This is a genomic window from Pseudomonas fulva, from assembly GCF_023517795.1.
Classification (GTDB): domain Bacteria; phylum Pseudomonadota; class Gammaproteobacteria; order Pseudomonadales; family Pseudomonadaceae; genus Aquipseudomonas; species Aquipseudomonas fulva_D.
In genome coordinates, this window is the sequence record NZ_CP082928.1 from 1769822 (window position 1) to 1885164 (window position 115343).

Here is a 115343-nt window from a genome sequence, read left to right on the forward strand (position 1 = left end):
TTCGGCTGTGGCCCCGGCCGTGATCTGCGCGCCTTCAAGGCCCTGGGCCACCAGCCCGTCGGCCTCGACGGCTGCCCGGAGTTCGTCGCCATGGCCCGCGCCGACAGCGGCTGCGAGGTGTGGCAGCAGGACTTTCTCACGTTGGACCTACCGGCCGAGCGCTTCGACGGCATCTTCGCCAACGCCGTGCTGTTCCATATTCCCGGCCAGGAACTGCCGCGGGTGCTCAGGGAACTGCGCGCCAGCCTGAAGCCCGGCGGCGTACTGTTCAGCTCCAACCCCCGTGGTGACAACCAGGAAGGCTGGAGCGGCGAACGCTACGGCGCCTGGCACGACCTGGACAGCTGGCGCCACCTGCTCGGCTCCGCCGGCTTCGACGAACTGGAACACTACTACCGCCCCACCGGTTTGCCCCGCGAGCAGCAGCCGTGGCTGGCAAGTGTTTGGCGCAAGCGGGAGAAGGTTTGATTCGACGGGCGACGGTAGCGGTAGCGGTAGCGGTAGCGGTAGCGGCCACTGCCATATCCCTGTGGGAGCGGGCCATGCCCGCGATTTTCGCGCATGCCGCGCTCCCACAAAAGCTTGCTGCCAACCGCTCCTACCTCTAGATCTCCACCTGCGTCCCCAACTCGATCACCCGGTTCACCGGCAGGCGGAAGAAGCCCAGCGAACTACCGGCATTCTTCTGCAGCACGGCGAACAACCGCTCGCGCCACATGGCCATGCCGATACGTTCTGAAGGAATCACCGTTTCCCGGCTGAGGAAATAGGTGGTCTGCATAGGCGGGCAGTCGATGCCCCGTTCACCGAGTTGGGCCAGTGCCCGGGGTATGTCCGGCGCCTCGAGAAAGCCGAAGCGCAGGCGCACACGGTAGAAGCCCTGATCATGGGCCTCCAGGTCGAAACGCTCGGCCAGCGGTACCCGCGGGCGATCCTCGTAGAGCACGGTGAGGAGCATCACCCGCTCGTGCAGCACCTGGTTGTGCAGCAGGTTATGCAGCAGAGCATGGGGCACCACCTCGACCCGGCTGGTCAGAAACACCGCCGTGCCGGTAACCCGATGGGGCGGCTGCAGGGCGATGCTGGCGATGAAGTCGCGCAGTACCAGGGAGTGTTCGTCGAGCCGCTCGAGCACCAGTTGGCGGCCGCGCTTCCAGGTGGTCATCAGGCCGAACAGCAGGATGCCGACGACCATCGGCACCGCGCCGCCACCGATGATCTTCGGCACGTTGGCGGCGAAGAAGATGCCGTCGACCAGCAGGAACACCGCCAGCAGCGGCACCGCCAGCACCTTGGGCCAGCGCCACAGCAGCAGGATCACCGACGATACCAGCAGCGTGGTGCACAGCATGGTGCCGGTCACCGCCACGCCGTAGGCGCCAGCCAGGCCGCTGGACGACTGGAAGCCGAGCACCAGCAGCACCACCCCTACCAGCAGCAGGCTGTTGATCAGCGGAATGTAGATCTGCCCCTGCTCGGCGCTGGAGGTGTGCAGGATCTGCATGCGCGGCACGTAGCCGAGCTGGATGGCCTGGCGGGTGACCGAGAAGGCGCCGGTGATCACCGCCTGGGAGGCGATGATGGTGGCCACCGTCGACAGGCCGATCAGGGGGATCAAGGCCCAGCCCGGCGCCAGCAGGTAGAAGGGGTTGCGCACCGCTTCAGGGTCGATCAGCAGCAGCGCGCCCTGGCCGAAGTAGTTGAGGATCAGCCCGGGGAAGGCCAGGAACAGCCAGGCATGCACGATGGGCTTGCGGCCGAAATGGCCGAGGTCGGCGTACAGCGCCTCGGCACCGGTGATGGTCAGCACCACGGCGCCCATCACCGTCAGGCCGAGCAGCGGATTGGCGATGAAGAACTGCAAGGCCCAGTAGGGATTGAGCGACAGCAGCACTTCCGGGCGCTGCACGATGCCATGCACGCCCAGGGCGCCAAGCACCAGAAACCAGATCACCATCACCGGCCCGAACAGGTAGCCGATGCGCGCGGTGCCGTGGCGCTGCAGCAGGAACAGCGGAATCAGGATCAACAGGGCCAGCGGCACCACCCAGTGGTCGATGCCGTCGACCACCAGGCCGACGCCTTCCACCGCGGAGAGCACCGAGACCGCCGGCGTGAGCATGCTGTCGCCGTAGAACAGCGCGGCGCCGAACAGGCCGAGCATGATCAGTACGGTGCGCAGCCGCGGGTAGTCGGCGGCCGCCCGCTGCGCCAGGGCGGTGAGCGCCATGATGCCGCCCTCGCCGCCGTTGTCGGCACGCAGGATGAACATCACGTACTTGACCGTGACCACCAGGGTCAGCGACCAGAAGATCAGCGACAGGATGCCCAGCACGCTGGCCTGGGACAGGCCGACGCCGTAGTGCGGCGAGAAGATTTCCTTGAGGCTGTACAGCGGGCTGGTGCCGATGTCGCCATAGACGATGCCGACGGCGCCAACCAGCAGCGCAATGGGCGAAGTGCGGGAGGGGGTACTCACGTTGCAGGGTATCCTGATGGACTTGGTTACCCTTAGGTATACGCTGGCGTGGCGCACGCAGCAGCTTCAGGTCGCGCAGTTTTACGGCTTTTTTACGCGCAGGCGCGCTTCTTTACGCCAACCTTGCACGACGCCATGATCTGCCCACGCCCCGCACCGGAATTGCGCATGTCCATCGCCGCCGATCGCCCCACCCGCCGCCCGCCTGCCCCCATGCGCGACTACCTGCTGGCCGCCCTCGCCGCCGGGCTCGGTTGCCTGCTGGCCCTGGCCGTGTCGCGCTGGCTGGACCTGCCGAACATCTCCCTGGTGTTTCTCGCCGTGGTGCTGGTGGTGGCGGTGCGCAGCAGCGTCGGCCCGGCACTGCTGTGCGCCCTGCTGTCGTTCGCTGCCTACGGGTTCTGCTTCCTGCCGCCGACCTGGTCGGTGGTGGTGCACCGCGAGCAGGACGTGCTGACCCTGTTGTTCTTCCTGCTCATCGCCCTGCTGACCGGCAACCTCGCCGCCCGCCAGCGCCAGCAGTTCCGTGACCTGCAGGTGGCCCAGCGGCAGACCGAAAGCCTGCTGGGCTTCGCCGAACGGCTGTCCAGCGCCCAGGACCAGCGCGACCTGCTGGCCGCCATGCTCAGCCAGTTGGACCTGCCGGCCGAGCGCCTGTGCCTGCTCAGCCGCGACGCCCAGGGCAACTGGCAGCAGGCCGACGGCAGCCGGCTGGCGCTCAGCGAGCTGGAGCGCATCAGCGCCGAACACGCCTGGCAGAGCCGCCATCCACGCGGTTACGACAGCCATAGCCTGACCCATCCGCACTGGTGGTGGTGGCCATTGATGGACAACGACCAGCCGCTGGCGCTGCTGGGCATGCGCACCGCCCAGGGCGACCCGCCGGCCGGCGAACAGCGCCAGCTGATCGACGTGCTGCTGCCACTGTTGGCCCATGCCCTGGCCCGTGTGCAACTGGTCGAGACCCTCGGCCATACGCGCCTGCAACATGAAACCGAGCGCCTGCGCAGCGCCCTGCTCGCCTCGGTGTCCCACGACCTGCGCACGCCGCTGACCGCCATGCGCGGCAATATCGAAACCCTGCAGCTGTTCATCGACAGCCTGGACGCGGCGACCCGCGACGACCTGCTGCAAAGTACCGCCAGCGAAGCCTCGCGCCTGGACCGCTACATCCAGAACCTGCTGGACATGACCCGCCTGGGCCACGGCGGCCTGCACCTGGAGCGCGACTGGGTGGCCGCCAGCGACCTGCTCGCGGCCGCCCTGCAGCGCCTGCAGCCGGTGTTGCAGCACCTGCAGGTGCGCATGCAGGTGCCCGCCGACCTGCCGCTGCTGTGGGTGCAGGGCGCGCTGATCGAACAGGCGCTGGTCAACGTGCTGGACAACGCCGCGCGCTTCTCGCCGCCCGGCGGGGTGATCGATATCCGCCTCGGCCACGACGGCGAGACCATCAGCTTCGCCATCAGCGACCAGGGGCCGGGGATTCCCGCCGACGAACAGGCGCAGATCTTCGACCTCTTCTATACCGCGGCCCGCGGCGATCGCGGCGGCCAGGGCACCGGCCTGGGCCTGGCGATCTGCCTGGGCATGCTCAACGCCCACGGCGGCACGGCGCGGGTCGAGTCGGCACCCGGCCAGGGCACCACCCTGATCCTGCAACTGCCCCTGCAACAGCCTGACGAGAAGCCGGCATGACTGAAGCGCGCATCCTCCTGGTCGACGACGAAGCGGCGATCCGCAAGTTCCTGCGTATCGGCCTGCAGGCCCAGGGTTATCAGGTACTCGAGGCCGATTGCGGCGAAGCGGCGCTGCGCCTGGCGGCCCTGGAGCAACCCGACCTGGTGGTACTGGACCTCGGCCTGCCCGACCTGGATGGCCAGGAGGTGCTGACCCGCCTGCGCGAATGGTCGGCCGTGCCGGTGCTGGTGCTGTCGGTGCGCGCCGGCGAAAAGGACAAGGTGCAGGCCCTGGACAATGGCGCCAACGACTACGTCAGCAAGCCCTTCGGCGTCCAGGAGTTCCTCGCCCGGGTACGCGCCCTGCTGCGCAGCCGCCCGGCCAGCGAGAAGCCGGCGGCCGCCCTGGCCAGCGGCCCGCTGCGGGTCGACTTCGCCTTTCGCCGGGTGACCCTGGACGACCAGGAAATCAGCCTGACCCGCAAGGAATACGCGGTACTCGAAGCCCTTGCCCGCCACCCCGGCATGGTCGTCACCCAGCAGCAGCTGCTGCGCGACATCTGGGGCCCGACCCACATCGAGCACAGCCATTACCTGCGCATCGTCATCGCCCACCTGCGCCAGAAGCTCGGCGACGACCCGGCGGCGCCGCGGCTGATAATCACCGAAGCGGGTGTCGGCTACCGGCTGATCGCCTGAAGGTCTGTTCATGATCTTAGAGCCCAGACTCGTCGATTTTGGCAGTTGAGTGGCGGTAGCGGCCAGTCGTTCCGTAGGGTGGACAACGCTCTTTTTGTCCACCATTGGGATTGCAGAGCGGTGGATGGGTGAAGCGTCATCCACCCTACGCCGGGAACGTCCGCTTTTGCCTTTAGATGCCGCTTCATGCGCATAAAGCTCGTGAACAGGCGCTGAGAAACCTGAACGCGCCGACAACTGCGCGCGCTCTGTTAGACTCGGACGACACCCCTCGCCGGAGAACACGATGCCCAAGGTCGGAATGCAGCCGATCCGCCGCTCCCAGCTGATCGCAGCCACCCTGGAAGCCGTCGACCAGGTTGGCATGAGCGATGCCAGCATCGCCTATATCGCGCGGATCGCCGGCGTATCGAACGGCATCATCAGCCACTACTTCCAGGACAAGAACGGCCTGCTCGAAGCGACCATGCGCCACCTCATGCAGGCGCTGCGCGAGGCGGTGCACGCGCGCTACCGGCTGTTGCGCGAAGACACCCCACGGGCACGCCTGCGTGCCATCATCGACGGCAACTTCGACGAAACCCAGGTCAGCGGCCCGGCGATGAAGACCTGGCTGGCGTTCTGGGCCAGCAGCATGCACCAGCCGGCCCTGCGTCGCCTGCAGCGGGTCAATGACCAGCGCCTGTACTCCAACCTGTGCGGCCAGTTCCGCCGCGCGTTGCCGCCAGCACAAGCCCGCGCCGCCGCCCGTGGCCTGGCCGCACTGATCGACGGCCTGTGGCTGCGCGGTGCCCTGACCGGCGAGGACTTCGACACCCGCCAGGCCGCGCAGATCGCCTACGACTACCTCGATTTGCAGCTCGCCAAGGCGCAGTGAGCAGGCCGCCCTCGCACCTATCTGTGGACTGATATCCATGTGGGAGCGCGCCATGCGCGCGAAATCGCGGGCATGGCCTAGGCGTCCCCGCCCGCTCCCACAGTAAACTCTCCTAATCCGTCTTGAGACTCCCCAGCCAAACATCCTGAAAGCCAGCGCCCATGGCGCATCCGGCACGGTTCTGGTCGCCTCTGGATTTTTTATTGATTGATCGATCAATAAAAATAAACTAGGCTGTTTTTTAACCAAATCGGCTGATATCCCTCTCTACCTCGCTCAGCCGACCCATTTCGCCAAGGCGCCCGAAGCGCGTCTTGCCCCGCTCAGGAGGACGCCCCATGGCCCGATTCGCAGACCAGCAGCTCTACATAGGTGGCCAGTACGTCGATGCCAGCAGCGGCGCGACCTTTCAAAGCATCAACCCGGCCAATGGCGAGGTGCTGGCCAACGTGCAGCGCGCCAGCCAGGACGACGTCGAACGCGCCGTGGCCAGCGCCGAGCAAGGCCAGAAGGTGTGGGCGGCGATGACCGCCATGCAGCGCTCGCGCATCCTGCGCAAGGCGGTGGATATCCTCCGCGCACGCAACGATGAGCTGGCCGAGCTGGAAACCCTCGATACCGGCAAGCCGCTGTCGGAAACCCGCTACGTCGATATCGTCACCGGCGCCGACGTGCTGGAGTACTACGCCGGCCTGATTCCGGCCATCGAGGGCGAGCAGATCCCCCTGCGCGACACCAGCTTCGTCTACACCCGCCGCGAGCCGCTGGGCGTGGTTGCCGGTATCGGCGCCTGGAACTACCCGATCCAGATCGCTCTATGGAAATCCGCCCCGGCCCTGGCCGCCGGCAATGCGATGATCTTCAAGCCCAGCGAGGTCACCTCGCTGACCGCCCTGAAGCTGGCCGAGGTCTACACCGAGGCCGGGGTGCCGGACGGCGTGTTCAACGTGCTGACCGGCCTGGGCAGCGAAGTTGGCCAGTGGCTGACCGAGCACCCGCGCATCGAGAAGATTTCCTTCACCGGCGGCACCGTGACCGGCAAGAAGGTCATGGCCAGCGCCTCCAGCTCGTCGCTCAAGGAAGTGACCATGGAGCTGGGCGGCAAGTCGCCATTGATCATCTGCGAAGACGCCGATCTGGACCGTGCCGCGGACATCGCCATGATGGCCAACTTCTACAGCACCGGTCAGGTGTGCACCAATGGCACCCGGGTGTTCGTGCCCCGTGCCCTGCAGGCGCGTTTCGAGAGCAAGATCGTCGAGCGGGTCAAGCGCATCCGCCTGGGCAGCCCCCAGGACGACACCACCAATTTCGGCCCGCTGGTCAGCTTCGCCCACATGGAGCGGGTGCTCGGCTACATCGAGCAGGGCCGCCAGCAGGGCGCGCGCCTGCTGATCGGTGGCGAGCGCGTCACCGACGGCGACTACGCCAACGGCGCCTACGTGGCGCCGACCGTGTTCACCGACTGCCGGGACGACATGACCATTACCCGCGAAGAGATCTTCGGCCCGGTGATGAGCATCCTCGTCTACGACAGCGAGGAGGAAGTGATCCGCCGCGCCAACGACACCAGCTACGGCCTGGCTGCCGGCATCGTCACCCGCGACCTGAACCGCGCGCACCGGGTTATCCACAAGCTGGAAGCCGGTATCTGCTGGATCAACACCTGGGGCGAGTCGGCGGCCGAGATGCCGGTCGGCGGCTACAAGCAATCCGGTGTCGGCCGCGAGAACGGCCTGACCACCCTGGCCCATTACACGCGCATCAAGTCCGTGCAGGTCGAGCTGGGCGACTACGCCTCGGTGTTCTGACCGCCAGCACAGCGTGGGAGCGAGCGGGCGGCGCATCGCTTCAGCCGCGAAAAAGCATCGCGGATCAATCCGCTCCCACAAGAAAGTCGCCGCCCCGTAGCCCGGATGCCATCCGGCCACAGTCAGCGTGTTCTCCCGATCACACCCGGGCAACAGGAGGAGCCATGACCCAGGAATTCGATTACATCATCATTGGCGCCGGCTCGGCCGGTAACGTGCTGGCGACCCGCCTGAGCGAAAAGGCGGATGTCAGCGTACTGCTGCTCGAAGCCGGTGGCCCCGACTACCGCCTCGATTTCCGCACCCAGATGCCGGCCGCCCTGGCGTTTCCCCTGCAAGGCCGCCGCTACAACTGGGCCTATGAGACTGACCCGGAGCCGCACATGGGCAACCGCCGCATGGAGTGCGGGCGCGGCAAGGGCCTGGGTGGCTCGTCGCTGATCAACGGCATGTGCTACATCCGCGGCAACGCCCTGGACTTCGACAACTGGGCCAAGCAGCCCGGCCTGGAAGACTGGAGCTACCTGGATTGCCTGCCGTATTTCCGCAAGGCGGAAAGCCGCGACAGCGGCGCCAACGACTACCACGGCGACAGCGGCCCGGTCAGCGTGACCACCCCCAAGGCCGGCAACAACCCGCTGTTCCATGCCATGGTCGAGGCCGGCGTGCAGGCCGGCTACCCGCGTACCGATGACCTCAACGGTTACCAGCAGGAAGGCTTCGGCCCGATGGACCGCACCGTGACGCCCGAGGGCCGTCGTGCCAGCACCGCCCGCGGCTACCTGGACCAGGCCCGCGAGCGGCCGAACCTGACCATCGTCACCCATGCCACCACCGACCGCATCCTGTTCGCCGGCAAGCGCGCCAACGGTGTCGCCTACCTGGTCGGCAATGCGAACCAGGCAACCATCGCCCACGCGCGCCGCGAAGTACTGCTGTGCGCCGGTGCCATCGCCTCGCCACAGATCCTGCAGCGCTCCGGCGTCGGCCCGGGCAAGCTGCTGCGCAGCCTGGACATCGACCTGGTGCACGAGCTGCCGGGCGTCGGCGAGAACCTGCAGGATCACCTGGAAATGTACCTGCAGTACGCCTGCACCCAGCCGGTGTCGCTGTACCCGGCGCTCAAGCTGCTCAACCAGCCCGGCATCGGTGCCAAGTGGCTGTTCGCAGGCGATGGCATCGGCGCCAGCAACCAGTTCGAGGCCGGCGGCTTCATCCGCTCGCGCGCGGAATTCGAATGGCCGAACCTGCAGTTCCACTTCCTGCCGGTGGCGATCAACTACAACGGCAGCAACGCGGTGAACGAGCACGGCTTCCAGGCCCACGTCGGCTCCATGCGCTCGCCGAGTCGCGGTCGCATACAGCTGAAGTCCAGGGATCCGCGCCAGCACCCGAGCATCCTGTTCAACTACATGAGTCACGAGCAGGACTGGCAGGAATTCCGTGATGCCATCCGCCTGACCCGCGAGATCATGAACCAGCCGGCCCTCGACCCGTACCGCGGCCGCGAGATCAGCCCGGGCGCCCATGTGCAGACCGATGACGAGCTGGACGCCTTTATCCGCGAGCATGCGGAAACCGCCTTCCACCCCTCCTGCTCCTGCAAGATGGGCTCGGACGACATGGCGGTGGTCGACGGCCAGGGCCGCGTGCACGGCCTCGAAGGGCTGCGCGTGGTGGATGCGTCGATCATGCCGCAGATCATCACCGGCAACCTCAACGCCACCACCATCATGATCGCCGAGAAGATCGCCGACCGTATCCGCGGTCGCCAAGCACTGCCGCGCAGCACCGCGCCCTACCACGTGGCCAACGGCGCGCCGGTACGCGGCACCCCGCAACGGGTGGTCGAGGACATGCGCTCGGCGTCCTGAACCGGCGGGCGCATCCGCGCCTGATAGGGGCGCGGATGTATCGCTTTGTTGCGACATTCGTCGCCAAGGTGGGTCACACTGTTCCAACCACCGCTGATAACCGCTCGCCATGACCCTGCTTGACGCCCGCACCGCCCGCCTGCTGCCCTGGATCGTCGCCATCGCGTTCTTCATGCAGACGCTGGACGGCACCATCCTCAACACCGCCCTGCCGAGCATGGCGGCGGACCTGGCCGAAGACCCGCTGCGCATGCAGTCGGTGGTGATTGCCTACATGCTCACCGTGGCGCTGCTGATTCCCGCCTCCGGCTGGCTGGCCGACCGCTTCGGCACGCGGCACATCTTCTTTGGCGCCATTGCCCTGTTCAGCCTCGGCTCGCTGCTGTGCGCAGTGTCGCAGTCGCTGAACATGCTGGTGATGGCCCGGATCATCCAGGGCCTGGGCGGCGCGTTGATGATGCCGGTGGGTCGCCTGGTGGTGCTGCGTGCCTACCCGCGTACCGAGCTGGTACGGATCATGAGCTTCATCACCCTGCCCGGCCTGCTCGGCCCGCTGATCGGCCCGACCCTGGGCGGCTGGCTGGTGGAATTTGCCAGCTGGCACTGGATCTTCCTGCTCAACCTGCCGGTCGGCGCCCTGGGCTGCTGGGCCGCCTACCGTTTCATGCCGGAGCTGCGCGGCAGCGAGCGCACCCGTTTCGATCTGATCGGTTTCCTGCTGTTCGGCGCCAGCATGCTGCTGATCACCATGGCGCTGGAAGGCCTGGGCGAGCTGCACCTGCCGCACATGCGCGTGGTGCTCCTGCTGCTCGGCGGCCTGGCCTGCCTGGCCGCCTACTGGCTGCGCGCCGGGCGCACCGCCAACGCGCTGTTCCCGCCGCGGCTGTTCAACACCCGCAGCTTCGCGGTGGGCATTTTCGGCAACATCTTCGCGCGCCTGGGCACCGGCGCCCTGCCGTTCCTCACGCCGCTGCTGCTGCAACTGGGCATGGGCTATTCACCCGCCCAGGCCGGCATGAGCATGATCCCCCTGGCACTCGCCGCCATGGCCATGAAGCCCTTGGCCAAGCCGTTGATCGACCGCCTCGGCTACCGGCGCATCCTGACGTTCAATACCGTGCTGCTGGGCCTGCTGATCACCAGCATGGCGCTGGTCGACGGGCAGACCTCGCACCTGCAGCTGGCTATCCAGCTGAGCCTGATCGGCGCCTTCAACTCGCTGCAGTTCACCGCCATGAACACCGTGACCCTGATCGACCTGCCCGACAGCGAGGCGAGCAGCGGCAACGGCCTGCTGTCGGTGGTGGTGCAGTTGTCGATCAGCATGGGCATCGCCACCGGCGCCGCCCTGCTCAGCGGCTTCAGCCTGGACAATGCGGATGCGGCCGATGGCGTGCTCAGCGCCTTCCAGGCCACCTACCTGTGCATCGGCCTGCTGACGATCCTGGCGGCGGGCATCTTCCTGCAGCTGTCGGCGAAAGACGGGCGCAGCGCCAGACGGGTGAAGGTCGACGTCGACGAATGACGAGCAGTCGGCAGGCCGTGGCAGCGCGCCTGCTACACTAGCGCTCTTTTCGATGCTCTTCAGGCCCGCACCGTGACCGCCACCGCTTTTTCCTCCCTTGCCCTGTCGCCCGCCATGCTGGCGAACCTCGAGTCCCTCGGTTACGCGCAGATGACGCCGATCCAGGCACAAAGCCTGCCGGTGATGCTCAAGGGCCTGGACCTGATCGCCCAGGCCAAGACCGGCAGCGGCAAGACCGCGGCCTTCGGCATCGGCCTGCTGGCGCCGCTCAACCCGCGCTATTTCGGCTGCCAGGCGCTGGTGCTGTGCCCGACCCGCGAGCTGGCCGACCAGGTCGCCAAGGAGCTGCGCCGCCTGGCCCGCGGCGAAGACAACATCAAGATCCTCACCCTGTGCGGGGGCGTGCCCATGGGCCCGCAGATCGGCTCCCTGGAGCATGGTGCGCAGATCATCGTCGGCACCCCGGGGCGCGTGCAGCAGCACCTGGCCAAGGGCACGCTGAAGCTGGACGGCCTCAATACCCTGGTACTCGACGAAGCCGACCGCATGCTCGACATGGGCTTCTACGACAGCATCGCCGAGATCATCGGCCAGACCCCGGAGCGCCGCCAGACCCTGCTGTTCTCGGCCACCTACCCGGCGGGCATCAAGCAGCTGTCGGCGACCTTCATGCGCAACCCGCAGCAGGTCAAGGTCGAGGCGCTGCACGACGACAGCCAGATCGAGCAGCGTTTCTACGAAATCGCCCCCGAGCAGCGCCTGCAGGCGGTGGTCGACGTGCTGGCCTGCTTCCGCCCGCAATCGACGGTGGCGTTCTGCTTCACCAAGCAGCAGTGCCAGGAGGTGGTCGATCACCTGGCCGCCGCCGGCATCTCGGCCGCGGCCCTGCACGGCGACCTGGAGCAGCGCGACCGTGATCAGGTGCTGGCGATGTTCGCCAACCGCAGCCTGTCGGTGCTGGTGGCCACCGACGTGGCCGCCCGCGGCCTGGATATCGACGGCCTGGACATGGTGATCAACGTCGAGCTGGCCCGTGACGCGGAAATCCATATCCACCGTGTGGGCCGTACCGGCCGCGCCGGCGAGAAAGGCATGGCCGTCAGCCTGGTGGCGCCGCCCGAAGCCCACCGCGCCCAGGCCATCGAAACCCTGCAGAAAGCCCCGTTGACCTGGCACCCGCTGGGCAGCCTCAAGCCGCGCGCCGGCGAGCCACTGCGCCCGCCGATGATCACCCTGTGCATCGCCGCCGGCCGCAAGGACAAGCTGCGCCCCGGCGACATTCTCGGCGCCCTCACCGGCGAGGCGGGCATTCCCGGCGCCCAGGTCGGCAAGATCGCCATCTTCGACTTCCAGGCCTACGTGGCCGTGGAGCGCGGCGTCGCCAAGCAGGCACTCAAGCGCCTCGGCGAAGGCAAGATAAAAGGTCGCTCGCTGCGCGTGCGCACGCTTTAGACTGAAGCTATCGGCAGAGCGGGCATAGGGGGTTCCGTGCGCAATATCCTGGTCATCGAAGACAGCCCGCTGGTGCTCAAGATCCTCGAGCACCTGTTCCGTCATGAGCCGACCCTGCAGCCGGTGTTCTGCGCCTCCCTCGGCGAGGCCGAAGTGATGCTGGAAACCTCGGCGGACCTGTTCTTCGCCGCCATCGTCGACCTGCACCTGCCCGACGCGCCGGATGGCGAGAGCGTCGACCTGGTGATGCGCTACGCCCTGCCCTGCATCGTGCTCAGCGGCTCGTACAACGAGAAGCGCCGCGACGACCTGCTGCTCAAGGGCGTGGTCGACTACGTGCTCAAGGAAAGCCAGCACTCCTACGAGTACGCCTTCCGCCTGCTGCACCGCCTGGAGAGCAACAGCCAGGTGAAGATCCTGGTCGCCGAGGACTCCGAGGCCACCCGCAACTTCATTCGCCACGTCCTGGCGCCCCATCGCTACCAGATCATCGACGCCCGCGACGGCGAAGAAGCCCTGGGCATCCTCAAGGAACAGCCGGACATCGACCTGCTGGTGGTCGACCACAGCATGCCGGGCATCAGTGGTTTCGAGCTGGTCAAGCTGCTGCGCCAGAAGATGAAGCGCAACGACCTGGTGATCCTCGGTCTGTCCGCCGACACCAAGGGCTCGCTGAGCGCCATGTTCATCAAGCACGGCGCCGATGACTTTCTACGCAAGCCGTTCTGCCCCGAAGAGCTGACCTGCCGGGTGATGTTCACCCTGGAACGCCGTGACATGCTGCGTGCCCTGAAAAAGGCCGCGCAGTACGACGCCCTGACCGGCCTGAACAACCGCCGGGCCTTCTACGAGCAGGGGCTGAAGCAGTTCCAGCAGGCCCAGCGCGAAGGCCAGGCGCTGAGCGTGGCGATGCTCGACATGGACCTGTTCAAGCAGATCAACGACGAATACGGCCACGCCGCCGGCGACGCTGCGCTGATCGCCTTCAGTCAGGCCTTCAGCGCCGCCTTTCCGGACGCACTGCTCGGCCGCCTGGGCGGCGAGGAATTCGCCATGGTCAGCGCGCAACCCGCCGAGCAACTCGGCCAGGCCCTCGACCTGCTGCGCGCGCACTGCAGGCAGCTGAAATACGCCGTGGGCGCCCCGCCACTGTCATTCAGCGCGGGTATCCACCACGGCCCGCCGGAGGATCTGGAAAGCCTGCTGCACCTGGCTGATCAGCAGCTCTACCAGGCCAAGCACCAGGGCCGCGGCCGCACCCGTTGGCAGCAAGCGATCACTGCAGACCGTAGCGCGCCATGATCGCCCCGTAGCTGCCATCGGCCTGCATGGCGGCGATGGCGGCATCGAAACGGCGGGCGATCTCGGCGTGCTCGCCATGGGTGAGGCGGATGAGAATGTGCAGGCCATTCTCGCTCAACGGCATGGGCAGGAATTCCAGATCGTCGGCGATCGCCTTCAGGGAATTGCCGAACAGGAAGCGGGCGACGTACTCGTCTTCCAGCGCCAGGGTCACTCGACCGCGGTGCACCATGCGCGCGGCATTCTCGAAACTGCTGACCTCGACCGTCTGCAGCTGGTCGTCGGCCATGAAGGCCGGCGAATAGGCATAGCCGCGGCGTACCGCGATCTGGTGGGCATGCAGGTCGGCGAGCTGGTTGAAGACGATGCCCGCCCCCTTGCGCTGCACCACGCGTATGCGGTTGACCAGATAGGGCGCGGAAAAGTACCCGAACGCCTCCCGCTCCCGGCTGTACCAGGCGGTGATCAACACGTCGTAATCGCCGCGCTGCAGCCCCAGCACGGCGCGCTGCCAGGGCACCTCGCGGTAGTCGCTGGTATAGCCGGCACGGCTCAGGGCGGTGCCTACCAGTTCCGCCGCCACGCCGTTGCCCGCCAGGCGCTGATCGGTGAATGGCGGCCAGCTGTCGGCGACCAGACGCAGGTGCTCCGCGCACGCGGCCCAGGGCAACAGCAGCAGCGACAGCAACCAGATGCGCCAGGTTTTCAATGGTGGCAGCCCCTGCAGATGGACAAGAACCGGAACACGACAAGGCGTGCCCCTACGGCTGATAGACAAGATAGCGGCAAAACGCCAGTGCAGCTTGCTATTGGCAGTTATTCGCTAGACCTGAGCGACACATCCGGGGTTCGGGTTACCTGCAGGCGCCCACGGGTGGAGCGGACCCGCTGCCCCGCGTATGCCCACAGCCTTGCCATGCCTTCAGGTAAACTGCGCCGTTTCGCGCCGGCCCTGCCATGCCCGGCGCCCAGCGTATGAGGAACATGCCGTGCTTTCACCCCAGGTTGTCATCATCGGTGCCGGTGCCGCCGGGCTGATGTGCGCGATGACCGCCGCTGCCCGCGGGCGGCGCGTGCTGCTGCTCGACCACGCCAACAAGGCCGGCAAGAAGATTCTGATGTCCGGTGGCGGGCGCTGCAACTTCACCAACCTGTACTGCGAGCCTGGCAACTTCCTCTCGCACAACCCGCACTTCTGCAAGTCGGCGCTGGCGCGCTTCACCCAGTGGGATTTCATCGCCCTGGTCGCCAAGCACGGCGTGCCCTACCACGAGAAGAAGCTCGGCCAGCTGTTCTGCGACAACAAGTCCAGCGACATCCTCGCCATGCTGCTGGAGGAATGCGAGCAAGCCGGCGTCGACCTGCGTCTGGCTACCTCGGTGGGTGCCATCGAACGTGCAGGCGACGGTTATCGCCTGGCCACCAGCCTCGGTGCCGTCGCCTGTGAGTCCCTGGTGATCGCCACCGGTGGGCTGTCGATTCCGACCCTCGGCGCCAGCGGCTTCGGCTACCAGATCGCGCGCCAGTTCGGCCACGAGCTGCTGCCCGCCCGCGCCGGCCTGGTGCCCTTCACGGTGACCGACCCACAGCTGAAGACCCTGTGCACGGAGCTGTCGGGCACCTCGGTGGAGGATTGCCGGGTGAGCTGCAACGGCCAGAGCTTCGTGGAGAACATCCTGTTTACCCACCGCGGCCTCAGCGGCCCGGCGATCCTGCAGATTTCCTCGTATTGGCAGCCCGGTGACACGTTGAGCATCGACCTGCTGCCGCATATCGACCTGCCCGAGTGGCTGCAGACGCAACAACGCGAGCGGCCCAACAGCGAGCTGAAGACTCTGCTCGGCGAGCTGTTCACCAAGAAAATGGCCGGCCTGCTGGCCGAGCAGTGGTTCGCCTCCAAGCCGATGAAGCAATACACGCCGGCCGAGCTGAAGGCGATTGCCGAGCGCCTGGCCAACTGGCAGCTGGTACCCGCCGGCACCGAGGGCTACCGCACCGCCGAAGTCACCCTGGGCGGCGTCGACACCCGCCAGGTGTCGTCCAAGACCCTGGAGTCGCTGAAATCACCGGGGCTGTATTTCGTTGGCGAAGTGCTGGACGTCACCGGGCACCTGGGCGGCTTCAATTTCCAGTGGGCCTGGGCCTCCGGCTACGCGGCGGCGCAATACGTGTAGCCGGCGGCCGCCCATGAAAAAACGCGCCCGAGGGCGCGTTTTTTTTTAGCAGCTCAGGTCAGACATCGACCCGACCGGCCTGGGTCTCCCCCGCGTAGGACACCGCTGCGGTGAACACCACGTCGGTGTGGGAGTTGAGCGCCGTTTCGAAGGAATCCTGCACCACGCCGATGACGAAGCCGATGGCCACGACCTGCATGGCGATCTCGGTGTCGATGCCGAACAGGCTGGTGGCCATCGGAATCAGCAGCAGCGAACCGCCGGCCACGCCGGAGACGCCCGCCGCCGCCAGGGACGACACCACGCACAGCAGCAGCGCGGTGGGCAGGTCGACGCTGATACCCAGGGTGTGGGTGGTCGCCAGTGCCATCACGGAAATGGTGATCGCCGCGCCGGCCATGTTGATGGTCGCGCCCAGCGGAATGGTGATCGAGTAGGTGTCCTTGTCCAGCTTGAGCTTCTCGCACAGGCGCAGGTTGACCGGAATGTTGGCCGCCGAACTGCGGGTGAAGAAGGCGGTCACCGCGCTCTCGCGCAGCACGGTGAACAGCAGCGGATAGGGATTGCGGCGCATCTTCAGGTAGGCCAGCAACGGGTTGATGACCAGGGTCACGATCAGCATGCAGCCGATCATCACCATCAACAGGCGCGCATAGCCATACAGCGCCTCGAAACCGGACTGGGCCAGGGTGCTGGCCACCAGACCGAAGATACCGATCGGCGCCTGGTTGATGACGAAGCGCACTACCTGGGTGAAGGCGCCCGACAGGTCATGCAGCATGGTGCGCGTGCTTGGCGCGGCGTTGCGCAGGAACAGTCCCAGGGCGATTGCCCAGGCCAGGATGGCGATGTAGTTGGAGGTGTTGAGCGCCTGCACCGGGCCGACGAAGATGCTGGTCAGCAGGTTGTGCAGCACCTCGATGATGCTGCCGGGCGGGTTGCCTTCGGCCGAGCCGACATCCAGCGACAGCATGGTGGGGAACAGGAAGCTGGCGCACACCGCCAGGGCTGCGGCGCTGAAGGTGCTGATCAGGTACATCAGCAGCACCGGGCGGATATGGGTGGGCTGGCCACTCTGATGGGCCGCCAGGGACGAGATCACCAGCACCAGTACCAGCACCGGTGCGACGGCCTTCAGGGCGAGGACGAACAGTTCGCCGAGCAGGCCGACCTTGAGTGCGGCGTCGGGGGCGAAATAGGCGAGCAGAATGCCGAGCACCAGGCCGATGAAGATGCGGAGCACCAGGCTGCTGTTCGAGTAGGCGGAAGCAATGCGTTTAAGAGTATTCATGTTGTAGACGCTGTCCAGAATTCTAGGCTTGATGGCATTGGGGGACAGGTCAGCAAGGGTACGAACCACGCCAACCGGGCAGGTCACCCCAAGTCATCCGGCGATTATAAGGGACGCGGCCGGGATAGGCGCCACCCGGATCGCCCGGGCGGTCGGTTCAAGCCGCCGATACGAGCCGCAACGGCTCGCATCGGGGCACTAACGAACGGCTGGAATCAGCACTCGATGATGTTCACGGCCAGACCGCCGCGGGCGGTTTCCTTGTATTTGGTCAGCATGTCGGCGCCGGTTTCGCGCATGGTCTTGATCACCTTGTCCAGGCTCACGTAGTGCGCGCCGTCGCCGTACAGCGCCATGCGCGCCGCGTTGATGGCCTTCACCGAGGCGATGGCGTTGCGCTCGATGCAGGGGATCTGCACCAGGCCGCCGACCGGGTCGCAGGTCAGGCCCAGGTGGTGCTCCATGCCGATCTCGGCGGCATTCTCGACCTGTTCGGGGGTACCGCCCAGCACTGCGCACAAGGCGCCGGCGGCCATCGAGCAGGCCACGCCGACCTCGCCCTGGCAGCCCACCTCGGCACCGCTGATCGAGGCGTTTTCCTTGTACAGGATGCCGATGGCACCAGCGGTGAGCAAAAAATCGATGATGCCGCGCTCGTTGGCACCGGAAATGGCATTGGCGTAGTAATGCAGCACCGCCGGGATGATCCCGGCGGCGCCGTTGGTGGGCGCGGTGACCACCCGGCCACCGGCGGCGTTCTCTTCGTTCACCGCCAGCGCCCACAGGTTGACCCAGTCGAGCATGCGCAGCGGGTCTTCGGTGTAGCTGCGCTGGAAGCCGCCCAGCTTGCGTGCCAGGATCGCCGCGCGACGGCGCACCTTGAAGCCGCCGGGCAGAATGCCCTCGGTGCGGCAACCGCGCTCGACGCAGCCCTGCATCACCTTCCAGATCGCCAGCAGGCCCTTGTCGATCTCTTCGTCGGTGCGCCAGTGGCGCTCGTTGCGACGCATGATCTCGGCGATGCCCACGCCGTATTCGCGACTTAGGCGCAGGAGGTCGGCACCGGTGCGAAACGGCAATGGCAGCGCGGTCGCGTCCGGGGCGATCACCTTGTGCTTGGAACCATCGGCGAGCACCGCCTCGCTGACCACGAACCCGCCACCCACCGAGTAGTAGGTGGCCTCGTGCAGCTGGATGCCGGCAGCATCGAAAGCCGCGAAACGCAGGCCGTTGGCGTGCAGCGGCAGCGCCTTGCGGATCATCTTCAGGTCGGTCTTTTCGTTGAAAGGCACCGTGTGCCCGCCCGGCAGCAGGATACGCCTGTCGGTGCGAATGGCATCGATATAGCCGGCAACCTGCTCGACATCCACGGTATCCGGTTCATGGCCGCTGAGCCCCAGCAGCACCGCCTTGTCGCTGCCATGGCCCTTGCCGGTGGCGCCCAGGGAGCCGTACAGCTCGGCGACCACGCGCACCACGCTCGGCATGTGCCCCTGGTTCTCCAGGGCATGGGTGAACAGGGCGGCCGCACGCATCGGGCCAACGGTGTGTGAACTCGATGGGCCGATGCCCACTTTGAACAGGTCGAATACGCTGACGGCCATGGCGGTATTTTTCTTCTGTGAGGTTGGGACGGGATGCACGGTCAAGCACCGTCGGTGAGAAAAATCTAAAAGCCGAATTACGTTATGTATACTGATTTATTCTTACTGCATTGATTAGCAAATCTTACCTGTCGAGCTTTCAGCATGGATCTGATCCGCCTGCGTACCCTGCGCGAACTGGCCCGCTGCGGCACCATGGCGGCGACCGCCGAGTTCCTGCACCTAACTCCGTCCGCAGTATCCCAGCAGGTCGCGCAGCTGGAGCGCGAGGCCGACGTGGCACTGATCGAACGGCGTGGGCGTGGCGTGGTACTGACGCCGGCGGGGACCCGGCTGGTGGCGCACGTGGAACGGATTCTGGTGATTCTCGACGAGGCACGCTCGGAGCTGGCGCAGATGCGCAGCGAGATCGCCGGTGAGCTGCGCGTCGCGGCATTCCCGTCGATCGCCGTGGCGTTGGTCGCGCCCATCGTGCACAACCTGCGCCAGGCCTACCCGCGCCTGGAAGTGGTGGTCGCCGACCTGGAGCCCCAGGAAAGCCTCAGCGCGCTCAGCGCCTGGCAAATCGACGTGGCGGTGGTCGATGACCTGGCCGGTGCCGGCAAGGCGCGCCAGGAGCACTACGAACTGATTCCGCTGACCGAGGACCGCCTGCACGTGCTGCTGCCCGTCACCCATCCCCTGGCCTCGCGCGCCACGCTGACCATCGCCGATCTGCAGGACGAAGCCTGGGCACTGGATTCCACCAACAGCTCGTTCGGCGAATTCATCGCCAACCTGTGCCGTCGCTCGGGCTTCACCCCACGCATCAACGCCCACTGCGCGGGCTTCGAGATGGTCGCGGCGATGGTCGCCTCGGGCAATTCGATTTCGGTGGTCTCGGGCCTGCGCCTGCTGCGGCCGGTGGAGGGCGTCACCGCCGTGCGCCTGGCCCCGGCCATCCAGCGCAAGATCTTCCTCGCCTACCGCAAGGGCGAACGCAAGCACCCGGCCGTGACGGTGTTTCTCGACGAGGCGGTACGCACGGCAGGCGTGCTGGAGGGCTACCAGCGAGAAGAAGCCGAAAGCGGGTCAGGCCTGGCCTGACCCGCCGGCATCAGAAGCGGAAGACTTCGGCGTCGATGCGAATCGGCTCGGCCACCGGCATCTTCGGTGGCTCCTGCCGTGCGGCCGGCACCGGCGTCTTGCGCCGCGGTTCCTCGGCGGCGATCGGCGTGTTGGCATGGCTCTTCACCGCAGCGGCCAGTTGCTCGACCAACTGCTGCACCACGGCGCTCTGGGCGCGGACCTGATCGGCGACCGGCCCCTTGTGCTTCTCTTCCAGGTGCACCAGGCGGGTGTCGAGCAGTTGCCCGTCACGGCCGACCAGGCGCCACTGGCCTTCGAGCACCGCCGGCTGGCGCGGGCCGGAATCCAGGCGGGTGACCGACAGCAGCACCTGCACCTGGGCCTTGTAGTTGGGATTGTCCGAGGCCAGCACCAGGCGCTGGCTGTTGATCCGGTTGGACAGCTGGCGCAGCACCTGGCGATCCAGGTCGGTGGCCAGGCTGCCGGCCCAGCGCGAGGTCAGGGCCGGGCTCAGGCTGCCGTCGTCCTGGCGCTGCAGCAGGGTTTCGCGCTGCAGGTAATCGGCCACGGTGATCGGGCCCAACAATACGCTCATGCCATCCTTGTCCGCGGTCTTGCTGGCCGTCGGGCCACCGTCGAGCTGGTAGAGGGATACAGGCATCAGGTGCGAGCAACCGGTCAGCATCAGCAGACCGGTGAGAAGCAGGGTGAGAGGAAGCCGCTTAGCAATCATCAATGTCTTCCGGCTGGCGGCAAGGCCAGCGATCGTGGCTACAGGTGAAAAAAGCCGATAACAAAAAATAGATAAATCACCGCACCGGCCAACAGCCGGCGGGCACTGATAATCCCTGTGCATATGCAAGGCGCCTGCCACCCGACGCACGACCATAACGATGGCAAATGGCTCGCCATTCGGCGAGCCCATGAGGGGCGGTATCATCCGATAAACCGCCCGTTAACTCCAGCCCCAGGCCATTGGCCAGCCGCGCTACTCGACCAGCAGGGCATCCACGCGCTGGAAGCCACGCGGCAACTTATTGCCGCGCCGGCCGCGCTCGCCCTTGTAGTGTTCGAGGTCATCGGCCTTCAGGGACAGGGTACGCTTGCCAGCCTGCAACACAAGGGTGGCGCCTGCCGGCAGCACGGCCAGGTCGGTGAGGTACTCCTCGCGGCTGGCCACCCGATCGCCGGGAATGCCGATGATCTTGTTGCCCTTGCCCTTGCCCAGCTGCGGCAGGTCAGCGACCTTGAACAGCAGCAGGCGGCCTTCGGTGGTCACCGCGGCCAGCCAGTCCTCCTCGCGGTTGGCGAGGGGCCGCGGGGCCACCACGCGCGCGCCATTGGGCAGGCTGAGCAGCGCCTTGCCGGCCTTGTTCTTGGCCTGCAGGTCCTCGCCCTTGACCACGAAGCCGTAGCCGGCGTCGGAAGCGATCACGTACAGCGCCTCGTCATCGGGCAGCAGTACGCACTCGAAGGAGGCGCCCGGCGGTGGCGTCAGACGACCGGTCAGCGGCTCGCCCTGGCCACGGGCCGAGGGCAGGCTGTGGGCGGCCAGCGAATAGCTTCTGCCGGTCGAGTCGATGAATACCGCGTACTGGTTGGAGCGCCCGGGAGCGGCGGCCTTGAAGCCGTCACCGGCCTTGTAGGACAGGCCCGTGGCATCGATGTCGTGACCCTTGGCGCAGCGTACCCAACCTTTTTCGGAGATCACCACGGTCACCGGCTCGGTGGGCATCAGCTCGGTTTCCGACAGCGCGCGGGCTTCGGCACGGGCGACGATCGGCGAACGGCGGTCGTCGCCGTATTTTTCGGCGTCTTCGAGGATTTCCTTGCGCACCAGCTTCTTCAGCTTGGCCTCGCTGCCCAGCAGCGCCAGCAGCTTGTCGCGTTCCTTGAGCAGTTCGTCCTGCTCGCCCCGCAACTTCATCTCCTCCAGACGCGCCAGCTGACGCAGGCGGGTGTCGAGGATGTAGTCGGCCTGGATCTCGCTCAGCGCGAAGCGCTCGATCAGGCGCGCCTTGGGATGCTCCTCGGTGCGGATGATGTGGATCACTTCGTCGAGGTTGAGGAAGGCGACCAGCAGGCCTTCCAACAGGTGCAGGCGCTTCTCGACCTTGTCCAGGCGGAACTGCAGGCGGCGACGCACGGTGCCAAGGCGGTACTGCAGCCATTCGACGAGCATCTGCCGCAGGTTCTTGACCTGGGGCTTGCCGTCCAGGCCGATGACGTTGGTGTTGACCCGGTAGCTGGACTCCAGATCGGTGGTGGCGAACAGGTGGGTCATCAGCTCATCGGCATCGACGCGGTTGGAACGCGGGATGATGACGATGCGGCACGGGTTCTCGTGGTCCGACTCGTCGCGCAGGTCGGCGACCATCGGCAGCTTCTTGGCCTGCATCTGGCTGGCGATCTGTTCCAGCACCTTGGAGCCGGACACCTGATGGGGCAGCGCGGTGACCACGATGTCGCCGTCCTCGACGCCGTACACGGCGCGCATGCGCACCGAGCCGCGGCCGGTTTCGTAGATCTTCAGCAGGTCGGCGCGTGGGGTGATGACTTCCGCCTCGGTCGGGTAATCCGGGCCCTGCACGTGCTCGCACAGCTGCTCGACCGTGGCACTGGGCTCGTCGATCAGGCGCACGCAGGCGGCGGCCACTTCACGCAGGTTGTGCGGCGGCACGTCGGTGGCCATGCCCACGGCGATGCCGGTGGTGCCGTTCAACAAGAGGTTGGGAAGCCGCGCCGGCAGGGTCGCTGGCTCGTTCATCGTGCCGTCGAAGTTCGGCACCCAGTCCACGGTGCCCTGGCCCAGTTCGCTCAGCAGCACTTCGGAATAGCGCGACAGCCGCGCCTCGGTGTAGCGCATGGCGGCGAACGACTTGGGATCGTCCGGCGCACCCCAGTTGCCCTGGCCGTCGACCAGCGTATACCGGTAGCTGAACGGCTGGGCCATCAGCACCATGGCTTCGTAGCAGGCGCTGTCGCCGTGGGGATGGAACTTGCCGAGCACGTCACCGACGGTACGCGCCGACTTCTTGTGCTTGGCGTCGGCGTCCAGGCCCAGCTCGCTCATCGCATAGACGATGCGCCGCTGCACGGGCTTCAGGCCGTCGCCGATATGCGGCAGCGCGCGGTCCATGATCACGTACATGGAATAGTTGAGATAAGCCTGCTCGGTGAAGTCGGCAAGGGAACGGCGTTCGACGCCGTCCAGGCTCAGATCGAGGGTTTCGCTCATGCGTGCCTCATTGCAAGGTTGATTGGCGCAGCATCAGGGTGCCGTCGCGCTGACTGAATTCAAGGTGTTTCAAGGCGCTCATGCCCAGCAGGATTTCGTCGCCATCCATGCCCGGCGCGATCAGCGCCGACACGTCATGCAGGACGATATCGCCGAGCTGCAAGCGCTCCAGGCGCGTGCGGTGCGCCGTGGCGATGCCGTTGGCGGTGCGGATCTGCACCGGCGCGCCGGCCTGCAGACCGAGGTCGCGGGCGACCTGGCTGGGGATGGCGACCTGGGTGGCGCCGGTGTCGAGCAGAAAACTCACCGCCTCGCCGTTGATCTGCCCGTCGACCCGATAATGCCCGCCGGGGCTGCTGGCCAGGCGCACTTCGACATAATCATCACCATGTACCGATTCCGGCTGGCGATTGGGATGCTGCTTGGCATCCTCCCAATTACCGAACAAATGCGTGGCCAGCAGCAGGCCGGCGCCCCAGGCGAGCACCAGCATCACCCGGCCGGCACGACGGCCTGCGGGCTGCTCGCTCACGGGGTGGCACCCCAGCCGCCGCCTGGCGCGGCAAAGCGCCAGACCAGCGGGCGCTGCTCGCCGTCGCCGCGGGCATGGCCACCATTGTCGAGGCCGATCCAGGCGCCTTCGCCGTCCATCGACAGCGCCTCGGCAACGCCGTAGTGCATGGGATAGCGGCGCTCATCGGTCAGCGCTTCGGCGGCGAACGACCAGCACCGCTCCACTTCGCCGGTGGCCGGCGTGCGTCGACAGAGACGATGGGCCTGGCGCTCCAGGGTGTAGAGCTTCTCTTCGAAGAAGGCCAGGTCGGAGAAGTCCACCGGCGCAGGCCGGCCGCCGAGCGCTTCGGGCGAGGTCTCCTCACCGCCCTCGTTGAGCAGCACGCAACCGCCTTCGCAGCGCCAGGTAGAACGGCGGTTGTGCAGCACCACCAAGCCGCGCCGCTCCTTCTCCGCGGCCAGCCACAGGCGTTCGCCGGCCGGATCGACGGCGATGCCCTCGAACAGCGAATTGAAATGCAGCAGCATGCCGCTGGCCCGGGCCTGGCGCACCATGCCGTCAGGCAGGTTCAGCCATTGCGCATCGGCGGCCGGCGGCACCTGCAGCACCGCCGCGCGGGTTTCGCTGACCAGATAGCGATTGCCCTTGGCGTCACAGGAAATACCTTCGAAATCCAGGTGACCGCCGCGCACCAGGCCGACGATCCACGAGCGCATGCGCAGCCCCCAGGGCAACGGCATGTCCGGTGCCGGCGGCGCCACGAAACGTTCGGCCTCGGCCTGCCAGACGCTGGCCGACGAATCCAGGCGGTACAGGCGATCGTCCTCGCGGTCGGATACCGCCCACAGCGCATCGCCGCACCAGGCCAGGCCCGACAGGTTGCCAGCGTCCATGCCGTCCACCGGGTGTTCGCTGACCAGTCTGAGTTCCTCGAGTGGCGGTGTGTCGGCCAGCACCGGCGTCACGGCTGCGAACAGCAGGGCGCCGAACAGCTGGCGCATCAGAGCAGCACCTCGGCCAGGTTGCCCTTGGACTCCAGCCAGGATTTACGGTCGCCGGCGCGCTTCTTGGCCAGCAGCATGTCCATCACCTCGCGGGTACCCTCGAAATCCTCGAGGGTCAGCTGCACCAGGCGCCGGGTGTTGGGGTCCATGGTGGTTTCGCGCAGTTGCGGCGGGTTCATCTCGCCCAGGCCCTTGAAGCGGGTGACCTGGGGCTTGCCGCGCTTCTTCTCGGCGACCAGGCGATCGAGAATGCCGTCGCGTTCGGCTTCGTCGAGGGCGTAGTAGATGTCCTTGCCCAGGTCGATGCGGTACAGCGGCGGCATCGCCACGTAGACATGGCCGGCGTCGACCAGCGGCCGGAAGTGGCGCACGAACAGCGCGCAGAGCAGCGTGGCGATGTGCAGGCCGTCGGAGTCGGCGTCGGCGAGGATGCAGATCTTGCCGTAGCGCAGCCCGGAGAGATCGTTGGAGCCGGGGTCGATGCCGATGGCCACGGCGATGTCATGCACCTCCTGGCTGGCCAGCACCTCGCCACCGTCCACTTCCCAGGTGTTGAGGATCTTGCCGCGCAGCGGCATGATCGCCTGGAACTCCTTGTCCCGCGCCTGCTTGGCGCTGCCGCCGGCGGAGTCACCCTCGACCAGGAACAGCTCGCAGCGCAGCGGGTTCTGGCCCGCGCAGTCGGCCAGTTTGCCGGGCAGCGCCGGGCCCTGGGTGATCTTCTTGCGCTCGACCTTCTTGCCGGCCTTGAGGCGGCGGCTGGCATTGCTGATCGCCAGCTCGGCGAGCTGCTGGCCGAACTCCGGGTGGGCGTTGAGCCACAGGCTGAAGGCGTCCTTGACCACACCGGAGACGAAGGCCGAGGCCTCGCGGGACGACAGGCGCTCCTTGGTCTGCCCGGAGAACTGGGCGTCCTGCATCTTCATCGACAGCACGAAGGCGATGCGCTCCCAGACGTCCTCGGGCGCCAGCTTGACGCCGCGCGGCAGCAGGTTGCGGAACTCGCAGAACTCGCGCATGGCGTCCAGCAGGCCCTGGCGCAGGCCGTTGACGTGGGTGCCGCCCTGGGCGGTGGGAATCAGGTTGACGTAGCTTTCCTGCACCGCGTCGCCACCTTCGGGCAGCCACAGCAGTGCCCAGTCCACGGCTTCCTTGTTGCCGGCCAGGCTGCCGCAGAACGGTTCATTGGGCAGGCGCTCGAATTCGCTGACCGCATCGACCAGGTAGGAGCGCAGGCCGTCTTCGTACAGCCACTCGACCTTCTCGTTGCTGGCCTTGTCATGGAAGCTGACCGCCAGGCCCGGGCACAGCACGGCCTTGGCCTTGAGCACGTGCTTGAGGCGGCTGACCGAGAACTTGTGGGAATCGAAATACTTGGCGTCCGGCCAGAAGTGCACGCTGGTGCCGGTATTGCGCTTGCCGACGGAGCCGATCACCTCCAGGTCGCTGGCCTTGAAGCCATCGGCGAAGGCCATGGCGTACTCGCTGCCGTCGCGCTTGACGCGCACTTGCACACGGGTCGACAGGGCGTTGACCACCGAGATGCCAACGCCGTGCAGCCCGCCGGAGAACTGGTAGTTCTTGTTGCTGAACTTGCCGCCGGCGTGCAGCTTGGTAAGGATCAGCTCGACGCCCGGCACCCCCTCTTCGGGGTGGATGTCCACCGGCATGCCGCGGCCGTCGTCGATCACTTCCAGGGAATTGTCCTCGTGGAGGATCACCTGGATGGACTTGGCGTGACCGGCCAGGGCTTCGTCGACGCTGTTGTCGATGACTTCCTGGGCCAGGTGGTTGGGGCGCGTGGTATCGGTGTACATCCCCGGGCGCTTGCGCACCGGGTCAAGGCCGGAAAGCACTTCGATGGCATCGGCGTTGTAGGCGTTTTGCTGGGCCATGGGTCTCTGCAATGCTCTGATTGATCGGGGATTCGGGGCGCCCGCTCAGGCGGCGGCCGCAATGCCGGCAAAGGCGAACAACATCGGCAGGCGCTCGGCGAAGCCCTGGAAACCGTGGTCGCCGCCCGCTTCGATGCGCAGGGCGCAGTGCCGGTAGTAGGCCTGGGCACGCCGGTAATCGAGGGTCTCGTCGCCAGTCTGCAGCCACACCTGGTAACGCGCCGGGTCGGTCGGCGGCTCGACCGCGAGTTCGGCCAGGGCCGTCACATGGTCGGCGGTCAGTTCCCAGGTTTCGTTGCTGTAAAGGTTGGTCTGCGTGCCCAGGTAGCCGTCGAACAGCTCGTGGGGGCGCACCGCCGGGTTGATCAGCAGCGCCTTGAGTCCGTGCCGCTCGGCCAGGTGGGTCGCATAGTAGCCGCCCAGCGAGCTGCCGACCAGCGTGGGCCGTCCCAGCTCGGCGATCAGCGCCTCGAGCTGGGCAATGGCCTGACGAGGATGATGGTGCAGGGCCGGAACCCGCAGTTGGGCCTGCAGGCCGCGGGCGGTCATGGCGGCGGTCAGCTGGCTGGCCTTGGTGGACGCCGGCGAGCTGTTGAGGCCATGGATATAAAGAATGCTATTGGTCATAACGGGAGGCTACTAGCGCCAGCCGGCAGGCTGCAAGCGCTGCCGTCGCCGCCCTTGGTGTCGATGCGCCATTGGCGCAACGCGCCTCAGTAGCCGCCAATGCTGTAGTCGGGCTCGAACACGAAGCCCTCGACCCGTGAAACGCCGGTGTCCAGGCGACCGTCGTCGTGCAGGCGCAGCCAGCGGTAGCCCGGCGCCGCGCTGTCGGCCTGGAAATCCTCGCTGCCCGGGGTGAACTGCACGCAGGTAGAGGGTGAAGCCAGCAACCGCAGGTCACCATGCTGGGTATCGATGCTCTGGTGCACATGGCCCCAGAGCACGGCGCGCACCTGGGGAAAGCGCTGCAGCAGCGCGAACAGGGCATCAGGGTTGCGCAGGCCGATCGGCGCCATCCACTGGCAACCGATATCCACCGGGTGATGGTGCAGGCAGATCAGGTGATGGCGATCCGGCGCTTCACTCAGGGCCCGCTCGAGCAGCACCAGCTGGTCCTCCTGCAGATAGCCGGGCACGGCGCCGGGGATCGACGAATCGAGCAGCGTGATGCGCCAGTTGCCCAGGTCGACCACCGGCTCGAGCAGGTCGGTGCCGACGCAGGCGGCCTGCATGGTGGGTACGTCGTCGTGGTTGCCGGGAATCCAGCGGGCCGGCGCATCGATCGCCGCGCTCAATTCGACGAAGCGCGCGTAGGAGGCCGCGCTGCCGTCCTGGGACAGGTCGCCGGTGGCTAGGATCAGATCGATGGCCGGCTGCTCCTTGAGCACCTGCTCGACCACCCGCCCCAGGCTGTCGGCGGTGTCCATGCCCAGCAGCCTGCCGTCCGCATCGGCGAACAGATGGCTGTCGGTGAGCTGCACCAGCAGCACCGAAGAATCGGCTGAGGGGGAAACAAGCGCACGCGCCAAGGTGCTTCTCCTTGAATGAGCGCGAATTATGGAAGCGGCAAGCGAGCCGGTAAACCCGTAAACACGCACTGGTTCACAGAAATCCGACGCATTTTCATGGCCAATGGCCATCAATCATAGCAGCGGTTCGGTTTCGTGTCCGCAGGCCAGGCAGTGGCTCAGCCATTCGCCGAGAAACACGTTGAGCTGGGTTTTCTCGTCCGGCTGGTGCATGGCGGCGTTGGGATAGGGGTAGATGCCCCGGAAGCGCCGGGCACTCTGGGCGCCGGTGACCTCGGCCATGCGCGCGTCGTGGTAGACGCGCACTTCCAGCTGCGGCACCGGCAACCAGGGCAGGCTGTGCTCCTGGCGCACCTGCACGGTGGAGGTATAGGGGCAGCTCTCCACCACTTCCAGCGCCAGCACGCCAAGCTGCCGCTCGCCCTGGCTGAGGGCGACACGCCGCGCCCCCTGGGCCTCACGCATGCCGGGCAGCAAACGCATCAGCCGCGCATAATTGGCTTCGCAAGCCGCCTGCAGCTCGATCAGGTCGACCCGGTAGCGCTCGCGCAGCAGGTTCAACCCCATAGACCCCGGACCTCGGCGCGATTGAGCGCCAGCCACTGCAGGGCGATGATGCTCGCCGCATTGTTGATCTTGCCGTCCTTGACCGCCTGCAGGGCGTCCTCGAAGGGCCACACCTGCACGCGGATGTCTTCGCCCTCTTCTTCCAGGCCATGTACACCGCCCACGCCGGCACTGCTGCAGCGGCCGAGGAACAGATGGACGAACTCGTCGGAACCGCCTGGCGAGGGGAAATAGCGGGTGATCGGCCACAGCGAGGTGAGCGTCAGCCCGGCCTCTTCCTCGGCCTCGCGCAGTGCCACTTCGTCCGGTTCCTCGTTCTTGTCGATCAGCCCGGCCACCAGTTCCACCAACCAGGGGTTGCTGGCCTTGTGCATGGCACCGACGCGGAACTGCTCGATCAGCACCACCGTGTCGGTCACCGCGTCGTAGGGCAGCACGCACACGGCATCGTGGCGAATGAACAGCTCGCGACGCAGCACCGGGCCCATCTCGCCGGAGAACTGCCGGTGGCGCAGGTGAAAGCGATCCAGTCGGTAGAAGCCGCGGAAGCATTCCTCACGTTCGATGATTTCCACCGCATCCGGGCCGGGGTTGAAGGTTTCGCTCATCTGCTGGTCTCTCGTTCGTTCATCTGCACACATTGAGCCCATCCTAGGGGCTGTCAAGGCTCTCCCGCAAGCGACGCCGCGAAAGCCTGGCCGATCCGCACGCATTGGCGAATAATCGCGAACTCCCCTGCCGTCAGGCAGTCGAACGCCCGCCCTCTGCCAATGGCTTTTTCCTGCATGAAGATCTCCAGCGTTACCCGTCTCGGTGTCCTTTTCAGCCTCGCCCTGCTGCTTGGCGCCTGCCAGAGCCTGTCCCCTTCCGACGCGCCGGCAGGCGTGGCCACCACCCACGAAAAATGGGAGCACAAGCCGGCCGATTGCACCGCCCAGGATTGCCCGCTGGTCAACGTGGAACTGCAGCGCATAAGCGGCCAACCCGAGCTCAATGCACGCATCGAGGCCACCCTGCTCGACCTGGTGAAAGATGCCACCGGCACGCGACCCCAGTCGCTGGCCGCACACGAACGCGACTTTCTCGCCAATGGCCAGCCGGGCTGGGTCAGCTACCTGCAGGCCAAGGTGTTCAGCCAGCATGACCAACTGGTGGTGATCGAGCTGTCCAGCTACCACTTCATCGGTGGCGCCCATGGCGTGCCCGGGCGCACCTACCTCAACTACGATCGTGAGCAGAACAAGGTGCTGAGCCTGCAGGACATGCTGGTGCCGGGCGAGGAGGCGGCGTTCTGGCAGATCGCTCAGCGCGCCCACCAGGCTTGGCTGATCGCCCAGGGCCACGGCAACGATGTGGAGTACCGCAAGACCTGGCCGTTCGAGCGCACCGCCAACATCGCCCTGAATCCCGATGCGGTGATGCTCAAGTACGACGTCGCCCGCCTGGCGCCCTACTCCGACGGCCATCCGGAAATCCTCATCCCCTACAGCCAGTTGCAGGGCATCCTGCGCCCGGCCTATATGCCTGGCGCCGCACGCTAAAGAGGAGGTGGTCAGCCGCAAGCGCGATGCTCAATGCGCTTGCGGCTGAGGCTTGGAACCTGTCCACGATCTTTATGAAGCGGCTGCTACAAGGCAGAAGCGGCCGCTCCCAGCGTAGGGTGGACAACGCTCTTTTTATCCACCATTGCGATCGCAGAGCGGTGGACGGGTAAAGCGTCGTCCACCCTACGAAAGTCCACTTGCGCCACTTAGCTGGCAAAATCGGCGAACCTGGGCTGAAAGACTCTGAACAGGCTCTTAGACCTGCCGGTAAATCACCGAGCCCTCCTCCCTGAAGCGCTCGGCCTGCTCCTTGAAGCCCGCCTCCACCGCCTTGCTCTCGTCCGACAGACCGTTCTCCTTGGCGTACTCGCGCACTTCCTGGGTGATCTTCATCGAACAGAACTTCGGCCCGCACATGGAACAGAAGTGGGCGACCTTGGCCGAATCCTTCGGCAGCGTCTCGTCGTGGAAGCTGCGCGCGGTATCCGGGTCCAGGCCGAGGTTGAACTGGTCTTCCCAACGGAACTCGAACCGCGCCTTGCTGAGGGCGTTGTCGCGGATCTGCGCACCCGGGTGGCCCTTGGCGAGGTCCGCGGCATGGGCGGCGATCTTGTAGGTGATGATGCCGGTCTTGACGTCATCCTTGTTGGGTAGCCCCAGGTGCTCCTTGGGGGTGACGTAGCAGAGCATGGCGCAGCCGAACCAGCCGATCATCGCCGCGCCGATGCCCGAGGTGATGTGGTCGTAACCTGGGGCGATGTCGGTGGTCAGCGGGCCGAGGGTGTAGAACGGCGCCTCGTCGCAGCATTCCAGCTGCTTGTCCATGTTCTCCTTGATCAGCTGCATGGGTACGTGGCCGGGGCCTTCGATCATGCACTGCACGTCGTGCTTCCAGGCGATCTTGGTCAGCTCGCCGAGGGTTTCCAGCTCACCGAACTGGGCGGCGTCGTTGGCATCGGCGATGGAGCCCGGACGCAGGCCGTCGCCCAGCGAGAAGCTGACGTCGTAGGCCTTCATGATTTCGCAGATGTCGTCGAAGTGGGTGTAGAGGAAGTTTTCCTGGTGGTGTGCCAGGCACCACTTGGCCATGATCGAGCCGCCACGGCTGACGATGCCGGTGACCCGCTTGGCGGTCAGCGGCACGTAGCGCAGCAACACGCCGGCATGGATGGTGAAGTAGTCCACGCCCTGCTCGGCCTGTTCGATCAGGGTGTCGCGCAGCAGCTCCCAGGTCAGGTCTTCGGCCACGCCACCCACCTTTTCCAGCGCCTGGTAGATCGGCACCGTACCGATCGGCACCGGCGAGTTGCGGATGATCCACTCGCGGGTTTCGTGGATATGCTTGCCGGTGGACAGGTCCATCACCGTGTCCGAGCCCCAGCGGATGCCCCAGGTCAGCTTGGCGACTTCTTCTTCGATCGACGAGCCCAGCGCCGAGTTGCCGATATTGCCGTTGATCTTCACCAGGAAGTTGCGGCCGATGATCATCGGCTCCAGTTCGATGTGGTTGATGTTGGCCGGGATGATGGCGCGGCCACGGGCCACTTCGTCGCGCACGAACTCGGGGGTGATTTCCTTGGGGATGCTGGCGCCAAAGCTGTTGCCGCCATGCTGCTCGTTCAGCAAACCGGCTGCGCGGTGCTCGGCGAGCTTCATGTTCTCGCGGATGGCGACATATTCCATCTCCGGGGTGATGATGCCCTGACGCGCGTAGTGCATCTGGCTGACGTTCCTGCCCGGCTTGGCGCGGCGCGGATTGCGCACATGGGCGAAGCGCATCCTGGCCAGCTCTTCATCGGCCAGGCGGCGCTGGCCGAATTCGGAGGACAGGCCGCCCAGGCGCTCGGTGTCGCCACGGTCCTCGATCCAGGCGCTGCGCACATCGGCCAGGCCCTTGCGCACGTCGATGGTCACGCTGGGGTCGGTGTAGGGGCCAGAGGTGTCGTAGACGGTGACCGGCGCGTTGATTTCACCGCCGAAGTCGGTTGGCGTTACGTCCAGGCTGATTTCGCGCATCGGCACGCGGATGTCCGGGCGCGAGCCCTGCACGTAGATTTTCTGCGAACGAGGGAAAGGCTGGATCGACTGCTGGTCGACCTGGGCGGACTCACTGAGGTTCTGCTGTTGTTGTTTGACGCTCATCGGTTGGCTCCTCGGCTTGGTGTCGGGGAGAACCTGATGGGCACACGCGATGAAGCAACGCCGAGCCGCGACTGTTCGAGCATGCAGGAGTCATGAAGAGCGCCGGCATGATCAAACAGCCAGGGCGCGGGCACACCACGAGTGTGGTGTGGGGGAATCCACCATGCAGGTCGCTGAAAAACTATCTGCGTTGCCATCGTGGCGTTAAAAGTCGGCTCGGATGCGAGTCCAATCAAAATGCTCATGTACTACTCGTACACTCCGCTTTTTCGCCACTTTTTGCCTTGCGCTGGCTGCCTCGCCTACGTTTTTAAACGATCTGTAGAGGTGGATACCTCTTGTTCCCTACGCAGGCCTTAACCTGATCAGGTTCAACGGGATCCGGAACTCTCCGATCTCAGCCTCCGATTCGAGGCACCCCGACAAGAACCTGGCCAGTCTACTGGCAGCCGCCGGTGGCGGCAATGCAAAGCCGACCCGCCGGTCGCCCGCGCCGCGCCTTGACCACCCCGATGGCCGGGCTTAGTCTCGCCTGCTACTGCCCCTCTAGGATCCATCGACATGCTGCGCAGACTCTCCCTGGCCGTTGCCGTGACCGCCACTTCAACCGCCACGGCCTGGGCAGAACCCGCGCCGCTGTCGGTGCGTACCGACCTGATCTCGGTGTACCAGGAAGCCGCCGCCAACAATGCCGACCTGGCCGCCGCCCGGGCCGACTACCAGGCGCGCCGCGAGGGCGTGCCCCAGGCCCGCGCCGGCCTGCTGCCGAACCTCAGTGCCGGCGCCCGGGTCAACGACACCCGCACTGCCCTGCAGCAGCCTTCGGCCACCCAGTCGCGCAGCGCCACGGTCTACCAGGCCAACCTCAGCCAGCCATTGTTCCGTGCCGACCGCTGGTTCCAGCTGCAGGCCGCCGAGGCGGTCAGCGAGCAGGCGGCGCTGGAGCTGTCGGCCAACGAGCAGGACCTGATTCTGCAGAGCGCGGAAGCCTATTTCTCGGTACTGCGCGCCCAGGACAACCTGGCTTCGACCAAGGCCGAGGAGGCGGCCTTCAACCGCCAGCTCGACCAGGCCAACGAGCGCTTCGATGTCGGCCTGTCGGACAAGACCGACGTGCTCCAGGCCCAGGCCGGCTTCGACAGTGCACGGGCCAATCGCATCACCGCCCAGCGCCAGGTCGACGATGCCTTCGAGGCGCTGATCACCCTGACCAACCGCGAATACCGCAGCATCGAGGGCATTCAGCACAGCCTGCCGATTCTCACCCCGATGCCCAATGATGCCACCGCCTGGGTCAACACCGCGGCGGCCCAGAACCTCAACCTGCAGGCCAGCAACTTCGCGGTGAATGCCGCCGAGCAAACCCTGCGCCAGCGCAAGGCCGGCCACGCGCCGACCCTGGACGCGGTGGCCAGCTACCAGCGCGGCGACAACGATGCCTTCGGTCTGAGCAACCCCAACTATACCGGGCAGAACTACGGCAGCGACGTATCGCAACGCAGCATCGGCCTGGAGCTGAATATCCCGCTATACAGCGGCGGCCTGACCAGCTCTCAGGCCCGCGAGGCCTATCAGCGCCTCAGCCAGTCCGAGCAACGCCGTGAGGGCCTGCGCCGTGAAGTGGTGCAGAACACCCGCAACCTGTACCGGGCGGTGAATACCGATGTGGAAACCGTGCAGGCACGCCGCCAGTCGATCATCTCCAACCAGAGCGCGCTGGAAGCCACGGAAATCGGCTATCAGGTCGGCACCCGCAATATCGTCGACGTGCTCGATGCCCAGCGCCAGCTGTACAGCGCGGTGCGCAACTACAACGACGCGCGCTACGACTACATCCTCAACAACCTGCGCCTCAAGCAGACCGCCGGCACCCTCAGCCCCGGCGATCTGCAAGCACTGGGCGCCTACCTGAAACCGGACTACAACCCGGACCGCGACTTCCTGCCCACGGATCTGGCCAAGGCTGGGGAAGCGCGTTTGCAAGGCGACGAGTAAGCAGGCGAACAATAGGTTGCACACAGCAGCGGAGTGATACTTTCATCTGTGGGAACGGGCCATGCCCGTGATCTTTCGCGGGCATGGCCCGCTCCCACAAAGGCGCACCGACAACTACACCGCGGCTTCACCGACAAGCATCGAAACCAGTCGAGCAGCCCTTAAACGAGCAGCCTTCCCAACCCATCCAGCAGGCGCTTTAGCGCGCCCTGATTGGCCCTGAGGACCGCCAGCCCGGCCTCGCGCATGGCCGCCGCCCGTGCCGGCTCGCTCAACAGTACCGCTACCTGATCGGCCAGCGCCTGGGCATCCGTCACCTCGCATAGCGCGCCGTGTTCGAGCAACTGCGCGGTGATCTCCAGAAAATTGAAGCGGTGCGGTCCCATGATCACTGGCAGCCCCAGTGCGATTGGCTCCAGCGGGTTGTGACCGCCGGTCTCGACCAGGCTGCCGCCGACAAAGGCGATATCGGCCAGGGCATACAGAAACATCAATTCGCCCATGCTGTCGCCAAGCAGCACCTGCACCTCGGGGCCAACCGCCTCGCCTGACGAGCGTCGTACGAAGGCCAGCCCTGCTTCACGCAACTGCGCCGCGGCCGTGTCGAAGCGCTCCAGATGGCGCGGCACCAGAATCAGCAAGGCATCCGGCTGGCTGGCGAGCAGCTGCCGGTGCGCCTGGATTACCAGTGCGTCCTCGCCTTCACGGGTGCTGGCGGCGATCCACACCGGTCGCTGGCGCGCCTGCCATTGCTCACGCAGCGCAGTGGCGCGTGCCGACACCTCGGCATCCACCTGCTGGTCGAACTTGATCGAACCGGTCACTTCAACGGCCTCGGGGCGCGCACCAAGGCCGATAAAACGCTCGGCCTCCACCTCGGTCTGCACCGCGAGCAGGTTCAATTCAGCGAGCATCGGCGCGGTGAGCTTGGCGAAACGCCCATAACCCCTGGCCGAGCGCGCGGACAAGCGCCCATTGGCCAGCGCCACCGGAACCCCGCGACGGGCGCACTGGTGGATGTAGTTGGGCCACAGCTCGGTCTCCATGATCACCGCCAGCCTCGGCCGTACCTGCTTGAGGAAGCGCGCCGCGGCCCAGGGCAGGTCATAGGGCAGGTAGCAATGCTGCACCCGCCCGGCGAACTGCGCCTCGGGAAACAGCGCGCGGATACGTTCGGAGCCGGTGGGCGTCATGCAGGTCAGGGTGATCGGCAGATCCGGGTAGCGCGCCAGCAGCTCGCGCACCAGCGGCGCGGCGGCGATGCTTTCGCCCACCGACACGGCATGCACCCAGATACCGCCGGGACGCAGAGTCGGCAACAGGGCAAAACGCTCGCCAACGCGCTTGGTATAGGCCGGCGCCCGCCAGGCACGCCAGGCCAGGCGCAGGCCGATCAGCGGCAGGCACAGGTGAAACAGCAGGCTATAGAGATGTCGGTTCATGGCGGCGAAGCTTAGGGATGCGGGCGGGGCAGCACAAGTCGCGCTATGGGCCGGGGCTCATGCCTTGAGCACCTGCAGGCGCTCGGCCAGCGAGCCGGCCAACCATTGGGCCGCCGGCCCCAGCGCTTCATCGCGGCGAAACACCAGCTCCAGCGGCAGCGGCGGTGCGATCCAGTCGCTGCGCAGCTCCACCAGATGGCCCTGGTAGGTCGGGTACTGGGCCACGTGCCGCGGCAGGCAGGCCCAGCCCAGGTTGCGCATCAGCAGCTCGGCCATCGAGTAGAAGCTGTCCGCATGCCAGGCCGATGGGCTGATCCGTTCGTTACCGGGGTACTGGGTGTCCTGCAGGGTGATCAGCAGTTGCCGATGGCGCGCCAGCTCACGGCGCCCGACCGGGCCGGCCTGGGCCAACGGATGACCAGCGCCGCAAACCATGACCATCTCCACCATGCCCAGGCGCCGGCGCTCGAGCTCCGCCGGCATGCCTTCGTGGTGAAAAAGCAAACCAAGGTCGGCCCGCCGTTCGATAAGCTGGCGCGCGACCACGCCCTGCCCTCCGCTGGTCATCTGCACTTCCACGCCTGGAAAGGCCCGTGCCAGCGCCTCGAGGCTGTCGAGTACGGGGGGCAGCGGCAGGGCTTCGTCCTGGGCGAGCCGCAGGCAGGCTTCTTCGCCCTGGGCCAGACCCAGGGCCCGTCCCTCCAGCCGCTCGCACTGGCGCAGTAGCTCGCGGGCCTCTTCCAGTAATGCCAGACCGGCGTCCGTCAACCGCGGCTGGCGACCGCTGCTGCGCTCGAACAGACGCACGCCGAGGTCATCTTCCAGCGTTGCCACTGCAGTGCTGACCGCAGACTGCACGCGCCCGAGCCGCCGCGCCACGGCAGAAAACGAATTGCCCTCGGCTACCGCCACGAAGACCGCCAGCTGCTCAAGACTCCAGCGCATAACCTATCTCCCTTATAGATAGGTAATCAGTTTACCTAACAGTCGACGCCGGTAAAATTGACAGCCTGTTTAGAGGAGTGCTGCCGATGAATGGTTATCTCTATCTCGCGCTGGCGATTGCTGCCGAAGTTGTCGCCACCACCTCCATGAAGGCTGTCGACGGGCTTAACAAACCACTGCCGCTGTTGCTGGTGATCGCGGGGTACAGCATCGCGTTCTGGATGCTGATCCTGGTGGTACGCACCATTCCGGTGGGCATCGCCTATGCCATCTGGGCCGGGCTGGGCATCGTGCTGGTGAGCATCGCGGCGATGTTCGTCTACGACCAGAAGCCCGACCTGCCGGCCGTGCTGGGCATGGGCCTGATCGTCAGCGGCGTGGTGGTGATCCAGCTGTTCTCCCGCGTCACCGGCCACTGAGCGTTATACTGCGCACCTGTTTTTCTGCGAGGCGCCCGCATGTCCCAAACTCTGAGCACAGACGTCCTGATCGTCGGCGGCGGTGTCGCCGGCCTGTGGCTGAACGCGCGGCTGCGCGCCAAGGGCTACGCCACCTTGCTGGTGGAGCGCGAGAGCCTGGGCGGCGGTCAGAGCGTCAAGTCCCAGGGCATCATCCATGGCGGCGCCAAATATGCCCTGCATGGCGCCCTCAGCAGCGCCTCGGAAGCCATCGCCGATATGCCGCGGCGCTGGCGCGAGGCCCTGGATGGCAGCGGCGAGCTGGACCTGTCCGGCGTGCGCCTGCTCTCCGATGCCCATTACCTATGGTCGCCGGGCACCCTGGCCGGCAACCTGACCAGCTTCTTCGCCAGCAAGGCGGTGCGCGGCCGCGTCGATCAGGTAAAAGGCGAGCAACTACCGCCGGCCCTGCAAAACCCGAAATTCAAGGGCAAGGTCTACCGCCTGGCGGAGCTGGTGGTCGACGTACCCAGCCTGATTGCCCGCCTATCTGAGCTTGCCGGTAACAGCCTGCTGGCCGCCGATGACATCCAACCGCTGCACGACAACGGCCAACTGGTCGGTTTGCGCGTCGACGGTCGCGAGATCCGTGCCCAGCGCATCGTGCTCAGCGCCGGCCGTGGCAATGCCGACCTGCTCGCCAGCCTCGACGTTCCCCAGCCGGCCCAGCAGCTGCGCCCGCTGCATATGGTGATGGTCAAGGGCCCGAGCCTGAAACCGCTGTACGCCCACTGCCTGGGCGGCGGCCCCAAGCCGCGCATCACCGTGACCAGCCACCCGAGCGCCGACGGTGAATGGGTCTGGTACCTGGGTGGCGACCTGGCGGAAGCCGATGGCGTGGCGCGCGACCAAGCGGCGCAGATCGACGCGGCGCGCAAGGAACTCACCCAACTGCTGCCCTGGATCGACTTGTCCACAGCCCAGTGGGCGACCCTGCGCGTCGAGCGCGCGGAACCGGCGCAAAGCGGCCTGGTGCGCCCCGACAATGCCTTTCTCAGCGACCAGGGCGCCCTGCTGGTCGGCTGGCCGACCAAGCTGGCCCTGGCGCCGGACTTCGCCGATCGCGTGCTGAGCCATCTCGAACGCGACGGCATTCGTCCGGCGACTCACGGGGTTCTGCCCGAACTGCCACGCCCGGTCATCGGCCGTACCGCGTGGGAGGCGGCGTTCTGATGCGCGATCTGCACGAGCTGCATCGCCCGCTGGGCTCCACGGGCCTGAGCGTCTCGCCCCTGGGCCTGGGCACGGTCAAGCTGGGCCGCGACCAGGGCGTCAAATACCCCAGCGGCTTCACCATCCCCGATGACCAGCAGGCGCTGCAGCTGCTTGGCCTGTCTCGGGAGCTGGGCATCAACCTGCTCGATACCGCACCCGCCTACGGCAGCAGCGAACAGCGCCTCGGCCCGCTGCTGCGCGGCCAGCGTCACGACTGGGTGATCGTCAGCAAGGTCGGCGAGGAGTTCGACAACGGCCTGTCGCACTTCGACTTTTCCGCCGCCCATACCCGGCGCTCGGTGGAGCGCAGCCTGAAACGTCTGGAAACGGACTATATCGATCTGGTCCTGGTGCATTCCAACGGTGATGACCTGGCGATTCTGCGCGACGAAGGCGTCTACGACACCCTGGCCGAGCTCAAGCAGGCCGGGCTGATCCGCGGCTTCGGCTTCTCCGGCAAGACGGTCGAAGGCGGCCTGTTGGCCCTCGAGCGCGGCGACTGCGCCATGGTTACCTACAACCTGGGCGAGCAGCAGGAACGCCCGGTATTGGACTATGCTGCCAGTCACGCCAAAGGCGTGCTGATCAAGAAGGCCCTGGCCAGCGGCCACCTGTGCCTGGACAGCGGTGTCGACCCGGTACGCGCCAGCTTCGAGCTGATCTTCGCGCATCCCGGCGTAGGCAGCGCCATCGTCGGCACCATCAATCCCCTGCACCTGGCGCACAACGTGGCCGTGGCTGCCGAGGTTATTGCCGGCACTAAAAGTGGTAACACAGGATCAGCAGAGTGATGGACAGGCGTTGCGATTACGCCTTTTGACGCCGCCCAGGCGGCCGACCCCGACGCAAGAAGGAGCCGACATGCCGCGCATCATTTCCCGCAAGGACCCCGCCACCTTCAAGACCCTGCCGCTTTATGTCGAGGCAACGCCTGAGGGCATCGCCTACCAGAGCCTCGGTCGTCCGCTGAACTTCAGCGAGATGCTCGAACGGCGCAAGCCTGTCGAACTCCCCGACAGCCAGCGCTTCGCCGTAGAGCTGGCCAACCTGGGCGTCTCGGTACGCCTGACCCTGAACTGGCAAGGCCGCGAGTACTGGGTGCTGGTGCGCCAGCGTCGCCACGACCGCGGCGACGTGGTGCTCAAGCTGATCTCCGGCTACGTGCCGGCTCACGAGCTCAACCTGCCGCTGTTGACCGCCATCCAGGAGGTGGCCGAAGAGTGCCTGCTGGAAACCAGCGAGGGCTGGCTGTACGGCCGCTTCGGCGACACCTGGCTACCGGCGCCCTACGAGGGCGCGCTCAGGTACCGGGAGAACATCCATTTCCGACTCAGCCCGCGGTCCGGCGCAGCGCGCCCGGTGCAGTGTGGCAACCTGACCCTTCTGGAACGTCCGCGGGCCTACGTGCACGTGCCTACCGCCTCGCTGCAGCTGGTCTACGACCTGTGCCTGGACCTGCCCAAGGAAGCCAAGCTCCCCAGCCTGCTGCATGTCGACGAGTACCTGGAGAACGGCAAGCTGATCGCGCGCCTGGACCACAGCCGCCCGGATCTTTACCTGATCCCGCTCGACGGCGGCCGCCCCAGCGCCGAGTTGCTGACCCTGCGCCAGGGCCAGCTGGTATCGGCCAGCACCCGCGGCCTGTGGCTGGCGGAAAGCTTCGCCGCCCAGGACGGTTGGCTGGTACGCGATGAACGCATTCGCTGGAAGGACTGGCTGGCGCTGCAGAACCTGACGCCAAAAGCCGAAAAAGCCGAGGGTACCGTGTTCAGCAGCGCCCCCGCACCCGCGCCGCAGGTTCGCCTGGATACCGCGACAGCGGTCTGAACGCGGCGTGCGCCCAAAAGCACAACCCCGCCAAGTGGCGGGGTTGTGCATGTGCTGTCAGCGACTGCGAATCTTCTCGACGATGGCCGTGGTCGAGCTGTTCTCGACCAGCCCCAGCACCCGCACTTCGCCACCGTAGGCCAGCACGATGTCGGCGCCGACCACCTGGTCGATGCCGTAATCACCGCCCTTGACCAGCACGTCGGGCTGCACCTGCTTGAGCAGACGCTCGGGCGTGTCCTCGCTGAAGCTCACCACCCAATCCACGGCGCCGAGGCCGGCCAGCACCGCCATGCGGCGGTCCACGGCATTGATCGGCCGGCCCGGGCCCTTGAGGCGGCTGACCGAAGCGTCGTCATTGATCGCCACGATCAAGCGGTCGCCCTGTGCACGCGCCTGCTCGAGGTAGGTCACGTGGCCGGCATGCAGGATGTCGAAGCAGCCATTGGTGAAGACGATCTTCTCGCCATGGGCACGGGCATCCTCGGTGGCCAGCAGCAATTGCTCCAGGCTCAGCACGCCGCGCTCCGAACCCTCTTCGCGCTGCACGGCACGGCGCAGCTCCGGCGTGCTGATGGCTGCCGTCCCCAGCTTGCCCACCACGATCCCGGCCGCCAGGTTGGCCAGCGCCACGGCCTGGGGCAGGTCTTCACCCGCGGCGATGGAGGCGGCCAGCGTGGAGATCACCGTATCCCCTGCGCCGGTCACATCGAACACCTCGCGCGCCCGCGCCGGCAGATGCAGGGGGGCATGGTCCGGGCGCAGCAGCGTCATGCCGTGCTCGCCACGGGTGACCAGCAACGCGCCCAGGTCGAGCTCGCGCATCAGGCGAGCGCCGCGGCTGACCAGCTCGGCTTCATCCTCGCAACGGCCGACGATCAGCTCGAATTCGCTGAGGTTCGGGGTGATCAGGCTGGCGCCACGGTAGATGGAGAAATCCTTGCCTTTCGGGTCGGCCAGCACCGGAATGCCGCGGGCCCGGGCCGCCTTGATCAGCGCCTGATGGTTCTGCAGGGCCCCTTTGCCGTAATCGGACAGCACCAGCACCTTGACCTGATCGAGCAACTGCTCGACCTGCCGTGCCAGGGCCTCGGCGTCGGTGTGGAACGGCTCTTCGAAATCCATGCGCAGCAACTGCTGGTGGCGGCTCATGACCCGCAGCTTGACGATGGTCGGCTGGTCTTCGATACGCTGGAAATAGGTCTTCACGCCGATGGCTTCCAGACTCTGCTGCAGACTCTGCGCAGCCTCGTCTTCACCGGTAACGCCCACCAGCACCGCAGGCGCGCCCAGCGCCGCGATATTCAGCGCGACATTGGCCGCACCGCCGGGGCGATCCTCGATCTGCTCGACCTTGACCACCGGCACCGGAGCCTCGGGCGATATACGCGAGGTAGCGCCGTGCCAATACCGATCAAGCATGACATCACCCACCACCAAGACGGGTGCCTGATCGAAACGCGGCATGGATAACTTCATGCGGAAACTCCGGATTTGCAAAATCGCCGCGGAGAATAGCACATCAGCTATTGCGCACCGCCGCTGTGCGCTTCAGGGCTCTCGACCTTCGAAGGGGCGAACCCAGAACAACTCATGGCGGCGCACGGCCTTGCGGAAGAACTCATCTTCACCCGCCTGCGGCCAGCGGCGCGCGGCCAGGCACCACTGAATGAAACGCCGTAGGCGCTTCTTGAAGGGTAGCGGCGTTTGCAGATCGTGCTGCATCGCCAGCGCCTGACTCTTGTCCAGCAAAACGTTGTCATCAAGTTGCAGACACCACAGCTGGTCGGCCGGCAAGGGCTCGATGCATGGCGGCAATGCCACACCATTGCCTGCCGGTCCCATTGGCCAACGATCATTGTCAGCCAGATGGTTGGCGTAGAGCAGCTGTACATCGGGCTGCCAGCCACTTTGTTCGATGGCCTGGCGCAACGCGCGACCCGTCTGATTATGGTCGGGATGCGGGTCGAGTTCGGGGTGTGGAAGCACAACGACCTCAGGCTTGAAATGCATCAGCAGCGCGGCGAGATCGGCGGTCAGGTTGTTCCAGGTCGGCGCGCCATCCACGTCGCCCGGCAGTTCTAACGCATTGAAACGTCGAACACTGCGGATATCCGAGTCACCAGACTCACGCGAGGCAAACGCCACGGCCGGCTCGGCCTCCATCTGCCGCAGTTGCATGCAGTAATAGCCAAGCTGCACGCAACGGCTGGGCTCGACTCCACCCCACAGGGGTACCGTCTGGCTGCTCCAGCTGCGCAAGCGCCCCTTCAGGCGAGCGGCAGCGGCGTCGCTGAGGCCAAGTCGGCGATAGAAATCTGCCTCGATCTCGCCCTGGGTCAGGGTGACGATAGAGACCTCGCGGCTGCGGCTGTACAGGCCAAATGCGGCGAGTTCGGCATCGTCCGCATGCGGGGCAAGCACCATAACGCGCTTGCGCGAGTAGTCCGGATTGCTGAAGCAATACAGGGTTGCCTCGCGCCCGAGCTTGCAGAAGCGGCCCTTCAGCTTCAGTTGCCCACTGCGCAGCGATGGCAGCAATCCCGAGAGGTTGAGAAAGCGCACACCGTCAACGCCCCGTTCAAAATCCTGCCGATCGAGATCCTCGCCCTCGCCGATAAATACATGAGGATCGAGACAGCGACCCAGCCAGCTGCTGCGAACATGCACGGCCAGTACCAGCGTGTCGGCACTCTCGGGCCACGAGCCCGCGTGTGGGGTCATTCGCCCGCTACGGTCGAGCAGCACCGAGAGGCTGAGGCTCTCTGGCGCAAAGACGTGCCGATAATCGTCACGGGGTGAGTAGAAAAGGTGATCGGAAAACCAGGCTTCGTGGGCAATCCATGCCAGCACCAGGACGACCGGCGCCGTTCCCCACGAACCGAACCAGTCAAGCGCCACCAGAATCGGCAGTGCCACGACCATGAGAATGCGCTTGTTACGCCGATGCCGGCGTACCAACTGCTGCTTGCGTGCTTCCATTCACTTACACCCGAAAAACAGGCTGGCGATTACACCAACGATCCTTGTATTCAACATCCGCTCTGCCAAACGAGTAGCGCAACGGCTTTCCTCGCAGGCGCGCATCTTCCCATGCGGACTGGGTGTTGATAAAGCTGAGCACACTGCCGGGGCTGAAATCACGAGAGGCTGGATCGACTCCACCGTTGATGTATTCGATGCTGATCCAGTCTGGCGATTCGACCCTGTACAGAACCTGAACGGCTACGGGTTTGCCATCGAGCTGCAGGTATACCCCCCAAAGAAACTCCTTGAGCGCTTCGAACACTTCGACGAGATGCTGCTTGCCGGGGACGTCGAAACCCCAGCGCTTTTCGAACAGCTCCGTGTAGATGGCGGCCAGGGCCTGGGCTGACAGACTGGAAACCGGCAGGATCTCGCCACCGGCGTCTTCGAGCATGCGCAGTTCACGACGCTGGTTGTAGCGAAATTTCTTGCCGTACTCCTCCGGCTGCCGGGCCAGCGCCAGCTCATCTGGCTGCTTGCGCAGCGTCGATATTGCCCCTTCATTCAACGCGGACACATAGCGCACACGCTGCCGAACCGGCACCATCGCGCCCGATGCAATCGGCAGTATCACCTCGGCGTTGCCCAGATCGAAGAGGTCGCGCTGTCCCATACGCTTGAGCACGTCACGGGAAAGCGCCAGCGCATTACCCCAGACCGGAATTGCAGCCTGCAACTCTCCCTGTTGCGGCCAACCCAGGTAGCGCACGGGGACACGCGCCAGCGCCGATAGCCGTGAAACGACGTCAGGGTGGGTCATGACGCTCCCCCCGAAACGTGCCCATACCTGAGCATAAAGATCGGCGCTTATCGGTTGCCAGCCTCGCTCACGCCAGCGTTGTAACGGGTTGAACATCAGGCATTCGGCTCGGGCAAAAAGGTGGCCAAGCTTATCACGCGGTCGCTGCCGACTGCCGGACGATGCTTTAAGATACGCCCCTTTACCGATGCCTCTAGGATCTCTGGTGCAGCTACTCCCTTCTCGGCCCGACGCCATCCGCACGTGCCTTTACGACTTCATCGCCACACGCTGGCTGGTAGGCGGTTATCTGGTTCTGCTGACCGGCCTGTTCTGGGTCTCCGATGGCAGCCAGTACACCAAGCTCTATTACGCACTGATCGCAGCACCAGCTCTCGTGGGCGTGTTGCTCATGCCGCAGCAGATCAAACCGCTGCTGCGGGAACCGGTGGTACTGTGCTTTCTGGCACTGAGTGCCTGGCTGCTCATCAGCATGGGCTGGAGCCGTACGGACGATGGCTTTGGCAGCCTGGCCAAGCGCCCGCTGTATGTCCTCATGCTGTTCGTTGGTTGCGCACTGATCGCTCTGCGCAATGAAGACTTGCTCTTGAAAACTCTGCGCATCGGCGCAGCTATCGGCGCGCTGGCCGCCCTGCTCAACGTTTTCTGGTTCATCTACACTGCGGCGCCGGGTGCGCGAATGATCGGTGCCGGAGCCCTGCGCAACCCACTGCTCACCTCCCATGTTCTCGGATTCCTGTGCACCTACTGGATAGCGGCCTGGCTGTCGCGCAATGAACGTCGTGACTGGCTACCGATTCTGATGACACTTCCCTTGCTAGCGGCATTGCTGGCTACCGGTTCGCGGACACCGTTAATGGGGTTGGCACTGACCAGTGTCTGGATGCTGCTGATGAGTGGTAGACGCGCCGTGTATCTGGTCGCTTCGCTGCTGCTCGGTGCGTTGGCAGCCTATCTCATCGCGCCAGAGGTCATTCTGCAGCGCGGTATGTCTTATCGCCCCGAGTTGTGGAGCGATGCCTGGCGCCAGGCTGGCCTGCATCCTTGGCTAGGCGCCGGTTATGAAAGCAAGTTCGAATTCGATATTCCCGGCGTCGGCCATCTGCTGCACGACCCCCACAACGTCGAGTTGGCCGTGCTGCTCGAACTGGGCATGATCGGCCTTGGTGCTTGGGCCGCCATGTACGGCTTCGCCCTGGCTCGCTGCCTGCGCCTGCGCGCACTGCCGCAATTCCAGATCGCCTCGGCACTGCTGATCTACGGGGTATGCGCGGGGCTGACGGAGGGTGGCAACTATCTATCGCGCCCTAACGAAAGCTGGTTTCTGATCTGGATTCCCTTGGCCCTGCTAGGCGCCCTCTCCATCCGGTATCGACAGGACCACCCATGAAGCGTATCGATGCAGCGCAACTGGACGCCCTGTTGCAGGGTGCCAAAACCATCGAAGAAGATGGCCTGGGCGTCAAGGTGGCCCGGCTGGGCGATGGCGACTTCCTCAAGTTGTACCGCCGCAAGCGGTTGCTGTCTTCCGACCTCTGGGATTTGCCGGCGCAACGCTTCGCTGACAATGCCCGGGGCCTGCTCCGCCTGGGCATTACCGCGCCTACCGTGCTCGATGTGCTGATGATTGGTGAACGACGCCTGAGCGCAGTACGCTATCAGCCGCTGCCAGGCGACACCTTGCGCAACCAGCTGCGCCAGCTCGATGCAGAGCCGCGCGCGGCATTGGTGAGGCAGTTCGGGGCCTTTCTCGGCGAACTGCACCAGCTCGGGGTGTACTTCCGCTCGCTGCACCTGGGCAACGTGCTGCTACTGCCTGACGGCAGCTTCGGGCTGATCGATCTGTCGGACATGAAACTCGAGAGCCGTCCACTCGCTCCCTGGAAAAGGCGACGCAACCTGCAGCATATCCTGCGCTATGACGAAGATATCGACTGGTTGACACAGCAGCATCTGGAGAGCTGGCTGGAGGGCTACGCAGGCAGTGCCAGCCAGCGTGAGACGGAGCGTTTCAGGCGCGATCTGAAAAGGTGGCTGAAGACCCGGTAAGCGCCAACTGCGGGCGCCCCAGTAGTCCGCCATGCCCTGGTTGCTCAGGCCGGCATCCGCTAACGCCTGAACCAGTAGCGCCAAAGGCCCTTGAGCGTCTTCAGGTTGCGTGAACGCCATGGGATCTGCGCAAGCAGTTCGCCCGCCAGGGCCCGGTCCTCACTGGCCACCTTGGCAAACATGGCGTTCAGGTAACGCAAGCGCGTCGCCTCGTAACCCGGGTGGTCGCTGAAGCGCTGGTAAATCGCCAGCTCGGTCTCGATCATCAGCCGACGGTTCTTGTAGGTGTTGCTGCCGTGCACGCGGTAAAGGGCCAGCGGTTCCTCGAGTATGTCGATGAAATAGCCGGCCCGAGCGATGCGCAGCTCCACGAAGTAGTCCTCGATGCGGATGGTCGGATCGAAGCCCCCCACCTTCTCGAGCGCCTCGCGACGAAACAACAGGGTCGGTGCCGGCGGACCCGGTTTGCGATCCATGAACAGATCATCGAAATCGAGACGCCTGGCCGGGCGATGACGCTGCTTCTTGTCGGGCAACGGATTGCCATCGCCGTCGATGAGTACGATACCGCCCGCACAGATGCCGGTTTCCGGATGCTGCTCCATGAACGGGATCTGCAAGGAAAAACGCTCGGGCAACATCACGTCATCCGAGCCCAGCGGCGCTATGTAGCGACCTTTGCTTCGGACGATCATCTCGTTGAGTGTGGTGCACAACCCCTTGTTGGCCTGCGCCACGAAATCGAACCCAAGCTCCGCTTGCAGCTGTTGGATCAGTTCGACGCTACCATCGCGGGAACCATCATCGACCACCAGGAGCTCGATATTGGGGTAGCTCTGCGCGTATACGCTGCGAATGCTGGCCTCGATGAAGTCAGCGTGGTTATAGGAGGAGATCAGTACCGATACCAGAGGCAGCGGGGTGGCGCTATCGGTCATGAACACAATCCTGTCAGCGGCTGATCACCTTCGAGCAGCTCACGGTATTTACGGCGAAAATCCTCGATGTCGTGCTCGCGCCGCAGGTAGCGGTAAGCCCGCTCACCCTGCTCGACTCGCTCGGCTTCACTATCGATCAGGCTGGCACGCAGCTGCTCGGTCAGTGAACCCACATCGCCCGGGCGGAACAGCCGCCCGCCAGCACCCTGCAATAGAGGGCGCATGGCCGGAATATCCGAGCCCATCACCGGCAGGCGGCCGCACATGCCTTCGAGCAGGGCGAGCCCGAGGCCCTCCTGCAGCGACGGCATGGCGAAGATATCGAAAGCCCGCACATAGCGCATGGCGTCGGGCTGAGTGCCACACAGATGAACCCGCCCCTGCAGACCGGACTCGGCGATCAGCGCAGCGAGATTGTCCTGCTCACGCCCCCCTCCGATGATGGCCAGGTTCGCATGAGGGAATTCCTCGCTCACGGCAGCGAAGGCACGAATCAGATGGACGTGCCCCTTGATCGGAACCAGACGCCCGATGGCACCGATGATCACAGGCGTCATCGGCAGGCCCAGCGCCTGACGTGCTTCTTCTCGCAATAGCTGCAGGGACTCGGCCAGATCGATGTCCAACGCATTGGTGATCGCCACCGTGTTTGTCTTCGTGAAACCACAGCGCAGCGACACCAGGTAATCGACCACAGCCGGCGACACCCCGACAAAGCGCCAGCGTTCGTCGATCAGGCGCCTGGCCTGCCAGCGTCGATAGAAGCGGTCGTACTCGCCAAAGCCGTGGGATACGCCGATACAACGGGCGATGCGCAGCCGTTTGTTGAGGTGCATGAACAGATTGACGGCCTTGAAACGATGCAGCAATACCACATCGAAGCCCTCCTCACGGCAGAACGCCAGCAGGCGCGCCCGCACGCCACGGCGCAGACCGCTCATGTCCTTCTCGCTGAACTCGAAGAACACCTGGCGGCGACCAGGCGGGTCAACGGCATCGCCGGCAGGCCGGCCTTCAAGATAGGCATTGACCACCTCGAAGCGCTCCGCAGGCAGCCCCTGCAGGATCTGTTCACCCAGGTCTGAGTTGGTGTCCGCTGCGTTGTAACGGGTCTGCAGCTGCAGGACTTTCAGCGTTCTAGCCATCCAGGCGGCCCATCCACAGGCGGATCGCCTTGCGCAGATACGACAGTTTGAGCAGCACGCGCCAGTCGCTTTTTACCGCCTGGCAGTAGAACCGCTTGGCAGCAACCGGATCACCCGCCAGGCAGGCACTGCGAAACAGCGACAGGCAACGCTGCTGATAGAACGCGGAACGCAGCTGCTGCAACTCCGCGGGCAACCTTCCGAACACTTCATCGACCAGCTCAACCCCACCTGCCAGGCTCGAACCAAAATCATGACGCAGGCTGTCGCTGTGTTTGTGGATCATCGCCAGGGGTTCTGGCAGCAGCGTAACCGGGAAGGCAGCAAGGGTTTGTGCGAATACCGGAATGTCCTCGGCGTTGCGAAAACGCTCGGGATAGTTGCCGGCCTGGAAGATCGAACGGTGCATCACGCAGGCACCGTTGGAAATGCTCAACGTCTTGTCGAGCAAATAGGCTTTTACTCGTTGAAGCGCCGTTTGCGGCAGCTTGTCGGGCGAATGCTGGCGACGTCGGCCCGCCTGATCGACTGACCAGTGCCCACCGATGACCATTCGCGATTCAGCATTTGACGCCAGATGCGCGCGAATCAGGGCCAGGCTGCCTGGGGCCATTTCATCATCTGCATCGAGAAAGATCAGCCAGTCGTGGCGGGCCATTTCGATACCGAGATTGCGCACCGAGGCCAAGCCTCCGTTGTCCTTGCGCAAGGCTTTGAACCGACCGGGGAATTCGCCTTTCAGCGCCTCGATGACGTGCGGCGTGTGATCCTTCGAACCGTCATCAATGATCAGCAATTCGTCGTCATTAGCCAGTTGCGGTACGACAGAGCGCACGGTGCGCCCCAGTGTTTTGGCGTAGTTATACGCCGGAATGACGATCGTGATCGCGGTAGACCCACTCATTTATCGGTCCCCTCCGACCTTTAGACTCAATATTCGGAAGCCTCTGGCGACCCGATTGACACTCATGAACATTGCCCACTGATCGCGCATGAAGTTCAGCGAGAGGATCGGGCGCACGATTTCACCAGCGCCCCAACCCGGGCGCCAGCAGAACCCATCACGTCGCTTGCGATAGAGGGTTAAAACCGGCACGCCCAACGCCGAAGCAAGATGGCCGACCCCCGAGTCGTTGCCAATCACGTAACCGGACTCGTACAGGTGAGCGGCCAAGGCCTTGGCATCTGGAAATTCGGGAACCTCGAACTCGGACGCGAACACCTCGAGATGGTCGCAGCGCTCCTTGGGTGACAGCACGAACTGCGGCTGATAACCCGCTGCGCGCAGACGCCTGGCCAAGGCCAGATACTTGCGCGCTGGCCAGTTCTTCTTCACGTTGTAGGAAAGCGGGTGCAGCATCACCCGCTTTGCATGGCGGCGATGCTGGAGCGTGGAAGGCATCTGCAAGCCGATATCGCTGCTGGCCTCGGCCAGCCCCAAGCGAATGCGACAGAAGGCGACGGCCTGCTCGACCATGCTGACGCCATCGTCCGGCAGGCAGCGCAGCGGCCCCGCCGCTGCAGCCAGGGGCGCCAAAAGACGAGCCTTGTCTGCAGGCAGTCGCGCCAGGGTATCGGTCGCCGGCTCCTGCACGAATCGCGAGTCGACTTTGAGTGTGCCGACGAAAACATAGCGCCTAGCCAGCACCTCGGCTGCCTCGGCATGGCGAGTCAACATGCTGCCCAGATCGGAGATGACCAGATCGAAATCGTCGAGCACCGCAAAGGTTTCCGCCGGCGTCGGCAGCAATCGAGCCTCGAACAGCGGCAGCCAGTCATTGAGCGCCCCGAAATGATTGCTCAACACGGTGACCTGATAGCCAGCCCGCGCCAGATTGGCGGCCAGTACCAAATAGATGCATCCGTCCCCAAGGCCCATGGATGGCACCAATGCGATTCGACAGTCAGCCGGCACCACCGATAGATCGGTATCAGCGTGCATTAAAACCTCGGCCATCAGAACTCCCGCATAATCCGTAATCTTCCTTGATCAAATACTGCAAACCTTCATCGGGACGCATCCGCTCATTCGGAACGCCACAGAGCTACTATTTCAAGGCCCAGGCCGTACTCAGGACTCGGACTGTTGTCGCTCTTGCGACTCATCCTTGTCCTCGAGCCCCATGGCGTGCAGGCGGGCGTAGTAACCATTCTGCGCCATTAGCGACTCGTGAGAGCCGCGCTCGACGATGCGCCCCTGGTCCATGACCAGGATGAGATCGGCCTTCTCGATGGTCGACAGCCGATGCGCGATGACCAGCGTGGTGCGACCCTCCATGACCTTGTCCAGCGCTGCCTGAATATAGCGCTCGGATTCGGTATCGAGAGCCGAGGTCGCCTCATCGAGAATCAGTACGGGCGCACTCTTGAGCAACGCCCGGGCAATCGCCAGACGCTGACGCTGGCCGCCAGACAGCATGACGCCATCCTCGCCCACCTTGGTGTCGAAACCCTGCGGAAGCAGATCGATGAATTCGCGCGCATAGGCCGCCTCGGCTGCCTGCTCGACCGCCTCACGTGGCAGGTTACGAAGATCGCCATAGGCGATGTTGTTCATGACGGTGTCGTTGAACAGCGAAACCTGCTGCGTGACCAGCGCGATATGCTTTCTCAGATTCTCGACGCGATAGTCCTCGATCGGTGTGCCGTCGAGCAGGATCTGCCCCTGATCGTGCTGGTAGAAGCGCGGAATCAGGTTGGCCAGGGTCGATTTGCCGCTACCCGAGCGGCCCACCAGGGCCACCATCTGCCCTGGCTCGACGGTAAAGCTGATGTCCTGCAGGACGGTTTTCTCGGTGCCGGGGTAAACAAAACTCAGGTGTTTAACCTCCAGTGCGCCTGTTACCCGCTCTTTCTCGACCGTGCCGTTATCAGGCTCCGTCACTTCGTCCAACTGCTCGAAGATACTCTCGGCGCCGGCAAGCCCCTTCTGGATGGTCGAGCTGACTTCCGAAAGCTGGCGAATCGGCTTGGGCAAAAGCCCCGCCGCGGTGATGTAGGCCACCAAATCACCGACGCTGGCATCGCCGCGCAGGAACAGCACCAGGAACATCAGGAACGCCATGGCGGCGTAGTTCACCAGCTGCAGGCTGGGTGTGTAGATCGCACTGGTGCGGGTCATGCGCAGCTGCTTGCGGGTGCTGTCCTCGCTCGCTTCGTAGAAGCGCTCACGCTCGTAGCGCTCGCCGCCGAAACTGCGCACCACGCGGTAGTTCTGGATGGTTTCGGAAGACACATGGGTCAACTCGCCCATGGCGCTCTGGATCTTGCGGCTCTGGCTGCGGAATTTCTTGCTCGCACTCTTAACCATCAGTGCGATGAGCGGCAGGATCGCCACCATCACCATGGTCAGTTTCCAGTTCATCCACAGCAGATAGCCGAACAGGAAAACCACCGTCAGGCCTTCGCGCACCATGACCTTCAAGGCATCGGTCGCCGCGCCGGTAACCGAACCGACGTTGTAGGTGATGCGGGAAATCAGGTAGCCCGTGGAGTGGTTGTCGAAATAGCGGTTGGGCAGGGTCAGCAGGTTGTTGAAAAGCGCGATGCGCAAATCCTGCACCAGGCCCAGCGATACCCGGGCAAGGTAATAACCGCCGAGAAAGGAGCCCAACCCTTGCCAGATGGTGATCAGCAACAACGCCAGCGGCACGCCGTAGAGCAGCTGCATGCTGCCCAGCAGCGGCAGCTCGACCATGCCGGCTTCGGGGGAGGCAAGGCCGTCGACGAAATACTTGAGCAACCCGGCGAGCATTGGCTGGGTCGAGGCGAAGATGATGTAACCGATCATGCTGACGCCGAACATGAACCAGTAGCGCCTCATGTAGCTCAACAGCCGCATGTACAACTTGAAGCTGGAGATCGAAGGCGATTTGGCGCTTGAATCAGGCATAAGATGCTGGCTCTAGGATTAAGCCGGCGATTGTACCATCAGGCATCACGCAACCAAATGCGCCTGAAAGCCGGCGAGCCACGCAACGCAAAACGCCTGGCTGCCGGGCTCGCTGTTCAGAGTGAGCCTTGCAGCTGCTGCGGCGGCCGCCAACGTGTGGGTTTACGAACCACACTCAACCCTTGCAGCTCGGCCAGCATCGCCTGGGCATCGAGCACAGGCGAATCGCTTGCTGAGGCGTAGCGTGCGGCAAGCGCTTCGAGCACGCTGTCACTCAACCCCAGATCACGCAGGCGCAGCATGATCTTCTTGAAGTCGTCGATGCCAGCTTCACGACTGAAATCATCCGCCCGCTCGAAATCCAACAGGTAGGCCTGTTCGGCCACCAGAACGTTGTACGGATTACAGTCGCCGTGCGCGATCCCATGACCATGCAACTGGCCAAGCAGGCTCAGCGCCTGGTGCGCACCTCGCAGCAATGCCTCACCCGTCAGGGTAGCCAGTGGCACGCCTGGCAAGAAACGCGTGAGCAGCAGGCTTTCATGGCACCGCGGATGACGGGACTCGGTGTACAGCAGCGGCTCAGGCGCTGGAAAACCAAGGGTTTGCAGCCTGGCGAGCAACATCGCCTCATTGCGCAATGGAGACTGGTAGGGCCGGCGCAGGATCCGCTTCCACCAGGGTTTCATGGAGCGACGATAGCGTTTGACGAACAATGCCTCGCCTCCCTGGCCTATCCTGGCAACCGCACGCCCGGGTGCAAAATCCTCGAGGTCACCAAGAAGCGCCAATAACGCACGGATCTGTTTGCGCCCGATGCGCTCATTTTGAAAGACTAGGGTCTTGCCCACCTCAAGCCTCCTCGCGAGCATCAGCTGCTTGCAGTGCAGCATGCCGCTGCCCCATGGACCGGTTCATGTATAGCCTCTACGCCCAGACAAAAGAAAAGCTCAGGTTCGCCACCTACCGCGGCTACGACCTCTGCAACCCAACGGCAGCCGTGTTGGCGCACCTGCTGTTCGACAAACGCTCGACCCGTAAAAAGATCCGCAGCGCGCTCAAGCTGATCCGCCTGACCCCACGTTACCGCCACCATGATCAGCTGAAGGGTGACGCATACATCTGGCACTGCGATCGCGACGATCAGACCAGGCTGGCCCTGAGCATCGGCAACCGGCTCAGCGAAAAGCAACGCCGGGCCATCAGCTACATGCCCGCCATTAGGGAGGACGCCAGCAAATCGCTGGACTGGCGCGCCATGTATGCGGCCTGGAGGATAACACGGCGCTGTTCGTTGCCCCTGCTGCTGCAGCTCTACGTATTCAGCGCACTGTGCCATACCATCAAGCACTTCAGAGCCATCGACAGGTTGCAGATCCCCCAGCAGCTGACGTCACTGGTCAGCTTCAACAGCGCCAACATTCCCGAGTGTTTTCTGGTCACCGCCTGCCGGCGCCACGGCCTGCCGACCTACTCGCTGCAGCACGGGCTTTATCATCGTTATCGCGGCGAGCAACCGATCGACATCATCAACTATGAAAACGTCACGGCCAGCACCTTGCTGGTCTGGAGCGAATTCTGCCGCGCCGAAATTGCTGCATTCCACCGTGAAATCGGCCGCACGCCCGACTACCGCATGCAGATCGCCGGCTATATCGATCCACCCGAGCCTCGGCATGGGACGCGGCCGTCGGATCCGATGCTCAAACACCTTCTTTGCGTGCTGCCGGGCAAACGCTATGTAGGTGACAGCATCGAACTGCTCCACCTACTGGCCTCGCTGGCTCCGCGCTATAGGCTGACGGTGCGTCTGCATCCGCTGCTCGCCAAAGACGCGGCACTGATGGCTGCCTTGCCATCAGGCGCCTCCCTCGACGACAGCCCGACCCTTGCGCACGCACTGCGTGCCGAACATTACGACCTGGCAGTCGGGTTCAATACCACCAGCCTGTTTGAGGCAACGCTGTTCGGCGTACCTTGCGCCCTGTACCAAGCAAGCAGCCTGAACCTGCTAACCGATGGCATACCCAGCTTTTCCGATGCCGATGAGCTGGCGCAACTCGCCGATACCCCCCTCGACACGCGCCAGCTTGCCGACTACATCCTGGGGGCCTCCTGCTTTCGCTACGCCGAAATCATCAACGCAGCAGAAACTTGAGCGCCACGCGCCACAGAGTGGGGTAGCGCAGAATACCGGCAGCCCGGAGCCAGCGAACCCGCAACGCCCATGGCAGTTGCGCTCGCCTCAACAGGCGCAGCCAGTAACGCGCCGCCGCCGCCTCCTTGCGGCGCACTCGGCCTGGATTCAAGGCTGCGCCGCAAGAAAACGGCAGCGCCACGGGTGCCGCTGCGGCATAGGCGAGCGCCTGCCTGGCCCACGCCTCAGCAAAGCTGCCCAGAGAAAAGTGCAAAAGCTCGATATCGAAGACGACGGCGACCTTGCCCTGCTGGGCGACCCGCAGGCTGAAATCGACATCGTAGAAATGAAAGCCCCCTAACCGCTCATCGAAGCGCGTTGCAGCCCACGCCGAACGACGGGCGAACAACCAGACGCCATCCAGCGCCACGACCGGTACACAGGGGGGCGATCCACTGTCGGCAGGCTTGGCAAAAGCAGCGCTGGCACGCGCGCTCGACGCACCGTGCAGCACGTTGATGCACAGATCCTCATCATCACCGCTGTGCCAACCGGAGGGTGTTGCCGCCTTGTAGCGACTCCCCGCCAGGCCAATGAGGGCAAGGCCCCCGTCGTGCGAGAAATGAGCGAGCGCCCGCGCACCCCAATCCTGGCTCAGGAACTCCACGTCCTCATGCACGAAGCACAGGAAGGGGTAGCGTGCCCTGGAGGCGCCCTCGTTGTAGACCGCGCAGATGCCTCGGCCCTCGGTGCTGTTGTCCATGGCGATCAGCTCGTACTCGACACCGATCGTGGCCTCGATATTGCGGGCCACTGCCTGTAAGCGTGCGGGCTGAGCACTGCAGATGACGACGGAGATCAACTCCGGCAGCCCGAAAAACGGTCGTTCATTTAACTTGCTTCAGCCCCAGGTAATAGAGTGGAAACTTGAGGTAGAGCTTGAGTTTCTTGCGCATCAGGTAGCCCTTGCTGCGACCCAGCCATTTTTCCTCGAAGGTGTACTTGGCGCGCTTGGTCATCAACCACTGACGAGCCGAGGTGTGTGTACGCAGCGTGCGGCTGTCGAGATGGTCGACCACCGAAGAAGTGACCAACACATGCCGCAACCCCTTGGACTGGAGCGTCAACGCATAGTCATTGTCCGCGTACCAGAAGAAGAACCGCTCATCCAGAGCGCCGATCACCTCCAGAATGGAACGGCGAAAAACCAGGCACCACCCGGAAATTTCCTTCAGCACCCCGTAGCCTGGGTAGACGCCGCTGTTGAGCGCGAAACCATTACGCGGATGGTGCAGCGAGCAGGCCGGGCTGGCACTGCTGACGCTCGGGTCCTGCTCGAATACCCCCAGCAGCTCCGAAGCCCAGCCGGGATGGAAAGAGAGATCGTTGTTGCAGATGGCTACGAAGGGCGCCTGCCCCTCGCGAATGCCGATATTCATATAGGCATGGTAGTTGAAGGGCGCCTCGGGGTAGAGCGTTGCCACCCCCGGCTGCGTATAAGCCGGGGTCTGGGCATTGGACTCGAGCACCCAGATGCGTAGGCGAATCCGCTCCGGGTCTTCGGATGCCACCAGGGTATCGAGGCAATGCTCGGTGACCTGACGCAAAGCCGCGTCTTTGGCGAAGCTGAGTATTACCAAGTCCATGACAACAGTTTGATCTGATGGCGCTCGCACTTCACACATGCTCTTTTCTCTCTAGCCTGCCCTTTTTCAAAAGCAGGTGTCTCACTCGCTTGAGTAACTGCCGGTCCCACTGCGTGAGCGGAACCTGGCGCAACAACTGCCAGGCATATGCCTTGTCGTCGGTGACGGCCATGCGTAACGCCTTGGTAATCAGCCGCGCCTTGGCAGACGGGTAGCCTGGATGGTCCCGGTATGCCGCTATCACCTGCAGTCCATAGTCATATTCGGACTTGTATTGCTTCGACAGACTGTGGGGATGTTTACGGTAGAGCGTTACCACGTCGGGCAGTACATCCACGTAAAATCCCGCATGGGCGATCTTTAGCGTCATCTGGAAATCCTGCACCTTGATCGCCGGATCGTAGCCGCCAACCGCGTGCATGACGTCACGTCGATAGACGGCAATGTTGCCGCCTACGACAAGCGCGGCGGCTAGCGCCCCGTGGAAATCATAGCGACGAACCAACCGTTTCTTGTCCCTTTTAGGCAGGATCGCACCGTGCTCGTCGATCCTCACCGCCACGCCTCCCAGGCACCCTACTTCTGGATGCCCTGCGAGGTAGGCGGCCTGCAGCGCCAAGCGGCCAGCCGGCATCACATCGTCAGCATCGAAGGTCGCCACGAAGACCCCGCCGGCCAGGGCCAGGCCGGTATTCAGCGCGGCACTTACCCCCTGGTTTTCCTGCCTGACGAACTCGATCCGCCTCACCTTGCTGGACTGTCGATGAGCCTGCAAAACCTGCTCGATGATCTCGGCGCTCTCATCACGGGAACCGTCATCAACGACGATCAGCTCGAAGTTCTCATAATCCTGGGCCAATACGCTGCGCAGCGCAGCGGCGACATAGGCGGCATAGTTATAACAAGGCACGATTACCGAAACGAGCGGCCGATCCAAGACACTCACGCCCCTGCCTCCTGCTGCGGCCAGGCATGCCAACCCCGGGTATCGACCCGCCAGGAATTCGCAAGATGCAAGTTCGCTGGTCCTAGCAGTTCTTCCGGTAGCTGACCTTTCCAATCCACGTTCTTCCACACCATGAAATGCAGATACGGAAGAACCTGTTCGCCCTGCTCGCTATTGGTCAAACGTCCACCGCGATAGAACCAGCTATCTGCAACAACGCGACGGCCATCGGCGTGGAGCGTATAGGTGCTATGTGCCTCGATGAACTCACTACGTCTGCTCCAGGGATTGAGTCGAGATGCGAGCCGACGCAACGGCTCAGGCCAGTTCTTATGGCGGATGAACAGGCGGCTGAACGCGCCTTCGTCCAAGGCCTGGTGTTTCTCGTCCTCGTAACGTTTCTGCCAATCAGGTATCCGCCGAAAGGCGTTACGCATGAGCGGAGTATTTCGCAATAAACACAGGTGACCTGAAATACGTCGCGGGTGAGTTGCAAACAAGTCTTTGCCGCTCAAGCGTCGTGCCGTGAAATAGCTCCGCAGATCCCCGTAAACGACGTCGATATCGCCAAACGCCCAGAAGTCGTAGCCTTCCAACGCGTCCTGATGCACGGCACCCAAGGCAGGCTTTATGTCACACAATTTGTACGCATTGCTAGGGCGAAAATTGATGCCCAGCCGTTCGGAAACTTTCGCACAATAGTCTGAATAGGAGATCGGAACGAACTGCACGTTATCAGGTGCTTCTCCAGGCACTTCGCAATCGGTAAACAACAGCCAGTCGATGCTCGGATTACGTCGGCAGCTTTCCAAAAAAAACGCAAACCAGAATGGCCACCGCCCAAAATAAGGAATCAGAAAACGGATACGTGGCCATCCGTTTTCAGCGGTTTGCGACAATGTCATCGACAGGCTTCCAAATCAGTCAGGATAAATGGGCGAGGAAGGGCAGGGCCCAGAAGCGGGACTCGACCGCCTGATCCGAAAAGTGGTCGTTCAAGCGGGCGACCATTGATGATCGGCAGCTCTTGAGTTCGCCATCGGCTGAAGCGCAGACCGCGGCAACTTTTTGCGAAAGCGCATCGATCTGGCCTTGAGGGAACAGGATGCCGACGCTATCGACCACCTCACGCCCGCCCCCACAATCAGAACAGATAAGCGGCACCCCCGCTACCATTGCCTCCAGGAGCACCATGCCGAAGGGCTCATGATCCGAGGTCAAGGCGAATACGTCGAATGCCTTGAAATAGTATTTGGCGTTGGGGACCTGCCCGAGCAAACGTACGGCATGCCCGACCCCCAATTCTTCAGCCAGCGCTTTCAATCTGGCTTCGAGGCGACCGCGACCGGCGATCACCAGCAGGCTACCCGCAGGCAGTTCCGGCAGAGCTTTGGCGAAGCCGCGAATCAGCGTTTCCTGATCCTTGTCTGGATGCAAACGCCCGACGTTACCGACGACCCAGACATCCTGAGGCAGGCCGAGATGCTGCCTGGCGTCCTCGCGCGTTAGCTGCTGCGCCTTCAAGGCTTCGATATCGATGCGGTTGTACAAGGTTTCGATACGCGAGTCAGGCCATGCAGGCAGGCTCGCACGCAGATCGTCGCGCACTGCATTGGACACGCCAAGCAGCATCAAACGCTTGCTGAACGCATTGGCGAACCATTGACGGAATCGCCTGCGATAGACACCGAAGGCATGGTTCACACCGATGACAGGTAGCCGCGTGGCCAGGCAAGCGATATAGGTTGGCTTGAAGCGATGGGCAATGCACAGCGCGAAGTTGCGTTCAGAAACGATCCGACGAATCGCGTGGATCGCGCCGAGCTTCAGCCCTCTGAGCGCCTTGCTGCTGTATTCGAGAAAGATCACCTCATCGGAGGCAGACTCGGCCTCTACCTGAGCATCATATTTACCACTCAGGTAGACGGTCATGACTTTGTAGGGTGTGTCGGCAAAGAGCACGGCATATTGTCGAGCACAATCGAGAAACGGCCCGTCATAGCCATGGCAGATCTGCAGCACCCATGCCTGGCTCATATTATTAGTATTCATTGATCCAACTCTTATCACGGCAACGATTCAGGTGCAGATGAGCACCCATGAAAGTCGCGTCGGCTAACGTTGGAAATCCGGCACCCCAGCCTGAAATCCGCGCAGCCGAAAACCTCGACTATGGAGGTCGGAGATACGTGGATCAGCAAGGTTCAATGTATTTGATGGCCGGCTTACAGGCCGATTTTCTGACCGATCGGTCACATGCAGGAACACCTGCAACTATTGCTGCAGCGCTATCGTGCAGCGCGCTGATCGCGGCCTATCTGGGCCATCGCGGCAAACATTGCGTCGGCCTGACAGCGAGCCTCGTGCAGGAAGCTTGCGATGCCCACCTGCTCCGCTTCGCTGAACGCAATGCGCTGCGCGTCACCAACAGCTTCCTCGTACGAGGAGCGCAGGCGCTCGCCTAGCCCGACCTGCCCCAGCAGGGCTTCGATCTTGTGGGTATTCGAAGCGATGGCATAGAACGGGGTACCGGTGACCAGGCACAGGGTCACTAGATGGAAACGTCCGGTGATCACGCCTTCTGAACGGCGCAAAAGGGCAAGGAAGCGGCGCGGCGCGAGCACGGCGTAACGCCAGCGCAGCTTGTCGATCCGTGACGTGGGCAACTCGGCCGGATAACGGTGCAGATAACTCGCAGCGATACGCCGGCAGGCTTTCAGCCGCTTGCGCAAATTCTTGCGCAGATAGACATCGAACCCCTTACCCAGCTGCAAGGGCGCAAGGGTACGGATACTGACATAACGCAGATGTGGATTGGCACAGCTGATGCGCCATGCCTCGCGCAACCGCTCCATGAGCACACTGCCGTTAATCAGCAGGCCCTCCCGAGCGGGCGCATCACCTTGGTATCGATATGACAGCGTCAGATCCGGAACCACCTCGGCCGACACACCGATCTCACCCAGTGCAGCCTGACTCAGCACGTCACGCACGAATATGCGCGTGAACAATGGTGCATCGGCATTGAGCCGATCATTATTCTGCCAAACGGAGTTGATCAGAAAACAGGGCACGCCGTGTTCCCGGCAATACCGCGCCAGTGCTCCGTAACGCAGGGCCAGCGGCGCATCGTCGTGCATGGTGCCTTCGCCATTGACCAGGCAGATATCAGCCGCGCGGATGTCACTTTGCAGTTGATCGTCTGTCTGCCAGTCATGGTGCATCGGACAGGCGCGCAGAATCTCCATGCCAGCCTGATCGGCCAGCGTGTAGATCTGCTGCATCACCAAATGACAGCCGTGGTGCCCCTCCGAAGACGTGTCGTTGAACAGCAGCGTCTTCAACCTTGTCTGGCTGCCAGCCAACCCTAGGACTCCACGCTGCCGGACAGATCACTGTTCGGAGCAACAACGCTGTCCTTGACCACCAGAATGTCCTCCATGATCAGGTATTGCAGGTCCGAGCCGAAGAACATGTTCAGGGCGTCGGTCGGCGAGCAGATCATCGGTTCACCACGGCGGTTAAGCGAGGTGTTCAGGGAGACGCCGTTGCCGGTGAGCTTTTCCAGCTCCAGCATCAGGTCGTACCAGCGCGGGTTGTATTCGCGCTTGAGCACCTGGGCGCGGGAGGTGCCGTCCTCGTGGACGACCTCGCTGACCCGCTCCTTCCATTCGTCGTTGACCTCGAAGGTGAAGGTCATGAACGGGCTCGGGTGATCGACCTTGAGCATCTGCTCGGCAACGGTGTCGAGCATCGACGGGCAGAAGGGTCTCCAGCGCTCGCGGAACTTGATCTGTTCGTTGATGCGGTCGGCCACGCCGGGTATGCTCGGGCAGCCGATGATCGAACGACCGCCCAGGGCGCGCGGACCGAATTCCATGCGGCCCTGGAACCAGGCCACCGGGTTGCCATCGACCATGATCTGCGCGATACGCTGCGGCATGTCGTCGATCTTCTGCCATTTCGGCGCATTCGGGTGGCGGGCGCAGGCGGCGATGACGTCTTCGTTGGAGTAGGCCGGACCGAGGTAGACGTGCTCCATCTTCTCCACCGGCACGCCGCGCTTGTGGGAAACGTACGCCGCGGCACCAACGGAAGTGCCGGCGTCACCGGAGGCCGGCTGCACGAACAGCTCCTTGACCTCCGGGCGGGCGATGATCTTCTGGTTGAGCTTGACGTTCAGCGCACAGCCGCCAGCGAAGGCGATCTTGCCGGTTTCGCGGATGATGTCGCCCAGGTAGTAATCCATCATTTCCAGCGCCAGTTTCTCGAACAGCGCCTGCATGCTGGCGGCATAGTGGATGTAGGGATCGTCGGCGATGTCGCCTTCACGCTTGGGCCCCAGCCACTCGATCAGCTTGGGCGAGAAGTAGAAGCCCTTGCCCTTTTCCTTGTGGCGGCGCAGGCCGATGACGTTGGCGTAGTCGGTATTGATCACCAGCTCGCCGTTCTCGAACTTGGCCAGGCGGGAAAAATCGTACTTGCTGGCATCGCCGTAGGGCGCCATGCCCATGACCTTGAACTCGCCGTCGAGCATCTCGAAACCGAGGAACTCGGTGACCGCGCCATACAGGCCACCCAGGGAGTCCGGGTCGAAGAATTCCTTGATCTTGTGGATACGGCCGTTTTCGCCATAGCCGAAGAAGGTGGTGGCGTACTCACCCTTGCCGTCGATACCGAGGATGGCGGTCTTCTCGGTGAAGCCCGAGCAGTGATAGGCACTGGCGGCGTGGGCCAGGTGATGTTCGACCGGCTCGATCTTGACCTTCTTGGCGTCGAAACCCAGTTGCTCCAGGCACCAGACGATCTTCTTGCGATAGCGCTTGTAACGGCGGTTACCCATGAGGATGGCGTCGAGGGCGCGATCCGGCGCGTACCAGTAGCGCTTGGCATAGTGCCAGCGCGCCTTGCCGAACAGGCTGATGGGCGCGAAGGGAATCGCCACCACGTCGACATCGGAGGGCTTGATACCGGCCTGCTCCAGGCAGAACTTGGCGGACTCGTAGGGCATGCGATTCTTCGCGTGCTTGTCACGCACGAAGCGCTCTTCTTCCGCCGCTGCAATCAACTTGCCGTCGATGTACAACGCCGCGGAAGGATCATGACTGAGGGCGCCGGACAGGCCAAGAATCGTCAATGCCACGGATAAAGCCTCTTAACGCGGCTGTCTGACTCGACAACCGATACGGTTTGATTTCGCTGAGCCCTCGTTCGCAGGGCTCAAATAAGTGTTGGCAGGCGCCGATCGAGCTCACGGTACAGGGCGCTGTCGGCTGACCAGTTGCGCAGCAGGCGCGCACGGTCACGTGCGTAGGCGGCCTTGAAGCTGCCGGCCTGACCATGGTACTGCATGGCATCCAGATCGATCAGCGCCCAGCGGCCGTCCTGCCAGAGGATATTGTTGCCCTTGCAGTCGCCATGGCTGATGCGCTCGCGCAGCAGGGCGGCGAACAAGGCCTCCAGCGCCTGCAAATCCGCCTCGGGCGGCAGCCCGTCCGCCCCGCAGGGCGCGAAACGGGCGATTATATCCATACCCGGCGTGTGTTCGGTAATCAGATAGGCCTGGCGGCGCAACCACAGGGTACGTCGCTCGAGCACGGCCAGCGGCGTGGGCGTGGCGATCCCGAGGAATTCCAGGCGATTACCCTCGCACCAGCTGTGCCAGGCCCGGCTCGGCCGCCAGAAGCGCCGTAGCCAATGCCCGAAGCCCTTGATGTTGTAGCGTTTGATGACCAGTTGCCGGCCGCCCTGCTCGATGCGCGCAACGGTCGAGGAGCCGCCCAGCTTGAGCGGCTCGCCGGCGGCAATCGCCGCGTCGGGATCGGCCAGGACGGGCGCCAGCGCCGCATCTTCTTCGCGCCTCACCACCTGCAGGCGCGACGGCCCGCGCCAGACGCGAAAGGCCGTGCACTCACGCTCGATCTTGGCCATGTACGCCTGCATGCGCGTTGCTCGCGCCCTGGCCACTGCCTTGAGCAGGGCCTCCAGCGGCAGCGCATGCTCGCCATTGACCAGCAGGTAATGCACCAGCAGTTCCTCGACAAAGCTGTCGATGTTCCCGGGAAACTGGGCGAAGAACAGCCCCAGGTTGGCCAGCACCCTGTCACGCGACAGCGGCTGACCGGGCGTCTCGGCACGAATGCCACCGCCATCGATCAGGTGCAGACGACCCTCGTGGCGCAGCAGGTTGTCCAGGTGCAGGTCTTCCTGCCACAGCCCACGACGATGCAACTGGCCGATAACGCCGAGCGCCTCGCCCAGTACCTGCTGCTGCGCATCGCTCAGCCAGGCTTCGTCGGCGATGGCCTGCCAGTCATCGGCCAGGCTGCGCGCGCCCTCCAGGAACTCGAACAGCAGCCAGCCGCCCTCGCGGGCCGCCACGCCCTGCTCGAGCAGCAACGGCGTGCACAACCCCTGGGCCGCCAGCAGCTGGGCGCCTTGCAGCTCCCGCGCATGATGCCGCTCGGCCTTGCCACCGACCAGCAGCTTGGCCAGCACCGTACGCCCCTGCCATTGCGCCTGGCCGACATAACGCTGGCCGGGCAATACCCGCAGCAGGCTGCACAGCTCGAGCGGCTGGCCTGTCGGCATCTCGATCAGCAGCGGCAATTCGGGGCTACGCCCCACCTGGGTCAGAGAAGCCAGTTTCATGGGCGTTGGGCCTTGTCCTTCAAGCGCGCCGTAAGACGCTGCGACCAGTGATCCACCTGCCGTCCGCTGCCCAGATAGGCAGTCAGGAAACCCAGGTGATCCGCATCATTCCAGGGATTGGTACGGCGCAGCAACGGCTCGAGATCCTTGACCCTGTCACGCTCGCCGAGAAACAGCGGCCGGGTCTTTTCCAGATCGATCAGTTGTGCGGCGAAACCCTCGTCTCGTGGTTGCAGAAAGATATGCTTGGGGTAGAAACAGCCATGCACCTGGCCCTGTTCATGGACCCGGCGCGCCAGACGACCGCAGGCACTGACGATCGCCTGGCGCTGCTCGGCGGCGAGCTGGCGCCACTCGGGCAGCCAGCTGTCGAGGTCGCGCCAGCCATCCAGGGCGTGGGTCAGCAGCACGGCACGGCGCTCACCATCGACGCGCCGCTCGGCGTAGAACGCCGCGCTCATGGCCGGAATACCCAGGCGCTGATAGCGGCGAATGTTGCGAAACTCCCGTGCCAGGGTCGGCTCGCCCCAGGGCCGCTCCAGGCTGTGGGTCAGGTAATTGCTCTGGCGCTTGAGGTAATAGCCATGGCCTTCGAGGTCGAGCCGATAGACCGTGCTCCAGCCGCCGCGCGGCGCCTTGTTGGGCTCGTCGACCGCATGCAGTTCGAGCGCCCAGAGCGCCTCGAAACTGGCCAATCCATGACGTTCGAGCAGCGCTTGGTCATCGCTGTCGATGAAGTCCTTCATTCTCTTCCCTCGAAAAAGCGGACGATCTGGCCGATGCGCTGCTTGTCATTGTCGTTGAGCCGCTCGCGGCGCCGGTACTGCAGATAGAAACGCAGGCGTTGGGTACGTGACAGATGGTATTTGGCCACCTTGTCCAGGCAGGCGAGGTCCTTGACGATGCGCCGACGCAGAAACGGCCCGCGCCAGAAGGCGCCGGTCGGGCAGTCGATGAAGTACAGACGGCGGTGCTCGTCGACCAGCAGATTGCGCCACTTCAGGTCGTTGTGGGCGAAGTGATGGTCATGAAGAATGCGCGTGGCGCGGGCCAGCTGACAGCTGACGTCCTCGACCCAGGCCCGATCACGCAGGCGCCCATCACCCGAGGAGGCGAGTCGCCACATGTCCGTGGTATCGACCAACTCCTGGGTAATCAGCGCGCCCCGGTGAAAGGCCGCGCCCTTGCGCTCCAGCCCGTAGGCGGCGATGGGCGCGGTGGGGATGCCCCAGGTCGCGAAATGCTTGAGGTTCTGCCACTCGGCCTTGACCCGCGGCCGGCCGACGAAGCGCCGTGCGCCCTTGCCCGCACCGTGGTAGCGCTTGACGTAGTAGCGCAGCCCACCGAACTCCACGCGAATCACATCCGACAACGGGTCGTGGGTAATGGGCTCGCCCTGCAAGGCAAAGACCGCATCCAGGGACGCGAATGCCCGGGCCGCCTCGGGCGTGGCCAAGGCGGTGACACGCCACTGACTCATGCTGCACCTCCCGTTTCGTACTTGCGCGTATAGCGCACGCGCAGCCGGTCAGCCTTGCCCTGCAGCCAGCGCAGCAACGCCGCCTCGTCCTGCAGGATCTGGCGCAGCGGGCGGCTGTCGACGACGCCGAAATACGCCTTGAGAAAGCGCAGCAGATCGCGCCGGGTCAGGCCAATGCCCAATGCCGAGAAATACAGCCCGGCCAGGTCCTTGTCGCGCCAGCGCTTCGGCACCACATGGCGCACCTGGGCGCGATGCAGATCGATTACCGACAAGCGGAAATCCCTGGCGTCGAAAGGCGCGTCGGTGTGCAGCAGAAAGTGGCAGATATAGCAGTCCCGATGGTTCACGCCGGCGGCATGCATGGCCCCGGTCATCTGCGCGACCCGGCGAATCAGCGCCCACTTCACGGCCGGCGCCGGCGGCTGGTCGGCCCAGCCCATCGTCAGTTGCTCGAGATCGGTGGTCGGCGCCAGCTCCTCGGTGACGATGAACGAATGCTGCTGCGCCGGGTTGCCACCGCGCTCACCGTAGGCCACTGCGGTCATGGTCGACACACCCGCCTCGTGCAGACGCTGGATGGCCTTCCACTCCTGCCCTGCGCCCAGCACCGGCAGGCGCGCCGTGACCAGGTTCTTGACGATTTCGCCCCAGCCGACGCCGCGATGAATCTTCACGAAATAGCCCTTGCCGGCCACCTCGGTGCGCAGCGTGCGCCGCGCCTCGAGTTCGCGGTAGACCTGCCCCTGCAGGCCCTCGACTTCTCTGAAGGCATCCTTGCCGGCCCATAGGGACTTGAATGGTTCAGCAAGAATCAGCTGCATAGCGCCTCTCGCAGAAGCCGGCATGCCGGCAGATCGTAGTCATTCAGCGCATTGCCCGCTGCGGCGCAATGCGCTGCCACACAGCGGCATGGGTCCTGCCCCGTGCCACCGGAGCGAGCCAGGCCCTGATGAGCGAGCATCAGGCCTGCGCCGCCAGAATCACATCCGCAGCCCGTTGCGGCATGCTGTACAGATCGGCCGTGTCGGCGTAGGCCAGAGCGTTGCGCTGCCAAGCTTCACGCGCGGCCTCGTCGGCCAGCATCTCGGCCAGCATGTGGTTCAGGGTGGATTGCTCGAACGGGCTGGGCACTACGCGACCAGCGTCGGCATCGCTGATGTAATGGGCGTAGCCACAGACGTCGGTGACCAGCACCGGCAAGCCGGCGACCAGCGCCTCGAGCAGTACGGTGCCGGTATTTTCGTTGTAGGCCGGGTGAATCAGCAGGTCGGCGCCGAGCAGGAAGCGTGGAATGTCGCTGCGTCCCTTGAGAATCTGCACCTGGTCACTCAGGCCGAGCGCCTTGACCTGCAGTAGAAAGGGTTTGGGATCGTCCTGGCCGATCACCATCAGCCGGGTGCGTTTCTTCAACGCTGGCGGCAGGGCGGCCAGGGCCTTGAGGCTGCGATCCAGCCCCTTGGTCTTGAAGCCCGAGCCGATCTGCACCAGCAGCAGGTCGCTGTCGGTCAGGGCGAACTCGCGACGGAACTCGGCGCGGACCTCGGCGGCGTTGGCCGGCGCGCGGCGGTCCAGGGCGATGCCCGGCGGCAGCAGGTGGAAGCGCTCGGCCGGCGTGCCGTAATGCTTGACGAACAATGGCTGCTGCACCTCGGAGATCATCAGGATCTCGGTGTTCGACTCCGGCGCGAACACCGCCCGCTCGTATTCGGCAAAATGCTTGTAGCGGCCCCAGCGACGGTACAGCGGGTTGCGCAGGGTCTGCGCCTTGTCTTCGAAGCAGCCGTCGGCGGCGTAGTACACGTCCAGCCCCGGCATCTTGTTGAAGCCGATCACCCGGTCGACCGGGCGCTCGCGCAGGTCGGCCTGCACCCAGGCGGTGAGCTTCTCGTTGCGATGATGGTTGAACAGCGCCTTGACCGGTACCACCACCACCTCGAAGCCCTCCGGCACCTCGCCCTCCCAGATCGGCGTGTAGACGCGAATGCTGTGGCCGCGCTGCTGGCACTCCAGGGCGATGCGCATGAAATCGCGCTGCAGCCCGCCGTAGGGGAAGTATTTGTAGAGGATAAAAGCCAGGCGCATCGGCCCTCCGCTCGCTTGCATCAGTCCAGCCCCAGATCCAGCAGCAGGGCATGTAATTCGGTGAACACCCGCTGCGGCTTCAGATCATCGAAACAGGGCTTGTCGCGGTCACCCTTGCCGGCATCCGGACCGCTGGCGCACAGGTGCACCTGGGAGCGCCCGTAGGCGCCGACCCGGCCGGGCAGGGTCGGGCCGTACAGCGACACGGTCGGCACGTCCAGCGCCGCCGCCAGGTGGCCCAGCCCGGTATCCACGGCCACGCAGGCCTGGGCACCGGCGAGCACCTTGGCCACGCCCGCCAGGTTGAGCTTGGGCAGCACGGCGGCGTTTTCGATGCCCTCGGCGATGCGTTCGGCACGCGCCTTCTCGGTTTCGTTGCCCCAGGGCAGGCGGATCGCCCAACCCTGTTCAGCAGCCAGCTCGGCCAGCTCGCGCCAGTAGGCCTCGGGCCAGTGCTTGCTGGCCCAGGTGGTGCCGTGCAGGAACACTAGATAAGGGCTCGCGGCCGGATCTGCAAGCTGGGCACGGTTCAACCCGTAGTCGCCCAGACCGGCGGGCACGCTGTAGCCCAGCGCCTGGCCGAACAACTGGCGGGTGCGCTCCAGCGCGTGCTGGGCCCGCGGCACGCTGTACGGGCGATCATAGAAGCGCGCGGCAATCGGCTCGCGGGCGGATTTGCGGTCCAGCCCGGCCACCGGCGCCTTGACGTAGCGGCTCAGCCAGGCGCTCTTGAACAACCCCTGGGCGTCGATCACCAGGTCGTAGTGGCTTTCGCGCAGGCGCTGCTTGAAACGCGACCACTCGCCACTGCGCAGGGTTTTCAGCGGATGCTTGCGCCAGCGGCGGATGGCCACCGCAATCACCTGGGACACCGCAGGATGCCAGGCCGGAATTTCGGCGAAGCCTTCTTCCACCACCCAGTCGAAACGGATGCCGGGAATCGCCCGAGCCGCGTCGGTCAGGGCTGGCAGGGTATGAATGACGTCGCCCAGCGATGAGGTCTTGATCACCAGCACGCGCATTCAGGGCATGACCTCGACCGGCTCACCCGCCAGCCGCTGCAGCGCATCGACGGCGACCCCTGGCTGGAGCTGCACCAGGCAATTGTAATGACCGAAGCGACAGGTGCGCTCGAAACAGGGGCTGCACTCGATGCCCAGGCGGATGATTTCCACCTGATCGGCCAGCGGCGGCGTGAACTGCGGCGAGGTCGAACCGTACACCGCCACCAGCGGGCGATTGAGCGCCGCGGCCACGTGCATCAGCCCGGAATCGTTGGACACCACCGAGGCGGCGCAGGACAGCAGGTCGATGGCCTGGGCCAGGCTGGTCTCGCCGGACAGGTTGACCGCCTCCTCACGCAGGCCGGGAATCAGCCGCGAACGGATGTCCTCGCCCACCGGATGATCCTTTTTCGAGCCGAACAGCCAGACCTGCCAGCCTTCGCGGATCTTCGCCTCGGCGACCTTGGCGTAATGCTCGCTGGGCCAGCGTTTGGCCTCGCCGAACTCGGCACCAGGGCACAGGGCAAGCACCGGGCGATCCAGGGCCAGGCCGAAATGCGCCAGGGCAGCGTCACGGGTGGCGGGGTCGATCTGCAGGGAGGGTCGCGGGTAGGGCTGCGGCAACTCGGCACCGGCCGGATAGGCCAGGGCCATGAAGCGCTCGATCATCAGCGGGTAGCGATCCTTGTCCAGCTTGCGCACGTCATTGAGCAGGCCGTAGCGCATCTCGCCCTTCCAGCCGGTACGCAGCGGGATACCGGCGAAGAACGGCACCAGCGCCGACTTCATGGAATTGGGCAACAGGATCGCCTGATCGTAACGGCCGGCCAGGGACTTGCCGATGCGCCGCCGCGTGGCCAGCTCCAACACACCATGGCCGAGGGGAAAGCTCAGCGCCTGACGCACTTCGGGCATGCGCTCGAGGATCGGCCGGCTCCAGTCCGGGGCCAGCACGTCGATGGCGCAATCGGGATGACGCATTTTCAGACACTGGAACAATGTCTGCGCCATCACCATGTCGCCTACCCACGAAGGGCCGATGATCAGAATATTCATAAGCTCAGTTTCGGTAGAGAAGCCCGATGGCGAACGACAGCCATCAACTCAGGCCCAGTTCACGCCAGATGCGCATCACATTGCGCCGGTGCTCGTGAAACTGGTCGCCGCCCACGACCCCGGGCTGCTTCTGCAAGGCCTGCCGATGGGCCGCCGAGCGATAGGCCTTGTAGGCGTCCTGCAGCAGGGCCGCCTCGCCATCACGGAGCAGACCGAGCCGATCCAGGCCTTCCAGAATGCGGATGTTATCGGTGAATTCGAGCAACGCCGGGTGCTGCTTCGACCACGCCAGGGCCGCGTATTGCACCATAAATTCGATATCGACGATACCTCCGGCGTCCTGCTTGAGGTCGAAGGGCGAGGCCGCGTCGAAGGCATTTTCCGCCGTACCGGCCGCGGTCACGCGGCTGCCCAGGTTGTCGCGCATCTTGGCGCGCATCTCGCTGACCTCGGCCCGCAGCTTGGCCTGGTCGCGCTCGCGGCCCAGCACGGCGCTGCGCACTTCGGCGAATGCGCCGGCCACCCGTTCGCAGCCGACCAGCACCCGGGCACGCACCAGCGCCTGATGCTCCCAGGTCCAGGCCTCGCCCTCCTGGTAGCGGCGGAAGGCGCCCAGGGAGCTGACCAGCAGACCAGCAGCGCCTGATGGGCGCAGGCGCATGTCGACGTCGTAGAGCTGGCCGGAGTTGGTCTGGGCGGTCAGCAGGTGAATGATCCGCTGCCCCAGGCGGGTGAAGAACTGCGCGCCGTCGATGGGCTTGGCACCATCGGTCTCGGCCTGGGGGTCGCCGTCGTGGATGAACACCAGGTCCAGATCCGAGCCATGGCCCAGCTCGATACCCCCGACCTTGCCATAGCCGACGATGATGAAATCCGGCGCACAGGGGCTGCCATCGGCACGCAGTGGCGTACCGTGGCGGCTGACCATCTGCCGCCAGGCCAGGGCCAGCACCTGGTCGAGAATGGCCTCGGCCAGCCAGGTCAGGTAGTCGCTGACCTTCATCAGCGGCAGGCTGCCGGCGATTTCCGAGGCGGCCACGCGCAGGCCGTGGGCCAGCTTGAAGTGGCGCAGTGCCTCCATCTGCTGCTCCAGATCCTCCTCGGGGATGCGCGTCAGCCGCTCCTGCAGCTCGGCGGCCAATTCCGGTGCCTGGGGCGGGCTGAACAGGCGCCCTTCGTTGAGCAATTCGTCGAGCAGCAGCGGGAAGCGGCTGATCTGCTCGGCGATCCACGGGCTGGCGGCGCACAGCGTCAGCAGGCGCTGCAGGGCTCCGGGATTTTCGGTCAGCAGCACCAGATAGGCGGAACGGCGCGCGACCGCCTCGATCAGCGGCAGCACCCGTTCCAGCACCAGGTCCGGCTTTTCCTGCTCGACGGTGGCGGCCAGCAGCCGCGGAATGAACGCATCCAGGCGCTCACGGCCGATACGTTGCATGGCCCGAACCTGGTTGCCGTTGCGCAGCCCCACCAGCCGCTGCCAGGCGGCCTTGGCATCGATGAAACCGGCCTCGGCCAGTTGCCGACAGGCCGCCTCTTCATCCTGGTCGTCGTTCCACAGCGGCAACCATTCGGCGCCAACCATGGCCTCCTCGTCGCCGTCCTGATCCTCGTCGGGGTCGGCGATGACCTGGCGGAAATGCCAGTCGACCCGGCCGCGCCAGTGCATCAGCCGTTCATGGAAGGTATCCCAGCTATCGAAGCCGAGCATGAAGGCCACCCGCGCGCGGTCCCGATCGTTATCCGGCAGCATCTGCGTCTGGCGGTCGTCGATCGCCTGCAGGGCATGCTCGGTGTAACGCAGGAAGGCATAGCCGGCGAGCAGCTCGTCGACCGCCTGAGCCGGCAGGTAACCCTGGTCCTTGAGGGTGTGGAGTACCTTGAGCAACGAGCGCTGCTGCAGGCTGAGGTCACGCCCGCCGTGAATCAGCTGAAAGGCCTGGGCGATGAACTCCACCTCACGGATGCCGCCGGAACCGAGCTTGATGTTCTCGGCCATGCCCTTGCGGCGTACTTCCTGCTGGATCAGCTGCTTCATGGTGCGCAGCGCGTCGATGGCGGAAAAATCCAGGTAACGCCGGTAGACGAACGGGCGCAGCATCTCAAGCAGCTGCGCGCCGGCCTGCTGGTCACCGCCGACCACCCGCGCCTTGATCATCGCGTAGCGCTCCCAGTCACGGCCCTGATCCTGGTAGTACTGCTCCAGCGCGTTGAAGCTGAACACCAGCGCGCCGGACGAGCCGTACGGGCGCAGGCGCATGTCGGTGCGAAACACGAAACCGTCGACGGTGATGGCGTCCAGCGCCTTGATCAGCTTCTGACCCAGGCGAATGAAGAACTCCTGGTTATCCAGCGGCCTTTTGACGCCTTGGGTTTCCCCGCCTTCCGGGTAACCGAAGATCAGGTCGATGTCCGACGACAGGTTGAGCTCGAAGGCGCCGAGCTTGCCCATGCCGAGAATGACCATGTGCTGCGGCTCGCCGCTGCGTCGCCCGACCGGCGTGCCGAACTGCTCGCAATGCCGGGGGTAGAGCCAGTGATAAGCCAGGTCGATGCAGGCGTCGGCCAGATCGGAAAGGTCGCGACAGGTTTCCACCAGATCCGCCTGGCGGCTGACGTCCCGCCAGATGATGCGCAGCTGCTGGCGGTTGCGAAAGCGCCGCAGGCAACGCGCCAGGGCATTTTCGTCCAGGCACTCGCCCAACTGTTCGGCAAGCTGCCCACGCAGCCCGCCTGCCCCCAGGGGCCGCTCCAGCTCGCCACTGGCGGCCAGTTCGAGGAGCATCTGCGGATCGCGCAGGCCCTGCTGCGTCACGAAGTCACTGGCGGCCGTGACCCGCTGCAGGTGCTCCTTGCGTTGCGCCGGCCAGGCGGCAAAATCGGCGGCAGCCTCGTCCGACAAGGCGCTGAACGCCTGGGCGAGCGACTGCTCGGCACGCTGGGCGATGGGGCGAAGCGCGGCAGGCAAAGAGACGAGCGCGGGCAAGCTCATGGTCTATCCTTTTCGGCGGGCTGCGAGCCTGGTGGAAAACCGGCGCAGCCCCTGCGAAGGCTCGCCGCTTCTGGCTCTCGCCTGATTTGATTGTAGTTTCGCTACGACTGAATCGATCGAGAGAGCTGAAATCGCCGACGAAATGTAGTAAAACTACAGGAAGCCGGATCTACCCAACCGGTACATCCAAGAATTAATGTGCCCGCTCAAAAAGCCGGCCACGCATCTGGTTTCCGATTCTGGAAGCCTTTCCGCTCTGGAGCAAGCCATGCAAGACCTCGATCCAATCGAAACCCAGGAATGGCTGGACGCACTGGAATCCGTCCTCGACAAGGAAGGCGAAGACCGTGCCCACTATCTGATGACGCGCCTGGGTGAGTTGGCCACTCGTAGCGGCACACAGTTGCCCTATTCGATCACCACTCCCTACCGCAACACCATTCCGGTCACGCGTGAAGCACGCATGCCGGGCGACCTGTTCATGGAACGCCGCATCCGCTCGATCGTTCGCTGGAACGCCCTGGCCATGGTGATGCGCGCCAACATGCAGGACCCGGATCTGGGTGGTCACATCTCCACCTTCGCCTCCAGCGCGACCCTCTACGACATCGGCTTCAACTACTTCTTCAAGGCGCCGACCGAAGAACACGGCGGCGACCTGATCTACTATCAGGGCCACGCCTCGCCCGGTATCTACGCCCGCGCCTTCCTGGAAGGCCGTCTGAGCGAAGAGCAGATGCTCAAGTTCCGCCAGGAAGTGGACGGTGGCGGCCTGTCTTCGTACCCGCACCCGCACCTGATGCCGGACTTCTGGCAGTTCCCGACCGTTTCCATGGGCCTGGGCCCGATCACCGCGATCTACCAGGCACGCTTCATGAAGTACCTGGAAAACCGTGGTTTCATCCCGGCTGGCAAACAGAAGGTCTGGTGCTTCATCGGCGACGGCGAGACCGACGAGCCGGAAACCCTGGGCGCCATTTCCCTGGCCGGCCGCGAGAACCTCGACAACCTGATCTTCGTCATCAACTGCAACCTGCAGCGCCTCGACGGCCCGGTTCGCGGCAACAGCAAGATCATCCAGGAACTCGAAGGCGTGTTCCGCGGCGCCAACTGGAACGTCAACAAGGTCATCTGGGGCCGCATGTGGGACCCACTGTTCGCCCAGGACGAAGACGGCCGCATGCAGCGCCGCATGGACCAGGCGATCGACGGCGAGTACCAGAACTACAAGGCCAAGGACGGCGCCTACGTGCGCAAGCACTTCTTCGGCCACGACCCGGAGCTGCTCAAGCGCGTCGAGAAGCTGTCGGACGAGGAGATCTTCAACCTCAACCGCGGCGGCCACGACCCGTACAAGGTCTATGCGGCCTACCACCAGGCGGTCAACCACAAGGGCCAGCCCACCGTCATCCTGGCCAAGACCATCAAGGGTTATGGCACCGGTGCCGGCGAAGCCAAGAACACCGCGCACAACACCAAGAAGGTCGATATCGAGTCGCTGAAGAAATTCCGCGATCGCTTCGACATTCCGCTGAACGATTCGCAGCTCGAAGAACTGCCGTTCTACCGCCCGGCCGAAGACAGCGCCGAGATGAAGTACCTGCGCAAGTGCCGCGAGAAGCTCGGCGGCCACCTGCCGCAGCGTAACCGCGGCAGCATCAGCATCCCGACGCCGCCGCTGGAAACCCTCAAGGCCGTTCTGGACGGCTCGGGCGACCGCGAAATCTCCACCACCATGGCGTTCGGCCGCATCCTCGCCTCGCTGGTCAAGGACAAGGAACTGGGCAAGCGCATCGTGCCGATCCTCGCTGACGAGGCCCGTACCTTCGGTATGGAAGGCATGTTCCGCCAGCTGGGTATCTACTCCCCTGTCGGCCAGCTGTACGAGCCGGTCGACCGCGACCAGGTGATGTACTACCGCGAAGAGAAGGACGGCCAGATCCTCCAGGAGGGTCTCAACGAGGCCGGAGCGTTCTCCTCCTTCATCGCGGCCGGTACCGCCTACAGCAACTACAACACGCCGATGCTGCCGGTCTACATCTTCTATTCGATGTTCGGCTTCCAGCGTATCGGTGACCTGGCCTGGGCTGCCGGCGACGGCCAGACCCGCGGTTTCCTGCTGGGCGGCACCTCCGGCCGCACCACCCTGAACGGCGAAGGCCTGCAGCACGAGGACGGCCACAGCCACATCCTCGCCAGCACCATCCCCAACGTGCGCAGCTATGACCCTACCTACGCTTACGAGCTGGCGGTGATCATGCGCGAAGGCACGCACCGGATGATGACCCTGCAGGAAAACGTTTATTACTACATCACCGTGATGAACGAGAACTACCAGCAGCCGGCCATGCCCGAAGGTGTCGAAGACGGCATCATCAAGGGTATGTACCTGCTCGAAGAGGACAAGAAGGAAGCCGCCCACCACGTGCAACTGCTGGGCTGCGGCACCATCCTCAACGAAGTTCGCGAAGCGGCGAAGATCCTGCGCAACGACTACAACGTCGCGGCCGACGTGTGGAGCGTCACCAGCTTCAACGAACTGCGTCGCAACGGCCTGGCCGTGGAGCGCAGCAACCGCCTGCACCCGGGCGACGAGCCCAAGCAGAGCTACGTCGAGCAGTGCCTGAGCGGTCGCCAGGGCCCGGTCGTGGCCAGCACCGACTACATGAAGCTGTTCGCCGAGCAGATTCGTCAGTGGGTACCGGTCAAGGAATACAAGGTCCTGGGCACCGACGGCTACGGCCGCAGCGACAGCCGTCGCAAGCTGCGCGACTTCTTCGAAGTGGACCGTCGCTGGGTCGCCCTGGCTGCCCTCGAAGCGCTGGCCGATCGCGGTGAAATCGAGCGCAAGGTGGTGGCCGAGGCCATCGTCAAATTCGGTATCGACCCCGAAAAACGCAACCCACTGGACTGCTGAGGAGACGCATTGTGAGTGAATTGATTCGCGTACCCGACATCGGCGGCGGTGAGGGTGAGATCATCGAGCTGTTCGTCAAGGTCGGCGACCGCATCGAGGCCGACCAGAGCCTGCTGACCCTGGAGTCGGACAAGGCCAGCATGGAAATCCCGGCCCCCAAGGCCGGCGTGGTCAAGAGCCTGAAGGTCAAGCTCGGCGATACCCTCAAAGAGGGTGACGAGCTGCTCGAACTGGACGTGGAAGGCGATGCTGAAGCCGCCCCGGCCGAGCAGAAACAGGAGCAGGCACCCGAGCAGGCAGCACCTGCTGCCGAGCAGCCGGCCGCCGAGCCCAAGGCCCAGTCGAGCGGCAGCGCCGAGCCCCAGGAGGTCAAGGTGCCGGACATCGGTTCCAGCGCCAAGGCCAGCATCATCGAAGTGGCGGTCAAGCCGGGCGATACCATCGAGGTCGATCAGTCGCTGATCACCCTCGAGTCCGACAAGGCCAGCATGGAGATCCCGTCGCCGGCAGCCGGCGTGGTGGAAAGCGTATCGGTCAAGGTCGGTGACGAAGTCGGCACCGGCGACCTGATCCTGGTGCTCAAAGGTGCCGCTGGTGCCCAGAAGCAGGCCGCCAGCGCGCCAGCTCCTGCGGCCGCCCCGGCCCCGGCTGAAGCGCCAGCGCCTGCCGCAGCCGAAGAGCCGGCCGGTGAGAGCACTGAAGAAGTGCGCATCCCGGACATCGGCGCCGACGCCGCCAGCGTCATCGAGATGCTGGTCAAGGAAGGCGACAGCGTGACAGCCGAGCAATCGCTGATCACCCTGGAATCGGCCAAGGCCAGCATGGAGATCCCGGCACCGAAAGCCGGCGTGATCGAAAGCATCGCCATCAAGGTCGGCGACCAGGCCAAGACCGGCGACCTGATCCTGACCCTCAAGGTCCAGGGTGCAGCTGCCAAACCGGCCGCCGCCGCCCAGGCTCCCGCCGCCACCCCTGAGCAGGCCAAGCCGGCCAACGTGCAGGGCAGCGCACCGGCCAAGGCCGCACCCCAGGCCGCTCCGGCCGCCGCGCCGAGCCGCGATGGCAGCAAGGTGCACGCCGGCCCGGCGGTGCGTCAGCTGGCCCGCGAGTTCGGTGTCGAGCTGAGCGCGGTACCCGGTAGCGGCCCGAAAGGCCGCATCCTCAAGGAAGACGTGCAGGCGTACGTCAAATCCGAGCTGCAGAAGGCCAAGTCGGCCCCTGCTGCCGCCGCGGGCGCAACCGGCGGCGCCGGCATCCCGCCGATCCCGACCGTCGACTTCAGCAAGTTCGGTGAAGTCGAAGAAGTGCCGATGACCCGCCTGATGCAGGTCGGCGCCGCCAACCTGCACCGCAGCTGGCTGAACGTGCCGCACGTGACCCAGTTCGACTCGGCCGACATCACCGAGCTGGAAGCCTTCCGCGTCGCCCAGAAAGCCGTCGCCGAGAAAGCCGGCGTCAAGCTGACCGTGCTGCCGCTGCTGCTCAAGGCCTGTGCCTACCTGCTCAAGGAGCTGCCGGACTTCAACAGTTCGCTGGCGCCGAGCGGCAAGGCGGTGATCCGCAAGAAGTATGTGCACATCGGCTTCGCCGTCGATACCCCGGACGGCCTGCTGGTGCCGGTGATCAAGAACGTCGACCAGAAGAGCCTGCTGCAACTGGCCGCCGAAGCCGCTGCACTGGCCGAGAAGGCGCGCAACAAGAAGCTCTCGGCTGACGACATGCAGGGCGCCTGCTTCACTATCTCCAGCCTCGGCCACATTGGCGGCACCGGCTTCACGCCGATCGTCAACGCGCCGGAAGTGGCGATCCTCGGGGTCAGCAAGGCGACCATCCAGCCGGTGTGGGACGGCAAGGCCTTCCAGCCCAAGCTGATGCTGCCGCTGTCGCTGTCCTACGATCACCGCGTGATCAATGGGGCGGCTGCCGCTCGCTTCACCAAGCGCCTGGGCGATGTGCTGACCGACATCCGCACCATGCTGCTGTAAGCACCTATTTCGAGCGCCACGCTCGTATCCTCGACCCCGCCCGTTCCGGCGGGGTTTTTTTTACCCGTTCAAGACGCCAAACGGGCAGTTCATCCGCCTTTTACTGCGTGCAATATCCGTTTCAAATCAGGCAGTTAAAATAAAGACATCACAATGCCATTAGACTTCTTGTCAGCCGTCACACCATGGTGCAACCTAGGCCGACCACTATCGCCCCATGGTGGCGGGAGCAGATACGGTAATCCCCTTGTTAGCGCTATAGTGATGTGGCCGGTCAGTAAGCTGTGCCAGCCGATGGATAAAGCCATTCGATGAAGAGCCATCCCGATACCGCAGGCCGTGCCATGGCCGAGGTCGTGACGCAATTGCCCGTGCCCTCGCGGCTCGGCATGATGCGTTTCGAGCGGATGAACGAGGCGAACTGGCTGCTGCTGTTTATCGACGCGAGCTGCGAGAAGCAGTTCGGCATCCCACCCCGGGATCTCTGCAACCTCGTGGAAACGCCCTACGCCAGCCTGATGGAACCGGAGGCGCGCTACCAACTGCACGACGCCATCCAGCAGCAACTCGCGGAAAACTCGCGTTACCTGGTGCGCTATACCCTGCACACGCCGCACGGCCCATTGCAGCTGATGGAGCTGGGCGAGCCCTTCAAGCAGCGCGGGCGCGCCCTGCTGCGCGGCTACCTGCTGATCACCAGCGACGAAGCCGCGGACTCGCCGCCCCACCAGCAGGAGGCGCTGGAGGACCTGCAACGCAGCCAGGCCGAGCTGCAACAGCACCAGACGCGCGCCTTCGCCCAGCAGCAGCTCATCGTGCGCCTGGCCAGCCAGCGCTATCAGGGCAATGACCCCTGCCGTGAGGCCGCCGAACTGATCACCCGCAGCGCCTGCGAGATCTATGGCGTGGCGCGCGCCGGTATCTGGCACCTCAACGGCGATACCCTAGAACCTGTGGCGCTCTACCTGCAGGAGCAGGGGCAACACCAGATGCCGCAGCCGATCGACGGCCGGCGCTACCCGAACTACCTGCGCGCCCTCAAGGAGGGCCGTGCGCTCGACGCTCACGACGCCGAGAACGATTCGCGCACCCGTGAGTTGCTCGACGACTACCTGCGGCCCAAGGCGGTATCGGCCATGCTTGACGCCAGCATTCGTGTCGGCGGCGAGTTGGTCGCCGTGCTCTGCCTGGAACACACCGGCGGCCCGCGCGCCTGGCAGGCGGACGAAGTCGCCTTTGCCGGCGAGCTGGCCGACCAGTACGCCAACGTGCTGAGCAATCAGGAGCGGCGCAATGCGACCAGCGCCCTGTATCTGTTCCAACGCGCCGTCGAACAGAGCGCCAGCGCCTTCATCCTGCTCAACCGTGACGGCATGGTGGAGTACGTGAACCCCAGTTTCACGGCCATCACCCAGTACAGCGCCGACGAGGTGCAGGGCCGTCAGCTCGCCGAGCTGCCGGCCCTGGAAAATCTCAGCGAACTGCTGTTCGACAGTGAATCCGGGCTCGCCGAGCAGAACAGCTGGCAGGGCGAGTTCAAGAGCCGGCGCAAGAACCTGGAACCCTACTGGAGCCAGTTCTCGATCTCCAAGGTACATGCCGACGACGGCACCCTGACCCACTACATCGGCATCTACGAAGACATCACCGAGACCAAGCAGTCCCAGCAGCGCATCGAACGCCTGGCCTACAGCGACAACCTCACCGGCCTGGGCAACCGCTACGCCTTCATCCGTGCGCTGGAAAAGCGCTTCAGCAGCGGTACCGCACCGGTCAGCCTGCTGCTGGTGGACATCGACAATTTCAAGCGCATCAACGACACCCTCGGCCACCAGACCGGCGACAAGCTGCTGGTCAGCCTGGCCAAACGCCTGCGCAACAGCTTCAGCGGCGAAGGCACCCTGGCGCGCTTCGCCAGCAACGAATTCGCCATCCTGCTCGACAACTGCGAGAGCCAGCGCGGCCAACTGATCGCCCAGCAGGTGCTGGAAACCCTCGACAAGCCGCTGTTCGTCGACAACCAGCTGATCATCATCAGCGGCTCCGTGGGCCTGGCCTGCTCGCCCGAACATGGCGCCGACCCGCAGACCCTGATGAAGCATGCCGGCCTGGCACTGCACAAGGCCAAGGCCAACGGCAAGCACCAGATGCAGGTGTTCACCGATGTGCTGAACGAGGAAGCCAACTACAAGCTGTTCGTCGAGAACAACCTGCGCCGCGCCCTGACGCAGAACGAGCTCGAGGTGTTCTACCAGCCCAAACTGTGCCTGAAGACCGGCCAGCTGCTGGGCATGGAGGCGCTGCTGCGCTGGCAGCACCCGGAAAAAGGCATGATCCGCCCGGACCAGTTCATCAGCGTGGCCGAGGAAACCGGGCTCATCGTGCCGATCGGCAAATGGGTGGTGCGCCAGGCCTGCCGCATGAGCAAGCAACTCACCGCCGTCGGGCTGGGCAACCTGCAGGTGGCCATCAACCTGTCGCCCAAGCAGTTCAGCGACCCGGACCTGGTCGGCTCGATCGCCGCGATTCTGGAAGAAGAACAGCTGCCGCCGAACCTGCTCGAGCTGGAACTGACCGAAGGGCTGCTGCTGGAGGCCACCGACGGCACCCGCAGCCAGCTCAACGCCCTCAAGCAACTGGGCCTGACCCTGGCCATGGACGACTTCGGCACCGGCTACTCGTCGCTCAGCTACCTGAAGAAATTCCCCATCGACGTGATCAAGATCGATCGCAGTTTCATCAAGGACATCCCCGAGAGCGAGGACGACATGGAGATCACCTCCGCGGTGATCGCCATGGCCCACAACCTCAAGCTCAAGGTCGTCGCCGAAGGCGTCGAGACCCACGCGCAGCTGGCGTTCCTGCGCCGTCAGCATTGCGATATCGGTCAGGGCTATCTATTTGATCGCCCCATACCGGGCCGCGATCTGGTAGAAAGTCTCAAGCGCTACTCGCGACGCCCGACCGCCAGACGGTAACCAACCTCCGTCAGCCAGCGCGGTCTACCCCAGCACAACGATTCGGAGAACAGTCACCATGGCCCTACGCTCGGAAATTCTCGCCCACAAACTCGAACTGCCCAGCGCCGAGCAGACCTTGCCGGGCCGTGAAACGCCGATCTCGGTACCCGAAGCCCACTTCGTCAATGGCAACCCGCTGCAGGGCCCCTTCCCCGCCGGCCTGCAGACCGCGCTGTTCGGCCTCGGCTGCTTCTGGGGCGCCGAGCGACGTTTCTGGCAGCAGCCGGGCGTCTGGACCACGGCGGTGGGGTATGCCGGTGGCCATACGCCGAACCCGACCTACGAGGAGACCTGCTCCGGCCTGACCGGCCACGCCGAGGTCGTGCTGGTGGTGTTCGATCCCAAGCTGACCCGCTACGAGGACTTGCTCAAGGTCTTCTGGGAAGTGCACAACCCGACCCAGGGCATGCGCCAGGGCAACGACATCGGCAGCCAGTATCGCTCGGCCATCTACTGCCTTGACGAGCAGCAACTCGCTGCCGCCAGGCACAGCCAGGAGCAGTTCCAGGAGGAGTTGCGCAAGGCCGGCCTCGGCGAGATCACCACCGAGATCGCGCCCGCGCCGACCTTCTACTATGCTGAGGCCTACCATCAGCAGTACCTGGCCAAGAACCCGGAAGGGTATTGCGGCCTGGGCGGCACCGGCGTATGCCTGCCGCCTCAATCCTGAACAGGAGCGCACGGACGTGGAGCTGAGCAGCATCGCCAGCCAGGTATCGAGTCAGGCATCGGCGCAGATTTCCGCGCAGATGTCGCTCCTGCTGCTGCGCAAGACGCTTGAGCTACAGAGCGCCAGCATCAGCGGCCTGGTACAGGCCGCTGCCCCGGTCAGCGCTCCCGCCAATCCGCCAAACCTGGGCAACAGCATCGATGTGATGGCCTGAAGAACTGCTGCCATCACGGCAACAGCCGGCTAAACTGTGGGCAATCAGCCTGCAAACGACGAGCACGGCATGCCTGCCAACCTGCCTTACATCGCCCCCAATCAACTCTGTATCGGCCTCTATGTTCACCTGGACCTGAGCTGGTGGGAGCACTCGTTCGCGTTCAACAACTTCAAGATCAAGGACGAAGGCCAGCTCAAGCAGCTACGTACGCTGGGCCTCAAGCGCCTGCGCTATGACCCGGCGCGTAGCGACTGCGAGCCCTTGACCCTGGCCGAAACGCCGGTGCCGGCGCCCGCCGCCCCGCCACCGCCGCCCGATCCCCAGGAGCAGGCACGGCAGACGCGGGTCAAGCAGCTCAGCGTGCTGCGCAAGCGCCTGTCCGAAGTCGATCGCGCCTTCATCCAGGCCAGCCAGCGGGTCAAGACCCTCAACCAGAGCCTGCGCAACCAGCCGGAAGAATCGGTCAAGCAGGCGGGCGCACTGGTCAATGAACTGGTCACCACCATGCTCGGCGAGGACGGCGTCGCCCTGCACAGCATCACCGGCAAGGCCGCCGAAGATGCCTATGTGCATTCGCTGAACGTCACCGTGCTGTCGATGATGCTCGGCCGCCAGCTGGGCCTGGATGCCGAGGCCAGCCATATGCTCGGCATGGGCGCCCTGCTGCACGACATCGGCAAGCTGGAGGTGCCCAGCAAGGTACTGCTCAAGCCGCCACCGCTGACCCGTCCCGAGCAACAGCTGCTGGAAATGCACACGCTGTACGGCAAGCGCATGGGCGAGAAGCTGATGCTCGACGACGATGTGCTGCGCATCATCCACGAACACCATGAGCACTGTGACGGCAGCGGTTATCCACAGCAGTTGCGCGAGGCGTCCATCGGCCGTCTGAGCCGGATCGTGTGCATCGCCAACCACTTCGACAACCTGTGCAACCCGCTCGACCCGCGGGTAGCGCTAAGCCCCCACGAAGCGTTGGCGCGGATGTTCCTGCCGCAGTATCGGGTGCGCTTCGACGATGTCGCCCTGAAAGCCTTTATCCGCTGCATGGGCGTTTACCCGCCCGGCAGCCTGGTGCAGCTCGAGGACGAGCGCTACGCACTGGTGCTGGGCATGCACCCGACGCTGCCCCTGAAGCCGACCCTGATCATCTACGATCCGGCAGTGCCCAAGGAGGAGGCGTTGATCGTCAACCTCGAGGCCGAGCCGAAGCTGGCCATCGCCGCCAGCATTCGCCCCTCGCAGCTACCGCCCGAGGCCCTCGAATACCTCAACCCGCGCCAGCAGCTGACCTATTACGTCGATCCACGACGTCGCTAGGCAGCCGTTAGCTTGAACGCTCGTGGCAGCCCTAGAGCCCGTTCATGACCCTTATGAGCATGAAAGGCGGAAGTGGCCGGTGGAATGTAGGAGGGGCTTTAGCCCCGAGCTTTATGAGGGCGTAAAGAGCTCGGGGCTGAAGCCCCCTCCTACAAAAAGCACGCACTCACGAGCCACACCCGCCACTCAGCTGCCAAAATCGATGTAAGATCGTGAACAGCTTTTTAGGGCTGCTGCTCGGCGATCAGCCAGTCGAGCCGCCAGCTGCCCTGACTCTGCGCCAGGCGCTCGGCCAACCAGGGCAGCAGTTCGCGCAGTTCCTCTTCCAAGCCCCATGGCGGATTGCTGATCAGCAGCCCTGAACCGTTGAGGCGTCCGGCGTCGTCGGCCGGATGGACGAACAGCTCGGCGCGCAGCAGTTTCGGCGCCGCGCTCTTTTCCATGTCCCGGTAGAACCGCTTGAGCTGGCGTTCGTCCTTGATCGGGTACCAGACTGCCACGATGGTCTGACGCATGCGCCCGATGGCTTCGTTGAGCGCGGTGACGCAGCGTTCCAGCTCATCGGCCTTCTCGAACGGCGGGTCGATCAGCAGCACCACGCGCTTCTCGCGGGTCGGCAACAGGGCGCGCGGCAGGTGCCAGCCCTCGCCCAGGTGTACGGCCACGCGGCGGTCGCCGGCCATGTTCTCCTTCAGTGCCTGGCCGTCGTCCGGGTGTTTCTCGTTCAGGTGCAGGCGGTCCTGCTCGCGGGTCTGCAGGCGGGCCAGCTCGGGCGAACCCGGGTAATGGCGCAACACGCCATCGGGGTTCATGGCGCGAATCACTTCCAGATAATCGAGCAACGGCTCGGGCGCATCAGCGGCCTCCCACAGCCGGCCGATGCCCTCGCGCCACTCACCGGTACGGCTGGCCTGGTCGCCCGCCAGGTCGTACAGGCCGACGCCGGCATGGCTGTCCAGGTAGGCGTAGGGCGCGTCCTTGCGCGCCAACAGCGCGAACAGGCGGCACAGCACCAGGTGTTTGAGCACATCGGCGTGGTTGCCGGCATGGAAGGCGTGGCGGTAATTCATCATCGGCTCCTGAGCAGGAGGCGAATTGTAGCCGGCCTGGGCGCCTGGCGCAGCGACTGCCCGACGCCGTTCGACTTCTCCCCGGGTATCACCGGCTTCGATGATGCTGGCGAGACGTGGTGAGGCCCCTAGACTGGCCTCATTCCAGCGGAGAACCACCATGCCCGATACCCTGCTCAGCGCCCGCAACCTGGCGTTCGAACTCTACGAAGTGCTCGACGCCGAAGCACTCAGCCGGCGCCCGCGCTTCAGCGAACACAACCGGGAAACCTTCGACGCCGCGCTGGGCACGGCGCGCAGCATCGCCGAAAATCTGTTCGCCCCGCACAACCGCAAGAACGACGAGCACGAGCCGCAGTACGTCGACGGCGGCGCCAGGCTGATCGCCGAGGTCAGACCGGCGTTGCAGGCCTTCAACGAGGCCGGCTTCCTGAACGCCACGCGGGACTTCGAGCTGGGCGGCATGCAGCTGCCCAACCTCTTGTCCCAGGCCTGCTTCGCGCATTTCCAGGCGGCCAACATCGCCACGGCGTCCTACCCGCTGCTGAGCATGGCTGCCGCCAACCTGATCGAGGCCTTTGGCGATGAGGAGCAGAAGCGCCGCTTTCTGCAGCCGATCATCGACGGGCGCTTCTTCGGCACCATGGCGCTGACCGAGCCCCACGCCGGCTCCTCGCTGGCCGATATCCGCACCCGCGCCGAACCGGCAGGCGACGGCAGCTACCGCATCAAAGGCAACAAGATCTTCATCTCCGGTGGTGATCACGACCTCAGCGAGAACATCGTCCACCTGGTACTGGCTCGCCTGCCCGATGCGCCGGCCGGGGTGAAAGGCATTTCGCTGTTTATCGTGCCGAAACTCATGGTCGAAGAAGACGGCGGCCTCGGCGCTCGCAACGACGTGGCCCTGGCCGGCCTGTTCCACAAGATGGGCTGGCGGGGCACCACCTCCACGGCGCTGAATTTCGGTGATCAGGGCAATTGCGTAGGCTATCTGGTCGGCAAACCCCATGCTGGCCTGGCCTATATGTTCCAGATGATGAATGAGGCGCGCATCGGCGTCGGCATGGGCGCGGTGATGCTCGGCTATGCCGGCTACCTGTATTCCCTCGACTACGCCCGCCAGCGCCCCCAAGGGCGCCTGCCCGATGCCAAGCAGGCCGGCGGCCAGGTGGCGATCATCGAGCACGCCGACGTGCGGCGCATGCTGCTGACCCAGAAAGCCTACGTGGAGGGCGGCTTCGACCTGGTGCTGTATTGCGCGCGCCTGGTCGACGACAGTCAGACCCTGGAAGACGCCGAGCAACGCGAGCAGGCCGCGCGGCTGCTCGACCTGCTGACCCCCATCGCCAAGTCCTGGCCGTCCGAATACTGCCTGCAGGCCAACGCCCTGGCGATCCAGATCCTTGGCGGCCACGGCTACACCCGTGATCATCCGGTGGAGCAGTATTACCGCGACAACCGCCTCAACCCGATCCACGAGGGCACCCACGGCATCCAGTCCCTCGACCTGCTCGGTCGCAAGGTCGGCCAGCACGGCGGCGCGGCGCTGCAGGCGCTGCGTCAGCGGATCATCGATACCTGCGAGCGGGCCGAGCGGTTCAGCGAACTGGACGCCCTGCGCCAGCCGTTGCTGGCCCTGCTGGCGCGCCTGTCGGAAATCACCCTTGGCCTGCTCGGCGACCTGCAGCAGGGCCGGGTCAACACGGCACTCGCCGACTCGGCGCTGTACCTCAAGGTGTTCGGCCACCTGGTACTCGGCTGGCGCTGGCTGGAACAGGCGGTGCGCGCCGAGCAGGGGCGCCTGGCCGGCAACGGCGCCGACAACGACTTCTACGATGGCAAGCTGCAGGCCGCGCGCTACTTCCTGCTCAGGGAAGTGCCCGGCTGCCACCATGACCTGGACATTCTGGCCCGCCGCGACGATACCTGCCTGGCGATGCAGGACACCTGGTTCTAGGCCCTGCGCGAAAAACTCACGACAAAAAACGGGCCCAAAGGGCCCGTTTTCCAATCCAGCCGATCAGCGCGCGGTGATCACCGGTGCGCTGAGCTTCTCCAGCAGGCTGGCTTGCGCGCTGCGCGAGTTCTGGTTGCCGGTGGGCGACAGCCGCACGTAGCGGCCATCGGGCTGCAGCACCCAGGCGTGGGTGTTGTCGGTGAGGTAGGCCTCCAGCTCCTTCTTGACCCGGGTGATGAGCTTCTTGCCTTCCACCGGGAAGCAGGTCTCCACCCGCTTGTCGAGGTTGCGCTCCATCCAGTCGGCACTGGACAGGTAGATCAGCTCGTCACCGCCGTTGAGGAAGTAATAGACCCGGGTGTGCTCCAGGAAGCGGCCGATGATCGAGCGCACCTGGATGTTGTGCGACACCCCGGGAATGCCCGGGCGCAGGCAGCACATGCCGCGCACCACCAGGTCGATCTTCACGCCGGTCTGGCTGGCCTTGTACAGCGCACGGATGATCTTGGCATCGGTCAGCGAGTTGAACTTGGCGATGATGTGCGCCGGCTTGCCTTCGGCGGCGCTCGCCGTCTCCTTGGCGATCAGGTCGAGCAGGGTCTTCTTCAGGGTGAAGGGCGCGTGCAGCAACTTCTTCATGCGCAGGGTCTTGCCCATGCCGATCAGCTGGCTGAACAGCTTGGAGACGTCCTCGCCCAGGGCCACGTCGGCGGTCAGCAGGCTATAGTCGGTGTACAGCCGCGCGTTGCCGGCGTGGTAGTTACCGGTACCCAGGTGCGCGTAACGGCGGATCTCGCCGTTCTCGCGGCGCAAGATCAGCATCATCTTGGAGTGGGTCTTGAAGCCGACCACGCCATAGATCACCACCGCACCGGCAGCCTGCAGGCGGCTGGCCAGGGCCAGGTTGGATTCCTCGTCGAACCGCGCGCGCAATTCGATCACCGCGGTGACTTCCTTGCCGTTGCGCGCGGCTTCCACCAGCGCATCGACGATTTCCGAGTTGGCGCCCGAGCGGTACAGGGTCTGCTTGATCGCCAGCACGTGGGGATCCTTGGCCGCCTGGCGCAGCAGATCCACCACCGGGGTGAAGGATTCGAAAGGGTGCAGCAGCAGGATGTCCTGCTTGCTGATCACGTTGAACAGGTTGTCGCTGTTCTGCAAAAGCTTGGGGATCACCGGGGTGAACGGCGCGTGCTGCAGTTCCGGGTGGCTGTCCAGGCCGGTGATGCTGAACAGGCGGGTCAGGTTGACCGGCCCGTTGACCTGATACAGCTCGCTTTCCGACAGGCCGAACTGCTTGAGCAGCTGGTCGGTCAGGTGTTTCGGGCAGCTGTCGACCACTTCCAGGCGCACCGCGTCACCGTAGCGGCGGCTGAACAGCTCGCCACGCAGGGCGCGGGCAAGGTCTTCGACGTCCTCGGTGTCCACCGACAGGTCGGCGTTACGGGTCAGGCGGAACTGGTAGCAGCCCTTGACCTTCATGCCGGGGAACAGGTCGTCGGCGTGGGCGTGGATCATCGACGACAGGAACACGTAGTTGGCACCCGGGCCACCCACCTCTTCCGGCACCTTGATGATGCGCGGCAACAGGCGCGGCGCCGGAATCACCGCCAGACCGGAGTCGCGGCCGAAGGCGTCGACGCCCTCCAGCTCGACGATGAAGTTCAGGCTCTTGTTGACCAGCAGCGGGAAGGGGTGGGTCGGGTCGAGGCCGATCGGGGTGATGATCGGCGCGATCTCGTCGCGGAAATAGCGGCGCACCCAGGCCTTGTGCTTGGTCGTCCAGTAGCGGCGACGGATGAAATTGATGCCGTGCTTGGCCAGTGCCGGGAACAGCACATCGTTGAGGATGGCGTACTGGCGGCCGACCTGCTCGTGCACCAGCTCGGAAATGCGCGACAGCGCCTGGTGCGGTTGCAGGCCGTCGGCGCCGGCCTGTTCGCGGGCGAAGTTGATCTGCTTCTTCAGGCCGGCGACGCGGATCTCGAAGAACTCGTCGAGGTTGCTGGAGAAGATCAGCAGGAACTTCAGGCGTTCCAGCAACGGGTAGGACTCGTCCAGCGCCTGTTCCAGCACGCGGATGTTGAACTGCAGCTGCGACAGCTCGCGATGGATGTACAGGCTGCTGTCATCCAGGCTGGGCACGACCACGGGCGCTGCCGCGGTTTCGACTAGGGGTGTTTCCACGACTGTTTCCACCGGCGCTTCGTCGATCACCGGCAGGCTGAGGGCCGGCACATCGAGCTGTTCGTTCTCACTGAGTCCTTCGTTGCTCATTGAAATACCCTGGAGGGGCTACTGCCCCTGTCGTATGAGTTCGGCCGCACGCACGGCGAAGTAGGTGAGGATGCCGTCGGCACCCGCTCGTTTGCAGGCGGTCAGCGACTCGAGAATCACCGCCTCGCTCAGCCAGCCATTCTGGATGGCGGCCATGTGCATCGCGTATTCACCGCTGACCTGATAGACAAAGGTCGGCACCTTGAATTCGCTTTTGACCCGGGAAACGATGTCCAGGTAGGGCATGCCCGGCTTGACCATGACCATGTCGGCGCCTTCGGCCAGGTCGCTGGCCACTTCGTGCAGCGCTTCGTCACTGTTGGCCGGGTCCATCTGGTAGGAGGCCTTGTTGGCCTTGCCCAGGTTCAGCGAGGAGCCCACCGCGTCGCGGAACGGGCCGTAGTAGGCGCTGGCGTATTTGGCCGAGTAGGCCATGATCCGCACGTTGACGTGATCGGCCAGTTCCAGGGCCTCGCGAATTGCCTGGATGCGCCCATCCATCATGTCCGAGGGGGCGACGACCTGGGCGCCCGCCTCGGCATGGGAGAGTGCCTGCTTGACCAGCGCATCGACGGTGATGTCGTTCTGCACGTAGCCGTTTTCGTCGAGGATGCCGTCCTGGCCGTGGGTGGTGAACGGGTCCAGCGCCACGTCGGTGATCACCCCCAGCTCGGGGAAACGCTCACGCAGCGCGCGGGTGGCGCGCTGGGCGATACCGTCCGGGTTCCAGGCTTCGCTGCCGTCGAGGGTCTTCTTTTCCGCGGGGGTGACCGGAAACAGCGCTAGGGCCGGGATGCCCAGCGCCACCCAGTTTTCCGCTTCCTGCAGCAGCAGGTCGATGGACAGCCGCTCGACGCCCGGCATGGACGTTACCGCCTCGCGCTGATTCTCGCCGTCGAGCACGAACACTGGCAGGATCAGGTCATTGGTGGTCAGCACGTTCTCGCGCACCAGGCGCCGGGAGAAGTCGTCGCGGCGATTGCGACGCAGGCGGGTGGCAGGGAACAGGCGGTTGGCGGGGGTAAAGCTCACGGCAGACTCCTGGGCCCGCTCGAGCGGGCGAAGTGTGACAGTTATAAGCCGCCATTATGACCAAATGATGACGACCACAACGAATACTGCGACGGTGCGTCGCAGCCCATAAGGCACATCCCACGCGGTAAAAAGCTCGCGACGCCGCGGCGGCCGGGAACGAGCCGGGCGCGTGGACATTTCACAGGTTTTCGACAAATGCTGTTTTAGCATGTCGAACGGCGTAGCCTTGCCACCCCCTTTTTCGACGGTCATCTCTACATGCTGGAAAATCTGCTGCAGCACTTCGGTTACCCGGCGTTGGCGCTGGGCACCTTTCTCGAGGGCGAAATGTCACTGCTGCTGGCGGCCTACCTGGCATTGCGCGGCATCCTGCAGATCGAGCTGGTGATCCTGTTCGCCTTTCTCGGCACCTATGCCAGCGACCAGCTGTGGTTCCATCTGGGCCGTCGGCATGGCCGCCGCATTCTCGAGCGCAAGCCCAAGTGGCAGGCCCTGAGCGACAAGGCCCTGGTGTACCTGCGCCGCCACCCGGACCTGTGGGTGCTGGGCTTTCGCTTCTTCTATGGCATGCGCACGGTGATGCCGCTGGCCATCGGTATTTCCGGCTACCCGCGGCGCCGCTACGTGATTCTCGACGCCATCGGCGCGGCGATCTGGGCCATCGCGCTCGGCACCCTGGCCTACAAGCTCGGGCGCGCTCTGGAGGGCCTGCTCGGCGAGCTGCACCAGGTGCAGTTCTATTTGTTCGGCGCCCTGCTGGTAATCGGCCTCGGCGTCTGGTTGTACCGGCGTAGACAGCGCCAAGGCTGAAGCGCGATGCTTGACTGGAGCCGGGCCCAGGTTCAAAAGGCTGTAACAATTGGCTGACTTGCCAGTCATAACATCAAGCAGGTTTTCCCGGCGAACGCTCCGCTCACACGTGCCACGTGGGGCTCGCCCTTCATCAGGAGTTGGTCGATGAACAAGAAAGTTGCAGTGATCCTTTCCGGTTGTGGCGTCTACGACGGCTCGGAGATCCACGAAAGCGTCATCACCCTGCTGCGCCTCGATCAGCGCGGCGTCCAGGTGCAGTGCTTCGCCCCCGATATCGACCAGGCCCACGTGATCAACCACCTCAATGGCGAGGAAATGCAGCCCGCCCGGAACGTGCTGGTTGAGTCGGCGCGCATCGCCCGCGGCAACATCAGGGACGTGCGCGAACTGCGTGCCGAGGACTTCGATGCGCTGATCGTGCCGGGCGGCTTCGGCGCCGCCAAGAACCTCTGCGACTTCGCAGGCAAGGGCGCCGATTGCACCGTGCAGGCTGACGTGCTGGCCGCTGCGCAATCCTTCGTCAGCGGCGCCAAGCCGGTCGGCCTGATCTGCATCGCCCCGGCCATGGCCGCGCGCCTCTTCGGCGCCGGCGTGACCTGCACCATCGGCACCGACGCCGAGACCGCCGCCGCCCTGACGCAAATGGGCGCCGAGCACGTGGACTGCCATGTCGAGGACATCGTCGAAGACACCGAGCGCAAGCTGGTGACCACCCCGGCCTACATGCTCGCCAAGTCCATCGCCGAAGCGGCCTCGGGCATCAACAAGCTGGTCGATCGCGTGCTGGAAATGACCCACGAGTGACGACCAGCTGCGCGTCGACTCTGCAAGCTCGTCAGCGAAACCTCAACCGCGCGACAGACGCGTCAGCAAGCGATCCAGGGAGTTGGCGAACGCCTGGCGATCCTTGTCGCCATAGGTCGCCTGTCCACCGCCGACCTGCCCTTGCTCACGCAGGTCGGTGAACAGGTTACGTACCGCCAGGCGCTCACCCATATTGCGCTCGTCGAACTCCCGGCCGCGGGGATCCAGCGCCAACACGCCCTTCTTCACCAGGCGATCGGCGAGCGGCACGTCGCTGCAGATCACCAGCTCGCCCGGTACGGTATGCTCCACCAGGTAATCGTCGGCCGCATCGGGGCCGCTGGGCACCACGATCAGCTTCACGCAGGCGAAGTTGGGGCGCGCCACCGCCTGACCGGCGACCAGCACCACCTCGAAGTGACGCTTGAGGGCGAACTTGACCACCTGATCGCGAGCCAGCCGGGGGCAGGCGTCGGCATCGATCCAGACACGCATGCTCAAACGGGAGCGCGGCGCACGGTGGCCAGCAGCGCTGCTGCCCCCACGAACAGCGCACCAAAGCTGCGGTTCATGATGCGCTGCTGACGCGGCGTGCGCAGCAGGCGCAGCACGCGCACCGCCAGGCCGGTGTAGCCGGCCATGACGATCAGGTCGACGGTCACCATGGTCACGCCGATGACCAGGTACTGCTCGGTCAGCGGCGCATGGGGATTGATGAACTGCGGCAGCACCGCGAGCATGAAGACGATGGCCTTGGGGTTGCCGAAGTTGACCAGAAAGCCGCGCAGCACCAGGCTCAGCGGCCGGCCGATGGGGCGCTCGCCCGTGACGGTCATGTCGGCGGGCACGGCGCACCACTGGCGCCAGCCCAGGTACACCAGGTAGGCCACGCCGAACCACTTGATCAGGCTGAAGGCCAGGGCCGAGGTGGCCAGCACCGCGCCGACACCCGCGGCGACGATGGCGATCTGCAACGCCAGGCCCAGCTGCAGGCCCAGGGCGTTCCAGTAGCCGCGCCAGAAGCCGTATTGCAAGCCCGCCGACATCGAGGCGATGGCCCCGGCGCCCGGCGACAGGCTGATCAGCCAACAGGCGACGAAGAAAGCGAGCCAGGTTTCCAGAGCCATGGTGGCGACCTCGGTGAGGGGTTATCGAAACGTCGAAACTACCTGAATTGCCGTCATGGCGTCAGGGGTCGCGAAAGCTATTCCATAGTGGCGCACAGGGCTTTCGAGAAAGCCGCGGCGCCTCGGATCAGGATTCGATCTTGCGCGCCGTCGGCAGCTCGCCGTTGCGCCAGCGGCGTACCGCTTTCTGGAAGAACAGGCTGTTGGGAATCTGCAGCCAGGTGCCCGGCGCATCGCCGGTCAGGTCTTCCAGGGTGGTGTAGAACAGGTTGATGGCCAGCACCCGGCCGCGCACGCCCGGCTTGTCGGCGCTTTCCAGCACCTCCACGCAGTCGCCGATGCGAAATGGCCCGAGGGCGAAGATCAGCAGCGTGCAGAACATGTTGGACAGCACGCTCCAGATCGCGAAGAAGGCGATCGCCGCCACCGCCACGAAACCGGTCAGCGCGCCCCACAGTACCTGGGCGGAGACGCCGAGGCGCTCGAGCACCAGCATGATGGCGCTACCGAGGATCAGCCAGCGGGTCAGGCCACGCAACGGCATCAGCAGCTCCGGCGGCAATTGTGGGTAGCGCTGGCCCAGGCGGGTGATGCCGCGGGTGAGAATGCGCTGGGCGACCCACGCCAGGATGAGGATCAGCAGCACCTGGCCGGCGCGCATCAGCGGCTGGCTCCAGGATACCAGCCAGGCCCAATCGATCAGCTCCAGGTTCAAACCACGGCCTCCAGTTCACGTTGCAATGCTTCGAGGGTTTCCAGGGCTTCGAGCCAGCCCTCTTCCAGTTCGGCCTCGCGCGCCTTGAGCTGCGCCTGCTCGGCCAGGGCCTGGCGCAGCTCGTCCTTGCGCGCGGCCTCGTAGATGCCACTGTCACCCAGGCGCTCTTCCAGCGCCGCGAGCTTGGCCTGCACCTGGCCCAGTTCGGCCTCGAGCTTGTCCGCCGCCTTCTTGTGCGGCGCCAGTTGCTGGCGCAACGCCGCAGCCGCCTGGCGCTGGCCACGCTTGTCGTTGCCGGCGCCTGCAGCGGGCGCGGCGGCGACCGGCGCAATCTGGCGCTGGCGATAATCGACCAGCCAGCGGGCGTAATCCTCGAGGTCACCGTCGAACGGCGCCACGCGACCATCGGCGACCAGCAGGAACTCGTCGGTGGTGCTCTTGAGCAGGTGACGGTCGTGGGAGACCACCACCACGGCACCGGCGAACTCCTGCAGGGCCATGGTCAGCGCCAGGCGCATTTCCAGGTCGAGGTGGTTGGTCGGCTCGTCGAGCAGCAGCAGGTTGGGCTTGCCCCAGGCGATCAGCGCCAGGGCCAGGCGCGCCTTCTCGCCGCCGGAGAAGTTCACCACCGGCTCGTCGCAGCGCGGGCCGCGGAAGTCGAAGCCGCCGAGGAAGTCGCGCAGGGTCTGCTCACGCTCGGCTGGCGCGATACGTTGCAGGTGCAGCAGCGGGCTGGCCTTGTCGTCGAGGGCGTCGAGCTGGTGCTGGGCGAAGTAGCCGATCACCAGGTTCTCGCCGCGGGTCAGGCTGCCACCCAGCGGCTGCAGCTCGGCGGAGAGGTTCTTGATCAGCGTCGACTTGCCCGCGCCGTTGGGACCGAGCAGGCCGATACGCGCGCCGGGCACCAGGCTCAGCTTGACCTGCTGCAGGATGGTCTTGTCGCCATAGCCCAGGCGGCCTTCGCTGAGGCTGAGCAGCGGCGTGGAAATCTTGTCGGCCTCGCGGAACACGAAGTCGAAGGGTGAATCGACGTGGGCCGCGCTCAGCTCCTCCATGCGTTCCAGGGCCTTGATGCGGCTCTGCGCCTGGCGGGCCTTGGTGGCCTGGGCCTTGAAGCGGGCGATGTACTTTTCCATGTGCGCACGCTGCGCCTGCTGCTTCTCGTAGGCCTGCTGCTGCTGGGCCAAACGTTCGGCGCGGGTGCGCTCGAAGGCCGAGTAGCCGCCGCGATAGAGGGTCAGCTTGCGCTGCTCGACATGGGCGACGTGATCCACCACGGCGTCGAGGAAATCGCGGTCGTGGGAAATCAGCAGCAAGGTGCCGGGGTAACTCTGCAGCCAGCCTTCGAGCCACAGGATCGCATCGAGATCCAGGTGGTTGGTCGGCTCGTCGAGCAGCAGCAGATCGGACGGGCACATCAGCGCCTGGGCCAGGTTCAGGCGCATCCGCCAGCCACCGGAGAAGTCGCCGACCCTTTGACCCATCTGCGCGTTGTCGAAACCCAGGCCGGCCAGCAGCTTGCGCGCCCGGGCATCGGCGGTATAGCCGTCGGCGCTGTCCAGCTCGCTGTGCAGGCGGGCGATGGCCGCGCCGTCATGGCCCTGCTCGGCAGCGGCCAGCTCGGCCTGCACGCGCCGCAGGTGGTGGTCGCCGTCGAGCACGTAGTCCACCGCCAGGCGGTCGAGGGTATCGACCTCCTGGCGCATATGGGCGATGCGCCAGTCACCGGGCAGCAGGCAGTCACCGGAATCGGGGGTCAATTCGCCGCGCAACAGGGCGAACAGGCTGGACTTGCCGGCGCCATTGGCACCGATCAGGCCGGCCTTGTGGCCAGCGTGCAGGGTCAGCTCGGCGTTCTCGAGCAAACGCTGAGGGCCACGCTGTAGGGTAAGATTCTGGAGTCGGATCATAATGGCGGCGGATTCTACCAGAGTCCCTCGCCACATACTCGGAGCACGCATGAGCGCTGACCTGTGGACCTTCGCCACCACCCTCTACGCCCGTCCAGGCGTGGAAGCCGCCTGCCTGGAACTGCAGGCCGCCGGCGCCGATGTCTGCCTGGTGCTGTGCGGGCTGTGGCTGGACAGCCGTGGCGTGGCCCAGAGCGATGAACGCGAAGCCCAGCTGCGAGCCCTGGCCACCACCTGGCAGCATGGGGTGGTGGCGCCGCTGAGGGCCCTGCGCCAGGGCTGGCGCGACGCGGCAGCCGACGATGCGGAACTGGCCGCCCTGCGCCAACGGCTCAAGCAGCTCGAATTGGATGCCGAGCGCACCCAGCTCGAGCGCCTGCAAGGGCTGAGCAGCGCCTGGCCGGCGGATGGGCCGGCGCGGTGGACCTGGCTGGATGCGCTGGCCGTGGCCGGTGGTGCCCGCGAACGACTGCGGAGCGCGGCCAACGCCGGGTAGCCCGACTGCCGCGGACCAAGTGCAGTGAGCGGCAACGCCGACGGGCTTTCGACGGCCTGCTAGGATGGCGGCCAGGACGATGGAGATCCCATGCCGCGCACCACCCGCCACCTCACTCTCGCCAATGGCCTGCAGCTGAACCTGCGCCACGCGCCGCACCTCAAGCGCAGCGCCGCGGCCCTGCGCATCCATGCCGGCAGCCACGATGCGCCGGCGCGTTGGCCGGGGCTGGCGCATTTTCTGGAGCACCTGCTGTTCCTCGGCACCGCACGCTTCCCGCTGGAGGACGGCCTGATGCGCCACGTCCAGCGCCTGGGTGGCGAGGTCAACGCCAGTACCGCGGAGCGCCACACCGACTTCTTTTTCGAAGTGCCACCCGCTGGCCTGGATGGCGCGCTGTTGCGCCTTTGCGACATGCTCGCCGAGCCGCAGCTTGACCTGCAGCGCCAGCGCCGCGAGCGTGACGTGATCCATGCCGAGTTCATCGCCTGGTCACGGGACCACCAGGCGCAACGGCACTTCGCCCTGCTGCAGGCGGTCTCGCCGCGCCATCCGCTGAGCGGCTTCCATGCCGGCAACCGCTACAGCCTGCCGCTGCAGGCCGCTACGTTCCAGCAGGCCCTGCAGGCTTACCACCAGCGTTTCTACCAGGCCGGGCAGATCACCTTGAGCCTCGCCGGGCCACAATCGCTGGCCGAACTGGAGCAACTGGGGCGCCGCCACGCGACGTTTTTCGCCCCCGGCAGCCGCCAGCAACGCGGTGCCCCTTTGCCCCTGCTCGACGGCCCGTTGCGCCTGCGCCAGGCACGCGCGCCCCACTGCGACCTGCTGTTCGCCCACGAGGCCCTGCCGGCGGGTGCACCGCAGGCGCTGGAGCTGCTGCTCGGCCTGCTGCGTGACAACCGCCCGGGCGGCTGGCTGGCCGAGCTGCGGCGGCGCGGCTGGCTGCAGGCCTGCTCGGCCCAGCCGCTGTATGCCCATGCCGGCCAGTTGCTCTGGCACATCGAGCTGCAATTGACCGACACGGCCTGCCCGAGCCAGATACAGACGCTGCTGCATGGCTGGCTGGGTTTCATCCGCCAACAGGATCTTCAGCGCCTCAACGCCGGCTTCGGCCGCCGGCAAGGACGCCGTGAACTGGCCGCCAGCGCCCTGGAACTGGCGCGCCGCGACAGCGCCGGGCAACCGTTCCGAGAGCTCGACCGCCACGGCCTGGAGGCCCTGGGCGCGCTGCTCGATGACCTGCCACGGTGCGATCAGGGCGACTGGCGACTGCCCGCGGAGGAGCCCCTGCTGGCAGCGCCGCCCGCACGACGTGCGCCGCTGCCGGCCAGCCTGCTAATCGACCACAGCCTGCCGGCCTCCCAGCAGTTCGCCGCCATTTACCTGCGCTGGCGTATTGACTCGGCCCTGCGCCGGCGCTTCCAGATGATTGTCGAACGCGCTCTGGGCACGCTGCGCGAACGTGCAGAACAGGCTGCGCTGCACCTGGCGTTCACCGCCAGTGGCGCCTATTGGCAGTTGCAGATCAGCGGCCACCCCGACGCCGTGATCCACGCCATCGGCGAAGCCCTCGAGCATCTGCGTGGCCCCGCCCGCGAACACTGGCACGGGGCGAGTGGCGAAACGCCTGCGCCCATTCCGATCCGCGCCCTGCTGATGGCGCTGCCGGAAGCCCTGCACGCCGACGCAGGCACGCCCGAACCTGCCTGCATTCTCGACCAGGCTCTGCTCGATGGGCTCTGGCAGCACGCCCGCTGGCACGGCCTGGCGCTGGGTTTCGACGCTACCCGGTACGGTGCGCTCGGGGCTTCGCTGCGCGGCATCATGGGCCAGGCGGACTCCCTGCGGGCACCGAGCAGCCAGGCCGGTCGCCGCTGGCGACAGGTGGGCACAGCAGGCAGCGAAGCCGCGCTGCTGCTGTTCTGCCCGCTGCCACCCGAGCTGCAGGCCGCTGGCCGCCTGCTCGGGCACCTGCTGCAGGGGCCGGTGTACCAGCGGCTGCGGGTCGAGCTGCAGCTCGGCTATGCGGTGTTCAGCGGCTTCCGCCAGGTCGCGGGATACGGCGGGCTGCTGTTCGGCATGCAATCCCCGCACACCGGCCATGGCGAACTGCTGGGCCATCTGCTGACGCTGCTCGGCGAGGGCGTACGCCTCGACCCGCTGGCCCGCCAGCAACTGGCCGAGCAGTTCGACGAACCGGCCATGGGCAATGCCGCGGTGGCCGACTGGGCCTGGCAGACCCGGCTGGCCGGCGAGGAACCGGCATTGCCCCGGCTGCGTGCTGCCATCCTCGAGGTCGGCCAGAAGCACCTCGACGCCTTGCTGCATCAGGTGATCGATGCCCGTCACGGCTGGCTGTGCCTGGCCAACCAGGCCACGCCACCCGACCGCTGGCCGTGGGTGCAGGCCTCCTGAGCCGCCAGCTGCTGCGGCCACACCCGTCTGCAAGATCCTGCAACCTTCGTCAGGTGGAACCTCCCGGGGCGGATGGCGCCCAATAAGAAGCCGGAGCCCGCCAACCCGATCCACAAGGAACAAGGCCAGGCGGCGCCAGCCTGCATACCCTGATCCATTTCTCGGCACTCAACCGGAAGGAGCAACGCCATGTGGACCAAGCCTGCTTACACTGACCTGCGCATCGGTTTCGAAGTCACCATGTACTTCGCCAACCGCTGAGCACTCCAGTGATGCGACGCCCCGGCCAGCCGGGGCGTCATCGTTTTCAGGACATGGAGAGACCATGTACATCCAGATTCTCGGTTCCGCGGCCGGTGGCGGCTTTCCCCAGTGGAACTGCAACTGCGCGAACTGCAAGGGCTATCGTGATGGCAGCCTGCGCGCCTTTGCGCGTACCCAGTCGTCGATCGCCCTGTCCGATGATGGCGAGCACTGGATCCTGTGCAACGCCTCGCCGGATATCCGCGCCCAGCTGCAGGCCTTCGCGCCGCTGCAGCCGGCCCGTGCGCTACGCGATACCGGCATCGATGCCATCGTGCTGCTCGACAGCCAGATCGACCACACCACCGGCCTGCTCAGCCTGCGCGAAGGCTGCCCGCACCAGGTGTGGTGCACCGACATGGTCCACCAGGACCTGAGCACCGGCTTCCCGCTGTTCCCCATGCTCAGCCACTGGAACGGCGGCCTGCAGTGGCAGCGCATTGCCCTCGACGGCAGCTTCGTGATCGACGCCTGCCCCAACCTCAGCTTCACCCCCTTTGCCCTGCGCAGCGCCGCGCCACCCTACTCGCCGCACCGCTTCGACCCGCACCCGGGCGACAACCTGGGCCTGCTGGTCAAGGACACCCGCACCGGCGGCACGCTGTTCTACGCCCCCGGCCTGGGCCAGGTCGACGACGAGCTGCTGCGCATGATGCACAGTGCCGACTGCCTGCTGGTCGACGGCACGCTGTGGGATGACGACGAAATGCAGCGCCGCGGCGTCGGCACCCGCACAGGCCGGGAGATGGGCCACCTGGCGCAGAACGGGCCGGGCGGCATGCTCGAAGTGCTCGACGGCTTTCCGCGCCAGCGCAAGGTACTTATCCACATCAACAACACCAATCCGATTCTCGACGAGCAATCGCCGGAACGGGCCGAGGTCCGGCGCCGCGGCGTGGAAGTCGCCTATGACGGCATGAGCATCGAGCTGTAAGGAGCCCCATGAGCGACGCAACGCCAATGTCCCCCAGCGAATTCGAACAGGCCCTGCGCGCCAAGGGCGCCTATTACCACATCCACCACCCCTACCACGTGGCGATGTACGAAGGCCGCGCGAGCCGCGAACAGATCCAGGGCTGGGTGGCCAACCGCTTCTACTACCAGGTCAACATTCCGCTGAAGGATGCCGCGATCCTGGCCAACTGCCCGGATCGCGAAGTGCGCCGCGAGTGGATCCAGCGCCTGCTCGATCATGACGGCGCCCCCGGCGAGGACGGCGGCATCGAAGCCTGGCTGCGCCTCGGCCAGGCAGTGGGCCTCGACCCGGATCAGCTGCGCTCCCAGGAGCTGGTATTGCCCGGCGTGCGCTTCGCCGTGGACGCCTACGTCAACTTCGCCCGCCGCGCCAGCTGGCAGGAAGCCGCCAGCAGCTCGCTGACCGAGCTGTTCGCCCCGCAGATCCACCAGTCGCGCCTGGACAGTTGGCCGCAGCACTATCCGTGGATCGACCCGGCCGGCTACCAGTACTTCCGCACCCGCCTCGGCCAGGCCCGCCGCGACGTCGAGCATGGCCTGGACATCACCTTGCGCTACTACACCACCTACGCCAGCCAGCAGCGCATGCTGGAAATCCTGCAGTTCAAGCTGGATATCCTGTGGAGCATGCTCGATGCCATGAGCATGGCCTACGAGCTGAACCGCCCGCCCTATCACACCGTGACCCCGGAGCGGGTCTGGCACAAGGGGATCGCCCCATGAGTTTCGACCGCAACCGCGTGCCCAGCTGGCGCCCGGGCTACCGCTTCCAGTACGAGCCGGCCCAGCAGGGCCATGTGCTGCTGTACCCGGAAGGCATGATCAAGCTCAACGACAGCGCCGGCCTGATCGGCGGGCTGATCGACGGCCAGCGCAGCGTGGCGGCCATCATCGAGCAGCTGCAACAGCAGTTCCCCGACGCGGCCGAAGTCGGCGACGACATCGAGCAGTTCATGGAGGTGGCCCGTGCCGAGCACTGGATCAGCCTCGCCTGAGGTGCCGGTCGGCCTGCCCCTGTGGCTGCTGGCCGAACTCACCTACCGCTGCCCGCTGCAGTGCCCCTACTGTTCCAACCCCCTGGACTTCGCCAAGCAGGGCGAGGAACTGAGCACCGCGCAGTGGTTCAAGGTGATGGCCGAGGCGCGGCAAATGGGCGCCGCGCAGATCGGCTTCTCCGGTGGCGAGCCCTTGGTGCGCCAGGACCTCGCCGAGCTGATCGGTGAAGCGCGCCGGCTGGGCTATTACACCAACCTGATCACCTCCGGCGTCGGCCTGACCGAGCAGAAGATCGCCGCCTTCAAACAGGCCGGCCTGGATCATATCCAGATCAGCTTCCAGGCCAGCGACGAGCAGGTCAACAACCTGCTGGCCGGTTCGAAGAAGGCCTTCACCCAGAAGCTGGAGATGGCCCGCGCGGTCAAGGCCCACGGCTATCCGATGGTGCTGAACTTCGTCACCCACCGCCACAACATCGACCGCACCGACCGCATCATCGAGCTGTGCCTCGCCCTCGAAGCGGACTTCGTGGAATTGGCCACCTGCCAGTTCTACGGCTGGGCACAGTTCAACCGCGCCGGCCTGCTGCCCACCCGCGAGCAGCTGCAGCGCGCTGAACGCGTCACCAACGATTACCGTGAACGCCTCAAGGCCGCAGGCAACCCGTGCAAGCTGATCTTCGTCACCCCGGACTACTATGAGGAGCGCCCCAAGGCCTGCATGAACGGCTGGGGCAGTATCTTCCTGACCGTTACCCCGGACGGCACCGCCCTGCCCTGCCATGGCGCGCGGCAGTTGCCCATCGCCTTTCCCAACGTGCGCGAGCACAGCCTGCAGCACATCTGGTACGACTCGTTCGGCTTCAACCGCTTTCGTGGCTTCGAGTGGATGCCCGAGCCGTGCCGCTCCTGCGATGAAAAGGAGAAGGACTTCGGCGGCTGCCGCTGCCAGGCCTTCATGCTCACCGGCGATGCCAGCAACGCCGACCCGGTATGCAGCAAGTCCGACCGTCACGGCGTGATCCTCGCGGCCCGTGCGGAAGCCGAGCACGCCACCCAATCCATCACCGACCTGGCCTTTCGCAATGAACGAAACTCGCACCTCATCGCCAAGAGCTGAGCCCCTCAGCGCCGCCGAGGCGGTGGCCGCCGCCGGCGACTTCGCCGAATTGCGGGTCGGCCCCGCCGGCCTGGTATGGAACGCCTTCGACCCCGCGGACGGCAGCTGCCGCCTGTGGTTGTGGCGCGAGGAAGCCGCGCAATGCCTGACCCCGGACGGCTTCAGCGTGCGCAGCCGGGTCTACGAATACGGCGGCGGGTCCTTCTGCCTGGGCGGCGACAGCCTGGTATTCGTCAATGACGCCGACCAGCAGCTCTACCTGCAGCCCCTGGCCGGCGGCGCGCCCCGGGCGGTGACCAGCGGGCAGCGCCGCTACGGCGATCTGCTGCAGGCCGGCGAGCAGGTGCTGGCGGTCGAGGAAAGCCACACCGACGAGCGGGTCGAGCATCGCCTGGTGGCCATCGGCCTAGGCGACGGCAGCCGCAGCGTGCTCGCCGAAGGCGCCGACTTCTATGCCGCGCCAGTGCTCAGCGAGGATGGCCGGCAGCTGGCCTGGATCCAGTGGCAGCGGCCGGCCCAGCCCTGGACCGCCACGCATCTCTATCACGCCCGCCTGCAGGCCGACGGCAGCTGGGGCGAAGTCCGTTGCGTGGCGGGCGACAGCGGCGAGGCGCAAGCCCTGCAGCAACCTGCCTTCGACGTCAGTGGCCGCCTGTACTGCCTGTCCGACCGCAACGGTTTCTGGCAACCCTGGGGCGAGCGCGAAGGCGCCTGGCAGGCACTGCCTGCCGCCGCGGCCGATCACGCCGGAGCCCCCTGGCAGCTCGGCGCCTGCAGCTGGATACCCCTTGGCCCGGAAAGCTACCTGGCCAGTTGGTTCGAGGACGGCTACAGCCGCCTGGGTATCCGCAGGGAGAATGGTGGCGTACAGCACTACGCCAGCGCCTACAGCCGCTTTCGCAGCCTGGCCGTGGATAGGGAGCACCTCTACGTCATCGCCGCCAACCCGCTGGCGCCGTCCGCCGTGCTGGCGATCCGCCGTGACGACGGCCAGGTCAGGGTGCTCGCCGGCGGGCGCTCGCCGCTGCCGCCCGAGCGGATCAGCCAGCCACAGCCGCTGCACTACGCCAGCGGCGACGGCCAGGCCCATGGCTTCTTCTACCCCGCACAGCAGGGCGAAAGCCGGCCGCCCCTGCTGGTGTTCATCCACGGCGGGCCGACTTCGGCCTGTCACCCGGTGTTCGACCCGCGCATCCAGTACTGGACCCAGCGCGGCTTCGCCGTCGCCGACCTCAATTACCGCGGCAGCACCGGCTACGGCCGGGAATATCGCCAGGCGCTAGAGCGCAATTGGGGCGTGGTAGACGTCGAGGACGCCTGCGCGGTGGTCGCGCACCTGGCCGAGCGGGAGTTGATCGACCCGGCCAGGGCCTTTATCCGCGGCGGCAGCGCCGGCGGCTACACCACCCTCTGCGCGCTGATGCGCGGCGGCGTGTTCCGCGCCGGGGCCAGCCTGTATGGGGTCAGCGATCCACTGGCCCTGGCCCACGCCACCCACAAGTTCGAAGGGGACTACCTCGACTGGCTGATCGGCGACACGCAGCGCGACGCCGAACGCTATCGCCAGCGCACCCCGCTGCTGCACGCCGAGCGTATCGAGGTACCGGTGATCTTCTTCCAGGGCGAACTCGATACCGTGGTGGTTCCCGAGCAAACCCGCGCCATGCTCACCGCCCTGACGGCCAATGGCATCGAGGCCGAGGAGCATTTCTATCCCGGGGAACGCCACGGTTTCCGCCAGGCCAGCAACTTGGCCCATGCCCTGGACGCGGAATGGCGCTTCTATTGTCGGGTGCTGGAGCGACAATAAGGCCATGTGGGGGATGGAGGAGTTGCCACAGCCTGCAGGAGCCTACTGACGGCTCCTGAGCCAGCCAGGTTCAGGTCAACGCGCGAGCTGTCACGCGCCAGGCCGGGGCTCAGACAGAACAGGTCAGAAACACCAAGGGGCCTGATTCCGGCAAACTCTGAGGGTCATGCGCCGAGTTCCCTATCCAGCACTTCCTCGATCTCGCTCTTGATCTTCCCGCTCATCACCGACAGCAGCAGGCCGAGGTTGAGTTGCAGGTGGACGCGGTCTTCGCTGACTTCGATGCGCCCGTCGGCGCCGCTGCGCTTGAATTCCAGGATGTCGCCCTTCCACTGGTAGCGCACGTCGTACTCGCGGGCCAGGCGTTCGGCGAGCTTTTCAGCCTTGCCACGGGCGGCCTCGATGCCCAGATTGTGGGGGCGGTCGACGGTGATTTTGGCCATAGGGCTCTCCTGACTGAAAACGCGGGCGGGGCAATATACAAGAAGCGCCGTGCGAGCCACTACCGCGCATGCAGCCGGCACCGGGCTTTTGGGTTTAGAATGCCGCCACTCGGCGCTGTAAAAGCAGTTGAACAGGCCGTGAACCCGCCTGCCTAGCACAGACTCGATGGAAACGCTTATTTACCTCGGTAAACTCGCCTTTTCGCTTGTCTGACTCACTGGCACTGCGATGAGACGCGCCCGGCGCTGTCCCATGATCACGGTCACGCCACGCGGGGCTTCAAGCCCGCACACTGAGCAGACGCCAACGCCTCCCGGACTTCAGGAAAAGGGCCACATGAACGATCCGCGCAAGAACGACAACAGCGAACCCACCACCCACTTCGGCTTCCAGGACGTTCCGGAAAGCCGCAAGGCGGAAAAGGTCGCCGAGGTGTTCCATTCGGTGGCCGCCAAGTACGACCTGATGAACGACCTGCTTTCCGGCGGCATGCACCGCCTGTGGAAGCGTTTCACCATCGAGCTGTCCGGGGTGCGCAGTGGCAACCGCGTGCTCGACATCGCTGGCGGCACGGGCGATCTGGCCCGCCAGTTCTCGCGTATCGTTGGCGAGACCGGCGAGGTGGTGCTGGCCGATATCAACGCTTCGATGCTCAAGGTCGGTCGCGATCGCCTGCTCGACCGTGGCGTGTCCGGCAACATTTCCTTCGTGCAGGCCGATGCCGAGAAGCTGCCCTTCCCGGACAACCATTTCGACTGCGTGACCATCGCCTTCGGCCTGCGCAACGTCACCCACAAGGACGCGGCCATCGCCTCCATGCTGCGCGTGCTCAAGCCGGGCGGCCGCCTGCTGGTGCTGGAGTTCTCCAAGCCCAAGAGCAGCCTGCTGTCCAAGGTCTACGACACTTATTCGTTCAACTTCATGCCGCTGGTGGGCAAGCTGGTCACCAACGACGCCGACAGCTACCGCTACCTGGCCGAGTCGATCCGCATGCACCCGGATCAGGACACCCTTAAGGCGATGATGCTGGACGCCGGTTTCGACCGCGTGACCTACCACAACATGACCGGCGGCATCGTCGCCCTGCACCGCGGTATCAAGCCCTGATGCTCACCCAGGCCCTGCTGGCGGCCGTGGAGCGCGGCCTCAACCGCGTGCTCGCGCTGGACAGTACCGCCCTGCCGCGCCTGGCCAGGCTCAATGGCCGGGTGATCGCGGTCGAGTGCCATGCGCCGGCCGTGCAACTGTTCATCCTCGCCGACGGCCAGGGCTTGCGCCTGGCCAGCCAGTGGGCCGGCGCGGTCGATTGCACCCTGCGTGCGCCGGCCGGGGCGTTGCTGCGCCTGGCCCTGGCCAAGGACAAACAGGCCGTGCTGCACGAGCCCGAAGTCGACCTCGATGGCGACAGCGGCGCGCTGATGGACTTGGCCGGTGTGCTGCAGGACCTCGATCTGGACTGGGAATACGAGCTGTCGCGCTGGCTCGGCCCGGTGCCCACGGCGCTGCTGGCCGGCCACCTGCGCAGCCGCGCTGGCTGGACGCGGGAGAACCTGCACAGCCTGCAACTGAGCCTGGCCGATTACCTCAGCGAAGAATCGCGCACCCTGGTCGGCCGCCGCGAGGCCGACGCCCGCTTCGCCGAGCTCGATGACCTGAAACTTTCCCTCGACCGTCTCGACGCGCGCATCGAGCGCCTCGCCCAACGCCATAAGCCCATCGCATGAAGCTGCTTGCCGTTCGTCGTCTGTTGCGCATCCTCTACGTGGTCATCCGCTACCGCCTGGATGACCTGCTGTTCGCCCTGCCGCTGCCCTTCTGGCTGCGCGCGCCGCGCTTCCTGCTGCCGTGGCGCTGGGTGCCGCGCGGCAAGTCGTCACGCAGCCGTGGCGAAAGCCTGCGCCTGGCGCTGGAGGAGCTGGGGCCGATCTTCATCAAGTTCGGCCAGTTGCTGTCCACCCGCCGCGACCTCTTGCCGCCGGATATCGCCGACGAACTGGCGCACCTGCAGGATCGCGTACCGCCGTTCGACCCGGCCAAGTCCCTGGCACTGATCGAAGAGCAGCTCGGCGTGCCGGTGGGCGTGGCCTTCGCCCGCTTCGACACCACGCCACTGGCCTCGGCCTCGGTGGCCCAGGTACACGCCGCGCAGCTGAAAAGCGGCGAGGAGGTGGTGGTCAAGGTGGTGCGCCCCGGCCTCAAGCCGGTGATCAAGGCCGACATGGCCTGGCTGTTCCTGCTCGCCAAGCTGGCCGAGCGCGCCTCGGCCGAAGCCCGCCGCCTGCACCCGGTGGACGTGGTCAGCGACTACGAAAAAACCATCTACGACGAACTCGACCTGCTGCGCGAGGCCGCCAACGCCAGCCAGCTGCGACGCAACTTCGAGGACTCCGGCCTGCTCTACGTGCCCCAGGTGTACTGGGACTGGTGCCGCCCCAAGGTGCTGGTGATGGAGCGCATCTACGGCATTCCGGTCAACGACATGGCCACCCTGGCCGACCAGCGCACCGACATGAAGCTGTTGGCCGAGCGCGGCGTGGAGATCTTCTTCACCCAGGTGTTCACCCACAGCTTCTTTCACGCCGACATGCACCCGGGCAACATCTTCGTCAGCACCCGCACGCCGTGGAACCCGCAATACATCGCCATCGACTGCGGCATCATCGGCAGCCTGACCCCCGAGGATCAGGACTACCTGGCGCGCAACCTGGTGGCTTTCTTCAAGCGCGACTACCGCAAGGTGGCACAGTTGCACATCGACTCGGGCTGGGTGCCCCAGGAAACCCAGGTCAACGACTTCGAGGCGGCGATCCGTACCGTCTGCGAGCCGATCTTCGAGCGGCCGCTGAAGGACATCTCCTTCGGCCTGCTGCTGATGCGCCTCTTCCAGACCGCGCGGCGCTTCAACATGGAAATCCAGCCACAGCTGGTGCTGCTGCAGAAAACCCTGCTGAACATCGAGGGCCTGGGCCGCCAGCTGTACCCCGACCTGGACCTGTGGACCACCGCCCAGCCATTTCTGGAGCGCTGGATGCGCGAGCGCATCAGCCCGCGCAACGTCATGCACAACCTGCAAAGCCAGGTCGAGCAATTGCCGCACCTGGCCAACATGACCCGCAGCCTGCTCGAACGCATGGCCCAGCCCCACGCCAACGATCCACCACCACCCTGGCGCGAACGCGATGGCTGGACGGTGCGGCTGATCGGCGCAGCGCTGATCGGCGGCGGCGTGGTGACGGCACTCGGCCTGGGCAGCCTGAGCGAGCCCGCCACCGCCTGGCCGGCCTGGCTGATGGGCGCCAGCGGCCTGTACCTGGTTCTGCGCCGATAGCCAGCCCGCGCCCCGGCTGGCACACTTGGCATCGATATAGAGATGGAAATGCAATGAACGACTGGCTAGATGCAATCAAGTGGGACGACAACGGCCTGATACCGGCGATCGCCCAGGATCACCAGACCGGGCGCATCCTGATGATGGCCTGGATGAACCGCGAAGCCCTGGCGCTCACCGCCAGCGAGGGGCGCGCCATCTATTGGTCACGTTCGCGTGGCAAGCTGTGGCGCAAGGGCGAGGAGTCCGGCCATGTGCAGAAACTCCACGAACTGCGCCTGGATTGCGACGCCGACGTGATCGTGCTGATGGTCGAACAACTGGGTGGTATCGCCTGCCACACCGGTCGCGAGAGCTGCTTCTACCGCGTGTTCGAGAACGGTGCCTGGAAAACCGTCGATGCGGTGCTGAAAGATCCGCACACCATCTATTCGCCGGAGCACCGCCATGACTGATACCCTCAAGCGCCTGGCCGAGGTGCTGGAGTCGCGCAAGGGCGCGGCCCCGGACAGCTCGTACGTGGCCAGCCTGTACCACAAGGGCCTGAACAAGATCCTGGAAAAGGTCGGCGAGGAATCGGTGGAAACCATCCTGGCTGCCAAGGACGCAGCCGCCAGCGGCGACTGCAGCGACCTGATCTACGAAACCGCCGACCTGTGGTTCCACAGCCTGGTCATGCTGGCCGCGCTGGATCAGCACCCGCAGGCGGTGCTCGATGAACTGGATCGCCGTTTCGGCCTGTCGGGGCACGCGGAAAAAGCCGCGCGCAGCGACGGCGACACTCAATAAAGACGCTGACGAGGACTACGAAACATGGGCATTTTCGACTGGAAACACTGGGTCGTCATTCTGATCGTCGTGGTGCTGGTGTTCGGCACCAAGAAACTCAAGAACCTGGGCTCCGACCTCGGTGAAACCATCAAGGGTTTCCGCAAGGCGATGAACGAGGAAGACGGCAAGCCGGCCGATCCGCACGTGCAACAGCCGCAGCAGCCACAACAGCCCTACCAGCAGCAGGCGCCGCTGAACCAGCCGCACACCGTTGAAGGCCAGGCCAGCAAGGTCGAAGAACCGCTGCGCAAAGACTGAGGCAAAGCATGTTCGGTATCAGTTTCAGCGAGCTGCTGCTGGTCGGGCTGATTGCCCTGCTGGTGCTCGGTCCCGAGCGCCTGCCAGGCGCAGCGCGCACGGCGGGCCTGTGGATCGGGCGCATCAAGCGCAGCTTCAATTCGATCAAGGAAGAGGTCGAGCGCGAGATCGGCGCCGACGAAATTCGTCGGCAACTGCATAACGAACGCATCCTCGAGCTGGAGCGCGAGATGCAGGCGGTCAAGAACGACATCCTGCCGCCCGCGCCCCAGGCCAGCGTGCCGCCACCCGCCATGCAGACACCCGCCGCCACCGAGCCCGCGGCGCAAGCCCCGCTGGAGCCCGCTCCAGCACCTGCCACAGCGCCCGCCCCGGCGCCCGCCGCCAGCCAGGACAAGACGCCGCAACCATGAGTCGACTGCCCGACAACGACCAGGAAATGCCGCTGGTTTCCCATCTCGCCGAGCTGCGTACGCGCCTGCTGCGCTGTGTGGCGGCGATCTTCCTGATCTTCGCCGGCCTGTTCTACTTCGCGCAGAAGATCTACACCCTGGTCTCGGCACCGCTGCGCCAGTACCTGCCCGAAGGCGCGACGATGATCGCCACCGACGTGGCTTCGCCGTTCCTCACGCCCTTCAAGCTGACCATGATCGTCGCGGTGTTCCTGGCCATGCCGGTGATCCTGCACCAGGTCTGGGGGTTCATCGCGCCAGGGCTGTACAAGCACGAGAAGCGCATCGCCATTCCGCTGCTGATCTCCAGCATCATCCTGTTCTACGCCGGCATGGCCTTCGCCTACTTCCTGGTGTTCCCGATCATCTTCCACTTCTTCGCCAGCGTGACGCCCGAAGGCGTGTCGATGATGACCGACATCGCCAGCTATCTCGACTTCGTGATGACGCTGTTCTTCGCCTTTGGCGTGGCGTTCGAGATTCCGGTGGCCGTGGTGCTGTTGATCTGGATCGGCATCGTCGACGTCGAATACCTGCGCAAGATCCGCCCCTACGTGATCATCGGCTGCTTCGTGGTCGGCATGATCCTCACCCCGCCGGACATCTTCTCCCAGACCCTGCTGGCCGTGCCGATGTGGCTGTTGTTCGAGCTGGGCATCCTGGCCGGCAGCCTGATCCGCACGCGCCGCGGTCAGCCCGATGAAGAAGACGAAAACGCGCCGACCGACCAGCCGCCCAGCGTCCAGCCATGAACCTGCTGCTGCTCGAGGACGGCGACTTCATCGCCGCCGACCGGGTGCGCCTGAGCGGCCGCCGCCTCACCCATCTCAATGAGGTGCACCGCGCCGAGAACGGCGACACCCTGCGTGTCGGCCGCCTTGGCGGCCAGATGGGCCGCGGCCAGTTGCTGCAGCTGGATACGACGAGCGCGGAGCTGCAGGTCGCCTTCGACCAGCCGCCACCCGCCAAGCTGCCGATCACCCTGCTGCTGGCCCTGCCGCGCCCGAAGATGCTCAAGCGCGTGCTGCAGAGCGTCAGCGCCATGGGCGTGCCGCGGCTGATCCTGCTCAACAGCTACAGGGTGGAAAAGAGCTTCTGGCAGACGCCCTTTCTCGAGCCGGACGCGATTCGCGAGCAGCTGATCCTCGGCCTGGAACAGGCCCGCGATACGCTGCTGCCCGAGGTGATCATCGAGAAGCGCTTCAAGCCCTTCGTCGAGGATCGCCTGCCGCAGCTGGCGGCCGGCACCCTCGGCCTGACCGGCCACCCCGGCGATTACCCGGCCTGCCCGCGCGCCGTAGTGCAGCCGGTAACCCTGGCCATCGGCCCGGAAGGCGGCTGGATTCCCTATGAAGTCGACAAGCTGGCCGAAGCCGGTTTGCAGCCGGTGCAGCTGGGCGAACGGATTCTGCGGGTGGAAACGGCGGTCACGGCGCTGCTTGCCCGGTTGTTCTGAGCGACACGTTTAGGCAGGTGTGTTGTGGGAGCAGCCACTGCACATTTCCTGTGGGAGCGGGCGGGGACGCCTGGTCCATGCCCGCGAAAGACCCCGGGCATGGCCCGCTCCCACATAAGAAGATCATCGTCCGTTCAACGACATCGGCTAGCACCTTGCTCAGCACACCGATATTGCGCCAGCCTGCAGTCTGCCTATGATGAACACCTCGTGCCCCCAAGGAGCTGTCATGCGCCGTCTGCTCACCGGCATCACCGTCATCCTTCTGCTGCTGCTCAACACCCTGATCCTGATCGGGCCGATGATGCTCATTGCCCTGGGCAAGTTCGTGCTGCCCGGCAAGGCGCCGAAAGCCGCTTGCTCGCGCCAGGTGATGCATATCGCCGAGGCCTGGGCCGAGAACTGCAAGCGCATCTTCGCCGCGCTCACCCCCACCCGGTGGGATATCCGCGGCAACGCCGAGCTGCGCCAGGACACCTCCTACCTGGTCATCAGCAACCACCAGTCGTGGGTCGACATTCCCGCCCTGGTGCAGGCCTTCAACCGCAGGACGCCCTACTTCAAGTTCTTTCTCAAGCAACAATTGATCTGGGTGCCGTTTCTCGGCCTGGCCTTCTGGGCGCTGGATTACCCGTTCATGAAGCGCTACAGCAAGGCCAAGCTGGAGAAGTACCCGCACCTCAAGGGCCAGGACCTGGAGATCACCCGCCGTGCCTGCGAGAAATTCCGGGATCTGCCGGTCACCGTGGTCAACTACCTGGAAGGCACGCGCTTCACCCCCGCCAAGCAGGCTCAGCAGGGCTCGCCCTACCAGCACCTGCTCAAGCCCAAGGCCGGCGGCGTGGCCTTCGTGCTCGCTGCCCTGGGCGAGCAGCTGGACGCGATTCTCGACGTCACCATCGTCTATGCCGAGGACACCCCGCCGGGGTTCTGGAAGCTGATCAGCGGCCAGGTACCAAAGGTCATCATGGATATCCGCACGCGGCCGCTGGACCCTGCGTTGTGGCAGGGCGACTACCAGAACGACCCGGAATTCCGCCTGTACGTGCAGGACTGGGTCAGCGGCCTGTGGGAAGAGAAGGACGCGCTGATCGCCCGGCTGAAGCAGGACGCCAGGCAGTGAGCCCAGCGTGCCGCCTCAGTCCGGGAGGATCATATGGCCGGCCTCATCGAGCGGCGCGAAGGGGTTGTGCGCCAGCTCCCAGAGATGGCCATCGGGGTCGGCGAAATAGCCGGAATAGCCACCCCAGAACACCTTCTCGGGCGCCTTGACCTGCAGCCCGCCGGCGGCCACTGCCAGGGCCATGGCGGCATCCACGGCCTGCGGGCTGTCCAGGTTGTGCGCCAGGGTGACGCCGGAAAAGCCTGCCGGCCCGGCTTCGGGCAGGTTGGCGTCCCTGGCCAGCTCATCACGGGCGAACAGCCCCAGGGCGAGGCCCTTGAGTTTGATGAAGACGATCTGCTCCTGGGAAGCGGACGAGCGCGTCCAGCCCAGGCGCTCGTAGAAGGCGGCACTGGCCTGTACATCGGCGACGCCGAGGGTGATCAGGGAAATCCGTCGGTCGAAACTCATGGGCTGCTCCTGCAAGTGAGTTGAGCCTGCTGCGCTGGCCCACAGGCCGTCAATAATGCGCCATCCAATCAGAATCGGTAGAGCCAGGTGACACCCGGATAGTCGGCGAAGGCACTGGGAAACAGCACGTCACCGCGGTACAGGGGGTTGTCGAGCCGTGTCCAGGCCGGCTCGAAGCCGGGATCCTGGGCCTTGATGGCATCGGCGAGCAGGGTGGTGCAATAGCGGTGCGGCTCGCTACGGACATCCAGCACGAAGGGCGCCCCGATCGCCTCGACCAGCATCTGGGCGGCCGCCTGTTTCTGCCGTGCGTTCAGAAAACCGGGCCGCGCAACCGCGAAGTGGCGTGCCAGCACGGGCTGCAGAAAGTCCTCGAGCGTACTGACCAGCACCTGGTTCAGGCGCTGCGGGTCATCATCGGTGGTGGCATGCACCACCAGCACCCGCGGCTCGGTGGCAACCACCATGCCGATATGCGAATAGTCGCCGCCGCCCATTTGATGCACCAGACGGCTGTCGGCCGAATGGCCGAGACGAAACAGCCAGTCCCCCGTCTGCAGTGCCGGTAGCCGGCTCAGGTCAGGCCCGGTGATGACGGGCTCGGGCCTGGACAACCAGCAGAACAGAACCAGCCCCGCCAGCAGGGAGATGAGCGCCAGCAGAACCCGGGAGCGACGCCTCAGATGCGAACCTTCCACCGATCGTCGACCTTGGTCAGGCGAACCGACTCGGTCTGGGCCGGCACATCGGCGTTCTTGAAGGTGATGGTGACCTTGCTGGTGGCCTGAGTCTTGTCATCGTTGTAGGTGGCTTCGCCAGCCTTGACCTCATCGACGCCGCCCAGCTTGGCCGCCTGTTCGGAGCGCTTGGCCACGGCCATTTTCAACTTGCCGCGAACCATTTCCTCGGCACCGTCATCGGCGTCGGCCGGTACGGCGATCAGCTTGTACATGCCATCCGCATCGTTGGAAAACGAAGCCTCGATAAAGGACTTCGCGACCGCCTCGGGCGAGTCATTCGAGGAGCAGGCAGCGAGCAGTACAGCGGCGAGGGCAACGAGGAAGAAACGTGATAGAGCGGCCATGAACGATCCTTGCAGGCAATGAGACGCGGCATGCGCCCCGAAATAGGGCACCCAGTCTAACGCCGTGGTCGATCATGTCAAAGTGTGTCAGGGAGACGGCGAGGCCTACGCGGGCCTCGCCTGGGGAGCCTCAGGCGGCGCTGAAGGTCTTGTGGGGGTCGATGACGAATTTCTTCGGCACGCCGGCATCGAACTCGCCGTAACCGCGCGGCGCGTCGTCCAGGCTGATGACCTGCACACCCACCACTTCGGCGATGTTGATGCGGTCCCACATGATCGCCTGCATCAATGCGCGGTTGTACTTCATTACCGGGGTCTGGCCGGTGTGGAAGCTGTGCGACTTGGCCCAGCCGAGGCCGAAGCGGATGCTCAGGCTGCCGATCTTCGCGGCGGCGTCCACCGCGCCCGGGTCTTCGGTGACGTAGAGGCCGGGAATACCGATCTTGCCGGCGACCCGTACCACGCCCATCAGCGAGTTGAGCACCGTGGCCGGCGCCTCCTGCTGGGCACCGGAGTGACCATGGCCGCGGGCTTCGAAACCTACGGCGTCGACCGCACAATCCACTTCCGGCTCACCGAGCAGGTCGGCGATCTGTTCGTGCAGCGGGGTGTCCTTGGACAGGTCGGCGATCTCGAAGCCCTGGGCCTTGGCGTGGGCCAGGCGTACCGGGTTGACGTCACCGACGATCACCACCGCCGCGCCGAGCAGGCGCGCCGAGGCTGCAGCGGCCAGGCCGACCGGGCCGGCACCGGCGATATACACCGTGCTGCCCGGGCCGACCCCTGCGGTGACGGCGCCGTGGTAGCCGGTCGGCAGGATGTCGGACAGGCAGGTCAGGTCGCGGATCTTCTCCATCGCCTTGTCGCGGTTCGGCAACTTCAGCAGGTTGAAGTCGGCATACGGCACCAGCACGTACTCGGCCTGGCCACCGGTCCAGTCGCCCATGTCGACGTAGCCGTAGGCGCCGCCGGCACGCGCCGGGTTGACGGTCAGGCACACGCCGGTGTGTTGTTCCTTGCAGGAGCGGCAGCGGCCGCAGGCGACGTTGAAGGGCACGGACACAAGATCACCGATCTTCAGGTTCTCGACATCGCTGCCCTTCTCGATCACCTCGCCGGTGATCTCGTGGCCGAGCACCAGGCCGACCTGGGCAGTGGTACGGCCGCGCACCATATGCTGATCGGAGCCGCAGATGTTGGTGGAAACGACCTTGAGGATGACCCCGTGCTCGATCTTGCGACCGCGCGGATCCTGCATCTTCGGATAGTCGATCTTCTGGACTTCGACCTTGCCTGTGCCGAGATAGACGACACCGCGATTACCAGACATATGAATCTCCTTTCTTCTTGTGGATGCAAGGCGCGTAGGTCTTGCAATGGAGTATTGAAGCGCCTGTCTCGGCACCCGCCGGTAAGGGCAGGACGGCTACCGAGTGCTCGCGCTGACGACACCGGCAGCACGAATGGGTCCAGCCAGACTAGCTAGCGTATGGCGCGGCCGCGGATGCAAAACCGACAGCCGCCGTTCTCTGTGCGGCACGTCTCTGGTTAAAGGACTACGGTGCGGTTGGCGTTGAGAAACACCCGGCGCTCGAGGAAACAAGCGACTGCACGGGCCAGGGTCAGGCATTCGATATCGCGGCCTTTGGCGACCAGGTCCTCGGGGTAATGCGCATGATCGACGCTTTCCACCCCCTGGGTGATGATCGGGCCTTCGTCCAGGTCGTTATTGATGAAGTGCGCCGTGGCACCGACCAGCTTGACGCCCTTCTGGTACGCCTGGTGATAGGGCTTGGCGCCCTTGAAGCCGGGCAGCAGCGAGTGATGGATGTTGATCGCCCGGCCATCGAGCTTGCGGCACAGGTCGGCGGACAGCACCTGCATGTAGCGGGCGAGCACCACCAGCTCGGCGCCGGTGTCCTCGACCACCTGCATCACCCGCCGCTCCTGGGCAGGCTTGTCGTTGGGGTCGAGGGGGAAATGGTGGTAGGGAATGCCGTGCCAGTCGGCGAGCGGCTTGAGGTCCGGATGGTTGGAAACGATGGCGGTGATGTCCATCGGCAACTGGCCGGTGCGCTGGCGGTAGAGCAGGTCGTTGAGGCAGTGGTCGGCCTTGGAGACCATGATCACCACCTTGGCGCGGTAGCCCGGCGGGGTCAGCTCGGTGCGCATGTCGAACGGCGCGGTACGTTCGTTCAGGCCGGCGAGGAAGGTCGCCTCGTCGAAATCGGCCTGGGTGCGGAATTCCACGCGAATGAAGAAGCGGCTGGCCAGGCGGTCATCGAAGCTGTGGTGCTCGGTGACGTAGCAGCCCTGCTCGAACAGGTAGCGGGTCACCACGTCCACGGTGCCCAGCACGCTGGGGCAGTGGGCGGTGAGAATCCAGGTATCGGGAGTACGGCTCATGCAAGCGATTCCTTATGGTGATCGCGCCCATGCGCCGGCCGGCAGTGCACGATTTGGAGCGTCATTGGCTGCGTCCATACGCAGCCTTGGGCAGTGGTGAAGCAAAGCAGGAGCGGTGGTCTGTGGGAACGGGCAGGGACGCCTAGTCACGTAGGGTGGATGACGCTTCATCCATCCACCGTTGCGATCCCAAGGTGGACGAAAAAAGCGTCGTCCACCCTACGGTTCCAATGTCCTCAAGCCTCCACGGCCAGCCCGTACTCGGCGCTGGCATCCTGCAGCCACAGCCAGAAGTAGTCGGAGAAGCTGCGGCGGATCAGCAGTTCCCAGGTATCCTCGCCGGTGTGGCGAATCACCAGTTGGGACTTGGCGAACACCGTGCCCACCGCCTTGCCCACCGGGAAGTTGTTGGGGTGCACGTCGTAGCTGCTGGATTTCATCAGCAACTCACGCACCTTCGGCCCGGAGAGCTCCAGCAGGGTCTGCCCGCCGCTGACGTTGACCACCGAGATGTGCTGGCCATCCAGGGCCTCGCGCAGTTTGCCCTCGACCTCGAACTCGCTGCCGCCGGGGACGATCAGCAGCCATTCATCCGGGCCCAGCCACTGCAGCGAAGTGTCCCCGCTCGCCACCAGCATCAGCGCGCCCGGCAGCTCCAGGCCCAGGGCCTTGTGCACACCGCCGGCGAAGTTGGCATCGTCGGCATCGCCGCGCAGCACCAGGTGGCCCAGCAGCTTCTTCTCGCGCAGCGTCACCCCGGCGCCGGCGCGGCCCTTGCCGGCCAGTTCGTGCAGGCCGGCGTGGTGCAGCGGCGATTGCCCGGCGATGTCGTCGGGGCGTTGCTTGTAGACATTGACGTTAGACATTCTGGCGGTCCCCTTTCGGGTCATAGAACACGGGGCTGACGATTTCGGCTTCGATCACGCTGCCATCGACCAGCGGCGCGTACACACGCTCGCCGATGCGCTTGAGGCCGCCACGAACCAGGGCCATGGCGAAGGAGTGACCCATCGCGGCGCTCATGTAGCTGGAGGTGACGTGGCCGACCATGGTCATCGGAATCGGCTGCTTGGGATCGAACACCAGTTGCGCACCTTCGGGCAGCACCTTGTTCGGGTCCACCGGCTTGAGGCCGATCAGCTGCTTGCGGTTTTCCTTGAGGCAGTCCTCGCGGTTCATGCCGCGCCAGCCAATCCAGGAGAACGGCTTGGTGCGACCGACGCACCAGCCCATGCCCAGATCGTCCGGGGTGACCGAGCCATCGGTGTCCTGGCCGACGATGATGAAGCCCTTCTCGGCACGCAGCACGTGCATGGTCTCGGTGCCGTAAGGGGTCAGGCCATATTTCTTGCCGGCATCGGCGATCTGCTCGAGCACGCCCAGGGCGTAGTCGGCCTGCACGTTGACTTCGTAGCTCAGCTCACCGGTGAAGGAGATGCGGAACACCCGGGCCGGTACGCCGCCGACCTTGCCCTCCTTCCAGGTCATGAACGGGAAGGCGTCCTTGTCCAGGTCGATGTCGGTGACTTCGGCCAGCAGCTTGCGGCTGTTGGGGCCGGACAGGGTCATGGTCGCCCAGTGGTCGGTGACCGAGGTGAA

103 protein-coding genes and 1 riboswitch (2 of these 104 running past the window's edge) are annotated in these 115343 nt (G+C 65.0%); of the genes, 47 read left to right on the top strand and 56 right to left on the bottom strand.

The features are described 5' to 3' along the window. Nucleotides 1–468, top strand: the 3' portion of a protein-coding gene (locus K8U54_RS07945; protein WP_249909619.1) for a class I SAM-dependent methyltransferase. 168 nt of this gene lie to the left of the window's left edge; the window shows 468 of its 636 coding nt (coding positions 169–636); its start codon lies off the left edge, out of view; its stop codon occupies nt 466–468. Nucleotides 469–604: 136 nt separating this feature from the next. Here the strand turns inward: K8U54_RS07945 and K8U54_RS07950 are convergent, their stop codons facing one another. After that, nucleotides 605–2479, bottom strand: coding sequence for a potassium transporter Kup (locus tag K8U54_RS07950; protein WP_249909620.1), 1875 nt, complete (start codon nt 2477–2479; stop codon nt 605–607). A gap of 168 nt (nt 2480–2647) precedes the next feature. Between K8U54_RS07950 and K8U54_RS07955 the strand changes: the two genes are divergently transcribed. The 8 genes from K8U54_RS07955 (at nt 2648) to K8U54_RS07990 (ending at nt 13695) form a co-directional block, all read left to right on the top strand. After that, the gene (locus tag K8U54_RS07955) at nt 2648–4174 is read left to right on the top strand and encodes an ATP-binding protein (RefSeq protein ID WP_249909621.1); all 1527 of its coding nucleotides are present in this window, start codon (nt 2648–2650) and stop codon (nt 4172–4174) included. Continuing rightward, nucleotides 4171–4854, top strand: a complete 684-nt coding sequence (locus K8U54_RS07960; RefSeq protein WP_249909622.1) for a response regulator — start codon at nt 4171–4173, stop codon at nt 4852–4854. Before K8U54_RS07955 ends, K8U54_RS07960 begins: the two co-directional genes overlap by 4 nt. A gap of 286 nt (nt 4855–5140) precedes the next feature. Then, a complete protein-coding gene (gene betI, locus K8U54_RS07965) occupies nt 5141–5731 on the top strand; it encodes a transcriptional regulator BetI (RefSeq protein ID WP_249909623.1) in 591 nt (196 codons plus the stop codon). Between the two features lie 338 nt (nt 5732–6069). After that, nucleotides 6070–7542, top strand: coding sequence for a betaine-aldehyde dehydrogenase (gene betB / locus K8U54_RS07970; protein WP_249909624.1), 1473 nt, complete (start codon nt 6070–6072; stop codon nt 7540–7542). A gap of 164 nt (nt 7543–7706) precedes the next feature. Next, on the top strand, nt 7707–9416 hold the full coding sequence (betA, locus tag K8U54_RS07975) for a choline dehydrogenase (RefSeq protein ID WP_249909625.1): 1710 nt from the start codon (nt 7707–7709) through the stop codon (nt 9414–9416). 109 nt (nt 9417–9525) lie between these two features. Beyond that, the gene (gene mdtD / locus K8U54_RS07980; protein WP_249909626.1) at nt 9526–10941 is read left to right on the top strand and encodes a multidrug transporter subunit MdtD; all 1416 of its coding nucleotides are present in this window, start codon (nt 9526–9528) and stop codon (nt 10939–10941) included. A 72-nt stretch (nt 10942–11013) separates the two neighbouring features. Then, entirely contained in the window at nt 11014–12393 is a 1380-nt protein-coding gene (gene dbpA / locus K8U54_RS07985) for an ATP-dependent RNA helicase DbpA (protein WP_249909627.1), read from the top strand. 36 nt (nt 12394–12429) lie between these two features. Further along, nucleotides 12430–13695, top strand: a complete 1266-nt coding sequence (locus K8U54_RS07990) for a diguanylate cyclase domain-containing protein (protein ID WP_249909628.1) — start codon at nt 12430–12432, stop codon at nt 13693–13695. Here the strand turns inward: K8U54_RS07990 and K8U54_RS07995 are convergent. Beyond that, nucleotides 13670–14404: a substrate-binding periplasmic protein gene (locus K8U54_RS07995; RefSeq protein WP_249909629.1), complete on the bottom strand. Its 735-nt coding sequence runs from the start codon at nt 14402–14404 to the stop codon at nt 13670–13672. The two genes, K8U54_RS07990 and K8U54_RS07995, sit on opposite strands and share 26 nt — an antisense overlap. Nucleotides 14405–14732: 328 nt before the next feature. Between K8U54_RS07995 and K8U54_RS08000 the strand changes: the two genes are divergently transcribed. Next, nucleotides 14733–15869, top strand: a complete 1137-nt coding sequence (locus tag K8U54_RS08000; protein WP_434060020.1) for an NAD(P)/FAD-dependent oxidoreductase — start codon at nt 14733–14735, stop codon at nt 15867–15869. Between the two features lie 58 nt (nt 15870–15927). On the opposite strand, the gene sstT is transcribed toward K8U54_RS08000, so the two are convergent. Together sstT and K8U54_RS08010 are read right to left on the bottom strand one after the other, a co-directional pair. Beyond that, nucleotides 15928–17160 carry a serine/threonine transporter SstT gene (gene sstT / locus K8U54_RS08005; RefSeq protein ID WP_249909631.1) on the bottom strand — a complete coding sequence of 411 codons (1233 nt, stop codon included), beginning with the start codon at nt 17158–17160 and terminating at the stop codon, nt 15928–15930. A gap of 215 nt (nt 17161–17375) precedes the next feature. Continuing rightward, complete coding sequence (locus K8U54_RS08010) at nt 17376–18764, bottom strand: L-serine ammonia-lyase (RefSeq protein ID WP_249909632.1); 1389 nt, start codon at nt 18762–18764, stop codon at nt 17376–17378. A gap of 144 nt (nt 18765–18908) precedes the next feature. On the opposite strand from K8U54_RS08010, the gene K8U54_RS08015 reads away from it, so the two are divergent. Further along, nucleotides 18909–19850: a LysR family transcriptional regulator gene (locus K8U54_RS08015; protein WP_249909633.1), complete on the top strand. Its 942-nt coding sequence runs from the start codon at nt 18909–18911 to the stop codon at nt 19848–19850. A gap of 10 nt (nt 19851–19860) precedes the next feature. Here the strand turns inward: K8U54_RS08015 and K8U54_RS08020 are convergent, their stop codons facing one another. The 10 genes from K8U54_RS08020 to K8U54_RS25185 all read right to left on the bottom strand — a co-directional run bounded on the left by K8U54_RS08020 (nt 19861) and on the right by K8U54_RS25185 (nt 29369). Then, nucleotides 19861–20565: a PqiC family protein gene (locus tag K8U54_RS08020; RefSeq protein ID WP_249909634.1), complete on the bottom strand. Its 705-nt coding sequence runs from the start codon at nt 20563–20565 to the stop codon at nt 19861–19863. A gap of 255 nt (nt 20566–20820) precedes the next feature. Beyond that, nucleotides 20821–23070: a DNA topoisomerase IV subunit A gene (gene parC, locus K8U54_RS08025; protein WP_249909635.1), complete on the bottom strand. Its 2250-nt coding sequence runs from the start codon at nt 23068–23070 to the stop codon at nt 20821–20823. Nucleotides 23071–23077: 7 nt separating this feature from the next. After that, on the bottom strand, nt 23078–23602 hold the full coding sequence (locus tag K8U54_RS08030; RefSeq protein ID WP_249909636.1) for a retropepsin-like aspartic protease family protein: 525 nt from the start codon (nt 23600–23602) through the stop codon (nt 23078–23080). Then, a complete protein-coding gene (locus K8U54_RS08035) occupies nt 23599–24585 on the bottom strand; it encodes an esterase-like activity of phytase family protein (protein WP_249909637.1) in 987 nt (328 codons plus the stop codon). The genes K8U54_RS08030 and K8U54_RS08035 overlap by 4 nt, the downstream gene beginning before the upstream one ends. Then, nucleotides 24585–26483 carry a DNA topoisomerase IV subunit B gene (gene parE, locus K8U54_RS08040; protein ID WP_249909638.1) on the bottom strand — a complete coding sequence of 633 codons (1899 nt, stop codon included), beginning with the start codon at nt 26481–26483 and terminating at the stop codon, nt 24585–24587. The genes K8U54_RS08035 and parE overlap by 1 nt, the downstream gene beginning before the upstream one ends. A 45-nt stretch (nt 26484–26528) precedes the next feature. Beyond that, the gene (locus K8U54_RS08045) at nt 26529–27110 is read right to left on the bottom strand and encodes a YqiA/YcfP family alpha/beta fold hydrolase (protein ID WP_249909639.1); all 582 of its coding nucleotides are present in this window, start codon (nt 27108–27110) and stop codon (nt 26529–26531) included. Between the two features lie 86 nt (nt 27111–27196). Beyond that, a complete protein-coding gene (cpdA, locus tag K8U54_RS08050) occupies nt 27197–28015 on the bottom strand; it encodes a 3',5'-cyclic-AMP phosphodiesterase (RefSeq protein ID WP_249909640.1) in 819 nt (272 codons plus the stop codon). 114 nt (nt 28016–28129) lie between these two features. Continuing rightward, nucleotides 28130–28582 (bottom strand): DUF1249 domain-containing protein, encoded by a 453-nt coding sequence (locus K8U54_RS08055; RefSeq protein ID WP_249909641.1) that lies wholly within the window; start codon nt 28580–28582, stop codon nt 28130–28132. Continuing rightward, nucleotides 28573–29190, bottom strand: a complete 618-nt coding sequence (locus K8U54_RS08060) for an NUDIX domain-containing protein (RefSeq protein ID WP_249909642.1) — start codon at nt 29188–29190, stop codon at nt 28573–28575. Before K8U54_RS08060 ends, K8U54_RS08055 begins: the two co-directional genes overlap by 10 nt. A 53-nt stretch (nt 29191–29243) precedes the next feature. Continuing rightward, on the bottom strand, nt 29244–29369 hold the full coding sequence (locus tag K8U54_RS25185) for a hypothetical protein (RefSeq protein WP_283939404.1): 126 nt from the start codon (nt 29367–29369) through the stop codon (nt 29244–29246). Here K8U54_RS25185 and K8U54_RS08065 point away from each other — a divergent pair. Then, on the top strand, nt 29368–30123 hold the full coding sequence (locus tag K8U54_RS08065) for an RsiV family protein (protein ID WP_249909643.1): 756 nt from the start codon (nt 29368–29370) through the stop codon (nt 30121–30123). The genes K8U54_RS25185 and K8U54_RS08065 overlap by 2 nt on opposite strands. A gap of 258 nt (nt 30124–30381) precedes the next feature. Here the strand turns inward: K8U54_RS08065 and thiC are convergent, their stop codons facing one another. After that, complete coding sequence (thiC, locus tag K8U54_RS08070; RefSeq protein ID WP_249909644.1) at nt 30382–32268, bottom strand: phosphomethylpyrimidine synthase ThiC; 1887 nt, start codon at nt 32266–32268, stop codon at nt 30382–30384. Nucleotides 32269–32593: 325 nt separating this feature from the next. Beyond that, nucleotides 32594–32700: riboswitch (TPP riboswitch) on the bottom strand. A gap of 129 nt (nt 32701–32829) precedes the next feature. Here thiC and K8U54_RS08075 point away from each other — a divergent pair. Then, nucleotides 32830–34263 (top strand): TolC family outer membrane protein, encoded by a 1434-nt coding sequence (locus tag K8U54_RS08075; protein WP_249909645.1) that lies wholly within the window; start codon nt 32830–32832, stop codon nt 34261–34263. Between the two features lie 161 nt (nt 34264–34424). Here K8U54_RS08075 and waaA read toward each other — a convergent pair whose 3' ends face one another. Together waaA and K8U54_RS08085 are read right to left on the bottom strand one after the other, a co-directional pair. Continuing rightward, nucleotides 34425–35705, bottom strand: coding sequence for a lipid IV(A) 3-deoxy-D-manno-octulosonic acid transferase (waaA, locus tag K8U54_RS08080; RefSeq protein ID WP_249909646.1), 1281 nt, complete (start codon nt 35703–35705; stop codon nt 34425–34427). Nucleotides 35706–35762: 57 nt separating this feature from the next. Continuing rightward, nucleotides 35763–36650 carry a LysR family transcriptional regulator gene (locus K8U54_RS08085; protein ID WP_249909647.1) on the bottom strand — a complete coding sequence of 296 codons (888 nt, stop codon included), beginning with the start codon at nt 36648–36650 and terminating at the stop codon, nt 35763–35765. Between the two features lie 86 nt (nt 36651–36736). On the opposite strand from K8U54_RS08085, the gene K8U54_RS08090 reads away from it, so the two are divergent. The 4 genes from K8U54_RS08090 to K8U54_RS08105 all read left to right on the top strand — a co-directional run bounded on the left by K8U54_RS08090 (nt 36737) and on the right by K8U54_RS08105 (nt 40150). Then, complete coding sequence (locus K8U54_RS08090; protein WP_013793240.1) at nt 36737–37069, top strand: DMT family transporter; 333 nt, start codon at nt 36737–36739, stop codon at nt 37067–37069. Nucleotides 37070–37108: 39 nt separating this feature from the next. Further along, a complete protein-coding gene (locus K8U54_RS08095) occupies nt 37109–38281 on the top strand; it encodes an NAD(P)/FAD-dependent oxidoreductase (RefSeq protein ID WP_249909648.1) in 1173 nt (390 codons plus the stop codon). Continuing rightward, nucleotides 38278–39114 (top strand): aldo/keto reductase, encoded by an 837-nt coding sequence (locus K8U54_RS08100; RefSeq protein WP_249910419.1) that lies wholly within the window; start codon nt 38278–38280, stop codon nt 39112–39114. Before K8U54_RS08095 ends, K8U54_RS08100 begins: the two co-directional genes overlap by 4 nt. A 70-nt stretch (nt 39115–39184) precedes the next feature. Next, nucleotides 39185–40150: a metal ABC transporter ATPase gene (locus K8U54_RS08105; RefSeq protein ID WP_249909649.1), complete on the top strand. Its 966-nt coding sequence runs from the start codon at nt 39185–39187 to the stop codon at nt 40148–40150. A gap of 57 nt (nt 40151–40207) precedes the next feature. Here the strand turns inward: K8U54_RS08105 and hldE are convergent, their stop codons facing one another. The 3 genes from hldE to K8U54_RS08120 form a co-directional block, all read right to left on the bottom strand. Continuing rightward, the gene (gene hldE, locus K8U54_RS08110) at nt 40208–41629 is read right to left on the bottom strand and encodes a bifunctional D-glycero-beta-D-manno-heptose-7-phosphate kinase/D-glycero-beta-D-manno-heptose 1-phosphate adenylyltransferase HldE (RefSeq protein ID WP_249909650.1); all 1422 of its coding nucleotides are present in this window, start codon (nt 41627–41629) and stop codon (nt 40208–40210) included. Nucleotides 41630–41701: 72 nt separating this feature from the next. Then, complete coding sequence (locus K8U54_RS08115; RefSeq protein WP_249909651.1) at nt 41702–43132, bottom strand: PIG-L deacetylase family protein; 1431 nt, start codon at nt 43130–43132, stop codon at nt 41702–41704. 4 nt (nt 43133–43136) lie between these two features. Then, nucleotides 43137–44033: a GNAT family N-acetyltransferase gene (locus tag K8U54_RS08120; protein ID WP_249909652.1), complete on the bottom strand. Its 897-nt coding sequence runs from the start codon at nt 44031–44033 to the stop codon at nt 43137–43139. Between the two features lie 109 nt (nt 44034–44142). On the opposite strand from K8U54_RS08120, the gene K8U54_RS08125 reads away from it, so the two are divergent. Continuing rightward, nucleotides 44143–45327 (top strand): O-antigen ligase family protein, encoded by a 1185-nt coding sequence (locus tag K8U54_RS08125; RefSeq protein ID WP_249909653.1) that lies wholly within the window; start codon nt 44143–44145, stop codon nt 45325–45327. Continuing rightward, nucleotides 45324–45986: a lipopolysaccharide kinase InaA family protein gene (locus K8U54_RS08130; protein ID WP_249909654.1), complete on the top strand. Its 663-nt coding sequence runs from the start codon at nt 45324–45326 to the stop codon at nt 45984–45986. Before K8U54_RS08125 ends, K8U54_RS08130 begins: the two co-directional genes overlap by 4 nt. A gap of 59 nt (nt 45987–46045) precedes the next feature. Here the strand turns inward: K8U54_RS08130 and K8U54_RS08135 are convergent, their stop codons facing one another. The 6 genes from K8U54_RS08135 to K8U54_RS08160 all read right to left on the bottom strand — a co-directional run bounded on the left by K8U54_RS08135 (nt 46046) and on the right by K8U54_RS08160 (nt 52854). Further along, nucleotides 46046–46924: a glycosyltransferase gene (locus tag K8U54_RS08135; protein WP_249909655.1), complete on the bottom strand. Its 879-nt coding sequence runs from the start codon at nt 46922–46924 to the stop codon at nt 46046–46048. Then, nucleotides 46921–48069 (bottom strand): glycosyltransferase, encoded by a 1149-nt coding sequence (locus tag K8U54_RS08140; RefSeq protein ID WP_249909656.1) that lies wholly within the window; start codon nt 48067–48069, stop codon nt 46921–46923. The genes K8U54_RS08135 and K8U54_RS08140 overlap by 4 nt, the downstream gene beginning before the upstream one ends. Further along, complete coding sequence (locus tag K8U54_RS08145; RefSeq protein ID WP_249909657.1) at nt 48062–48973, bottom strand: glycosyltransferase family 2 protein; 912 nt, start codon at nt 48971–48973, stop codon at nt 48062–48064. The genes K8U54_RS08140 and K8U54_RS08145 overlap by 8 nt, the downstream gene beginning before the upstream one ends. Beyond that, complete coding sequence (locus K8U54_RS08150; RefSeq protein WP_249909658.1) at nt 48974–50026, bottom strand: glycosyltransferase family 9 protein; 1053 nt, start codon at nt 50024–50026, stop codon at nt 48974–48976. A 114-nt stretch (nt 50027–50140) separates the two neighbouring features. Next, complete coding sequence (msbA, locus tag K8U54_RS08155; protein WP_249909659.1) at nt 50141–51961, bottom strand: lipid A export permease/ATP-binding protein MsbA; 1821 nt, start codon at nt 51959–51961, stop codon at nt 50141–50143. A gap of 116 nt (nt 51962–52077) precedes the next feature. Then, entirely contained in the window at nt 52078–52854 is a 777-nt protein-coding gene (locus K8U54_RS08160) for a lipopolysaccharide kinase InaA family protein (protein WP_249909660.1), read from the bottom strand. Nucleotides 52855–52877: 23 nt separating this feature from the next. On the opposite strand from K8U54_RS08160, the gene K8U54_RS08165 reads away from it, so the two are divergent. Continuing rightward, nucleotides 52878–54119, top strand: a complete 1242-nt coding sequence (locus K8U54_RS08165) for a hypothetical protein (RefSeq protein ID WP_249909661.1) — start codon at nt 52878–52880, stop codon at nt 54117–54119. Here the strand turns inward: K8U54_RS08165 and K8U54_RS08170 are convergent. From K8U54_RS08170 to glnE, 15 genes are all read right to left on the bottom strand, one after another. Further along, on the bottom strand, nt 54100–54912 hold the full coding sequence (locus tag K8U54_RS08170) for a glycosyltransferase (protein ID WP_249909662.1): 813 nt from the start codon (nt 54910–54912) through the stop codon (nt 54100–54102). The genes K8U54_RS08165 and K8U54_RS08170 overlap by 20 nt on opposite strands. Nucleotides 54913–54985: 73 nt before the next feature. Beyond that, the gene (locus tag K8U54_RS08175) at nt 54986–55783 is read right to left on the bottom strand and encodes a hypothetical protein (RefSeq protein ID WP_249909663.1); all 798 of its coding nucleotides are present in this window, start codon (nt 55781–55783) and stop codon (nt 54986–54988) included. Next, nucleotides 55776–56690: a glycosyltransferase family 2 protein gene (locus K8U54_RS08180; protein ID WP_249909664.1), complete on the bottom strand. Its 915-nt coding sequence runs from the start codon at nt 56688–56690 to the stop codon at nt 55776–55778. Before K8U54_RS08180 ends, K8U54_RS08175 begins: the two co-directional genes overlap by 8 nt. Continuing rightward, complete coding sequence (locus K8U54_RS08185) at nt 56687–57595, bottom strand: DUF6625 family protein (RefSeq protein WP_249909665.1); 909 nt, start codon at nt 57593–57595, stop codon at nt 56687–56689. Before K8U54_RS08185 ends, K8U54_RS08180 begins: the two co-directional genes overlap by 4 nt. 19 nt (nt 57596–57614) lie before the next feature. Further along, entirely contained in the window at nt 57615–58742 is a 1128-nt protein-coding gene (locus K8U54_RS08190; RefSeq protein WP_249909666.1) for a glycosyltransferase, read from the bottom strand. A 236-nt stretch (nt 58743–58978) separates the two neighbouring features. Continuing rightward, entirely contained in the window at nt 58979–60055 is a 1077-nt protein-coding gene (locus tag K8U54_RS08195) for a polysaccharide pyruvyl transferase family protein (protein ID WP_249909667.1), read from the bottom strand. 2 nt (nt 60056–60057) lie between these two features. Then, nucleotides 60058–61833, bottom strand: a complete 1776-nt coding sequence (locus K8U54_RS08200; RefSeq protein ID WP_249909668.1) for a carbamoyltransferase family protein — start codon at nt 61831–61833, stop codon at nt 60058–60060. A gap of 77 nt (nt 61834–61910) precedes the next feature. Beyond that, nucleotides 61911–63341, bottom strand: coding sequence for a lipopolysaccharide kinase InaA family protein (locus K8U54_RS08205; protein WP_249909669.1), 1431 nt, complete (start codon nt 63339–63341; stop codon nt 61911–61913). Then, complete coding sequence (locus K8U54_RS08210; RefSeq protein ID WP_249909670.1) at nt 63338–64087, bottom strand: lipopolysaccharide kinase InaA family protein; 750 nt, start codon at nt 64085–64087, stop codon at nt 63338–63340. The genes K8U54_RS08205 and K8U54_RS08210 overlap by 4 nt, the downstream gene beginning before the upstream one ends. Then, complete coding sequence (locus K8U54_RS08215; protein WP_249909671.1) at nt 64084–64821, bottom strand: lipopolysaccharide kinase InaA family protein; 738 nt, start codon at nt 64819–64821, stop codon at nt 64084–64086. The genes K8U54_RS08210 and K8U54_RS08215 overlap by 4 nt, the downstream gene beginning before the upstream one ends. Beyond that, a complete protein-coding gene (gene rfaP / locus K8U54_RS08220; protein ID WP_249909672.1) occupies nt 64818–65645 on the bottom strand; it encodes a lipopolysaccharide core heptose(I) kinase RfaP in 828 nt (275 codons plus the stop codon). The genes K8U54_RS08215 and rfaP overlap by 4 nt, the downstream gene beginning before the upstream one ends. 139 nt (nt 65646–65784) lie before the next feature. After that, a complete protein-coding gene (locus tag K8U54_RS08225) occupies nt 65785–66906 on the bottom strand; it encodes a glycosyltransferase family 4 protein (protein WP_249909673.1) in 1122 nt (373 codons plus the stop codon). Between the two features lie 20 nt (nt 66907–66926). Continuing rightward, the gene (gene waaC, locus K8U54_RS08230) at nt 66927–67928 is read right to left on the bottom strand and encodes a lipopolysaccharide heptosyltransferase I (RefSeq protein WP_249909674.1); all 1002 of its coding nucleotides are present in this window, start codon (nt 67926–67928) and stop codon (nt 66927–66929) included. Beyond that, nucleotides 67929–68966: a lipopolysaccharide heptosyltransferase II gene (waaF, locus tag K8U54_RS08235; protein WP_249909675.1), complete on the bottom strand. Its 1038-nt coding sequence runs from the start codon at nt 68964–68966 to the stop codon at nt 67929–67931. A gap of 43 nt (nt 68967–69009) precedes the next feature. Next, the gene (glnE, locus tag K8U54_RS08240; RefSeq protein WP_249909676.1) at nt 69010–71955 is read right to left on the bottom strand and encodes a bifunctional [glutamate--ammonia ligase]-adenylyl-L-tyrosine phosphorylase/[glutamate--ammonia-ligase] adenylyltransferase; all 2946 of its coding nucleotides are present in this window, start codon (nt 71953–71955) and stop codon (nt 69010–69012) included. Between the two features lie 268 nt (nt 71956–72223). Here glnE and aceE point away from each other — a divergent pair, with 268 nt between their 5' ends. From aceE to K8U54_RS08270, 6 genes are all read left to right on the top strand, one after another. Further along, complete coding sequence (gene aceE / locus K8U54_RS08245; protein ID WP_249909677.1) at nt 72224–74872, top strand: pyruvate dehydrogenase (acetyl-transferring), homodimeric type; 2649 nt, start codon at nt 72224–72226, stop codon at nt 74870–74872. 11 nt (nt 74873–74883) lie between these two features. Then, nucleotides 74884–76857, top strand: coding sequence for a dihydrolipoyllysine-residue acetyltransferase (gene aceF / locus K8U54_RS08250; RefSeq protein ID WP_249909678.1), 1974 nt, complete (start codon nt 74884–74886; stop codon nt 76855–76857). A gap of 311 nt (nt 76858–77168) precedes the next feature. Continuing rightward, nucleotides 77169–79835 (top strand): sensor domain-containing phosphodiesterase, encoded by a 2667-nt coding sequence (locus K8U54_RS08255; RefSeq protein ID WP_249909679.1) that lies wholly within the window; start codon nt 77169–77171, stop codon nt 79833–79835. A gap of 58 nt (nt 79836–79893) precedes the next feature. Then, nucleotides 79894–80547 carry a peptide-methionine (S)-S-oxide reductase MsrA gene (gene msrA / locus K8U54_RS08260; protein ID WP_249909680.1) on the top strand — a complete coding sequence of 218 codons (654 nt, stop codon included), beginning with the start codon at nt 79894–79896 and terminating at the stop codon, nt 80545–80547. Between the two features lie 16 nt (nt 80548–80563). Further along, the gene (locus tag K8U54_RS08265; protein WP_249909681.1) at nt 80564–80761 is read left to right on the top strand and encodes a putative motility protein; all 198 of its coding nucleotides are present in this window, start codon (nt 80564–80566) and stop codon (nt 80759–80761) included. A gap of 69 nt (nt 80762–80830) precedes the next feature. Continuing rightward, nucleotides 80831–82084, top strand: coding sequence for an HD-GYP domain-containing protein (locus K8U54_RS08270; RefSeq protein WP_249909682.1), 1254 nt, complete (start codon nt 80831–80833; stop codon nt 82082–82084). 224 nt (nt 82085–82308) lie between these two features. Here K8U54_RS08270 and K8U54_RS08275 read toward each other — a convergent pair whose 3' ends face one another. Next, entirely contained in the window at nt 82309–83154 is an 846-nt protein-coding gene (locus K8U54_RS08275) for a 23S rRNA (adenine(2030)-N(6))-methyltransferase RlmJ (RefSeq protein ID WP_249909683.1), read from the bottom strand. A gap of 160 nt (nt 83155–83314) precedes the next feature. Between K8U54_RS08275 and K8U54_RS08280 the strand changes: the two genes are divergently transcribed. Continuing rightward, nucleotides 83315–85114, top strand: a complete 1800-nt coding sequence (locus K8U54_RS08280) for an acyl-CoA dehydrogenase (RefSeq protein ID WP_249909684.1) — start codon at nt 83315–83317, stop codon at nt 85112–85114. A 63-nt stretch (nt 85115–85177) separates the two neighbouring features. On the opposite strand, the gene ppk1 is transcribed toward K8U54_RS08280, so the two are convergent. Both ppk1 and hemB read right to left on the bottom strand, forming a co-directional pair. Next, nucleotides 85178–87391, bottom strand: a complete 2214-nt coding sequence (gene ppk1 / locus K8U54_RS08285) for a polyphosphate kinase 1 (protein WP_249909685.1) — start codon at nt 87389–87391, stop codon at nt 85178–85180. An 18-nt stretch (nt 87392–87409) separates the two neighbouring features. Continuing rightward, complete coding sequence (gene hemB, locus K8U54_RS08290; protein WP_249909686.1) at nt 87410–88423, bottom strand: porphobilinogen synthase; 1014 nt, start codon at nt 88421–88423, stop codon at nt 87410–87412. A gap of 261 nt (nt 88424–88684) precedes the next feature. Between hemB and K8U54_RS08295 the strand changes: the two genes are divergently transcribed. Continuing rightward, on the top strand, nt 88685–89236 hold the full coding sequence (locus tag K8U54_RS08295) for a DedA family protein (RefSeq protein WP_249909687.1): 552 nt from the start codon (nt 88685–88687) through the stop codon (nt 89234–89236). Between the two features lie 147 nt (nt 89237–89383). Then, the gene (gene elbB, locus K8U54_RS08300) at nt 89384–90043 is read left to right on the top strand and encodes an isoprenoid biosynthesis glyoxalase ElbB (RefSeq protein WP_249909688.1); all 660 of its coding nucleotides are present in this window, start codon (nt 89384–89386) and stop codon (nt 90041–90043) included. 42 nt (nt 90044–90085) lie between these two features. Here the strand turns inward: elbB and K8U54_RS08305 are convergent, their stop codons facing one another. The 4 genes from K8U54_RS08305 to K8U54_RS08320 form a co-directional block, all read right to left on the bottom strand. After that, on the bottom strand, nt 90086–90538 hold the full coding sequence (locus tag K8U54_RS08305; RefSeq protein WP_249909689.1) for a YaiI/YqxD family protein: 453 nt from the start codon (nt 90536–90538) through the stop codon (nt 90086–90088). 2 nt (nt 90539–90540) lie between these two features. Continuing rightward, a complete protein-coding gene (gene rhtB, locus K8U54_RS08310) occupies nt 90541–91170 on the bottom strand; it encodes a homoserine/homoserine lactone efflux protein (RefSeq protein ID WP_249909690.1) in 630 nt (209 codons plus the stop codon). Nucleotides 91171–91297: 127 nt separating this feature from the next. Continuing rightward, nucleotides 91298–91831 carry a mechanosensitive ion channel family protein gene (locus K8U54_RS08315; protein ID WP_143485958.1) on the bottom strand — a complete coding sequence of 178 codons (534 nt, stop codon included), beginning with the start codon at nt 91829–91831 and terminating at the stop codon, nt 91298–91300. Nucleotides 91832–91881: 50 nt separating this feature from the next. After that, nucleotides 91882–93795, bottom strand: a complete 1914-nt coding sequence (locus K8U54_RS08320; RefSeq protein WP_249909691.1) for an ATP-binding cassette domain-containing protein — start codon at nt 93793–93795, stop codon at nt 91882–91884. Nucleotides 93796–93844: 49 nt separating this feature from the next. Between K8U54_RS08320 and K8U54_RS08325 the strand changes: the two genes are divergently transcribed. The 8 genes from K8U54_RS08325 to K8U54_RS08360 all read left to right on the top strand — a co-directional run bounded on the left by K8U54_RS08325 (nt 93845) and on the right by K8U54_RS08360 (nt 101912). Further along, nucleotides 93845–94291 (top strand): TIGR02444 family protein, encoded by a 447-nt coding sequence (locus K8U54_RS08325; protein ID WP_249909692.1) that lies wholly within the window; start codon nt 93845–93847, stop codon nt 94289–94291. 90 nt (nt 94292–94381) lie between these two features. Further along, nucleotides 94382–96709, top strand: a complete 2328-nt coding sequence (gene pqqF, locus K8U54_RS08330; RefSeq protein WP_249909693.1) for a pyrroloquinoline quinone biosynthesis protein PqqF — start codon at nt 94382–94384, stop codon at nt 96707–96709. 189 nt (nt 96710–96898) lie between these two features. Beyond that, entirely contained in the window at nt 96899–96970 is a 72-nt protein-coding gene (pqqA, locus tag K8U54_RS08335) for a pyrroloquinoline quinone precursor peptide PqqA (protein WP_003243383.1), read from the top strand. 64 nt (nt 96971–97034) lie between these two features. After that, nucleotides 97035–97946 carry a pyrroloquinoline quinone biosynthesis protein PqqB gene (gene pqqB, locus K8U54_RS08340; protein ID WP_249909694.1) on the top strand — a complete coding sequence of 304 codons (912 nt, stop codon included), beginning with the start codon at nt 97035–97037 and terminating at the stop codon, nt 97944–97946. A gap of 8 nt (nt 97947–97954) precedes the next feature. Beyond that, nucleotides 97955–98710 carry a pyrroloquinoline-quinone synthase PqqC gene (gene pqqC, locus K8U54_RS08345; RefSeq protein ID WP_249909695.1) on the top strand — a complete coding sequence of 252 codons (756 nt, stop codon included), beginning with the start codon at nt 97955–97957 and terminating at the stop codon, nt 98708–98710. Beyond that, nucleotides 98707–98982 carry a pyrroloquinoline quinone biosynthesis peptide chaperone PqqD gene (gene pqqD / locus K8U54_RS08350; RefSeq protein WP_249909696.1) on the top strand — a complete coding sequence of 92 codons (276 nt, stop codon included), beginning with the start codon at nt 98707–98709 and terminating at the stop codon, nt 98980–98982. Before pqqC ends, pqqD begins: the two co-directional genes overlap by 4 nt. Beyond that, the gene (pqqE, locus tag K8U54_RS08355; protein ID WP_249909697.1) at nt 98954–100102 is read left to right on the top strand and encodes a pyrroloquinoline quinone biosynthesis protein PqqE; all 1149 of its coding nucleotides are present in this window, start codon (nt 98954–98956) and stop codon (nt 100100–100102) included. Before pqqD ends, pqqE begins: the two co-directional genes overlap by 29 nt. After that, complete coding sequence (locus tag K8U54_RS08360; RefSeq protein WP_249909698.1) at nt 100068–101912, top strand: alpha/beta hydrolase family protein; 1845 nt, start codon at nt 100068–100070, stop codon at nt 101910–101912. Before pqqE ends, K8U54_RS08360 begins: the two co-directional genes overlap by 35 nt. A gap of 164 nt (nt 101913–102076) precedes the next feature. Here the strand turns inward: K8U54_RS08360 and K8U54_RS08365 are convergent, their stop codons facing one another. After that, nucleotides 102077–102355, bottom strand: a complete 279-nt coding sequence (locus tag K8U54_RS08365) for a polyhydroxyalkanoic acid system family protein (RefSeq protein ID WP_249909699.1) — start codon at nt 102353–102355, stop codon at nt 102077–102079. Nucleotides 102356–102692: 337 nt separating this feature from the next. On the opposite strand from K8U54_RS08365, the gene ubiE reads away from it, so the two are divergent. The 10 genes from ubiE to K8U54_RS08415 all read left to right on the top strand — a co-directional run bounded on the left by ubiE (nt 102693) and on the right by K8U54_RS08415 (nt 109804). Continuing rightward, nucleotides 102693–103463, top strand: a complete 771-nt coding sequence (gene ubiE / locus K8U54_RS08370) for a bifunctional demethylmenaquinone methyltransferase/2-methoxy-6-polyprenyl-1,4-benzoquinol methylase UbiE (RefSeq protein ID WP_070885107.1) — start codon at nt 102693–102695, stop codon at nt 103461–103463. Further along, on the top strand, nt 103463–104080 hold the full coding sequence (locus K8U54_RS08375; RefSeq protein WP_249909700.1) for a ubiquinone biosynthesis accessory factor UbiJ: 618 nt from the start codon (nt 103463–103465) through the stop codon (nt 104078–104080). Before ubiE ends, K8U54_RS08375 begins: the two co-directional genes overlap by 1 nt. Then, on the top strand, nt 104077–105684 hold the full coding sequence (gene ubiB, locus K8U54_RS08380) for a ubiquinone biosynthesis regulatory protein kinase UbiB (protein WP_249909701.1): 1608 nt from the start codon (nt 104077–104079) through the stop codon (nt 105682–105684). Before K8U54_RS08375 ends, ubiB begins: the two co-directional genes overlap by 4 nt. 53 nt (nt 105685–105737) lie before the next feature. Further along, complete coding sequence (gene hisI / locus K8U54_RS08385; RefSeq protein ID WP_249909702.1) at nt 105738–106139, top strand: phosphoribosyl-AMP cyclohydrolase; 402 nt, start codon at nt 105738–105740, stop codon at nt 106137–106139. Beyond that, nucleotides 106132–106473: a phosphoribosyl-ATP diphosphatase gene (locus K8U54_RS08390; RefSeq protein ID WP_249909703.1), complete on the top strand. Its 342-nt coding sequence runs from the start codon at nt 106132–106134 to the stop codon at nt 106471–106473. The genes hisI and K8U54_RS08390 overlap by 8 nt, the downstream gene beginning before the upstream one ends. A gap of 24 nt (nt 106474–106497) precedes the next feature. Continuing rightward, a complete protein-coding gene (locus tag K8U54_RS08395; protein WP_249909704.1) occupies nt 106498–106773 on the top strand; it encodes a twin-arginine translocase TatA/TatE family subunit in 276 nt (91 codons plus the stop codon). 8 nt (nt 106774–106781) lie between these two features. Next, nucleotides 106782–107186 carry a Sec-independent protein translocase protein TatB gene (gene tatB / locus K8U54_RS08400; protein WP_249909705.1) on the top strand — a complete coding sequence of 135 codons (405 nt, stop codon included), beginning with the start codon at nt 106782–106784 and terminating at the stop codon, nt 107184–107186. Further along, on the top strand, nt 107183–107977 hold the full coding sequence (tatC, locus tag K8U54_RS08405; RefSeq protein WP_074889756.1) for a twin-arginine translocase subunit TatC: 795 nt from the start codon (nt 107183–107185) through the stop codon (nt 107975–107977). The genes tatB and tatC overlap by 4 nt, the downstream gene beginning before the upstream one ends. Then, nucleotides 107974–108681 carry a 16S rRNA (uracil(1498)-N(3))-methyltransferase gene (locus tag K8U54_RS08410; protein WP_249909706.1) on the top strand — a complete coding sequence of 236 codons (708 nt, stop codon included), beginning with the start codon at nt 107974–107976 and terminating at the stop codon, nt 108679–108681. Before tatC ends, K8U54_RS08410 begins: the two co-directional genes overlap by 4 nt. Nucleotides 108682–108910: 229 nt before the next feature. Continuing rightward, nucleotides 108911–109804 (top strand): acyltransferase, encoded by an 894-nt coding sequence (locus K8U54_RS08415; RefSeq protein WP_249909707.1) that lies wholly within the window; start codon nt 108911–108913, stop codon nt 109802–109804. 15 nt (nt 109805–109819) lie between these two features. Here the strand turns inward: K8U54_RS08415 and K8U54_RS08420 are convergent, their stop codons facing one another. From K8U54_RS08420 to K8U54_RS08450, 7 genes are all read right to left on the bottom strand, one after another. Continuing rightward, on the bottom strand, nt 109820–110254 hold the full coding sequence (locus K8U54_RS08420) for a VOC family protein (protein WP_249909708.1): 435 nt from the start codon (nt 110252–110254) through the stop codon (nt 109820–109822). 68 nt (nt 110255–110322) lie between these two features. Then, nucleotides 110323–110952 carry a YiiX/YebB-like N1pC/P60 family cysteine hydrolase gene (locus tag K8U54_RS08425; RefSeq protein ID WP_249909709.1) on the bottom strand — a complete coding sequence of 210 codons (630 nt, stop codon included), beginning with the start codon at nt 110950–110952 and terminating at the stop codon, nt 110323–110325. Beyond that, nucleotides 110934–111338: a DUF4878 domain-containing protein gene (locus tag K8U54_RS08430; RefSeq protein WP_249909710.1), complete on the bottom strand. Its 405-nt coding sequence runs from the start codon at nt 111336–111338 to the stop codon at nt 110934–110936. Before K8U54_RS08430 ends, K8U54_RS08425 begins: the two co-directional genes overlap by 19 nt. A gap of 130 nt (nt 111339–111468) precedes the next feature. After that, a complete protein-coding gene (gene fdhA, locus K8U54_RS08435) occupies nt 111469–112668 on the bottom strand; it encodes a formaldehyde dehydrogenase, glutathione-independent (protein ID WP_070885095.1) in 1200 nt (399 codons plus the stop codon). Between the two features lie 218 nt (nt 112669–112886). Next, entirely contained in the window at nt 112887–113744 is an 858-nt protein-coding gene (purU, locus tag K8U54_RS08440) for a formyltetrahydrofolate deformylase (RefSeq protein ID WP_249909711.1), read from the bottom strand. Nucleotides 113745–113980: 236 nt separating this feature from the next. Further along, nucleotides 113981–114610, bottom strand: a complete 630-nt coding sequence (locus K8U54_RS08445; protein WP_249909712.1) for a sarcosine oxidase subunit gamma — start codon at nt 114608–114610, stop codon at nt 113981–113983. Then, nucleotides 114603–115343 carry the 3' end of a sarcosine oxidase subunit alpha gene (locus K8U54_RS08450; RefSeq protein ID WP_249909713.1) on the bottom strand. Its footprint extends 2292 nt past the window's final position, so the window shows 741 of its 3033 coding nt (coding positions 2293–3033); its start codon lies beyond the right edge, outside the window; its stop codon occupies nt 114603–114605. The genes K8U54_RS08445 and K8U54_RS08450 overlap by 8 nt, the downstream gene beginning before the upstream one ends.

Excerpts from the sequence above, each read along its gene's own strand:
- K8U54_RS07955 (WP_249909621.1), top strand. The coding sequence starts at position 2,648 with ATGTCCATCGCCGCCGATCGCCCCACCCGCCGCCCGCCTGCCCCCATG.
- K8U54_RS07960 (WP_249909622.1), top strand. The coding sequence starts at position 4,171 with ATGACTGAAGCGCGCATCCTCCTGGTCGACGACGAAGCGGCGATCCGC.
- betI (WP_249909623.1), top strand. The coding sequence starts at position 5,141 with ATGCCCAAGGTCGGAATGCAGCCGATCCGCCGCTCCCAGCTGATCGCA.
- betB (WP_249909624.1), top strand. The coding sequence starts at position 6,070 with ATGGCCCGATTCGCAGACCAGCAGCTCTACATAGGTGGCCAGTACGTC.
- betA (WP_249909625.1), top strand. The coding sequence starts at position 7,707 with ATGACCCAGGAATTCGATTACATCATCATTGGCGCCGGCTCGGCCGGT.
- mdtD (WP_249909626.1), top strand. The coding sequence starts at position 9,526 with ATGACCCTGCTTGACGCCCGCACCGCCCGCCTGCTGCCCTGGATCGTC.
- K8U54_RS08000 (WP_434060020.1), top strand. The coding sequence starts at position 14,733 with ATGTGCGCGATGACCGCCGCTGCCCGCGGGCGGCGCGTGCTGCTGCTC.
- sstT (WP_249909631.1), bottom strand. The coding sequence starts at position 17,160 with ATGAATACTCTTAAACGCATTGCTTCCGCCTACTCGAACAGCAGCCTG.
- K8U54_RS08010 (WP_249909632.1), bottom strand. The coding sequence starts at position 18,764 with ATGGCCGTCAGCGTATTCGACCTGTTCAAAGTGGGCATCGGCCCATCG.
- K8U54_RS08015 (WP_249909633.1), top strand. The coding sequence starts at position 18,909 with ATGGATCTGATCCGCCTGCGTACCCTGCGCGAACTGGCCCGCTGCGGC.
- K8U54_RS08020 (WP_249909634.1), bottom strand. The coding sequence starts at position 20,565 with ATGATTGCTAAGCGGCTTCCTCTCACCCTGCTTCTCACCGGTCTGCTG.
- parC (WP_249909635.1), bottom strand. The coding sequence starts at position 23,070 with ATGAGCGAAACCCTCGATCTGAGCCTGGACGGCGTCGAACGCCGTTCC.
- K8U54_RS08035 (WP_249909637.1), bottom strand. The coding sequence starts at position 24,585 with ATGCGCCAGCTGTTCGGCGCCCTGCTGTTCGCAGCCGTGACGCCGGTG.
- parE (WP_249909638.1), bottom strand. The coding sequence starts at position 26,483 with ATGGCCCAGCAAAACGCCTACAACGCCGATGCCATCGAAGTGCTTTCC.
- K8U54_RS08045 (WP_249909639.1), bottom strand. The coding sequence starts at position 27,110 with ATGACCAATAGCATTCTTTATATCCATGGCCTCAACAGCTCGCCGGCG.
- K8U54_RS08055 (WP_249909641.1), bottom strand. The coding sequence starts at position 28,582 with ATGGGGTTGAACCTGCTGCGCGAGCGCTACCGGGTCGACCTGATCGAG.
- K8U54_RS08060 (WP_249909642.1), bottom strand. The coding sequence starts at position 29,190 with ATGAGCGAAACCTTCAACCCCGGCCCGGATGCGGTGGAAATCATCGAA.
- K8U54_RS08065 (WP_249909643.1), top strand. The coding sequence starts at position 29,368 with ATGAAGATCTCCAGCGTTACCCGTCTCGGTGTCCTTTTCAGCCTCGCC.
- K8U54_RS25185 (WP_283939404.1), bottom strand. The coding sequence starts at position 29,369 with ATGCAGGAAAAAGCCATTGGCAGAGGGCGGGCGTTCGACTGCCTGACG.
- thiC (WP_249909644.1), bottom strand. The coding sequence starts at position 32,268 with ATGAGCGTCAAACAACAACAGCAGAACCTCAGTGAGTCCGCCCAGGTC.
- K8U54_RS08075 (WP_249909645.1), top strand. The coding sequence starts at position 32,830 with ATGCTGCGCAGACTCTCCCTGGCCGTTGCCGTGACCGCCACTTCAACC.
- waaA (WP_249909646.1), bottom strand. The coding sequence starts at position 35,705 with ATGAACCGACATCTCTATAGCCTGCTGTTTCACCTGTGCCTGCCGCTG.
- K8U54_RS08085 (WP_249909647.1), bottom strand. The coding sequence starts at position 36,650 with ATGCGCTGGAGTCTTGAGCAGCTGGCGGTCTTCGTGGCGGTAGCCGAG.
- K8U54_RS08090 (WP_013793240.1), top strand. The coding sequence starts at position 36,737 with ATGAATGGTTATCTCTATCTCGCGCTGGCGATTGCTGCCGAAGTTGTC.
- K8U54_RS08095 (WP_249909648.1), top strand. The coding sequence starts at position 37,109 with ATGTCCCAAACTCTGAGCACAGACGTCCTGATCGTCGGCGGCGGTGTC.
- K8U54_RS08105 (WP_249909649.1), top strand. The coding sequence starts at position 39,185 with ATGCCGCGCATCATTTCCCGCAAGGACCCCGCCACCTTCAAGACCCTG.
- hldE (WP_249909650.1), bottom strand. The coding sequence starts at position 41,629 with ATGAAGTTATCCATGCCGCGTTTCGATCAGGCACCCGTCTTGGTGGTG.
- K8U54_RS08115 (WP_249909651.1), bottom strand. The coding sequence starts at position 43,132 with ATGGAAGCACGCAAGCAGCAGTTGGTACGCCGGCATCGGCGTAACAAG.
- K8U54_RS08120 (WP_249909652.1), bottom strand. The coding sequence starts at position 44,033 with ATGTTCAACCCGTTACAACGCTGGCGTGAGCGAGGCTGGCAACCGATA.
- K8U54_RS08130 (WP_249909654.1), top strand. The coding sequence starts at position 45,324 with ATGAAGCGTATCGATGCAGCGCAACTGGACGCCCTGTTGCAGGGTGCC.
- K8U54_RS08135 (WP_249909655.1), bottom strand. The coding sequence starts at position 46,924 with ATGACCGATAGCGCCACCCCGCTGCCTCTGGTATCGGTACTGATCTCC.
- K8U54_RS08140 (WP_249909656.1), bottom strand. The coding sequence starts at position 48,069 with ATGGCTAGAACGCTGAAAGTCCTGCAGCTGCAGACCCGTTACAACGCA.
- K8U54_RS08145 (WP_249909657.1), bottom strand. The coding sequence starts at position 48,973 with ATGAGTGGGTCTACCGCGATCACGATCGTCATTCCGGCGTATAACTAC.
- K8U54_RS08150 (WP_249909658.1), bottom strand. The coding sequence starts at position 50,026 with ATGGCCGAGGTTTTAATGCACGCTGATACCGATCTATCGGTGGTGCCG.
- msbA (WP_249909659.1), bottom strand. The coding sequence starts at position 51,961 with ATGCCTGATTCAAGCGCCAAATCGCCTTCGATCTCCAGCTTCAAGTTG.
- K8U54_RS08160 (WP_249909660.1), bottom strand. The coding sequence starts at position 52,854 with ATGCTGCACTGCAAGCAGCTGATGCTCGCGAGGAGGCTTGAGGTGGGC.
- K8U54_RS08165 (WP_249909661.1), top strand. The coding sequence starts at position 52,878 with ATGTATAGCCTCTACGCCCAGACAAAAGAAAAGCTCAGGTTCGCCACC.
- K8U54_RS08175 (WP_249909663.1), bottom strand. The coding sequence starts at position 55,783 with ATGTGTGAAGTGCGAGCGCCATCAGATCAAACTGTTGTCATGGACTTG.
- K8U54_RS08185 (WP_249909665.1), bottom strand. The coding sequence starts at position 57,595 with ATGACATTGTCGCAAACCGCTGAAAACGGATGGCCACGTATCCGTTTT.
- K8U54_RS08190 (WP_249909666.1), bottom strand. The coding sequence starts at position 58,742 with ATGAATACTAATAATATGAGCCAGGCATGGGTGCTGCAGATCTGCCAT.
- K8U54_RS08205 (WP_249909669.1), bottom strand. The coding sequence starts at position 63,341 with ATGAAACTGGCTTCTCTGACCCAGGTGGGGCGTAGCCCCGAATTGCCG.
- K8U54_RS08210 (WP_249909670.1), bottom strand. The coding sequence starts at position 64,087 with ATGAAGGACTTCATCGACAGCGATGACCAAGCGCTGCTCGAACGTCAT.
- K8U54_RS08215 (WP_249909671.1), bottom strand. The coding sequence starts at position 64,821 with ATGAGTCAGTGGCGTGTCACCGCCTTGGCCACGCCCGAGGCGGCCCGG.
- rfaP (WP_249909672.1), bottom strand. The coding sequence starts at position 65,645 with ATGCAGCTGATTCTTGCTGAACCATTCAAGTCCCTATGGGCCGGCAAG.
- K8U54_RS08225 (WP_249909673.1), bottom strand. The coding sequence starts at position 66,906 with ATGCGCCTGGCTTTTATCCTCTACAAATACTTCCCCTACGGCGGGCTG.
- waaC (WP_249909674.1), bottom strand. The coding sequence starts at position 67,928 with ATGCGCGTGCTGGTGATCAAGACCTCATCGCTGGGCGACGTCATTCAT.
- waaF (WP_249909675.1), bottom strand. The coding sequence starts at position 68,966 with ATGAATATTCTGATCATCGGCCCTTCGTGGGTAGGCGACATGGTGATG.
- glnE (WP_249909676.1), bottom strand. The coding sequence starts at position 71,955 with ATGAGCTTGCCCGCGCTCGTCTCTTTGCCTGCCGCGCTTCGCCCCATC.
- aceE (WP_249909677.1), top strand. The coding sequence starts at position 72,224 with ATGCAAGACCTCGATCCAATCGAAACCCAGGAATGGCTGGACGCACTG.
- K8U54_RS08255 (WP_249909679.1), top strand. The coding sequence starts at position 77,169 with ATGAAGAGCCATCCCGATACCGCAGGCCGTGCCATGGCCGAGGTCGTG.
- msrA (WP_249909680.1), top strand. The coding sequence starts at position 79,894 with ATGGCCCTACGCTCGGAAATTCTCGCCCACAAACTCGAACTGCCCAGC.
- K8U54_RS08270 (WP_249909682.1), top strand. The coding sequence starts at position 80,831 with ATGCCTGCCAACCTGCCTTACATCGCCCCCAATCAACTCTGTATCGGC.
- K8U54_RS08275 (WP_249909683.1), bottom strand. The coding sequence starts at position 83,154 with ATGAATTACCGCCACGCCTTCCATGCCGGCAACCACGCCGATGTGCTC.
- K8U54_RS08280 (WP_249909684.1), top strand. The coding sequence starts at position 83,315 with ATGCCCGATACCCTGCTCAGCGCCCGCAACCTGGCGTTCGAACTCTAC.
- ppk1 (WP_249909685.1), bottom strand. The coding sequence starts at position 87,391 with ATGAGCAACGAAGGACTCAGTGAGAACGAACAGCTCGATGTGCCGGCC.
- K8U54_RS08295 (WP_249909687.1), top strand. The coding sequence starts at position 88,685 with ATGCTGGAAAATCTGCTGCAGCACTTCGGTTACCCGGCGTTGGCGCTG.
- elbB (WP_249909688.1), top strand. The coding sequence starts at position 89,384 with ATGAACAAGAAAGTTGCAGTGATCCTTTCCGGTTGTGGCGTCTACGAC.
- K8U54_RS08305 (WP_249909689.1), bottom strand. The coding sequence starts at position 90,538 with ATGCGTGTCTGGATCGATGCCGACGCCTGCCCCCGGCTGGCTCGCGAT.
- rhtB (WP_249909690.1), bottom strand. The coding sequence starts at position 91,170 with ATGGCTCTGGAAACCTGGCTCGCTTTCTTCGTCGCCTGTTGGCTGATC.
- K8U54_RS08315 (WP_143485958.1), bottom strand. The coding sequence starts at position 91,831 with ATGCGCGCCGGCCAGGTGCTGCTGATCCTCATCCTGGCGTGGGTCGCC.
- K8U54_RS08320 (WP_249909691.1), bottom strand. The coding sequence starts at position 93,795 with ATGATCCGACTCCAGAATCTTACCCTACAGCGTGGCCCTCAGCGTTTG.
- K8U54_RS08325 (WP_249909692.1), top strand. The coding sequence starts at position 93,845 with ATGAGCGCTGACCTGTGGACCTTCGCCACCACCCTCTACGCCCGTCCA.
- pqqF (WP_249909693.1), top strand. The coding sequence starts at position 94,382 with ATGCCGCGCACCACCCGCCACCTCACTCTCGCCAATGGCCTGCAGCTG.
- pqqB (WP_249909694.1), top strand. The coding sequence starts at position 97,035 with ATGTACATCCAGATTCTCGGTTCCGCGGCCGGTGGCGGCTTTCCCCAG.
- pqqC (WP_249909695.1), top strand. The coding sequence starts at position 97,955 with ATGAGCGACGCAACGCCAATGTCCCCCAGCGAATTCGAACAGGCCCTG.
- pqqD (WP_249909696.1), top strand. The coding sequence starts at position 98,707 with ATGAGTTTCGACCGCAACCGCGTGCCCAGCTGGCGCCCGGGCTACCGC.
- K8U54_RS08360 (WP_249909698.1), top strand. The coding sequence starts at position 100,068 with ATGAACGAAACTCGCACCTCATCGCCAAGAGCTGAGCCCCTCAGCGCC.
- K8U54_RS08365 (WP_249909699.1), bottom strand. The coding sequence starts at position 102,355 with ATGGCCAAAATCACCGTCGACCGCCCCCACAATCTGGGCATCGAGGCC.
- ubiE (WP_070885107.1), top strand. The coding sequence starts at position 102,693 with ATGAACGATCCGCGCAAGAACGACAACAGCGAACCCACCACCCACTTC.
- K8U54_RS08375 (WP_249909700.1), top strand. The coding sequence starts at position 103,463 with ATGCTCACCCAGGCCCTGCTGGCGGCCGTGGAGCGCGGCCTCAACCGC.
- ubiB (WP_249909701.1), top strand. The coding sequence starts at position 104,077 with ATGAAGCTGCTTGCCGTTCGTCGTCTGTTGCGCATCCTCTACGTGGTC.
- hisI (WP_249909702.1), top strand. The coding sequence starts at position 105,738 with ATGAACGACTGGCTAGATGCAATCAAGTGGGACGACAACGGCCTGATA.
- K8U54_RS08390 (WP_249909703.1), top strand. The coding sequence starts at position 106,132 with ATGACTGATACCCTCAAGCGCCTGGCCGAGGTGCTGGAGTCGCGCAAG.
- K8U54_RS08395 (WP_249909704.1), top strand. The coding sequence starts at position 106,498 with ATGGGCATTTTCGACTGGAAACACTGGGTCGTCATTCTGATCGTCGTG.
- tatB (WP_249909705.1), top strand. The coding sequence starts at position 106,782 with ATGTTCGGTATCAGTTTCAGCGAGCTGCTGCTGGTCGGGCTGATTGCC.
- tatC (WP_074889756.1), top strand. The coding sequence starts at position 107,183 with ATGAGTCGACTGCCCGACAACGACCAGGAAATGCCGCTGGTTTCCCAT.
- K8U54_RS08410 (WP_249909706.1), top strand. The coding sequence starts at position 107,974 with ATGAACCTGCTGCTGCTCGAGGACGGCGACTTCATCGCCGCCGACCGG.
- K8U54_RS08415 (WP_249909707.1), top strand. The coding sequence starts at position 108,911 with ATGCGCCGTCTGCTCACCGGCATCACCGTCATCCTTCTGCTGCTGCTC.
- K8U54_RS08420 (WP_249909708.1), bottom strand. The coding sequence starts at position 110,254 with ATGAGTTTCGACCGACGGATTTCCCTGATCACCCTCGGCGTCGCCGAT.
- K8U54_RS08430 (WP_249909710.1), bottom strand. The coding sequence starts at position 111,338 with ATGGCCGCTCTATCACGTTTCTTCCTCGTTGCCCTCGCCGCTGTACTG.
- fdhA (WP_070885095.1), bottom strand. The coding sequence starts at position 112,668 with ATGTCTGGTAATCGCGGTGTCGTCTATCTCGGCACAGGCAAGGTCGAA.
- purU (WP_249909711.1), bottom strand. The coding sequence starts at position 113,744 with ATGAGCCGTACTCCCGATACCTGGATTCTCACCGCCCACTGCCCCAGC.
- K8U54_RS08445 (WP_249909712.1), bottom strand. The coding sequence starts at position 114,610 with ATGTCTAACGTCAATGTCTACAAGCAACGCCCCGACGACATCGCCGGG.